Genomic DNA, 115,343 nt, shown 5'->3' with positions numbered 1-115,343 from the left:
GTAAGGGTCATAAGTCTTGCCTGACAACTGCTCAATCTGGCGGATAATCGGCATAAATAAATCCGTTTCAAAATTGGTATGCGCTCCTTGAATAACGGCAACCATACGCTCTAAGCCCATGCCCGTATCAATATTTTTGTGTGGTAATTCTTTGTACTCGCTGCGCGGCACGCTCGGATCCGCATTGAACTGGCTGAGTACAATGTTCCATATTTCGATATAACGGTCATTTTCAATGTCTTCGGCGACAAGTTTGATGCCGATATTTTCAGGGTCAAAAGCTTCCCCACGGTCAAAGAAAATCTCAGTATCTGGACCGCTCGGACCAGCACCAATCTCCCAGAAATTATCCTCAATCGGAATCAAATGATCGGGTTTAACACCAACCTCAATCCAGCGATTATAAGAGTCCTTATCGTCAGGATAGTAAGTCATGTAAAGCTTTTCAGCTGGGAAATCAAACCACTCAGGGCTTGTCAAAAGCTCAAATCCCCAAGCAATCGCTTCTGTTCTAAAATAATCCCCGATTGAAAAATTACCCAGCATTTCAAACATGGTATGGTGACGCGCAGTTTTACCGACATTTTCGATGTCATTTGTGCGGATAGCTTTTTGGGCGTTTGTAATCCTTGGATTTTCTGGAATGACTGAGCCATCAAAGTATTTTTTGAGCGTCGCAACGCCTGAGTTAATCCAGAGCAAGGTCGGGTCGTTGACTGGTACCAAGCTCACTGACGGCTCGATTGTGTGACCTTTTGATTGGAAGAAGTCGAGGAACATTTGACGAACTTCTTGTGATGTCATTTTTTTCATGAGTAGTTTCCTTTGTTTGATTTTTGTTTATTGTTTATTGTGTTGATATGGGTTCGACTATTGTGAAATAATTCACTATATAAAAACAAATACCCTATCGCAAGCAAGGGGCGCAAAACCGCGGTACCACCCTCATTCACGATAAAGTATCGTCTTCATTTTTGTTTGATAAGGCAGAACACTGCCGTTTTATGCACTATTTTCATTCAAACATGACCGCTTTCACCACCGCTGTCTCTCTGTTTTTAGTCTGATGTTTTTATTTTGATTCTGATGTTGATGTTGATGATGCAGTACTTGAGCTGCTTTCTGATGATGCGCTTGAGCTTGCTTTTGTTGAAGATGAGGCTTTGCTGCTTGATGATGTGCTTGTTGCTGTTGTTTCATAAGCAGAGAAGATTGTTGCAAAAGCAGTCGGTTTCACTGTGACATTATATTTTGTTAAGTAAGTTGCAATGATGCCATTAACAAAAGTTGTGTCATTTTGCTTAGTCGTTTCGATGATGGATTTGAGTTCTGACTTGTATTTTTTCCAGTCAGTACCCTTGTCTGAATTTTTGATCATCTTGATAATGTAGTAAGACTTTTCACCTGTCGAGCTATCTGTGACAGCAACTGGTTCAGCTGAGACAGCACCGTCTTTTAGTTTCCAAGCAGCCGCTTTTACTTCATCAGGGACTTGTGTGTTTGCTGAATCAAACTTGATTTCTGCTTTCTTTTCTTTGGCTGTTTTGTCAAAGTCAGTAGCTGATTTGTTTGCTTCTGAGATTGCTGTCTTGGCATCAGATTCTGACGTAACTGACAAGATATAAGCGTCAACTGTTGGGTGGAATGTCTCAAAAGCTGTTTTATACTCAGCTGTTGTGTACTTGATTTCCTTGTTGACGGCTGCTTTCAAAAGCAATTGTGAGCGAATCGAGTCTTTATACGACGTTTCAGTGTAGCCTGCTTGTTGCAAGGCTGATGCAAATTGCGTACCGAGTGACGTTTTTTGAGATTGAAATTCAGCTTCAACTTTTTTTGTTGTCACTTTTTTGCCAAATTCTTTTTCAAAAATCTTGTCAAATGTCATGTTTTGCAGCAATGTTGTTGTCCCAGTTGTTGGGTATTCTTGTGCTTCTTTGTAAAGATCGGACACACGAATGGTGTCACCTTTCATCGTAATCACGTCAGTGTTCGATGTATCTTTCGAACAAGCAGCAAGCATGACTGCAGCAAGACCAGTCACAGCAATAGCGCCAAGTTTTTTCAAATTCAAAATATTAATACCTTTCTTAACGTCTAACTTTATCAGATAGACTTGTCATTCGTGACTATTATATCATATTTTTGTTTGAAAATCTTATCTCAACCTAAATCAATCGTTTCTTGCAGCTTTCGGATCATCAAAATCCCATCTCCAAGCGGTACTAAAGTTGCGTTCAGTCCAGGATTATCAAGCGTAGCATCAAACAATTTGTGCAAGCCACGATAAATGCCACGTTGATTACGCTTGATATCTGCGATATCTTTTGTCACATCGCCACCTTGAAAGACATCATCAATGACAATGATGCCACCAACCGCAAGATTTTTCAAAATTTCTGGTAGAAAAACAATATATTTTGACTTGGCCGAATCCATAAAAGCAAAGTCAAACGTCTCAGTCAACTCTGACAAGACATCTATCGCATCTCCCTCTATTAGCGTGATTTGCTTGCGACTATCATATCTAGTGAAATTTTCACGCGCAAGTTCAGCCATCTCAGGATTACGCTCAATTGTTGTCACGCTCGCGTCTTGTGCGCTATCTGCCATCAAAAGTGCTGAAAAACCAATAGCAGTCCCAACTTCAAGAATATGTTTAGGCTGCAAACTTTGTAGTAAAAATTGAAAATAAACCACTGTTTCATGCGGAATAATTGGCACATTCTCAACATGCGCAAACGCTTCAACTTCACCTAGAAAACCGTCCAGCTGATGCTGTTTATTCCGCATAAACGCAACAATTTCTTGCTTGACGACAGGACGTCTCATATTGTGATTTGAGTGGGCGTTATAAGATTTGACGACTTTTTCATCAAGCTCTGCGTCTGGTGTCAGATGTACCCAATAGTGTGCAAGTCGTAAGTTCTGACCATCTTCAGTGATGGCGGTGATTTTATCAAGCTCCCCACCATTTTTCTCAATCGTTCTGCGACTAAATGCATCTATCTCATTTGTCGTTATCATAATATCAAAAATACCACGTTTGCGATATTGCGCAAAGGCAAACTGGATAAGTTCAGTCATGATGCCTTTGTTTTGATAGCTTTTAGCTATCTCAAAATCAATATGCCCACCGTGCTTAAGCAGTGTCCCCTTGTCAAGCTCCCAGCGACAGGTGATGCTAGCTGCAAGCTCACCATTAGCCAGAAAATAATAATAGGTCGTTGCCGTCGAATAATCGAGATGAGTTGCGACAGTTTCCTGAGTCTTACTTTCTGCGACAAATGCTGCAAAATCTGTCACTTCTTGCACCTTTACGTCAGGACTTTTTTCACGTAACAAAGCTGCCTGAAATCGCATGAATGCTGCTTCATCTGTTTCCTGAATCGTTCTAATTTCTGCCATTTTCATGTTACTTGTGCGCACCTTTTTTAACAAGACTTTCAAGCTCATCTAAACGTGCTTCAAAGACTGCAAAAGCGTCATTGAGATATTCCTCACTGATCATGTCAACACCGGCACGTTTGATGACGTCAAGCGGGTAGTCTGAGTTTCCAGCACGCAAATAATCAAGATAGTTCGCTTTGTCAGTTGCTGTACCATGGACGATTTTCTTCGCTAGGGCACTTGCTGCAGCAAAGCCTGTCGCATATTGGAAAACATAGTAATCATAGTAAAAATGCGGGATTCGAGCCCATTCATACTGAATTTCAGGATTATCTGTGGCTTTTAAGTCATAATATTTTTCATTTAGCTCTGCGTAAAGCGTATTCAGATAATCACTCGTCAGAACGGTCCCATGTTGATCAGCCTCATGAATGGCATGCTCAAACTCAGCAAACTGAGTCTGACGAAAAACAGTTCCTTTGAACCCGTCCAAATAATGATTGAGCACAGCAAAACGCGTTTTATCATCTGTCACTTCAGAAAGCAAAGTCTCCGTCAGAATATTTTCATTGGTGGTCGACGCAATTTCAGCAAGGAAAATGCTATAATCACCGTAAACATAAGGCTGCGTCGTCCGTGTGAAAGTTGAATGCATGCTGTGGCCCATCTCGTGCACGAGCGTAAACAGATTATCAAGCGTGTCATGCCAATTCAACAGCATGAAGGCATTGGTATCATAGCTCCCGCCAGAGTAGGCACCACTGCGTTTCCCTTTATTTTCTTCAACATCAATCCAGCGTTCGTCAAAGGCTCGTCTGACTTGTTTAAGATAGTCATCGCCGAAAATTGCAAGCGTTTCTTTTGCTTTTTCAACTGCTTCAGGATAGGTGAACTTGTAATCAAGCACTGATAACGGCGCATAGACATCCGACATTTTCAGCTCTGAAAGTCCTAAAATATCAGCACGTATGGCCATGTAGCGATGCAGCAAAGGCAGGTGTTTATTGACCGCCGCAACCAAAGTATCGTACACCGCCTCAGGCACGTGATTATGTGCGAGTGCTGCTGCTCTGGCAGAACTATATTTGCGTGTTTTGGCAACAAAATTATGCGCTTTCACATTGGTTTGCAACGTTTTCGCATAGGTATGTTGATATTGCGCATAGACGCTGTAAAGCGCTTTATAGGCCTTTTCACGAACATCACGATTGCTTGATTCCATGAGCGAGACGAAGTTTCCATGCGTGAGTTGCACGTCTTCACCCGCTTCATTTTTGACCGTTGGAAACACAATATCTGCATTGTCCAAGATTTCAAAAGTTTCGCTACCACTGCCAAAAATCTCACTTGCGCCTGCAAGCAAGGCTTCTTCGGCATTTGACAAGACGTGTGCCTTGTTAGCTAGAAGTTTGTCAAAAAAGTGTTGGTAGATTACTAAGTCTTTATTTTCCGCGACATAGCTTGATAAGGTTTCAGATGACAAAGCCATAAATTCTGGCTCGTAAAAAGCAAATACTTCGCTGTATTTCGCCTCAAGACTGGTCACTTTAGCCTGATATTCCTGATAAAGGCTGACGGTCGTGTCCTGGTCATTTTTCATCGACGCATAAACAAACAGCTTTTCGACCAAACGGCTCAGCTCGAGCAAGGCTTCTGTCACAAAAAGCAAGTCTGCCGAAGACGCTGCAAGGCGTCCTGTCAGATCACGCGCCGCGTCTATTTTTGCATCAACACGCGCAAGTTCCGCCTCAAAATCCGCATCCGTCTCAAAAATACTCGTCAAATCCCAAGTCTTTTCAACTTTTATCTCATTTCGTTGTTTCACCATCTGCATTGCCTCCAAGTTTGATATAGCTTTATTTTATCATAAATAGCAGCGTTTTTCTTTGGCTAGATTTTTTTATAAAATGCGGGTGGATAAACAGTTTTACCATCAAATTTTGCTAAAAACAGCTGATAATAACTGTTTACGATCAAACTGGCTTCTGATGGAATTTGACAAAAATCAGGCACTAAAACACCATCAAACTTAACAGTTAGTGGATTCAGCCCTAAAGGCGCAAGCTTGACTGGAAATTCCCCCGTCAGAAGTAGATTTTCACCATTGACATAATATTTTTCCTGAATTTTCAGCCACTTTGGATTTTGAAAATAGAGCTGACGTGCGATAAACTCAGGCAGATTTTTAAGCTCAGGCACAGCTAATTTTTTCATACGCTGCGCTTGGAACGGCGACCGCAAAATCTCAAGTAAGTCTGACGTCCCAAAATCAAAGGTTTGTGTGTGATAGTAAATTTTCCCCGTCAGATCCTGATGAATCATACTTTTCAAACGCAAGCAAGCCTGCGTCAGATCAAGTTCCCAGTAATAAAAACCAGCATTTTCACTAAAATAAGTCAGATTTTCTTTGAGCACTGTCATCTTATCAGAAAGCCACAAGTCCCGCCCCATAAGCCAGATAACTTGATAGCCATGTGCCCGATAAGTTTCCGTCCGCTCTCCTAACCTTTTTACAGATAAAGGACTACACTGAATCTCAATGGCAATCCTATCATTCACTAATAAATCTGGCGTCTGATTGAGTTCTGATAAAAAATATTCTACCTCGACCTTCTGATGATCAGCCTTGAACCAGTGATAAAGTCGCTTTTTCAAGGTCAGATGTTGGACACTTTCATTTTCAGAAAACGACTGACAGGCATCAAGCGAGACGTGGGCAAAATGCGGCAGTTTGATCTGTCCATGCTTAAGCCTCACCTGACTTTTACAGGCAGGACAGCGTAAAAAAACGTCTGACAAATCTGTAAAGTCAGAGGATGCAAGTTCTAAGGTATTGACAATCCTGTCTTTTTCATCTAGTGCTACTAACATTGGCAAAACCTCCCTAATACTACATACGAAAAAAACTGCAATTTGCTCGCAGTTTATGTCCAGCTTTTATAAAGTTGATCAATGACAGCAATACCCGTCTGTGTCATCTCCGCCGTCATGATCGGACTTTCGGTCGCACCAGCTAAAATGAGCGCATTAACATGTGCAACCTCGTAGACAAAGTCGCTTTCAAAATCCGCCTCAATCGTGCGTTTTGTCCCGTCAAACAGCTCAACCATCGCCGTTTTCGCCTTCCAAAACTCAGGTATAACAAGCCGTCCTTTCGTTCCCTGGATCGTCATGACCTTGTCAAGACCGACCTTTGTCGTTAGGAAAATGTTAGCCAACACACCATTATCGAGTTTTAACAAGACTTTTGCCTGACTGTCAGACTCGCCATCAGCCATATCAGAAATACCCGAAAAGTCGCTAATTGCCGCATCAAAAATATACTGCAGATAGCTCAGTGCATATGGCAACATAAAATGTACCGTGCCGCCACCTGCGTCCAAGTCCCGAAACCAGCTGATATGATCAATATTGTCATAAGCCGTCACGCTCTCAACCGCAAGAATCTTGCCAATCTCGTCAGAAGCAACCACCTGCTTGACCAAATTCGTTAACGGCAGAAAAACAGACTTTTGCGCCTCCATGAGAAAAAGATGTTTCTCACGCGCAATCTCAAACAACTCTGCAGACTCGCTAGCTGTCAATGTAAACGGCTTTTCAAGCAAGACATTTTTGCCAGCAAGTAAAGCCTTTTTCGCCTCAGGAAAATGGCCTTTGTTATAGGTTGCAATATAGATCACATCAAGCTCAGGATCTGCATACATCGCCTCATGACTGCCATAAGCTTTGGGAATCTGGTGTTCTTTTGCAAAGTCGTTTGCCGTCTCAAAAGTTCGGCTCGACACTGCAAGCACCTGTGCATTTTCCTCGCCAAGCATGCGAACCGCTTCTATAAAACGTGGGACAACCTGCGCTGTTGAGACAACACCGTATTTTATTTGTTTCGTCATGATAAACTCCTTTTATACTACTTCTATTACTTACTGCATTTTCTCAATTATACCAAAAAAAGACCACGAGGTCTCCTATTTCAGTCTTACTTAAAAACTCAGAGCATAGTCTGCAGGCATACTTGAAAGAGACGCCACACTCACTGCCATACCAGGTTGTGGTGCATGGATAAACTGCCCATTGCCCAGATAGATACCCACATGATTACCACCGAAAAAGACGAGCACATCGCCGACCTGAGCTGTCGCTGTACTATGCGCCTGCCCCATTCCCATCTGTGCCCATGTCGTGCGCCCGATTTCTTTGCCTAGCGCCTCACGATACACATAGGACGTAAATCCTGAGCAGTCAAAGCCAGTAGGCGTTGTCCCGCCGTAGACATAAGGCACACCTTGGTAGCGCATGGCAGTTTCCGTGATTTTTTCTGCTGCTGATTTTTCAGCGACTTTGGCTGTTTGTGGTACTGTTTTTGCTTTCTGAGCAACATGTTTTTGCGCTGTTTCATGCGCTTTTGCTGTTATTTTTACTGTATCATCCATGGTTTTAGTGAGTTGGGTCAATGTTGCTGAGACGTCTGACACGTTGATTGACTCGGCACTCGCAGCAGATGTCAGACCTCCCGCAAAGAGAATCGCAACTGTTACTAATGATTTAATTGTGTTATTTTTATGTTTTGTCATAACTACAGTTTAACATAAAAAAACGCCCCAAAAGGCGTTTTCATCAGAACTTAACTAACTTGTCAAACTGTTACATCTCTGACAAGACTGTTATTTAATTGTCATATAGCTTAAGACAAACTCGTCAGAACAGACCTGAGATATTACCCGCATTATCAACATCCATATTGAGTGCAGCTGGTTTTTTTGGAAGCCCTGGCATGGTCATGATGTCCCCAGTTAGTGCAACGATAAATCCTGCACCAAGTTTTGGCACCAACTCGCGAATGGCAATCTCAAAGCCTTCAGGCGCACCGAGCAATTTTTGATTGTCAGAAAAACTATATTGCGTTTTCGCCATACAAATCGGCAGATTTGACCAACCATTACGCTCAAACTCAGCGATTTGATTCTTTGCTTTGTTAGAAAATGACACCGAGCTACCACCGTAGATTTTCGTCACAATCGCTTCAATCTTTTCAGGAATGGCAGACTCTAAGTCATAAAGATAGTGGAAATCTTGCTTTTTCTCAGTGGCTGTGACGATTTTTTCAGCCAAATCAAGCCCACCAGCACCACCTTTTTCCCAGACTTGTGTGAGTGAAAAGGCAACGTTTTTAGCCGTCAGAAGCTCTGACAAGGCAGTTATTTCAGCTGCAGTATCTGTCACAAACTCATTGATAGCAACAACGACTGGTAAACCATAGCTCTGGATGTTATCAATATGGCGATTGAGATTGGCAAATCCAGCTTGCAAGGCCGCGATATTTTCAAGGTCAAGCCCATTTTTTTCGACACCACCGTGCATTTTTAGCGCACGTACAGTCGCCACGATCACAACAGCATCAGGCGTTTTTCCGAGTTCACGCGTTTTGATGTCAAGGAATTTTTCACCACCAAGGTCGGCACCAAAACCAGCCTCAGTCACTGTAAAATCCGCAGCTTTGAGCGCCGTTGTCGTTGCAAGCACGCTGTTACAGCCGTGTGCGATATTGGCAAATGGTCCACCATGCACAAACGCAGGCGTCCCTTCAATCGTTTGCACCAGATTTGGCTTGAGCGCATCCTTAAGCAAAACGGTAATCGCCCCTTGAATCTCAAGGTCGCCTACAGTCACAGGGGTTCTGTCATAGGTATAGGCAACCACGATCTTTGCCAGACGTTCCTTAAGATTTTCGATTGACGTTGCAAGACAGAACACCGCCATAATCTCGCTTGCAACCGTGATATCAAACCCATCTTCACGCGGCACACCATTGATTGGCGAGCCAAGACCTGCGATGATATGGCGCAGCTCACGGTCATTCAAGTCAACCACACGCTTCCAAATCACACGGCGCGCGTCGATATTGAGCGCATTGCCCTGGTGGATGTGGTTGTCCAAAAGCGCTGAGATAGCATTATTTGCCGTTGTAATGGCGTGCAGATCCCCAGTAAAGTGCAGGTTGATATCTTCCATCGGCAGCACTTGTGCATAGCCACCACCCGCTGCGCCACCTTTGATACCCATGACAGGACCAAGCGACGGTTCACGCAAAGCAATCATAGTCTTATGACCCAGCTGATTGAGCGCATCACCTAAGCCAATAGTAACTGTAGACTTGCCTTCACCAGCTGGCGTTGGATTGATTGCTGTCACCAAGATCAATTTACCCGTTTCATTTTTTTGCAATTTATCAATGGCGTCAAATGTGATTTTTGCCTTGTATTTGCCGTATTGTTCAATATCATCAGCTGAAATGCCAGCTTTTGCTGCGATTTCAGTGATGACTTTCATAGTAGATGCCTGTGCGATTTCGATGTCAGATTTTACCAAGATGTGTCTCCGATTTCTATTTTCTAGTCTTTAACCAAATTATAGCAAAAAAATACAAAAAATCCGCACATTTTCGGACAGTTTCTAACGATGACTGCCTCAATGTTCGGATTTTTTGGTGATTTTAGTTATTTTTTTTCAAAGGACGTAATAGCTTCTCAAACAAATTTTCTTTCTCAACTACTTCATTATCATCTGTCTCAATTTCCTCAGGAACAACATATAGGCCGATATTTTTATATTTAATGTGTGCATTACCACGTAGTAATGATCCAATGCGTATATAATTTCCTTCGGCTTTCAGATCAATTTCAAGATGCCGCCACTTGCCAGAAGTCAAATTTTCTTTTTTAGCATGAAATCCCAGACTATCAATAATAAATTTTGGATCATTAGACACTTTATCAGGAAATGTCCTTGCAAAGAAGATAAGATCGTTCCCTGGTAGGTCAAAAACATCCTCAACCCAAACATCAAAAGCTAGTCGATACATCGTATTAGCGATGGCAATTGGGGCACTTTCTAGCTTTGTTGAAGACTTTGACTTCCTATTAATTTCTAGTAAACCATCTTTTACTAAATATTCTCCAGTAACATCCTCCCAAAAATCAAGTCCGTCCAAAAAATCAGAATTACGAACTAGATTCCAATTTTGTGATGCCTTATTTACTTTAATATGACTCGTTTCGACATCGGATAAACTTTCTTCCGAAAGATCTGAAGAAATAGCCAAATTTAAATTAGGGTATGCAATATTGACAAGCTTATCAAGTAATGAGCTATAATAATCTTTGTCGAAAGCGAAATAATCAACTGCTTCACTAGATTCCTCATAATTAGTAAAACGCGGTATTTCTTCAATACCAATCACATTGAATTCACTTATCGCATAGTCATCAAACAGATTCCAAATTTTATTATAAATATCTAATGTTTTTTTATTAGCAGCTTCGTAAATATTCCCTGTCAATTCAGATTTAAGTTGCAAAGAAAATTTAGATTTATTGATGATTACTTGAGTTCCTGGCAGATATGTCTGAACAAATCCCATAAAACGATCAAACGACGCTATCCACAGTGCACTATAATTGTCATAATCACTCGTGACATGCAATTCATCCGCAATCTTTATAGACTCAAATACAGTATCTTCTGAGTAGCGCTTCTCTATGTTTGTTAGATAACTACCCGACTCAGTTTGGATAACTCCCCAGTATATATCAGCAGCAAAATCTAACATGATAATATCTGGTTGAACAGCTATTAAATTATTCAAACCATCTTTGTTTAATTCACTTAACAGCTGAGATCTGTCTAGAAGCGACTGATTACTATTTATTTTTTTGTGATCATAGTCTATAACCTCTGACATCAATGATATGATTGAGACATCAGATTGTACATCAACTAAGTCAAATAGAAAACTTGCCTTTTCATTCTCGATAAGGCCTGTGGATACTTGTGACCCTATCACTACCATTCTTTTTTTCATAGCCTTATTTTATCAAATTTTTGTCATTTTCACAATAAAGAGTGAAGCGCAATGAAGTGTCATTTTAGTCAAAAATGTGACAAAATCTCCTATTTAATGTAATCTTTCTAAAGATACATGATATACTATATCTATAGAAAGATGAGGTTTAATATGAAAAAAGCAATTTTAGGTGTTGTTGTTGCGACTACACTGTTCGGTGGTGCAATATCTGCTCATGCAGCAGACTCTGGTAGTCAGGGCATGTATCGTCTGTATAACCCAAATAGTGGCGAACATTTTTATACAGCGAACATAAATGAAAAAAATTCACTCGCCAAAGTTGGCTGGAGATATGAAGGAATTGGCTGGACAGCACCACAAAAATCCAGCGCACCAGTTTATCGTCTTTACAACAAAAATGCAGGAGACCACCATTATACTGTCAGTTCTGCTGAAAAAAACATGCTTGTAAAAGCAGGCTGGCGTTACGAAGGGATTGGTTGGTATTCATCTGATACCAAAGCTGTCCCACTTTATCGGGCCTATAATCCAAATGCAAAGGCTGGTAGCCATAACTACACGGCAAATCTTGCAGAACAAAACATGCTTGTAAAAGCAGGCTGGAGAAATGAAGGTATCGGCTGGTATGGTATTAAAACCTTTACCTTCCCAACTGTTACCAATCCTAAAAAACAAGCAATAAAATTAAAAAGTAATAATCCTGCAAATGGTAATAAACCTGGCGGAACTTATATCTATAGCGATATAAAAAACAAGACAATTTCTGGTAATGCTTACTCAACAAACAGTGACAATCCACTTGCTGTTCCTGTCTGGGCAGTCAATAATGGCTTCTGGGATAACCCTTATCAACGCCCTGGAAATTCACTCAGTAATACCACACAAGCGGGGGGTGTTATCGATGAATACGAAAACAATACTGCCTTGACTGCTGCTCAAAAAGTACAGCTCAATAAATTTGTTAGTCAACCACGATCTATCTTCTTCACACCTCAAAACTCAGGTGTAGACAAAAATGGTACACTCGCTTCAGCAACCCAATATACCGATAATCTAGAACGTTATATCGCACAGTTGACAGCTAGTGATAAAAATGCGCTTGTTCAAATCTCACTCTTTGGTATCTATTCAGTTGCTGGAGGTGAAAACACAACACGCGCCCTAACAGCTGCTGAAAAAACAAAATATGTTGATTGGATCTCAGGCGTTACAAAAGTGATTGCAAGATCAGGTGCCAAAAACGTTGCGATCATCATGGAACCAGACGCTGCTATGCTTGCTGGTACGACCTACAAAGACGCTGCGACACGTAAAACTTTAGTCAAAAATGCAGTTGCAACACTCTCTACAGGCATCAAAAATGCAGGTCTCAAAAATGCAATCTATATTGATGCGGGTTCAGCCGATTGGTTAGATGATTGGACCGGTACTCGAAAAGGGGCCAATAATGCCGTTGCGTTTTTGAAATCTGTTGGCATCCAAAATGCACGTGGTTTCGCCCTTGGTGCGACTCACTTTGATGGTACTGCTGACAATATCAGCTATGCCAAAGATATTTCTAACCTCCTAAGTTCTGCAGGTATTAAAAATAAAAAAGCTGTCATAGACACCGCTGACAATGGATATGCTTCAGGTCGTGGCTATACTAATTATGAGTGGACAAACTTACAATTAGGTGCTATTCCTGCTATAGGTAACGGCACAGGTGGCGCTAGCTATGATGATCAAAAACTTAAAAATGGTAATTACCTTTCAGCACTTGGTGTCCCACCAACTTACCAAGTAGGAAATGCAATCAAAGGGACAACAGCAACTGCTAATGCTTATAGAGCTGCTGCACAGACCTATGTAGATGGTTACCTATATTTTGGTAGACCGCAATATGATAACAACGCAAGCCCTTACGATAGCTTAAAAGCACTAACAACAGCAACACACAGTTCTGACACCATTGCTTTGCCATGACTCTGAAATAAAAATTTCTTTCCCCCAAAAAACAAGTGACCCTGCTCACTTGTTTTTTTGATGCAAAAAATTGTATGAGTTTCCTCATACAATCTTCTACTAACTAACCTAGCAGAGTTGGCTCTCTATTACTCGCCAAATTCCTTCTCCACTGCAACTAACGCGGCATGAAAGACCATATCCATGTCGTAGTACTGATAATTTCCCAAACGACCACCCATGATGACATTGTCAACCTGATCTGCCTCATGCTTGTACTGACGGAAAAGTTCAGAGTTTTTATGGTCATTCACTGGATAATACGCTTCTTTCGTGCGATCCCAGTCCTGCGGGTATTCACGCGTCAAAATCGTCACATCATCATCACCTTTTTGGTCAAAATGGCGCCATTCCATGACACGTGTGAACGGCGTTTCAGCATCGGTGTAGTTGATTACTGAGTTGCCTTGCGCATTATCTGTCGGCAATGTTTCTGACTCAAAACGTACGCTACGATATTCTAACTCACCAAATTTATAATCAAAAAATTGGTCAATCATGCCCGTGTAGACAATCCGTGGAAACTCTGATAGATACGCTTCTTTATCCGCAAAGAAGTCTGTGTCAAGCTGCACGTCAATCAAATCACTGTCAAGCATTTTATCAAAAATCGCTGTGTAACCATCGACCGGCACGCCTTGATAGCGGTGGTTGAAATAGTTATTATCATAGATAAAACGCGTTGGCAAGCGGCGAATGATAAAACTAGGTAACTCAGTCGCCTTGCGACCCCATTGTTTCTCAGTGTAGCCTTTGATCAGTTTTTCGTAAATGTCTGTACCAATCAGCGAAATCGCCTGTTCTTCAAGGTTTTTTGGTGTGCCTGAAATGCCCGCAGCTTCACGCTGTTCTGCTATTTTTGCCTGCGCTTCAGCCGGCGTCTTCACACCCCACATTTGATAAAAGGTATTCATGTTAAATGGTAGATTATACAAATCGCCTTTGTAGTTTGCGACAACCTGGTTGATATAGCCGTTAAACTCGGTAAATTGGTTGATATAATCCCAGACAACTTTGTTATCCGTATGGAAAATGTGTGCACCGTAATCATGCACATTGATGCCATTTTCCTTGTGCGTATACATGTTACCCGCAATATGACTGCGACGCTCTATAATTAAGCTACGTTTGCCACGGCTAGCCGCCTCATGCGCAAAAATCGCACCAAACGGCCCAGCACCAACGATCAGGTAATCATAATTTTTTGTGTTGTGTTTCATTTTATTCTCCCTATTTAACATTTAATGTTGCTTGAACTTTTTTTGTTATCCCTTTATCTGTAATAGTATATAGGTCAATTTTCTTATTCGCTTTAAGTACTTTATAAGTCGTCACAGTGTCTTTCTTTTCTTCTTGAAGTACGACCATATTCCTGCCCGTTGCAACAACATTATATTTCCGCTTGCCATCTAGTGTCCATGTATCGCCAGATACATCCAAACTAGTCCAAGACCACCTTGCTTTTACAGTATAATGTCCACTTGCAACAGCCTGAACAGCATCAGACTCTCTATTACTCAAAAACTTGCTTCCAACAACCAGCCCTATTATTAGAGCAATAATTGCGGTGACAATCGTTCCGATTACTTTTTTCATTTTGTTGTTTTATCCTTACACTATTAGATTTTGCTTGACCGCTCTTTTTTTGCCAAATACCTTATTCTGGATCTATACTAATTGATTCAATAATTAAATCACCAGACTCAATAAAATCAGTCGCAGTAAATGCTAAATCTGTGAAATCATCCGAGTTAGCTTTGAAGTTTATTTTTAGCTGATTCTTATCATCCTTATTTATCTTTTGTCTATCTAAGGACTGTATACTTCCCGTTCTGACATGAAAAAATGGTGTAAACTCAGTCTCAATAGTAGATGAAATTGATAAGCTTAGCAGATAATTAAATCCTTTTTTCAATCTGATGCTGTCACCAATTTTTAGACTTATCCATCTATTGTCTGGACCACTGCTATCTTTTTTTGTTCGATGTAACTTAAGGTGATTATCAAGCTGAGATGCTTGCCAGTAGCCATTTGATTCACGTACATAAAAATCATCAACTTTGCCAAGTTTAGCAAGCGTATCGAAATAAATAATCTTACTCCTCAGTGATACCCTGTCTAAATTTTGTCTAGTATCCGTTAGAAAATCGACTTTCGCCTCATATTCCCAATTTCTTCTAGCCATGAAAAATCTCTCAAAATCAGTCTCGTGCCATGCTTCTGTTAACCCATCAGCCAATGAATGAAAATCAGATTCCTTAAGTCCTGTTACATCTAATAACTTAGAATTATCAAACTTTCTGGACAAGACCCTATCTATCATTGCTCCTTCTAACTTAGTGAGAGCAACATAGTCTTGATTGGGTAAGACTGTTTTTAGTTTTAGCCCAAAGACTTTATGATAAATATCAGAAACCTCTTGCCACGTATGGCTTTCCGAAGTGACAACATTAAATACTTGTCCAATAGCACGCTGATTATCAACTAATTTTGAAATCATCAAGGCGACATCTTTTCCATAAACCAAAGTTGTAGATTGATTGATCATCTGATCTGATAAGATGATACCACCACCACGAGTTGTTCGTAGAACATCGTTATTATCACTAGCACCAAATTGAAATCTTCCTCTTGAAAAAGTCATTGAGGGCCGTAGAATCGTCCAATTTTGAGTTGACGCATTATGCAATAACTCTTCTTCTTCAGCTTTTCGAATCCCATAGGTATCAGCAGAAAATTCTGGATATTTATCTAGAACATCTAATTTCCTCGGTGATTCCTCAGTTATATATGCTGTCTCATCAGCCAACGCACGGTAACTACTCAGGAAAAAATATTGTTTACTCAGAGTCAAGAGTTTTTCATACCGTTCCTTAAATTCGTCAGACGAGTACATCATAAAATCTACGATAGATATGAACTTATAGTCAGCCGAAAGTTTCTCAAGCCAAGCTAAATCCTTACCATTACCTTGGAGATAGATAACGTTTTTATCATTACTTTTTCTTTCTGAACGTGATGTGATATAAACCGTAAATCCTTCTTTTACGAGGAATGGCGATAAATACTGCCCAATCGCCCCTGTTCCTCCTACTAATAGAACATTTTTCATAGCATTCACCTTACTATAGTTTTTTACTATAACTTTTTTTATAATATTCATTTGTGCGCTTAAATAAACACTTCAAAGAAAATAGGTCTGCCAGTATCTTTACCCGTAAATTCCTTGATTGAGGTATCAAAGTCTTCTTTATTTTTAGATGATAAATAGTCAAATCCAAGTGATTTAACCCACCCTTCCGCAACTGTTGAATGAGCCTGAGTTACTCCAGGACTGCCATAGTGTTTCAATAGACCGGAACCACTATTATTTACCATAATAATACGAACATTACCATCTAAATTTTTATTCCAAAGAGAATTCATGTCGTAAAAGAAACTCATATCTCCTAGCATGAGGAATTTCAATCTATCAATATCGTCTGTTGCAACTTGTCCCATGAAAGCAGACGCCGAACCATCGATACCATTTGTCCCCATATTTAAGAAAATCTCAAGTTTTTTGTTTGGATCCAAGTTTTCAGTATGAGTCATCATAAAGGTATTTCCGACACCAATATGGAATAATGACTCTTCTGGCATTTGTTTCATCACTTGTTGAGTGACATATTTTTGATTATAAACATCATGGACAGGTGTAGGGTACGCCGCATCTAACGCATTCCATTTGTTCAAATAATCGTTATTATTTTGATTATTATCAGCTTTTTCTGAAAAATATTTAAAGAACCAATCTTGATTCGTTTCTAAAACAGAACTCAGATGATAATACAAATCTTTAATTTCACCATCAGGAGCAACTCGCCAGTTACGGACAGAATCAGGTGCAGCGCGAAGCTTAAAATTAATCGGGTGATTCATAACGTTTTTCCCGCCAAGTGAGATCACGATATCTGGCGCAATTTCCTTATTAAACGTCCGTTGTGAAACTAGTCTAAGCATATTGAATGAATGCACGACTTTATCCCCATATAGATTTGAGAGCCAATCAGCCAAAATCACAACATTATATCGTGCTGCAAAAGCATCTATATTTTTTTGTTGTTCAGCTGTTGGTTTGAAATTTTGTCCATAAATCAGCAGAATTTTATTCGACTTTTTCAAAATCTTCACATATTCATCCCACAATGTGAGATCATCTTGACGCGTTACACGCTTGATATGTTTTAGAGTTGGTAATTCGTATGCTTTTTTTATAGGTGCTATATTTGGAACAGCATCAAAAGAGATATTAATGTGAACAGGTCCGCCACCATTATGGGTTGCCTCCAGAATAGCCTCAGAAACTAAACGACGAGTAAACACTTCATTTTTTTTGCCAGCGGCTGTTGGAATATTGACTGATTTTTTTATCATTGGCTCAAACATACCTGCTTGCTCAATCGTTTGATCTTCTCCTTGACCATGAAACTCTGGATATCGATCAGCTGTAATTGCTACTACTGGTAGGTTCATATAAAATGCTTCTGTAATTGCCGGAGCAAGGTTACTTGCTGCTGTACCACTTGTCACAACAACTGCCGTTGGTCGTTGGGTTTTATTGGCAATACCTAATGCAAAATATCCCGCACTACGCTCGTCTGTCACGTAGTGAATGTTAAAAGCATCTTGGTTATTTTCAATCACTCGTATCAGTGTCAAATCTCGTCCGCCTGGTGCAAGAACAACGTCTTTAATACCGTAATCTCTCATCTTAGCAACTAATATTTTAGTCTTTATGAAATCAGGGTTTTGATTTGTACGGCGAATAAATGACTTCTGGGTTTCTAAAACATGGTGAATACGTGGATTTGGTACAAAGGTTCCCACAAGACGAAATTCATCTTCAATGTAATTTGATTTTATATTTTCAAAAACTGTAGTTGCTGCCTTTGAACCGTTTAAGAAAATCAATTTACTATCCTCTAATGTCCAATATTTTTCGTTAGTCTGATTTGTTCCCGACAGTGTACCATCTTGATTAAAGGTTACCTCCTGTCTTAGTACCTCACCATGTTGCCCTTCGCGATAAAAAACAAATATACCATTCTTCAGAATTTGTTCAGTTGAAACACTGTTTGATGGTATCATAGTTTCACCAGCAGGCAAGATTTTATCCGTCTTTTTAGGCGCGTCAATGGCCGCTTCGAGCCACGCTTGTGACTTGGCAGTTTCAACCGCCACCTGCTTCTCACCCTTTGAGTAATCAATGGTTAGTGTGACATTTTCATTTTGATTGATATCATCGGCTGTATTTGTTTCATACACGCGACGGCTATCTTCTAATCCGAGTAAACTCATCAAGTTAATGAAGCGGTCAGCACCACGCGTTGTATTGTAGAAAACAGAAAATGGGCGACGGAAAATGTATGAGAATACTGAACCGTGGAAACTATCTGTGACAACATATTGCGCATTTTGATACGCATACAAGAAGTTTTCCGGCTTAATTTCTTCAATGACTTCAAAGATATCCTCTTTGAAAATTTCCTTCGCCTTAGCAATTTGCTTCACATTGGCATCAGTAATGACAGCGACTTTTTCAAAGCCTAGCTTAGCAGCCGTTGCTTTGACGACATCTTTTTTCTTTTCAGAAGGATCTAAGATGAAAGCCAATAGATATTCCCCATCAATGCGAGTCGTCGCTTCAGAAGCCAACTTTTCATACTCTGCTTTATCAATCAAGAACACTGGATCAAGCACTTGTTCTGCATCAACACCGAAAATATCTTTAGCCGTTTTAACCGCATAATTTTCACGCACTGACAAGGCATCAAAACGCTTTAAATTCTGCGAATTTTTCTCAACAAACGCTGGCTTATACTTATCATTATCTGCGTCACCAAATGACGTTGAATAAGCGATGCGCTTCTTATCATCACTTGAAAAGTCCAAGAACAGATCATCATTCACACGGCCAACATGAGGATTCCAAAGTTGATCGGATCCAACCATAAATGTATCAGTTAACGCATTCAATTCACTGTTGTTCGAATAGTGTTGCTGTTCTGTGTAATTATATCCTTGACGTCGTGCAAAGTCCATTGGTGCAATTTCATCACTCCACTTAACCCGCCAACCATTATAACCGGTCGCTTCATGAATCATCACAACACTTTTACCTAGATTCGAGACTGCCTTATTAATTGCGAAATAAGTCAACATCGAACCAAAGTTTTGGCCGTACCACCAACCTAAAATACCAACATCAAATTTCGTATTCGGTTCAAAATTTCCATTTATTGTCATTTTTCTACATCCTTTATTGTCATTCTATTTACATGATTAAATTTTTCATTAGCCCGCATGTTGAGCGTTATAGCTCGTTTCTGTTTCAAAAATATGCTTAACCTCAGGGTTTACAACAAAATCACCTGAAATTTTAAACGTCTCTTCTGACAAGACATCAGGTAAAATATCAAACACTGATGTTGGCTCATTTTTCGCGTTTAGAATAATAAACTGATTATCTTCAAACCGCCAATACCGCTCGTTTGGACTATTAATACCGGAAATCACACCATATTTATCAAACACCACGTGGCGCGCCAATGGTTTCTGACGACTGCCAGTACGGTAAAAGACGAACTCATGGGTCGTCATAAATGTTTCAAAATCGACCGCATGGTTAGCAGTTAACACGTTTTGCAACCAAGCAAGTGACTGCTGCCGTTTTTGATTGAAGGTTATTTTATCACCGTAGGCAATCGTACGCGTGACATTATCAGAATTCTGAACCGCTTCACTGGTCATATCTTCGAAAACTTGACGTGAATCCCCTAATGCTAACAAGTCCATCAATTCGGTGAAGCGTTGCGCCCCACGAGTGACATTAAAAAATGAATTAAACGGCTTCTCGAACACGGCTGAAAAGACGCTCCCGTGGAAACTATCCGTCACGACATAAGCCGCATGGCGGTAGATATTCAAGAAATTTTCTGGCGCAGCTTCACGCAAAATCTCAAATTGGTCTCCAGCAAAAATATTTTCATAAATACTAATATTTGCTTCCGGATTTGGAATCACAATGATGTGGTTAAAGCCAAGCTTTTCACTAATAGCCAATGCTACGCGCTTTTTATCCTCGTTGGGATCCAACAAGAACAACGCCAGATAGTCGCCTTCAGGTTCAAACGTCGCTTGGTCAGCCAGTACTCCATAGTCAGCCTTATCAAGCAAAAATACCGGATCTACCACTTGTTCTGCGCTTACACCAGTGTATTTTTTAATTTGCTCCAATGCGCCGACTTCGCGAACGGATACGCCATCAAATTTTTGCACATTATTCCGAAAATCTTTAATGAATAAATCGTTAAAATATTCTTCGCCGCGCGAAATTGACGTGCCATACGAAATACGCTTCTTATTTGGGTTAACAAAACTCAATAGCAAATCTTCATTCACTCGAGGAATACCAGGATTCCAAAGTTGATCGCTACCGACAACGAACGCATCAGCTAAGTCATTCAACTCAGCTAATTCGGATTTATCATACTGTTTTGTATAATTGTAGCCCACCCGCTTAGCAAATTGCAAAGGCATGATTGTTTCAGGCCATCTTACTCGCCAAGCGTTGTAGCCGAGCGTTTCGTGTACCATCAAAACATCGTAACCAAGATTTGAAATCGCTTTATTCAAACCATAGTAGGTCAAAATAGAGCCATAATTTACGCCATACCACCAACCTAAAATTGCAACATCATATTTTTTTTCATTTTCCAACTTTATCCTCCCTCTCTAAAACTTCCGATAAGAGGATTCACCAATCCACTTTTGTTCAAAATCTTTATACTGTTGTGATACTTCTAACTTACCACTTTGGCTTTCGATTAGATCAAACTTAAATTCCCCATCAAATCGAAGTTTCTCTTTTTGTAGTAAGTCTTTAGACGTATGACGTTCGATTATGATACCTTCTTTATCAAACCAACTTAAAGTAACGATGTTGTTTTTAAGAAGAAATTCTTCACGGGTAAATGGATGAACTTTTTCAAAAACATTTTCAGATACGCGGTTAACAAGTAGTGTATTTTTTGTATCATTCATTTTAACAATAAAAGCAAAACTATAATTAGTAAATTCCAACAAGTTGACAACATTAAGCACTGACAAGCTAATGTGGATATCATTATTTACTTTACCGACTTTAAAATCATTAATACGTGAAATCTTTGTCTCATCATCATTCACTGCAACGAACACAGGGCGGATCATATCTGGTGTAATGTCAAACCTTATTTGGTCATATTGAATCAAAATATCAGCTGTTATGTCATCTGATGACACCACAAAATCTGTCATTTTACCATAGATTGGTAGACGCTTGATATCTGTATCTAAGATGTGCGATGTGACTTTTTGAATTGCAATATTACCAAATGGATTGATAAACAAATCTGTCTTTAATCCGTCATCTTCTTCAGTCTCAACATCAAAATGCACTTCGTATGGCAATAACATCTCAATGCCATCAAAAGTAAATCTGACAGGTACCCCGTCTATCGTATTTGCGAGCAAATAGTAAGTCTGATAAGGGTTAAATCGATGTTGACTAAAATTCAGTGTGATTTGTTTGTCATCAATCGTTATGTCATCCTCATCAAACAAGATAACAGGATTCACAGAGTCCAAACTCCAAAATATCTCATTAATATCTGCAAGTTCTTCAACATTAAAAGAAATTGTTTCATCACTAAAGACCGGACGATCAATTTTTGTATCTATAAATGCTTTCTTCATTTTTCCTTTTCCTACCTATCAGTCTTCTAAGATTCTTTTTATTCTACGTTTTAACTTCGATTTTGCTGTCGGTTTACGAATTTTTTTAGTTGCAAGAATAACAAATTCTGGTTTTTCGGTAATATAACTGCCATCTTGCAATAGATAGCGTGGTCTATCATCTTCAGAAAAAGCTAGGTCTACTGCTTCTACGATTGATCCTGGAGAAAGTTTTCTACCACGTTCATTTACATCAAAATCTGGTTTTGCGTATGAATAAACCGTTTTAGCAATTGTCACTTTCGTTTGTTTGAGCTTAGTATAAACATCTTGATTAGCTTCAATGAACCCAAACTCTGTGAATAGTGATATGCTGCCGTCTTTTCTAAATTCAACTGCGAAAATTTTGAATTTATCACCTTTCTTGATTTCATCTCTCTTATATTTTAACTGTGCATCGTGGAAAGTTATGATAGTTTGAGCTGCGCTATAAATACCTGTTGAAAAGTGATAGGTATCAGAAAGTTCACTGATTGATAGTTTCTTTGCTCCCTTAGGAATTTCTCTTGTAGAGTGGTAAAAGACATTTTTTGGTATTTCTTTACTTTTAGATGTGTTGACTGTAATACCGCCGTTTTTATCAAATTGGCTATTGAAGGCAACAAAAGTACCTGACTGTAATCCAGCAAATGGCTTGATAATAGCCCTAATAGCATTAATAGCATTAATAGCAGCAACACCTTCAAAGTCAGCTAAAACATTTTCTCTGGTTACATACTGCTGCAAATCACCGATAGCAATCATGTGCTCATCGTAATCATTTAAGATGACAAAGAATTTATTGATGCCATCTGAAAGCTTGGCATAGTCTTCTGATGTTACTATGATTTGGTAGCGATTATCAGAAACTTTCTCAGCATTTACTGTGATGCGTTCGAAGGGCTTATCGTTATTTCTAATCTCAACTCGGTTGAATCGTTCATGCGTATAAAGATTGAATTCAACAACTAGATTGCCATTTGTGATAGCTGCAGTTTTACCTTTGATACGTACAGGAATCTCAATTTTAGGTAATTCATGATTATCAGGAACAAAATAATACAGATCGTCTATGAGTTCAGCTCGTTTATCAATTGGAGCTAGTGTATGCCAAGCTACGAAATTAACCAAAGTTTCATATTGACCACTCATTAAATACTGCCAAGCCAATTTTTGTGGTTGGCTTTCAAAATATTTAGACGGATCAAACGGCAGTTCTCCCAGATAGCTTGAGATATAGTTGGCTAGTTTTTCGACAGACTCATAGCTCATGCCATAAGCCGTATCCCAACGAAGCGCAAAGTCAAGTGTCAACCATTCCAGGCGTCTGCTCATAAAGCGTTCCATCGCTTCATCTAATGTATAGTTTTCTTTTAAATAAGAAAGTGCACGCAACCACGATACGATAAATGTTTCATTGACAGCTTTAGATAATGAAATATTATCATCATCACGATTTAGATAAATCGTGAGCTGTTTTGTTTGTGAAATCGTCCCTGACATCCGTAAAATTTGATAGAAAAATGTCACATCGTCCGCTACACGTTGGTCAACGAAATGTAGATTTTTTTCCAAGACAACTGACGTCCGAACCATATTTCCTTGAGGTCCCATCCAGTTATAAAATTCATACGGTAACTCAGAAACAGGTCGGTCTATACTTTCTTGATCAACATAGGCTGGTGAAAAGAGTTCCATACGCCCATTTTGATTACGAACAATACCCCCAAAAACGATGTCTGACTTAGACTGATCTAAAAGATTAGATAGGATCTCTAAGCCTTTTTCATCATACCAGTCATCCGCATCTAAAATAACAAGATGCTCGCCACGAATGTATTGCAAACCAACATTACGCGGACCATGCGCACCACCTGTATTTTTATCCAATGCATATATTTCAATGTTGGGATATTTTTCAGTATATGGCAGGACGATTTCAAGTGAGTTATCTGTTGAACGGTCATCACAAAAGAGCACTTGGATATTTTCAATACCAATTGTTTGATTGACAAGTGAGTCCATCATACGCTTCAAGTAAGGTTCATTGTTGAAGTTGGCAATGACAACTGACACCTTTGGATTTTCAGTAATTTGTTCAGATTTTGTTATCGTAACAGTCGGTAGATTCGTTTTCCATGACTGATCTGTTAAATCGTACTGATATTCAACATATTCTTCTTTTTTGTTCAACTCTTTGAGTATTTTTTGGCTCATTTTTTTCTTTCTATTTTAAAATTTCAAACTATGATACGCTTATTATATCATTTAGCGCTATGTTTTGTGATAATTTTTCTAAAATCCTTTACACCAACCTCAGAATAATCGTCAAAAACGGCAACAAATATAGTTTTTTTATCATCATAGTCTTGTGGCAATGTCACTTGAAACTGATTTTCCGATAATTGATGATAGGACAGACGTATTCGTGAAGCATATGGATCCATGATGGACCGTATTTCAAATCCTACTAGAGGTTTGTATGAATAGACTTCTAAGTCCAGTTGGTGATCGGTGAAATTTTTCGCAACAGCATGGGCATTCAGCCTTACTTTAGGAAATTTCTTTGATAACTGCGGAAAATAGAAAGTATCCCCTTCACGTGTTACCAGTCCTAACTTTTTATTCAACACATAACGAACTGAATGCAGATTGATAAATCTATAAACGCTTGCTGCATCTTTTTCATTCAAATATTGCCAAGTTAGCTTTCTAAGGTCACTTCTAAAGTATTTACTAGGATCAAAGTTTAGCTTACCGATGTATTGATCAAGCTGCGCCTTAAAATCCTGAATACGTGCTTTTCCGAACTTATAACCAATATCACGTCTGACACAAAAATCATAGAGTAGCCACTCTAACCTGCGAGACAGAAATCTTTCTTTTGACGTGTCATCAGGAAATGTCTCATTAATGTAACTTAGTGCCCTAAACCATGAAATCATAAAATTTCGATTGATTGCCTTACTCAAGCTCAGATTATCTGCGTCACGGTTAAGATAGGTCGTCATTTCCTTACCTTGCGTGATTGTTTGAGAAAACTGTAGCGCTTCATAGAAAAAGGTCACATCATCTGCTACACGCTGATTGACAAAGTGCAGATTATGCGTGGTGACTAATTCTCGCCGTATCATGATACCTTGCGGTCCTAACCAGCCGTAAAATTCTGCTGATAGCTCTTGAATAGAGCGATTCCTAAACTCACCATCTATGAAATAAGGTCTACTTTTTAAACTAAGTTTTCCGTCAATGCTTTGTACAATGCCTGAGACAGCAAAGTCATCGCCACTTTCATCCATTAACTGTGACAAGTAGGCCAGAGCATTTTCGTCATACCAATCATCAGCGTCTAAAATGACAAGATATTCCCCTCTCGCATTGAGCAAGCCGACATTTCGAGGTCCGTGTGCGCCGCCTGTGTTTTCATCAAGTTGATAGATTTCAATGTTGGGGTACTTGTCAATGTAGGGCTTTACAACCTCAATCGAGTTATCTGTCGATTTATCATCTATGAACATGACCTGAAGATTTTCTATTCCCAAAGTTTGGTTGACAAGTGAATCCATCATTTTTGAAAGATATGGCGCATTGTTGTAGTTTGCGATGACAACAGAAACTTTTGGTGTTTGTGTGATGATCTTTGACTGGCTAATCTTGAAGGTCATGGTTTTTTCTTGCCACGACTTATCCGTCAGATCGTATTGAAATTCTTGATATTCCTGATTTTTAATATTTTTTTCCAAGTTATTTTACTCCAATCACAGCGCATCAGCCATGATATTTTCGATTAATCTGATAACACGTCTTGTAGATTTTCCATCTTTATACTTGAAGACGTTGTGATACAACTTTTTCTGCCGTGCAGCATCTCTACTTACAAATCTTATCTCATCTATCAACGTTTGGTTATCCACGGTTATCCTTCCAGGAAAGTATTTTTCATAATCAAAAAGCAGACCTGGACTATTTGAGTATTCTGCCAAATCAGGCACGTACGCAATAATAGGCTTTTGAGTCACCATGTAATCATAGACGATTGCAGAATAGTCACTAACCAAAATATCTGTTACCGCAAAAACTTTCTTGATTGACTCTTCTTGCATATAGAATATATTTTTATTATCTTGGTATTTAGAGTTAGAAATAAGTGGATGGGGCTTGTAAATAATTGCGTACGATTCTCCTAATGATTTTTGAATAAAATCTAAATCAATCTCCACTTCCCGAAAACCTGTGCCAAACCGACCACGAAAAGTTGGGGCATAAGTTACAATTGTTTTGTTTTTTATCTTAGGATACTTTTTCAGCATATAGGCTACATTCTGCTTTACCCTTTTTTTATCAAATAATTTATCCGTCTCAGGAATCCCTGTAATTTTAACATTTTCTTTTTTGACATTGAAGGCCTCGGCAAACGTTTCTACAAAAAACTCTGAGTTTGCAATCGCATAGTCATAATTTTGTATCTTATAGTCTCGTTTGACGTTATTACCAAACTGTTTTATAGCGCCTGTTGCATGCCAGAGTTGGAGCACCTTGACACCATTTGTTCGTTTGAACTTTGAAACTACAAAATTGTTAAAATCCAGTAATACCAAGTGTGAGCTGTTTATGGCAAAAAGTTGTTTAATGCAAGTGATGACGTAGGCAAGCTGATTTTTTATACCCGGTGTGTATTCAAACAAGTCATATTTAAGATCGTATTTCCCAGATTTTTCAAGTGCTTGACTAATAATTTTGAAGTCCCGTGTTAACTTACTACTTTCAAGAGAAATGAATGTAATCCGATCATTTTTGACTTTTGGCAGCAGCGAAAAAGGGTAAAAGATAGACAAGATAATTGTCAAAATTAAATTTTTAATTTTCATCTGAATACCTCCTTTATTACCTTCTCACTTGCTTTGCCATCTTGTAGTTGGTTGAATCGTTGGTTAAACGCTGCTAAACGCTCATAGTCAAATTTTTCTGTTGTGATTTTTGTCAGTAAGTCGTCTTCTGTCTGGCTGATATCATTGGGCAGATCTGACGGGACATCTAGGTAGAAACCTCGTAACTCATCTTGGTAGGCTGCCATATCGTACATATAAAAATAGATAGGCTGCTTAAGATTGGCATAATCAAAAAACACACTTGAGTAGTCCGTAATCAGCATATCACTCATCAGATAGGCGTCGTTAATGTCTGAATCAGCGGGCAAAGTTTGCACAAACTCTGTCAGATCTGACGGGATTTCAAACTGATTTGAAATCAAATAATGCGGTTTGAAAACGATGAGATAGCCGTCACCAAGCTGCTTTTGCCATTTATGGAAGTCTACTTCTAGCTTAAATGTATACCCCGTCAGACCATAGTCGTTATCCCGCCAAGTGGGCGCATACAAGATAACTGTCTTTTCTTGTGGCATACGATACTTTTCTCTGATGTCTTTTTTTGATTTATCATCCGCCTGACTTAGGACATCATTTCTAGGATAACCTGTTTCAATCAGCTTTTCTTTAGGGACCTGAAAAGCTGAGCTGAACACTTCTGTTGAAAATGAATTTGGTGATACCAGATAGTCCCACAGCTGACTGTCTTTGTCATATGAGGCAAGCATTTGCTGATAGGACTGTTGGCTACGGTAGTAAGTGATGCCAGTATCTGTCATATCATGCGCCAATCTTTTCAACGGTGTACCGTGCCAAGTTTGCAGGTAAATCTGATCGTCTTTTTTGACATAATATTCAGGCATTTTGGCGTTGAATACCCAGTATTTTGCCTTAACTAGATAGTAAAAATAAGCGAGTGAACGTTGCTTGACGACCTTTGCACCCTTGATATGTTCAAGCTTTTTCATCCCCCAAACAAGCTGATAGTTCTTGTGCTCGGGATTGCTTTGCATAGCTTCGAAAATAGCTTTAGGATTGTCTAGATAGCCTTTACCATTGAACGATGAAAACAAGACAAGTTGATCATCTGTTTTAACAAAAAAATGCATGACATACAAAAGAAGCGGTATCACTACCAGTACAACCTTTCTTTTAAAATATGCTATGCGTTTCATCATCATCATCCTAATTGTTTGATTGCGATTTTGAAAAAATCACCCATTTTCAAATTTGTTTCAAAAGAATTGTCAATTGCTGAGAGTATTTTTTTATACTGCTTGATTGACTTCCCTTTTTTTAGTTCATTCAATAACTGCGTCAGTTCATCGTGATTAACTATTTCGCTCAATTTTATGTTAAGATCTATTTTTTTTACTATTTTTTCAAGCGATTCTTGTGTTAAGCGGATGAGGCTACCTTTTTCAGGTGCCACTTCAAGTGGTGATACGCCGCCTTCGTAGACTTCAAACGCTTGATCTGATACAATCAGATAGACCCTATCAAAATCATTTGTCTGTGGAAAATCAACTTGATGTTGATTTAGAAATTTTCTGGCATCATTTGTCATATTTAGCAAAAAAAGGGGACTCCCCACACCTTTTAGTTTTGTAAATAGCGTCTCTTTATCAGTCATACAGACTCCCTTATAGATAATCTCGTAAAGATTCTTGATGCTTATAAAACAGATGTGTCCCTGAAAATAGAACAAACAGTGTCAACGCCCAGAAAAACAGAGCAGATGTCTTATCTTCGTAGAACCAGGCTTGTGAGAACAGGGCATTTCTCATCCCTTCATTCAAGTAATAAAACGGATTTAACATAATGACTCGTCTAACTACGTTTGGAACACCAGGCGATTGTACATTCATCATAACGCCTGAGATGAACATCCCGATTCTAGCAACACTTCTAACGATTTGAGAGTAATCTCTAAAGATTGTCGTCAAAGTTGCTGTAAAAAGACTATAGCTAAGTGTGAATGCTATGATAGCAAAAAAGTAATAGATTAATTGAATCCAATAAATACTTGGACCATAGCCGCTTAGCATGCCGATACCGACCGCAACAGTAGAGATGACAAAAAATTCAATGATATTACTAACAAAGGTAATGCTCGGTGAAATACTGACTGAAAATCTAAATGCATTTGAAAGATTAAGTTGACTAACAATGCTGTTCATACTCTGAAGTACAGTCCCGTTTGTCAATCCCCATGTCGCCATACCAACTAACATCCATGGTAAGTAGGGCACCATAGTTGCTCCTAAACTCCGCTTAAATATCAAACCAAATAAAATATAGTATAGGGTTGCCCTGACAATCGGGTTGGCGTATTGCCAGATCCTACCCAAAGTAAAGCTTTGATAACTATTTTTTGTATCATACTTACTCATTCGTAAGATAAGCGGCAGATATTTTATCTGCTCTTGAATATATCGAAATACTTCTTTCATTTCTATCTCATTTCAGGATTATTGTGATACTTCTGGTGTTTCTACTGTTGGATCTTCTACCGACGGTGTCTCTACTGCTGGTGTTTCCGCTGATGCTGTTGGTACCTCAGGAGCTGGTGCATCAGTAGACGGTGCTTGATAAGACGGTGCGGGAACATAAGTATCATCTGTGTAGCCACTATCAGTCTGTGTTGTATCGTCAGTTGTTACCGTATCTGTTGTCGTGTCGTCAGCAGTTGTCGTATCTGACGCTGCATCATCTGCTACTGTACTTGCTTTTCCTTCGACAGATTTTGGTAATTTCAATGTCATACCTACTGTGATGAGAGTTGGGTCTAGTTTTGGATTAAGTTTCAATATCTCGTCACTTGAAATGCCGTAAGCTGCTGCAATTCCACTAACTGTGTCACCGTCCTGGACGACATAGTCAAACGTTTCTATCGCTTTTGAGCTACTTTTTTTACTTGTTGATGCTGTGCTTTTTTGGCTTGAATTTGCTGTTGATTTTTGGCTACTACTTGTACTTGGTGCTGATTTTGGCGCACCTATTTTTGATGGTTTCGGACTAGATGCGTTATTTAGGCCTCCGCCTTTAACCGAAACGCCTAGTGTAAACATCATAAATACAAAGCATATCGCCATAATACACTTACTCAGCCATGATAATTTCGCTCTGTTTTTACTTTTTGCAATTGTTTCATCAATAATCTCGAGTGACTCTTGACCAAGTATTTCGCTCGAATTATCGACTACTTCTTGTTTGAGCGCTTCAACAGAGTAGTCAAGCTGTTCTTGTCTACGGTCTAGTTTATACTGTTCTTGTTGTTCTTTTGAGAGTCGATTGAACCAGTTGACAAAAGTTTGATATTTAGGCAGCACGTCCTTTGTCGGACCGTACTCCTTGACTTCTCCGTAATGCAACCAAATAACTTTATCTGTCCATTTTTGAATCTGACTAGCATTATGGCTGACTACGAAAATCGTTTTGCCTCGTTCTCTGAATTCGAACATCTTTTTAGCGGATTTAGCAGCAAAGGTAGAATCCCCTACTGACAAGGCTTCATCGATGATGAGAATATCTGGATCTTGATTAACCGCAATAGAAAAGGCGAGTTTTGAGCGCATCCCTGACGAGTAATCCTTAACTTGTCGATCAATAAAAGGACCCAGCTCAGAAAACGAGATGATTTCCTCCATTTTTTCGTTTATTTCTTGTTTGGTCATCCCCATCATGGTGCCTTTGAGGCGGATATTATCCCGTCCAGTTAGGCCTGCTTTGAGGCCAGCACCTATGGCAATATAAGAAACTTCACCATTGATTGCAAGCTCTCCCGTTGTTGCTGAAAGACTTTTATCGATGATATTGAGTAGCGTTGATTTGCCTGAGCCGTTGAGCCCAACAATCCCTACGGCTTCACCATCATAGACATCAAAATTGATATTACGAAGTGCCCAGAAATCCTTGATTTCTCGGCTATCTTTTCCTATTCCAAATACTTCTTTAAATTTCTCGTTTTGTGAGAGCTCAAATTTTTTCGAGATTAAACTGGCTCTGACTTTTAAGTTTTTATCCGTTGCTTGTTTTACTAACTGGTCTGTTTCGACTTCTGCTATTTCACTTACTTTTGCAACATTTAAATCAACTTTTTCGGTATTTTTTGCCGATGTTGTTGATTTTGCAAGTGGCTTTCTAGTGCGTCTACTTCTGCGATGGTCAGTCATATTTTTTCCTATATATTTCATGCTTCAAAAATTTTTAATCTGTTTTCTAAATTATATCATAGGATGTTATTTTTGTCTATATATTGCGTAAAAAAACGCCCCCCCCCGAAAGCGTTTTGTTATTTTATTTTATCTCAAAGTCAATCTTGTCACGGCCATGCGGTTCATTCCAGTTTGTCCATACTGATAACTCAGGACCCTTCGGCAATATTTTTTGATGGTCTTCTGTCGGATCAATATGCGTTGATAAAAAGTAGTGTTTTTTTATCGCTTCGAAATCTGTCGTATCACCAAATCCATAGGTTTGATAAAGATCTCGCGCATAGGCCCACAGGTTTGGAAAATCAATCAGGCGATTACGGTTACAGTTAAAAGCAGAGTAGTAAGCTACATCAAAGCGTGCCAGCGTCGTATAGAGTCGCACGTCAGAATCCGTTAAGCGATCGCCATGCAGATAACGACGTTTTGACAAGCGTTCTTCTAACCAATCAAGGCGCGCAAAAAGGCGATCATAAGCTTTTTCGTAAGCCTCTTGTGAGCGTGCAAATCCTGCACGATATACACCGTTATTCACCTCTAGAAAGACAATATCGTTCAACTCACGAATATCCTGTTCTAAGTCTTCTGGGAAGAGGTCTGGTGCGCCTTTCTTATGGAATTTCTTCCAATCACGCTCAAAGTAATAGGTCAGATTGTGGTAGTCATTTTCAACGACTTTCTTGCTCTCAATGTCAACAAGTGCAGGTACTGTTGGGCGCTTGCCATCTGTGAGATAGTTTGGATCAGCATTTTCATAAACCTCACCGATGTACTTGATACCTAAAACAGGATCAACGTCGCCTTCATCAAGGGTGAATGACCAGTCAATATGGTCTAACTTTGGCCGAAGCGGATCAGCTGTCCCAAGCGAAATCACATCTTCAAGTCCCAAAATCTTGCGGACAATGACGCTGCGGTGGGCCCATGGACAAACAGGCGCCCACAAAAGTCGGTATTTGCCTGCTTCTACTGGCAATTCGCCATTTTCAATATCATCGCCAAAAGTAGCAATAAACTCATTTGTCTGGCGGACAAATCTGCCATTTGCTGCAACTTCTACAGATTTTTTAGTCGTAAAATCTTGCTCAGTTTTAAAATTACCGTCTATATCATGTAGTTTTGATTTATCTTCTGTCATTTTCCTAGTCTTTCTAATAGTGCAAGTGCGTTATTGACATAATAGTCAACTGCAACTGGAATAGTTTCATCTTTCACGGTCATGTCTGAAAAATGTAGGCCTGGACTCCCTGGAGAGTTACTGCCGATAAAGGCAAAAACACCAGGAATCTTCTCTTGATAAGTCGCAAAATCCTCACCCGCATTGGACGGCTCAGGAATCACGACATCCTCGTGCCATTTGGCTGTCTCAGTGTAGATAAAATCTGATAATTCTGGGTCGTTATACGTCACATTTGGTCCTAGAATCCACTTAATCTTTACCGAGACACCATAGGCCTTGGCAACATTTTCAACAACCTCATAAAAGCGTTTTTTTGCTAACTCGCGGTCAGATTTGTCAAATGTTCTGATCGTGCCTTCAAAAATCGCATCATCAGGTAGGACATTCCACGTGTTTCCTGCTTCAACATGGGTCACAGAAACCACTACCGCATGTTGCGGGTCGATGTTCCTCGCAACAAGCTGCTGCAGCCCTGTGATGATAGCTGACGTTGCAACGATGCTATCAGCCCCCTCATGCGGGTAAGCGGCGTGTGACCCTGTCCCTTTAACCGTCACATAAAACTGATCAACTGCGGCCATGATGCCTTTTTCTCGAATGCCAATCTGACCAACGGGTAAAGTCGGCATATTATGATAACCAATAATCGCCAAAACGTCAGCCAAAATCCCTGTCTCAAGGACGTCATTTGCACCAAAATGCCCTTCTTCGGCATGTTGGAAAATAAGTTTAATCGTGCCTTTGAGCTCACTTTCTCGACTTTTGAGAATTTTTGCTGCACCAAGTAGACTTGTCTGGTGTAAATCATGGCCACAGGCATGCATGACCCCAGCATTTTTAGAAGCAAACTCAAGGCCTGTATTTTCAAAAATAGGCAGTGCATCAATATCAGCTCGCAAGGCGATAACTGGATTTCCTGAGCCAATCTGTGCAACAAGACCTGTTTTTAGACCTGTTTTCAGGATTTGGATATCGAGATTTTCTAGATAATTTTTAAGAAATTCTGTTGTCTTGAATTCTTGTCCTGAAAGCTCAGGATTTTCGTGGATATAATGGCGGATTTTGACTAATTCGTCATAGTGTTCGGGTGTTGTCATAAGGCCTCCTTTTTGGATTTGTCAAAGGCATTTTGCAAGTCCGCAATCAAATCAGCTTTGTTTTCGATTCCAACTGCTAGGCGCAATAGGCGATCTGTAATCCCGATGCGCGCCAACAACTTGTCGTCAAATGGTTTGTGACTCATCGTCGTCACGTGCTCTATCAGACTTTCAACGCCACCTAAACTCGCCGCCAAATCAAATCGTTTCAGCGCCTTCAAAAATGTTTTGAGGTCGTAATTATCAGCTAAATCAAACGAAATCACGGCACCGATGCCAGACGACTGAGACTCTTGAATATCAGCTTCTAAGCGAGAATGGCTTCCTGCATAGTAGACACGTTTTGCTGCGCTGTGATTTTTCAAAAAATCAATGATGGCGAGTGTGTTTTCTTCTTGGCGATCCAGTCTGACCGACAACGTTTTAATACCACGAATCAGCGAGTAGGCATCAAATGGTGCCAAAATCGCCCCTTGATTGATCTGGAAAAACTGGATTTTTTGCGCAAGTGTTGCGTCATTTGTTGCAACAAACCCTGCAATCACATCAGCATGACCACTAAAATACTTGGTTGCAGAATAAATCACCAAGTCAGCACCGAGTGTGAGTGGTTCTTGATAGTAAGGTGTCAGAAAAGTATTGTCAACAGCAACTATCGCCCCGTGTTTGTGGGCTAAAGCAGAGATTTTCGCAATGTCTGTCACACGCAAGAGCGGATTTGAGGGCGTTTCAATAAAAATACCTTTGACTGTATCACTAAATTCATTATCTGATATTTCATTCAAATCGTCAATTAAATCGTATTCGATTTGATATTGTTTGAGATATTGCCTGATAAACGAGTAGGTGCCGCCGTAGATATTACTATTAAGTAGAATCTTGTCTCCTGGTGAGAAGAGGCTAAAAAAGCTCGAAATAGCTGCCATACCTGATGAAAATGTATAGGCTGCATCCGCATTTTCAATCTTTGCAAGCAATTTTTCTAGCTGCGTTCGCGTCGGATTGTGGGCACGAGAATACTGGAAATTACCCAATTCATCGATATTTGCCTGCGCATAAGTCGTTGTCAGATAAATCGGAGGCACAACAGCGTTTTCAGGATTATCATGGGCAGAAATCCCTGTTACAACCAACGTATCTATTTTTTCTTTTTCATTTTTAGTCATAGTTTTATTATAACTGCTGACGAGAAAAACCGTGATATTTTTATGCTATCACGGCTTTTGGGATATTTTATTGCTAAGGTTTTAAATCTTATCTTGATAATCTCGTGCAATGTCTTCTTTGATTTTTGTCGTTGATGTCCCACCACGTGGAAAATACATGACTTTTAGATTTGGGAACTGGTCTTTCAAATCATCAAATTTGCCACGCCAATCATCGCCCATGGCAAAAATATCAACGTCAAGCATATCAATGTAAAGCGCCTTATCTTCCCAAGTTTGTTCAGGCACAACCAAGTCAACATACCTGATTGCCTCAAGTACGAACTTGCGTGTATTATAGTCTTGGTAGGCTTTTTTGCCTTTTCCTGCGTTAAACTCATCTGTTGAGAGCATGACAACCAACCTATCACCAAGATTTCTCGCATTGCGAAGCATGGAGATGTGACTCTCGTGGATAATGTCAAATGTTCCTGCAACGAGGACAGTCCGTTCTTTTTCCGCCATTTTAATTTCCTTTATTTTTATTTTATACCAGATAATCTGATCAATGTCAAATCCAGCAGCAGTTTTTTATCAGCCTGACCAGTTTTTATCTTGAAATCTGTGTCAATCAACTGGGTAAGCGCTTGACTGATAAAGTCTTTTGTCATCATCCGTGCAGGCGCCATCAGAAACTTGAGCCTAAAAGGATTGATTTTGAGAAATTCGATGATTTGCCTGTCATTGTAGTGCTTGTCAAGCAGTAGCTTGATCTGATAATAAAGCCTGAAATTGTTGGTCAAAATAGCGAGTAACTTGATTTCATCTTCACCTTGTAGCACAAGATCAGACACGAGGCTGCGCGCTTTGACCAACTGCTGCTTTAAAATCAAGTCCGTCAGATCAAAAATATTATCTGACAAGGATTTTGGTACAGCCGCCTCAACATCTGCTGCTGTCACCTCACGGTCTTGAGCATAAGTTCTGACGAGTTCGATATTTTGCTTGACAATGGCAAAGTTTGCATTTGACTTTTCGATAATCAGTGCAATGATTGCGGGTTTCAGTCCAGAACTCGACACAAAATACTTTGTTAGCTCTGGTATTTTCAACTCTGTTGCGTCAAGTTCGAGTGCTCGTTTCTTGAGTTTTTTGACAATCCGACGTTTGCCATCAAGCTTGCCATGAAAAATAAAAATGACTGTTGTTGATGCTAATGGATTGTCTAGAAAATTTTCCAGACGTGCGATTTGTTTGTCAGTAAAAACAGACTTTTTAGCCGTTGTCAGATCCCACAGATTTTCAAATACAACGAGCATCTTATCGCCAAAAAACGGTAGACTTTCAAGCTCTTCAAGCGCCAGATCTGCGTCAGTCGCACTCAGATCAAAATACGACTGTGACAAGTCTGACGGGTCAAAATTCACCTTGTCCAAAACTTGCGTTTTGAGCTCAGAAATCACCGCCTCATCTTCACCAAAAATAGCGGTAAACTGCGGAAAATTATCTGCTGATAACTGCGCTACCTGGTCAAATACGGTCATCAGGGCCTCCCGTGTCACGACTGTTATCTGATACATTGTCAAGGGTCGCAACTAGGACTTTTCGCGGTTTCGTGCCCTCAGCAGGTCCGATAATGCCAGCAGCTTCTAGCTCTTCCATAATGCGTGTTGCACGGTTAAAACCTGTCGACAGGCGGCGTTGTAGCATAGAAGCTGATGCCTTTTGACTGTCAACCACCAAGTTTTTAGCCTGTTCAAACAGCGGGTCTCCGGCGTCACTGGCACTTTTTTCATCGCCACCAAAGCCGCGATTCTCATCTTCAGCCACTTCTCCTGGGTCAAATGTCTCGTCATAATCAGCACTGGCTTGATTTTTAATAAAGTCAACCACACTTGCCACATCATCGTCAGATAGGAAAGCGCCTTGCAAACGCAAAGGATGATTTTCATCAATCGGCTTAAAAAGCATATCACCACGACCAAGCAACTTTTCAGCACCATTGCTATCGAGAATGGTACGTGAATCTGTACCTGATGACACAGCAAACGCCACACGACTCGGGACATTTGCCTTGATGAGCCCGCTGATTACGTCAACAGACGGCCGTTGCGTCGCAAGAATCATGTGAATCCCTGCTGCCCGCGCTTTTTGTCCAATGCGGATGATGGCATCCTCGACTTCTTTTGAGGCCACCATCATCAGATCGGCAAGTTCGTCTACAATCACCACAATCAGTGGTAACGTTTGCTGTTTTTCCTGACTGTCAGCATTGAACTTTTCAACTTTGGCATTATAGCCTTCAATATTGCGTGACCCCACACGACGAAATAGCTCATAGCGATTTTCCATCTCATCCACTACTTTTTGGAGCGCCCGCGCTGCTTTTCTCGGATTTGTCACGACGGGAATCAGCAAATGTGGAATGTCATTATAGACGTCCAACTCGACCATTTTGGGGTCAACCATGAGAAACTTGACCTGACTGGGCTGCGCTTTCATGAGAATACTTGTAATGATGCCGTTTACAGCGACTGATTTACCTGAACCTGTTGAGCCTGCAACCAGTAAATGCGGCATTTTAGCTAGATTGAACGTTTTGATAGAGCCGTCCACTGCCTTGCCAAGTGGGACTTCAAGCAGATTTTCAGGATTGGTTTGACCATTTTCCCACATCTCGCGGAAGCCAACCATGGCAACTTCGGCGTTTGGAATTTCGATACCAACTAGCGATTTTCCAGGAATCGGCGCTTCGATTCTGACGTCTTTAGCGGCTAGGGCGAGCGCCAAATCATCTGTCAGATTGAGAATGCGGCTGACTTTGACACCTGTGGCGAGTTTTATCTCGTATTTTGATACTGATGGCCCTACCACTGCTGACTCAACTGTGGCTTGGATGCCGAAACTTTTGAATGTTGACTCTAAAATCTTGATATTATTTTGAACATTTTTGCGTTCATTTGCCTGATTTTTGACTGGCGTTGGTGCTAATAAATCCACATCTGGCAGGGTATAATGAGCATTTGTCTGCTCATTTGCTGAGAAATCAATCGTGCTTGCGTCTTCTGTTTCTTCGTCTGATGTTTCAGGCGTTAGAATTTCACCCGTTTCTCTGTCATAGTCAGGGATGACGATTTCTGCTTCTTTGTAGGGCAAGACGTCAAATACACGTTGACTGACTGCATCATCATCAGGAGTTGCCACTTCTTGCACATCAGTATCACGCTGGTCAGAATGCGTCAGCGTGTCAGTGGCATTTGTCACATCACGGCGTTTGCGTGCTGCCTGATTTTGCTGGGATTTCTCGTTGATATTGGCCTGAATTTTTCCTGCCAATTCTCGCCAAAAAACAGGCGCCATCAGATAAATTCCTATCAGAAAAAGCACTGCTGAAATCAAATAAACCCCAACCATTGACAGTAAAAACTTTAACGGTGCATAGATGAGGTTACCAAGTAGGCCTGCCCCAGCAAAGTGGCTGACTTTTAGTCTTGAAAGGTCAGATGATAGGATTTGCCACGTATGTGCCGTGCCAAAAAGGGTGTCAAAATGCGCCTGAAATAACAATACTAACGCTAAGAAGATCAGAAAAAAGCCTCTGATTGATTTGCGACGCTCTGATAGAAATTCTTTTTTGAAAACGGACAGTAGCAATAAAATAACGACTGTTGCAATACCTAGATAAGCTAAGCTACCTATCAGCAAGCGGATCAGATTGTAAAGCGTGATACCGACAGCACCCAAGCGACTTGCTGCGAAAACAAGTACGACAAGTGCGACAAAAAAAGCAATCATTTTACGATTCGCTGCTTGCTCTGCTTGCGCTTTTTTGCTGATTTTCCGATTTTTACTTGATTTTTTTTTCGTGTTTTTAGCCATAGATACCTTAATTATATCATATTTTTGCTATAATACAGTTATGGAAAATATTAACGAAACTTATCACGCCATGGCGTTTTTTGATCTAGATGGCACTTTATTAAACCAGAATAGTCAGATTGATGATGAGGTGGCGCATGCCCTACATCAGATTCGTCAGAACGGCATTCTGCCTATTATTGCCACAGGTCGTGGGCATTTTGAGCTTGACGCTATTATGGCGAAGTCCGGCATTACGAGTGCCATTGCCATGAACGGCCAGTTTATCGTCGTCGAAGGCGAGACAATCTACCACGAGGCCATGCCAGTTGCGCAGATCAAACAGCTGAAAACCGCCAGTGACGCCAAAAATCAGGCGCTTGCTTTTTACGACAAAGACAGCTACTGGGTCTCACAGATGACTGATCTCGTCAGAAATGCCTACGCCTATACAGATGCGCCCTTGCCGAGTGTGGATGCTGAGCGCTTTCTGACGAACGAGGTCAACATGCTCCTTGTTTTTAGCGATGAGCTGTCTGACGTTGACCACTACCGCGCGCAAGTGCCCGAGTTTAACTATTTCATGAACACGCCCTACTCGATTGACACGATCAATGCCAGCTCAAACAAAGGTACGGGTATCAAAAAAGTCATCGAGCTACTTGGTTTTACAGGCGAAACATACGGCTTTGGCGACGGGCGAAACGACCTCCATTTACTAGGCGCTGTCGATCACGCAACGGCTATGGGCAATGCGGTGCCAGAACTCAAAGCTATGGCTGACTTTATCTCAACAGCTAATACCGATCACGGCATTGTGAACGCCTTTAAACATTGGCATTTGCTATGACTTTATCAAAATATTATCAAAAAAACACAGATTTTCGACAAATCCGTGTTTTTTCATTACATTACATCAGCGCTTGAGCCGCTGTAATGATTGATAATTTATAAACATCTTCTTCATTTGAGCCACGTGACAAGTCTGACACGGGTTTATTTAGGCCTTGCAAAATTGGCCCAATTGCTTCAAAATTGCCAAGGCGTTGTGCGATTTTATAACCGATATTACCTGACTGCAAGTCTGGAAAGACAAAGACTGAGGCATTCCCAGCCACTTTTGAGTCTGGAAATTTCAAGCGACCAACTTCTGGCACAAATGCTGCGTCAAACTGCATTTCGCCGTCAAGAGCAAGGTCTGGACGCAATTCTTTAGCAAGCTTTGTCGCTTCAACTACTTTTGTCACGTCGTCAGACGCACCAGAACCATTTGTCGAAAAACTCAACATAGCAACTCGTGGCTCAATATCAAACAGGCGTGCCGTATCTGCTGAATCAATCGCAATTTCAGCTAGTTCTTGCGCTGTCGGGTCAATATTGATGGCACAGTCGCTAAAAACATACTTTTCCTGACCGTATGCACGCACCATGAGAAAAGCGCCTGACGTTCTTGAAATCCCTGGTTTTGTTTTGATGATCTGAAGCGCAGGGCGCACGGTATCTGCCGTCGAGTGAATGGCACCTGATACTAAACCATCTGCGATGCCCATATAAACGAGCATAGTCCCGAAATAATTGACGTCAAGCAGTGTTTCACGCGCTGCTTCTGCTGTGACTTTGCCATTGCGCCTAGCCACAAAACTCTCAACCATCTCATCAAATCGATCATAGTTTGCAGGATCAATAATCGTAAACAGTGATGATTGCAAACCACGCGAGCGCAATGTTGCTGAAATTTCTTCGACATTGCCAAGCAAAATCGGCGTTAAAAGTTGTTCAGCTTGCAGACGGTAAGCGGCGCCGATAATCCGTGGCTCAATGCCTTCTGGAAACACGATTTTCAAGTTTTTCCCAGCAATTTTTCCTTTAAGTCCATCGAATAAATCATTTTTCATGCGTAAGTCATCCTTATTATTTTTAGTCTACTGATAGTATAGCATAATTCACAAACTTTGCAAGCGTTTTCTTTCCCGATTTACTCGTTTTCATCCAAAATAGCCGAAATCTTTGTGTTGATAATATCAACACCTACGACATTACTCACACCCTCAGGAATAATCACATCAGCATAGCGTTTGGTCGGCTCTATAAACTGATGATACATGGGCTTAACCGCGTTCAAATACTGGCTAATCACGCTATCAAGACTCCTGCCACGTTCTTCAATATCGCGCTTGATTCGACGGATAATGCGGACATCATCATCTGTATCGACAAAAATCTTGATATCCATCATGTCGCGCAGACGCTGGTCTTCCAAGACCAAAATTCCCTCGACAATCAGCACATCAACCGCTTTCTGACGATAGGTTTTCTGACTTCTCGTGTGCGCCGTGTAGTCATAAATCGGGATATCCACATCACGTCCTGCCTGAAGCTCTGACAATTGCGCAATCAAATAGTCGGTATCAAACGCAAGCGGATGATCATAGTTGGTTTTGAGGCGTTCCTCAAAAGCCAGATGGCTTTGGTCTTTATAGTAAGAATCATGCTCAATCATGGCAATGCGCTCATCTGGAAAATTTTCAAGAATGGCCTTGCTCACTGACGTTTTTCCTGAGGCTGAGCCACCCGTCACACCGATAATAATGGTTTTTTTATTCATAGCTTTATTATATCAATTTTCAGCGATTTTTGGTAAAATAGTTATAATATGAGAAAAGTTTTAGATTTAGAAGGTCATCAACTCACGATTGACCAAGGTCAAAAAATATTGATAACAGGGCCAATTGCAAGTGGTAAAACGCAATTTTTAGCAGCACTTGCGAGTCATTTACCCAAGCACGAGATTGATCAACATTTTCAAGATATTGATGCCAATTTTATTTCTGGTAGTGTTGCTGAAAATCTTGCTTTCACGCTTGAAAATGATGCTGCCCCCCGTGAACAAATGCTTGAAGCAGTCACAGCAGCAGCTGAAACCTATGCTCTGACGGCATTTTTAGGCACTGATATCAGAGATTTACCGACGCGTCAGAAAGAATTACTTGCTATGGCGCAGATTTTGATTCACCCTGCTGATATTTTGCTGCTGGATGCGCCTGCGTTTTTGCCAGATGAGTTTCCTGGTTGCTTGATTGTTGCGGGACGTTTGACTGATTATGACGCCAATTTGTTTGACCAGGTTATTACGCTAACAGCTGATCCGTCAGAACACGATGTCAAACCTGACTTTACCCGTCAGATCAACCCTGACAAGGCTATTTTGTCTGTCACCGAGCTTGTAGAGGACATGAGTTTTCAAGTCTTTGAAGGCGAAAAATTGGCATTGAGTCACCATTCTGATGCGCCTATTGGTGATATGCTGGCTGGTTTTCGCAAAACAACTGGCGAAGTCGATTATTACTATGAAAATATCACACTGCAGCCACTTGATAAACGGACGAAAAAAGTCAACTATGTGCCTAAAAATCCTTTTGATATGCTGTTTGTTAGACGCGTTTCCGATCTGAAGATTTCTGACGAACTCCTTACGCTTTGCGGGCTGTCTGATCAGGCGAAAAATAAAACCCTTATAAAAGACTTGTCACATGGTCAGAAACGACTATTTGTCACGGCTAGTGTTTTGATGAGACAGGCGCCTGTTATCATTTTTGATCAGCCTGAATTGACGCATTTTCCAGAAATTTTGCAGTATCTTGACGCACGTCAGATTACAGTTGTTGTTTTGAGCAACCAGCCTGATGTGGTTGCGCTCATGGATAGACAGGAGGTGTTTGATGCTGATTAAAAATCTCTCTCCTCTGACGAAGTTCTGGGGCTTTATTTTGATTACCATTGCGAGCTTGATTTCAAACGATACCCGTTTTTTAGCGGTTCTTGCGCTAATCTCAGTCATCTGCTACAAGTTAGGAGGGCTGAAACTCCGTAAATTTTTCGGCTTTCTGATCCTGCTTCATGTCCTAGTCGTCTTTATCAAAAATCCTAACTACGGTCAGGTCCTTTATCATTACGACATCACGTGGATTGATAACTTCAGTCTACAAGAGCTGCTATATCTGGCAAATATCTTTTTCAAAGATGTGATTATTGTCAATTTCTTGCTGATATTTTTATGGACGAGTCAAGCGCGTCAAGTCGCAGCCAGTCTCAATCAAGCGGGTCTGTCTTATCAACTATCTTACAAAATCAGTCAGCTTTTTTATCTCTTACCCAACTATAAAAAAGACATGGCAAAACTCAGCAAAGCTGCCGATGCCTTAGATTATGAGCTCTCAAGCTTTGCTGGTATCAGATTTTTGCTGCAAGTAAAACACACGACTACTGCGGCTAGTAGACATTTTGGCAAGAAACAAAAAAGAACTTGGTACGCCTTACAGTCTTTAACACAAGCTGACAAATTCGCACTACTTGTTGCAGGGATTTTTGTTATAATAAGTATAAGCTTAGTTTTAATCAATGGTGGCCGCTTGTGGAACCCGTTTGTAGATTGAACTGAAAATAGAAATTAGGATATTATGAAACTAAAATTAGGTGTAATCGGTACAGGCTGGATTTCCCGGTCATTTATCGACGCGGCACTTTCAACAAAAAAATACACATTTGACGCGATTTACACACGGCGCATTGAATCCGGTGTCAGTTTTACTGAGGATTTTGACAGCAATAAAATTGAAATCTTTGATAATTTGGCAGAATTTGTGGCGTCACCGCTTGACGTGATTTATATTGCAAGCCCAAACGCTCTGCATTTTGAACAGACAAAAACAGCGATTTTAGCTGGTAAAAATGTCATTGTCGAAAAGCCTGCCTTTTCAAATCCGACAGAGCTTGACGAGATTATCAAACTGGCAGCTCAGGAAAAAGTTCTCTTTTTTGAAGCAGCACGCAATTTACATGAAAAATCTTTTGAGATTGTGCGCAATTTTTTAGCTGATAAAACCATTATCGGTGCAGACTTTACCTACGCAAAATACTCGTCTAAGATGCCTGCTTTGCTAAATGGCGAGTTGCCAAACAAGTTCAACGCAGCATTTTCAGGCGGACTGCTCGCTGATCTCGGGGTTTATCTGCTTTACGCTGCGCATGCTTTTTTTGGCAAGCCAAAATACGCACGCTATGATGCAGAAATCCTACCATCAGGCGTTGACGTCTCAGGCGTCGGCGTACTTGCTTACGAAGACTTCAAAGTTGCCATCAAAACAGGCGGCAACTACAACTCTTACTTGCCAAATGAAATCTACACAACAACCGGAACCCTAGTGCTTGATGCGGTTAATGCGATTAGCTACGCGAGATTTATCGCACTTGACGGCACAACAACTGAGCTACCAATTGTTGCCGTTAAAAATAACATGCAAGAAGAGGCTAAGGACTTCGCAAATGTGCTTGAAGCGCCAAATGACTACAAACAGTTTGAAAAATACGAAGAATGGCTCAGTATCGCAATCAATGTGGCTGAAACGAGCTACGCAATGAGAGAAAGTGCAGGCATCCAATTTGACGCTGACAAAAAATGATTTACCTGACGTTTGGCAGGCACCACTTGCTGCTGTTGCTGACTTTACTGATGTGCAAAAAAAGTCTTTTGATGCTATCTCACAAGGTCAGAACATCCTTGCAACAAGCCCGACAGGCACAGGAAAAACACTCGCCTATCTCTTACCGAGTTTACTTAAAATCGAGAAAAAACGCGGTCAGCAGCTGCTGATCTTAGCACCAAATAGCGAGCTTGCTGGTCAGATTTTTGAAGTGGTGAAGACACTTTCTGAACCACTTGGTCTTTCGGCTAATCTGATCATTTCTGGCGCAAGTATTAAGCGTCAGATTGAGCGAATAAAAAAAGCGCCTGAGATTCTGGTTGCGACGCCAGGTCGTGCGCTTGAGCTTGTTAAAGACAAGAAAATCAAGATGACGTCGATCAATACGATTATTCTGGATGAAGTTGATAACTTACTTGAGGATTCGCAATGGCGCTTTGTTAAGCCAATCATCACGCGCACGCCAAAAAACTATCAGTTTATCGCCTCAAGTGCGACGGCGCACGACGTCTTTTCAAGCATGCAGGACTTTGCACCTGATCTAGTTGAGATCAATGTTGAAAAAACTGGCTCAAGCGTCGACCATTTTATGATTAAAGTCGAAAATCGTAAAAAAATCGATCTTCTGCGTCAGATTGCCCATATCCCTGGTATGCGCGGACTTGTCTTTTTTAACCGCCTTGAAGATCTTGGCAATGCGGAAGAAAAGCTGACTTATCAAAATATTGCTGCTGTATCAATCGCAAGCGATATTAGCGGGCGTTTTCGTAAAACCATTATTGAAAAGTTTAAAAATGGTGACATCACGCTACTTTTAGCCACTGATATTGCAGCGCGCGGCCTTGATATTGACGACCTGGACTACGTGATAAACTTTGATATTCCGGTCAATCTGGAAAGTTATACCCACCGGACTGGTCGAACTGGTCGTATGGGAAAATCTGGCACCATTGTCAATATCGTTGGGAATTCATTTGACGAAAAAAATGTCAAAAAATACCAGAAACAGCCTGAAAAAATGCTAAAAGCTGGTGAATTTATCAGCATAAAATGATATAATATTGAGTGGCACTCGCCACTTTTGTCCCTCTAGTATAACGGATATTACGGGCCCCTCCTAAGGGTTTGATGCTGGTTCGATTCCGGCGGGGGACATTTTGACATGATAGCTCGTAACACGTAAACAAAATCCCTTATTTTATAAGGGATTTTATGTTTTTATCAAAATACTGCTTAATTAGATAAGGTGTGTATCTTTTTTATTGCCTTTAGTTCCCCTGATAGGACATTGAATGTAAAGTGTATCATGTCAAGATTATTAATGCCATGCATTTTCTTTATCTGCTCATCTGTTGATACAGACTTCATCAGGGTAGAAATTGCAGCACCATGACTGACACACAAAATACTCTGATAATCCTTATTTTCTTCAAAAATTGAGGTTAATGTATCTTTCAGCCTCTCAGTAAGTTTTTGCCAAGACTCTCCACCAAATTCCACGAAAAATGATTCTCTCTTTGGAATATCAGGCTCAAGATATTGTGGTTGGCCTTCAAAAGCGCCAAAGTTCTGTTCTTTCAATCCTTTCAATCTCCTGTAAGGAGTCCTCGGAAAAAGAATCTCCATTGTATCACAGGCTCGTTCTGCTGTGGAAGAAAAATAAGCATCAAATTTCAACATTTGCTTTTCGAAATATTTTCTTGCTTCTTCAGCCTGTTCAATACCTAAATCAGTCAGTGGGGAGTCGCTCCATCCCTGCGTGCGTCCTTGAACATTAAAAAGCGTTTCCCCATGTCGTATCATATAAATATTTCTACACATATGGTCTCTCCTTCTCTCCACACTTGAGATATTCAATATCATTTTCTTCCAATCCCTGTTCAAATTTCAGGCTTTTTTCTTGTTCTACCAAAGAGAAAATATAGCCACCAAGACCGCAACCAGTAATTTTAGCTGCATCTGCTCCAAAGCTTTTGACTTTTTCAATCAACATATCTATCTGTGGTGTCGATACCTGCAACTCTTCACGCATTAGATTTTGAAAACGATTAACCAATTCAAACGTCTGATTTAATCCAACGTTTGCTTCATAGTTTTGAATTTCAATCAGTCCTCGATCTCTATAATTGATAAAATGTTGTTCTCTCTTCTTGTACCTTTCCATCTTAAGGGGATTAACAATTTTACAGCTTGACTGATTTCCTGAAAAAATCAAGTAAATAGCTAAATTATTCATAAAATTTTCTGAAAGCTTTTTAATGGAATTTTCTAATGCATCAAAAATGAAAATTCCAGTACTAAGACTAGCAAAATAATCCATTTTTCCAACGGAGGAACCAACATAAAAAGTTTCTGCTTGATAGCTAATATTCACTTTTTCATCATCTGTCAATCCTATACCATACTGAAAATCAAGTTCATCTATAATAGACATCAATACGGCTGCACTACTTGAAAGGCCTGATTGAGGAGGAATGTTTGAACAAATTTTCAAAATACCACTTGGAAAAATATTGAATTTTTCATAAAAACTGCGGATAGCTGCAACAACGTAATCAAAATAGGCGCCATCGTAATTCCAATTAAACATATCATGAAAATTCAATTCTAGCTTTTCCTGATTCTTTTGATATAAACTGGATACACTCAAATTCCCGCTTTGATTCTTTCTAAAGAAACTTTTTGTCATTAGTGGTAATGGGTATTGAATAGTCTTTCCGCCGCACCAATCCAAATCCTCCCCTGCTAAGCAAATTCTACCGTTTCCAATTCCTCTTTTTCGGCTTAAAAATTCAACTCTTTCCGTGGCCTCTTTCATCCAAAGTTTTATCGCTTCTACTCGATATTTTTCATAAAGTTTATGTTTACGTATATTACTATAACTTTTTCTTTTGTCTTCTGGAATTGATTGCTTAACTTTTTCATGTGGCAGGTGTAGAGCGACTAAGGAGCGTGAAAATTGGATTTTAAACCCACTACGATACCAATTTAAACCTAAATCAATGTCTTCATACCCCCAACCATTAAAATTTTCATCAAATCCCCCCAGTAGTAGAAATTCTTTTTTGGGTAAAGACAGGTGCCCTGTCCAGAAAATAAGCCAAGGATTTTCCCAAGCTAATAAATTTTCGCCATTTAGTGAAAACGAACTTTCTCTCCTATCTCCTAAATCTTTTTTATTGATTTTTTTAAGCTTATCATTTACATTTTTTCCACTAATATGTAGTGATTCTATTTTTTCTTTGTTTTGATTGAGTTCGTCAAATCCAAACATATAACCTAAAAAAACAGTCGGCATAATACTACTTTTATGCTTCTTCCAATGTTCTTCAAGAGTCTCATATGCTAATACAACTCCCGAATCAACAAAAACAATTATTTCCCCTTCAGAATTTTCTACTCCTTTATTTCTTGCTGTGCCAGCCCTAAATCCTTTATCCTCTTGAATGAAAAATTTAATATTTAATTGTTTTGAAAACTCAGCGATAGCTTTCTCTGGAGAATTTTCTGAACCATCATCGACTACAATAACTTCAAAATTTTCTTTAGGAAGAGACTGATTATTTAAAGAGTTCAATGTCTCAATGAGTAACCGCTCTCTATTGTAAGTCGGAATCACAACAGTAATTTGATATTTATCCATAACTCCCTCCCTAAACAAAGACATCTTTTATTGAAGAAACAGGCAATTCATCTACTTTTATATCTCCTGATAGCAGATTGAATAAAAACTCATTTATATCATTTCTAATACAATAAAATTGACAATCTCGAGAGGGGTCTAAGTGCTCATATACCCCTGATTTATCAAAAAGTGAATAGAAATCATTATTCTCATCAATATTACCTAGGCTGTATTTTAACTGTCCCCTTTTATAAGGACATGGATAGACTCCCGTAGGTGTAACTAAAGACCTTAACTTTATAAGCGGACATTCGTGATAATTTTTAGGCTGATTCAAATTGTCTTTCCTGTACATCTCCATAGACTGTGGCATCATTATCTTGAAATCGTCTGTTTCCAACGTTTTCATTTTATCCTGCATTTCCCAAACAGTATTTAAAAATTCATCCGAATACTTCGTCAAAAAATGCATGCCATCTACCATTGGTTTGTATTCAAAATAATCACACCCAATTTCCTTTGCAAGACTTGCAGCATCATATAATTCTTTTGCATTTGAAAAACCTCTTGTCTCCAGCAAGAGAAAACTATAGCCTAAAAGCCCTGTTTTAATTTTAGCCAGTTCTCTCATGCCATTGATAATCCTGTCAAATACATTAGGAACTCTATTTGGACGTGCAATCTGAAATGAGCTAGCATTTGATGAATCGACAGATACCCTGACCCATGCCGCATTTTTTGCGATTGATTCAAGATATTTATCAATGAGTACTCCGTTTGTAGTAATTCCATTTTTCAAGCCCTTTGATGCTGCATAATTCAAAAGGCTACCAAATCTAGGATACATAAGTGGTTCTCCACCACCTATAAAAATTAGCCCCTTAACATTATGCTCTGAAAAATTATCTATCATAGAATACATTATTTCTTTAGGAATAGATTTACCATTCAGTAATTCTGCACTAATACATTCAGGACAAGCAAGCATACAATTTGTTGTCGGATCTAACTCAATAATTTGTGGATAGACTCTCTTACTATCTGCAAAATCACTTAGCCACTTTCTATAAGTAGCAGAGCTCAATTTGTCGTTATAATTTAATATATCATTAAACATAGTTAATCTTTCTAGTCAAATTTATTCATTTAACATATTATTGCTAAACCCGAATTTGATAGATTCAGCATTTCTTTTACAATCTTACTGCAAAGAATTATCTATTTTTATGGATAATGATTTAGTAGTACACTGATTTTCATCCTAAGCATACTTGCCTCCTGCTAGAAGTTACACAACTCACTATAAATATTATACCACTTTTGTTATGTAAGCGCTTTATCCCAGGCAAACATTATACATTTATTTGCAATAATGAAAAACTATATTACCACACTTAAATCGCACAATATCATTCAATCCATGAGCCGTAAAGGAATTTGTCATGCTAATTCAGTCATGGAGAATTTTTTTGGCTTGTTCAAACAAAAAATTATTATGGCATATTTTTAATTCCTATTCTGAATTGGAACAGGCTATTACGGCTTGGATTCACTAGTACAATACGAAACGAATCAAGAAAAAATTGAACTGGATGAGTCCAATTCAATATCGTTGGGAATTCATTTGACGAAAAAAATGTCAAAAAATACCAGAAACAGCCTGAAAAAATGCTAAAAGCTGGTGAATTTATCAACATAAAATGATATAATATTGAGTGGCACTCGCCACTTTTGTCCCTCTAGAATAACGGATATTACGGGTCCCTCCTAAGGGTTTGATGCTGGTTCGATTCCGGCGGGGGACATTTTTTAGACATAATAGGTCATGACAGGTAAGCGAAAACCCTTATAAAATAAGGGTTTTCGTGTTTATCCTAGAATGGAAAATAATGCAATATAAAAGAATTTAGTACAAGCATCCTTGTTTTTCCAAAAATCCTTGATCCACCTTACTAAAAAAAGATAACTTTTGCTAAACTTATCAGCCCAGCTATCAAAATACCAATAGCCAAAATCAAAGCCGGGTCTAATTTAACCTTTTTCATTGAATACGTCCTTCTAAAATACATTTTTTTTGATGTTAGTAGCTATTACAACGCTTGCTACTATTGCCCAAACAACGTTGTTAATGCTTGTCAGTTTGTCTTTCACAGTCACCTTACCTCTTTAGTTAAAGAATTTATTTTTTAATCAACACATATGCGATGACCAGCACAAGGATAATGGCTAAAACGTTTCTAACGATTGTTAGCGTTTTTTTGAGTTTATCTTCTTCCATATTTTCGTTATAATGAGTACAGCAAAAGCCCGAAGGCTTTCGCCTTGGAACTCTATTATAAGAACTTAATGATTGTGACGATGAGTGCTATTATCATTCCGACGATTTCTAACACTAACTTCACAAGATTAAGGAGTTCTTAAAGAGTTCTTTTCTTTTGCTTGTTACTCATTAGTGCCCTTCCTTAATTGATAAATCTATTATACCATGTTTATTTTTAAGAAAACAGATTAACTATCTCTACCTCCATATACCCAAAAACGCAGGCCGTTTGGCTTTGCGCTTTGGTTTTATGTTTTATTTCAATATTAAAAAATCATTAACGGGCTAACCTCAGTTGATACGTCGTCTATCAACTTTTTCCCTGCTAAAACGTCTTTTAGATTTTGTACAGCTCTTTCAAGTTCTTCTGGATAATCTTCGATGTTTAGTGGGTCGAAGAAAAACCTCTCAGCCAAACTATCACCAGTCATTTCTTCATATTCCTCGCAAAGTCTACTATATTCTTCCGTTGCTTTAGTTATTCTTGGGTCTTGCTTCCGTAGTTTCATCCGATTCATCATCCTTTCAATATCAATCCAATAATAAAATTCAAGTACTCTTCATCTTCCAATATTGTTCTTTTCTTTTTAACCATATTTTTGTCTACAGAGTGTAAGTGACCATCGCCTGGTTCGAATCTGCTTTCTAACCCCATGCTTAAAACTTTAAATGATGCTCTTTTTTATATTTTTTCCAAGCAGCTTGTGAATCCCCCCCATACTCTGGCTTATTTCTTTTCTTGCCATTCGGAAGTGTTGCCCAGAACTCTTTTTCTTGAAAAACATTATAAGCTTTTTGGTCTGCTTCATTTTCAAAACCTAAATATCTAGCAACACTATCTGGATCGTCCATATCAAGTTCATACATTTCAGCATCTATTTCCCAACGTCTTTGTAAACTTTGTCTCATAAAATCACCTCCATAATTGCAGTTTTGTTAATTTTACTTATCCAATAGCACCATAAGTAAACTTGTCAGGTAGTTCAATGCCTCGTTCAACACTTTCCTCCATTGTAGTCCTTACTTTAATTGGTGCATGCTCAAAAAATGGATCGCCAACATAACTTAGTTCTTTTTTTAATTTATCGTAGGAAGTAATGCCACTGCCATTTCCTTTGCCGTCTGTGACACGATAAGTCCTGACTTCATCGTTATCAACTATCTTGGTAAATCTAATCATCATTGGCCTCCTCCCCACTTTTCAAGTTCGTATGCATAATTATACATCTCGTTTGTTTTATCGTGAGCAGCTTCAAATTCCATGCCATATTCTGTCATAAATATCTTTTCACGACTTTCATGCTTTAACAGTATTATATCATGTTTTTCTGGTTTTCCAGAAATTAAACGTTGAAAGCTTTACCTTGACTATTCCCCTCTCCATACGCCCAAAAACGACTCACATCTGTGAGTCGTTCTCCATATCAATATAAGGATTAACCGGATTTCGTTTCAATGAAAAATGGTCTGGGACGTAGTCGACGCCGCCTTTAACAAATGGATTGCAGCGTAGGATTCTTGCGATACCCATGATAAAACCTAGGATACCATGCTTTGTGATGGCCTCAATCATGTAGTTTGAACAGGTTGGATGATAGCGACAGGCACTAGGCAATAACGGTGAAATCGCGACTTGATAAAATCGAACAGGTGCAATCAGCAGTCGTTTGATCATAGGCTTTCAAGCACATCAGAAGCAATCAGCTCTGGCGTGAGGTGATAACGTTGGTAGAGTTCGGCAACAGGTACACTGTCATTGAATTCTTTTTTTGCACCAAAGTTCAGTACTTTGACGTCAGACTGTCCCAAAAATCCTGCGACTTTCTGACCAAAACCACCGTCTAGCACCCCGTCTTCCAAAGTCACAATGACCTTGTGCGTTTTGGCAAGTTCTAGCAGAGCTGTTTCATCAAGCTGACTGATGAAAAGTGGATTGACAAGACTTGCCTTAATGCCTGATTTCTCAAGCTCTGCTGCTGCTTTTTCTGCTAAGTTATAAAAGCCACCAAGTCCTAGAATGGCTACATCTGCACCGTTTTCTATGACATCATACACTGGTTTTGAAAAATCAGTCAGACGACTACTGCGGTGCTCAACGCCATGTTCAGGCAACTGAATCACCACTGGCTGCGCTGTTTGAGCTGTTGCCCAGTCAAGCATGGCAAGAAGCTCTTCTGCACTTGTCGGCGCCAAGTAAACGAGATTCGGGATATTTGAAATCATGCCAATCGCCATAGAGCCTTGGTGTGTCTTATCTGAGCCGTTGATAACGCCACCTTTGACGATGACGATGGCTGGATATTCATTGATGGCAAGGTCGTGCGAGAGTTGGTCATAGGCACGTTGCAGGAAAGTCGAGTTATGGAAGATAAACGGCCGTGCGCCACCTGCTGCGAGCGCTTGCCCATAGGTAATCGAGTACTGCTCAGCGATACCCACATCCTTGTAGTTTTTAGGATATTTGGCGGCAAAACTCTTGAGGTTCATAAGGCCAGGAATGGCTGCGTTAATGGCGACAAGTGGCATGCCACTATCGACTTTTTCTCCCATGTAGTCAAGGATCATCTCAGTGTAAGATTCACCTGGTGTCCCTGGATTTGTAAGGCCTGTTGCGAGTTCAAACGGTGCTGACCAGTGGAATTTTTCTTTATTGGCAACAGCGGGTGCATAGCCGTGCCCTTTTTCTGTATGAATGTGGAGCACGACTGGTTTTGTCGTGTCCTTCACGCTTTCAAGGCCTGTGATAAGCGCATCAATGCTATTACCAGCTGCAATATAGTGATAGTCCAAGCCTAGGCTAGTGAAAATGTTATTAGCAGCTGTCCCGTTACTTTCCCGCAATTTTGCAAGGTGTGGATAGAGGCCACCGTGGTTTTCAGCGATAGACATCTCGTTGTCGTTGACGATGACAATCAGATTACCGTCAAACTCGCCAGCGTTATTGAGCGCTTCAAAGGCAAGGCCACCAGAGAGTGAACCGTCGCCAATCACTGCGATAACATTGCCCGTAGCGCCTGTCAGATCACGCGCGTGCGCAAGGCCCATCGCGTTTGCAATCGACGTTGAAGTATGACCAACCGTGAAAAAGTCGTGCTCGCTCTCGTGCTGGCTCGTATAGCCTGTGATATCGTGAAAATGTCCGTCAACAAAGCCATTTTTGCGCCCTGTTAGGATTTTGTGCGGGTAGCTTTGATGGCTCACGTCCCAAACGATTTTGTCAATGGGAGAGTTAAAAACTTTATGCAAAGCAATGGTCAGCTCAACCGTCCCAAGGTTTGGCCCCACGTGTCCGCCTACTTTTGACACCTTGTCAAGCACAAGCGCACGTACTTCATCTGCAAGTGCTTCAAGCTGGTTTGATGTCAATGTTTTCAAGTCAGCAGGTTGATTGATTGTCTCTAAAATCGTCATGATATATCTCCTGTATCAAATATTTGTCAACTTATTTTACACTATTTATTATCATTTGACAATTATTTGAAATGAAAAACGGCTCAATTTTGTTTGAGCCATTTAACTAAACTGCCTTCATTTTCACAATAAACTGGCTGCCTTTTGGCTTGTTATCATGAACTTCGATTTTACCATTGCAGGATTGGACGATTTGCTGAGCGAGTGATAGGCCTAGACCAAATCCACCTGTCTGACGCGTTCTTGCCTTGTCAACACGATAAAAACGATCAAAAATCTTCTTTTTATCGTCGTCAGAAATGCCTGGACCATTGTCAGAAGTAGTCAAAATCAAGTTTTGGCTGACTTTCTCAACACGAATGTTGATCTGTCCGTCATCATCAGTGTACTTCATGGCATTATCAAACAAGATTGTCAAAAGCTGCTTAATCAGCGCTTCATCAAGCTTGACATTACCGTCAAGCTGTAACTCTGAGCTAAATGTCTTGCCAGCATTTTCAGCCAACATGGCATAGTTTTCAAAAATTTTCTCAAAATAATGGCGTGTAACCTGTGTATATACTGGCTTAATCCCATCATCACGCTTGGCGAGATTCAGCAGATTACTGGTTAAGATCCGCATATTTCGGACTTCTGCGAGACTTTGAGAGACGTTTTCACTCTCATCAATGATTGTCGCCATTGGCCGCTGAAATAGTAATTCTAAGCGATTTTGCAAGATGGCAAGTGGCGTGCGCAGCTCATGGCTTGCATTTTCAACAAAGTTTTTTTGCTTTTCATAGGCAGCAATAACAGGCTTCATGGACCATCTTGATAGGTAGATACTTGCACCAAGTGAGATGACCCAAAAGACTACCATAGTGGTCAAAATAACGACCTGACTGCGCGCTAAGCTCTCAGAAAGCTGATCAACATTGACAAAAATCTGGATATAGGCGATGTTGGTCGACACGCCCGTGAAATGAACTTTGAGCAGCTTCGTGCGATAAAGCATATCCTTGCCATAGGGATTTGCGATGGTCACACGATTCAACTTACCAACACTCGACTTACGAAATATCGCATCTGCAGCAACTGTGGCCGTCGTCAAATCTGTGTTAGCATTTAGGATTTTGCCATTTTTATCGTACAAAAGCACGGTTTGATTTGGCGTGAAATTTGTCACGTGGACGGGCGGCGTTTGTGCAGCCGTATCGTCAGATTGGTTTTTAGCTTGTGATGCGTCAGTGGCGTTACTCTCAGAACTCCCACGCAAGGCGAGGGTGGCAAGCATCTGCGGATTTTTCGTCAGATTTGCGATGTTCTCATCTGTTGTCTTATAGATGCCTGTAGTCAATGTCTGCAGGATAATCATCGTCAGCGCCGCAAAAATAATGGTAAACACGACAAAAAAATGCAGAAAATTGCGACTGTCACTTTTCCAAAATTGTTTGACATGAATTGATTTGAATGGTTTGATTTTTTTCATTCGCATGGTTATCGTAAAATATAGCCGACATTACGCAGGGTTGATAGGTTTTCAGCAAACTCTGAGCCTTTTAGTTTCTTGCGTAGTTTCGACATATAGACTTCGACGACTGTAACCGTTGTATCACTATCAAATCCCCAAATCCGATCAAAAATCTGTTCTTTGGGTAAGATAACATTGCGGTTTTGCAGGAAATAAACCAATAGATCAAATTCCTTGCCCAGAATCTCAACAGGATTTCCCGCAACTGTCACGTGATTATTGCTGGTATTGGCCGTCAGATCGCCGTATTTCAGCGTTGAGGTATCTTCAAGCTTACCTGAGCGTTTAAGCAGCGCCTGAATCCGCGCTTTGAGCTCATCCAGATAAAAAGGTTTCGTCAGATAGTCGTCAGCTCCAATATCAAAACCATGCATTTTATCGTCCAAGCTTTCTTTTGCCGTCATGATCAAAACAGGCGTCATCACTTTTTTTGCACGCAGCTCTGACAGGACCTCAAAGCCATTTTTTTCAGGCAACATCAAGTCCAGTAAGATAATATCGTAAATGTTCATTTCGGCTTCATAAAGACCTTCATCGCCATCAAAAACCTGTACCACATCCGCAAAATTCTCCAGAAAATCATAGACTGAGTTTGAAAGCGATAAATCGTCCTCAACTAATAGTATTTTTATCATGTGTATCTCCTTTTATTGGTAAGTGCTCATCACTTTATTTTACACTATTTTATAGCAAAACTCTTAATATAAACATAAAAAGCCGTCGTCAGACAGCTTTTGTAGATTCACGGACTTTGAGCTCAAACGGCACCGTCACTTTTTCCCGAAAATCATCCGGATAATCCAGTAAATGTGCTAACTTTTGCACAGAACGATGCCCCAGTTGTACTACATTGATGTCAAATGTCGTTAAATAAGGATGTATCAGGCTGGCAAAAAAGGAGTTGTTAAACGAGATAACTGACACCTGATCAGGCACAGAAATCCCCTGTTCTGACAGCTCTTGAATCACCTTGATGGCTAAAATATCATCCATGATGACAAGCCCCGTCACATCACGAATAGTTAGTTTTTTCTCGCTATTGACAAGTGAGGGTGTTAATCCTAGCGAACGTGCCTTTTCATAAAAGCCAAAATAGCGTTCCTGATAGACTTCTCCTAACTCAGTATTGGTTACAAAGGCAAGTTTTTTATGCCCAAGCGATACCAGATACTGCACCGCTTCCGCACCTAGCAGATGGTTATCATTATCGACTGATGTGATCTCGTTTGCTCGATCTGACGGCGTCCCGATGACCACAAAAGGAATCTTATCAGACAGCAGATAGTCTCTGACGGCATCGTCCTGCGCGGTATACAGCATGATAAAGCCATCCACGCGCTTTTCCTGATACATGACTTGCACTTGTGATAGCAGGGCTTCATTGCTGTGCGCTGACGCAATAGCGACTGTGATTTTTTTATCCCGTGCCTCTTCGTTGATTGAGGTCAATATTTTCATGAAAAATGGCTGATCAGACTTATTTTCAACGGGTGGGAAAATCACCCCAATCGCACCAGCCTTGCCGCTTGCAAGCATCTGTGCAGCTGAATTTTGTCGATACCCCAGCTCCTGCATGGCTTTTTTGACTTTTTCTTTTGTTTTATCAGAAATGGTTGCATGGTTTCGGATGGCTCGGCTCACGGTTGAGGGATTTACCCCAGCACGTTTTGCCACATCCTTGATTGTCACTGCCATAAATCCCCTTTACTTACTCATTTTTTTATGTACGATAAAAACGTTATCTTGCAAACGTTTCCATCAAAACTATCTATTTATTTTCCCATACATTGCGCAAAAAATCAAGTGTCAAATCTCGCGTGTCAGGGACGATGGCGATATCATGCCCTAAGACATCAGGGCTGCCCACGCCAACTGGCAAGACATGTGCGGCTTTTATAGCTGCAATGCCTGCTTCTGCGTCTTCTATCCCGATGGCATCAGCCACGTCAATACCCACGCCATCAGCTGCAGCAATGAAAATATCCGGTGCTGGCTTACTTGCTGCGACCTTGGCAGGATCAGCAATCGCGTCAAAATACGACGTCAGTTTCATCTGTGCTAGTAAAAACGGCCCATTTTTTGATGCTGAAGCCAGCGCAATCTTGATGCCCGCTGCCTTCAAGTCCTGCAACAGGCTCAAGATACCGGGATAGACATCTTTTTCAGAAACTGCCTGAATCATCTCGACGTAGTTGTCGTTCTTTCGTTTGGCAAGTGCTGCAAATTCATCAGCTGTAAAAGTGTCAGATTTGCCACCATACGCCAAGATTCGCGACAGCGAATCTTCACGTGACACGCCTTTGAGTTTTTCGTTAAAGGCACGGTCAATGGTGATGCCAATTTCATTAGCCAGTTTTTGCCAAGCTAGAAAATGATACTCCGCCGTGTCTGTGATGACACCGTCAAGGTCAAAAAGAACCGCTTTAAACATCTGAACCACCTACTTTCGTTTGCAATTTGACAGAATAACTTGACGTCAAATCAACTTTTTCTCCGTAAACTTCAAGCGCAAGCGCATCACCTGAAAGCAGCGTCACCGTCACATTTTCAGCAACTTCAACCTTCAGCAAACGACCACGGTAGTTGATATGAAAGGCATAACTCGTCCAGCTACTTGGCAAAAATGGCGCAAAGCTGAGTTTACCCTGCCAAGTCTTCATTTGCGCAAAGCCTTGGACGATTGCAAGCCAAGACCCAGTCATTGACGTGATGTGCAGACCATCCTGCGTATCGTTGTTATAATTATCCAAGTCAAGACGTGCCGTGCGCTCGTACATCTCCACGGCCTTGTCAGACATGCCAAGCTCGGCCGCCAAAATCGCGTGAATTGACGGTGAAAGTGAGCTTTCATGTACCGTCATCGGCTCGTAGAACTCAAAATTCCGTCGTTTTTCATCAAGGCTAAACTGATCCCCGAAGAAATAAATCCCCTGTAAGACATCTGCCTGCTTGATAAATGGCGAACGCAGGATTTTATCCCATGACCAGTTTTGATTTAATGGCAGATCATTCGTCGCATCAAGTGCGCTAACAGGCCGTAAGTCCTTATCCATAAAGCCGTCATGCTGCACAAAAACGCCTTCTTTTTCGTCAAATGGATAGTACATCTTATCTACAATCTCTGTCCATTTTTCAAGCTCATCAGCAGATACAGCCAGATCTGGACGCGGATGTGCTGTCAGACTGTCAGACGTGTAGCGCAAAACCCATGCTGCCAAGGTATTGGTATACCAGTTGTTATTGATGTTGTTTTCGTACTCGTTTGGTCCCGTCACACCGTGAATCATGTATTTATCATTTCGTGCTGAATAATGCACACGATCCGCCCAGAAACGTGCGACTTCTACTAAGACATCAAGCCCTTCATGCGCGAGATAAGTCTCGTCTCCTGTGTAATTGGTATAGTTGTAAATGGCATAAGGAATGGCACCATTTCTGTGAATTTCTTCAAAGGTAATTTCCCATTCATTGTGCGACTCGATACCATCAAACGTCACCATTGGATAAAGTGCACCGTTTAGGCCTTGCTGACGTGCATTGTGCTGCGCTTGTGGCAGTTGGTTATGGCGATATTTGAGCAAGTTTTTCGTGACACTTTCATCCGCCAAAGATAGATACAAAGGCACAGCGTAGGCTTCCGTATCCCAGTAAGTTGCACCGCCGTATTTTTCACCTGTAAAGCCTTTAGGGCCAATATTGAGACGTTCATCTTCGCCGTAGTAGGTCGAAAAGAGTTGGAAAAGGTTGAAACGAATGCCTTGTTGTGCAGCTTTCGAGCCTTCAATTACGACATCCGCAATCTCCCAGCGTTTCGCCCAGGCGTCCACTTGTGCTTGGTAAAGTGCCATGTAGTCAGCCTTTATGACTTCTGCTACGATTTTTTCATTGCCTGCGATGACTGAGTCAAGACCATCGTGATAGTCACGGCTTGTCGTCACAATGACACGTTTTTCAAATGTTGCCATGCTATCTGCTGACAGTTCTGTTTCAAAAGTGTTTGAGACTGATTTTTCAGCCGTTGCATGATCAGACGCAGTCAAGTCCCCTGCAAATGTTTGGCTGGCTGAAACGATAAACTGTGGCACACCAAATGGATTTGTAATCGTTTGCGTGGCAATGTGTGCTGATGTATTATTAGCAGCTATATCTAAGACATCCCAGAACTGTTCATCATAGTTGGCATCTTCATTTTTGACATCCGCATCAAGGCTTGAAATGACCTTGATCTTGTGAGACTTGCCATCAACAGCCTCAAACATAAAGGCAAAAACAGCGAGTTCTAGCTGATCAACTGAGAAAAAGCGTTCTGCCGAAACCTTGACGCCGCGCGCCGTATAACGATAGCTCAGCACCCCTTTTGCCATGTCAAGCGACAGGTTGAAGTCAGTGAGCTTTTCAGTTGCGAGATCGACCTCCTGATCGTCGATAAAAAGTTGAATTTTCGCAATATTGAGCGCATTGACAGCTTTACCAAAATACTCTGGATAGCCATTTTTCCACCAGCCAACGCGCGTTTTATCAGGGTACCAGACGCCTGCCAGATAAAAACCTTGGTGCATATCACCTGAGTAAGTTTCTGAAAAATTCCCGCGCATGCCCATGTAACCGTTACCAATCGCGGTCAATGACTCTTGCAGTCTGCGGTCAGTTATCGCAAGCTCATCAGAGGTGATAAGCCATGGGTCAGTGTCCATAATTCGCTTGATTTGATTCATCTTTTAGCCTCACTTTTTTATTGTCTTAGTTTAATTTTCGGTTGCTGACATAATTTCTTTGCAACCGTTTTCATAATTCTATTTTATCATGCAACCGTTTGCACGTCAAGCTTTATTTTGATTTTTTTGATAAATCAAATAGTCCCACCCTTCAAGTATCATTGATTTTGATAATTCCTGCGCTTGACTGGCAGCTAGACAGATATAGTCACTAAAGTCAGAAATAGTAGAGTCAAAATCAAGTCTGACAGCTTTATCAGACAGATTGGTCAAAACGATAAACTCGTCAGAACGCTCACTACCATTCCCCCGAGTATAAGCAAAAATTGCTGGCGTTTCCTTAAATAAAAATCTAATCTGACCATGAGAAATGCTTACCTGCTTATGTCGAAGCCGGATTAAAAACTGATAAAGTTGAAAGATTGACGTATCTGACGCCATGGCTGATGCAACATTTCGCTTAAGGTAGTTGGGATTGACTGGTAACCATGGCGTGTGTTTTGAAAAGCCGGCATATTGCGTTGCGTCCCATTGCATCGGTGTTCTCGCATTGTCCCTAGTATTTTGCGTTGCTTGTGACAGCGCCTCTTTTTCTGACAAGCCTTTCGCAAGAAACTGCTCATAGTCATAAATCGTGTCCGTCGCATCAACCTGGCTGATCGACGTATAATCAAAGTTTGTCATGCCAATCTCCTGCCCTTGGTAGATATAGGGCGTGCCACGCAGAAGCATGTAGGCAACAGCAAACGCCTTCGCCGACGCCATACTCCCGTCACCAAAACTATCAATTACACGTGGATTATCATGATTTTCCAGATAAAGGGCGTTCCAGCCACGCGCTTGCATATCCTCCTGCCAACGGATCAGCACTTCTTTGAAAGCTGCGACATCCCCATGTCCATCATCTAGCCTTTTATTTTGCTCCAGCTGAAAAATCATGTCGATATAGCCTTTTTCTGCATCCGTCCAGTCAGGCGCAGCCTTGCTACTCACGCCACTCGCTTCACCTACTGTCAGCGCATCAAAGGCATCAAAAATCGCCTTAAACTCCTGCATGTACGCCTCAATGCCTGAAACATTCATGAACGGTTCCCACGGATCATCATCCTCAAAAGACTTGAGCTTGAAATCCCACGGCGCTTTTTCAATATGGCTGATGGCGTCCAGTCGAAAGCCATCAATACCAAGCGTCAGCCAATAGCGAACCATCTCGTAAATGGCTGTGCGAACTTTGGGATTATGCCAGTTAAGGTCGGGTTGCTCCTTTGCAAAGACATGAAAATACGCTTCACCCGTCGCCTCGTCAATCGTCCAAGTACTGCCACCAAAAAATGAAATCCAGTCATTTGGCAAATGATCAGGCGTCGCCGGCTGCCAGTGATAATAATCTCGATAAGGGTTATCCTTAGACTTGCGGCTTTCTATAAACCACGGGTGCTGATCAGACGTGTGATTGACCACTAAATCCATAATTAACTTCAGACCTTGGTCATGCGCTGCAGCAATCAAATCTGTCAAATCTGTCATGCTGCCAAAGCGTTCATCAACCGCATAGTAGTCTGAAATATCATAACCACCATCAACCTGTGGACTTTTATAAATCGGATTGACCCAGATAAAATCAACTCCCAATGCCTTTAAATAAGGCAATTTTTCAATAATCCCTCTGATGTCACCCATGCCATCAGCGTTTGCATCCCGGAACGACTTGGGATAAATCTGATAGCCAACCGCTTGTTTAAACCAATCACTTTTCATCTAACCATTACCTCATTTTGTGTTGTGTGCTACAATTTTATATATGTAACCGTTTACATCATTATACAATGCAATCGTTTGCATTGTCAAGGAGAAATAAAAAAACGGCAGAAGCCGTTTCTAGTTCGTTATTTGGTTGATGATTTTCCACCTGTCTTTATCAAGACAATAGCGATAATACCGCCGATAATCAAGAAGATAGCGTCCATGCGTAAGATTTGGATGAAACCTTGATCAAACGCCACGCGGACGATGTCTTGGACTTTCTCAGCAAATGGTGTCGCGGTCACTTGTTTGCTATGTGCCACCGCATTTCCTGAAAATGGTCCAACTTCAACTAGCACATGATGGAGCTTCGTGACCACAGCTGCCGGCGCACCTGCCAAATCACTCATATGCGTTTTGAGGCCAGCTTGGTAGCCGTCAGCCAGACGTAAGCCTTGAAATACAACGCCAAAGCTGAGACCGACTTGCATGAAAGTAGAAATCATACCAGACGCCATACCCATGTGACGCGGCTCAACGCTACTCATGGCAGCTGTCGTCATCGGCGGATTGATCGTACCACTACCAATACCGATGATGATAAATGCTGGCCAGAGTTCGTTAAATGTTGCCGTTTTTGTCACAAGTAAGCTCATGATAATCAAGCCTCCACCAATGAAAAGTGCAGAAAATGCAAGCATATAGCCATGGCGAAAACGATTGGTCAAAATCCCTGCGATTGGTCCCAAAATCAGCGACCAGCCTGAAATTGTTACTTGACGAAGACCAGTCTCCCAAGCTGAATAACCAGCGTAGTTTTGCATAAAAGTCGATAAGTAAGCAAAGAAACCATAGAGTCCTGCGCCTAAAAAGAATGCAACAAGAACCGCACCGATAAAGCTTTTAGACTGAAAAATAGACAACGGCATCATCGGATTTTTAGCGGTCAATTGACGCCAGATAAATAGCGCAAGGAGGACAGCTGCAAGAATCAAGAAGCCTGCAACATTGAAATTTGTCCAGCCCCAGCTTGCGTGCATTTCTTTTTGAATCAAGCCAAAAACAAGTGCGAAAATCGTTCCTGCTGACAAGATCATGCCCAGATAGTCAACGCCACCTATTGCGCGGTGCTGCTGCACATTTGGCACGAATAATATTGCCATGATGAGGGTGATAACGCCTAGCGGAAGGTTGACCGTAAAGATAGATTGCCATGAAAAAGCATCTGTCAGCCAGCCGCCAAGCAGGGGACCTGACGCCGTTGACAAGCCGATAATCGAGCTCAAAATCCCCAGCGCAACGCCTCGTTCCTTGTCATCAAAGCTTGTACCGATGATGGCAAATGACAGTGACATCATACCTGAGCCACCGACGGCTTGGATGGCACGGAAAATATGGAGCCAGCCAATCGTGGTCGATGCGGCGTCAAGCCCTGAACCAATCGTGAAGATAATCAGCGAAATGATAAACATCAGTTTGCGACCATACAAGTCGCCAAGTTTCGCCCAGATGAGCAATAATACCGCAAAAACAATCGTGTAGGCTGAAATCACCCACTGTAAATCAGAGTAAGAGGCGTTCAAACTTTTTTGAATGCTGGGGAGTGCGACATTGACAACTGTTGTGTCGATCAGCGACATGAAGACGCCTAGTGAAATCGCAATCAGCGCTAGCCAGCGCTTTGGATCTTTGTGTGTTGTTTCCAAGTTAGTTTTCCTTTTCATAATAGTCCTGAATCTCATCAATCCAAGCAAGCTTGGTTTCAATCAGGTTCAGCTGCAAGTGATAGTTTTGAAGCGCTTGGTCATAAAACGTATAACCTAAGTGCTTTTCTATCAGATCGTGGATGTGGGTTTCGTAGTCAGCTTTCTCAGCTATTTTTTGGGCGCGATAATCCGAGATAATGCTTTTTTGAAGCGTGGCATCGACAAACCTCAAAGATAATAACTTGAACTGATAGATATCATCAAGATGTGCACAAACCTTGACAGGCTCACGCATGAGCACTTGAAATCTCTCACGACCAGCATCTGTGATGCGCACAAGTTTTTTACCACGTCGATCAAGCTCGTCGCTCATCTCGACAAATTGATTTTTTTCCAACTTGTCAAGCAAGGGATAAAGCACACCAAAACTCATTTTTCGATTGGCACCAAGCACCATTTCTAAGACAAATTTGAGCTTATAGGCCGAGTAGTTCCCATCCAGTAGTTTACTTAATATAAAGAGTTCATACATAGTTGCCTCCGTTTCAATTTTCAATTAGGTTAATTTCTATCTTTTAGATATAATTTATTATATATCTAAAAGATAGGTTTGTCAAGAAAATGAGACTGTTTTTCTGAAAAAAATTGTAAACTTACAAAAAATGTCCTTAAGTAAGAAGGACATTCGTATAAACTATATAAACTACTATCAACCAAGCCTGCCTTAGCACTCATTGCTGTCAGTATAAGTAGCAACAAACTAAGTATGACAAATAAAATCTTTAAATCAATTTGCTCACTCATCAGACTGACTGCGATAATTCCGACGGGTGAGATAATCATCGTCAGTAATTTAAACACGCTAAATACGCTTCCTATCATATTATTTGGTGTCTGTAGCTGAATCATCGTACTGTGCATATTTGAAATATAGGGTCTGATATGCTCATCAGAGCAGCTGATGCCATTTAGCCATTTACTGCCTCATTTCTTGGTATGCCGTCGTAAATGCCTTAGTCATCCGGCGCAACCGGCGCATTATCCTGCAACAACAGCGCAAGCATGACAAAGGCGATATTCGAGTTGTGAGAATAGGCGGTGTACTTTGGCTCCCATGAGGTCACATATTTCTTCTTGAAATTTCTAAGGCCTTCAAAGTTGTAAAGTGAATCACCAAATTGATAAATCAGATTAGCAATCCGTTCTGAAACAAAGGCATTTCTAAAGGTTCCAACATTAGCAAGCGGTGTCATACCCAGATCAAACTTTTCAATACCTGCGGCTTTGAAATGCTCAAATAGCTTGATGAAAAGAAAGTCCATGACACCTTTTGGTGCGGCTGTTGAATGACGCATCAGATCAACTGTCACAAAATCTGTTGTGTAAGTCGGCATGATATTAGCAAATGCGACGATGACATCATCGTCAGACTTGACGATAGCAATTGGCGCTTTTTTTAAGTAATTTTCAGAGAAATTTCCCAGTGAAAATCCTTTTTCGCGGCGACCATCCAGCCACTCGTCAGAAATCTGACGTAATTCAGCAAGCAAGTCGGGCGTGATCGCGTCAACTGCTATCATGTCAAAAGTGAATCCTGACTTTTCGACTTGATTTACTGCTTGCCGTTTGGTTTTATTTTTCGAGCCGGACAGGCTAAAGGTCTGCAAATCAACATGTCCTTCTTCACCTTGCTTGATAAAGTGATAGCCAAGCTCATGCAAAATCAAGGTCGTTTTCTCGTCAATTTCGTAAAAAACGGGGCGGTAACCAAGCAGATCTGCTTCACGAATGAATTGAGACAAGGCTTCATACCAAAGTGACTGATTGCCGGACGGCGTCCCCATGACAAGCACCTTATCCTGGCGAATGGCAAACTGCAGCATGACTTGATTTTCATAATTCCAAATGCGCTTATCACCCATGAAAACGAGCTGACTTTGCGTATTGCCACCGTATGTTTCAAGCAAATCGAGTATTTTTTGCTCAACATTTTCATCGAGCAAGACTCCGATTTTCAATCGTTTTCCCTGTAAATACTGCAAATAAACAAGCCAAATGCCAGCTACAATAAAAATCGCAATCATACCGCTCACCCACATTTTCTCAGACGGAAAAAGCAGAAAGTCACTGACCTTATGATGCATGTGAAAAGCAGGCCGTGAAATCGTCCCTACTACGATATAAAGCAGCATGAGCACGATGATGAAAAAGCTGTCAAAAATAATCGTCTCATAGCTCAAAACCAACTGTTTGCGGTACAACTCGCTTTTGATGAAAACGGTCATAAGCGTCAGTAAGCCAATCAAAATCACAGAGTGCCAAGAAAAATCGTCTACAATCGTATAAATAATGGCAAGCATCTCAAGTATAATCGTGGGCATATAGGCTCTAGTAACGCGGTTTTTAATGGCACGACTCGTGATAATCAAAAGAAAACCTAGAATGAGCTTGGGCGATTCAGCGACCAGATTGGCACTCCAAGGCGAAATCCGACGTAGCCAACGCAGGTCGTAAAAAGCCTCAGGCACTGTCGCCGTCAGAACGAGAAAACCTCCTGTTACGCCAATCATAAATGATACTAGCTTATGCAAGGCAGCTTTGACGAGATTTTTCGGCACACCAGAAAAATGTGCGTTAAACTCACGCCCCCGCGTTATGATCAAGGTCAAAATGGCTAGTGCCAGTGGCAAAAGATAGTAAGCAATCCGGTAAAGCAAGAGCCAGATGACTACCAACTCCCGCGGCACACCAAGCTGTAAAAGTCCTAGCATCATCATCACATCAAACGAACCTAGGCTGCCTGGAATCATTGACAAAATGCCGATTACCGAACTTGCTGTAATCAAAACAATCAAACTCACAACGGAAATGCGAACGCCAAGCACGTGACCGATCACGATAATGCTCAGCATGACGCCGCTCCATTCTAGGAAACTGGTCAGCAAAAGTTCGAACTGCAGACGTTTTTTGAGCCCACCTAGATTTTTTCTAGTAAACAACAAAACAATCACAAAATAGACCGCTGCGCCGATCAACCACAGGCTGTATTGTGCTAGAAAATCATTGACAAGACCGAGCTTGACTGCAATAATCCCAATCAAGCCATAAATTGACAAACCTGACAGACCAAAAAAGAAGACTTTCGAGATATTGGTCAAAAGTCGCTCTTTTACCGCTTTACCGTAGTAATGGCTGCGCAGACCAACTGAAACTGCGCCACCAAAACCTGCAATATTATTCAGCGTATTGATCAACCATGATGTCTGTATCAGCTTTTTAGGCTGAAAGACTGTTCCCATCAGATGATTGAGTATGCGGTCATAGTTGAGCATCGGTGTGACGCTAATCATGCCGACAATCATAATCAAAAGCAGGTCAAAAAAGCTCAGTCTATCAAGGATAAATGCAATTTTATCAGGTCGGACTTGTCTTAAAAGCCCCGCAATTTGCGTAATCGCAATAAAACTCACTGCAATCACAAAAATCGTTTTCAGATAAGTCTGATATTTTTTGAAAAAAGCTAGCATAGATCGGTCCTCCAATGACTAGTTTTGTCAGCTAGTTAGCTTGACTGATTTAAAAATTCTGTAATAATCCTATTAAACACTTTCGGTTGCTGCTGTGATACCTTGTGTGTCCCACCTGGAATTTCGATGAATTCAGCGTGGCTGTACTTGGCAATGCGTTTTGATGCTGATCGTTTGATCATATCGTTTTCCCCGACCACGACTAAAACAGGCATCTTAAATTTTTCAAGATCATGTTTTGAGACATCAACTTTTTTAAGAAGTAGCCTAGAAACAGGGGTGTAGCTGACAAAGTTTTGTAAAACAGATGTCAGCTGCGCACTAAAATGTAGGTCTGACAGCGTTAGATTACCTGCGTTCAAAATCAGCTTGTCTACACGTTCTGGATAGTTCTTAGCAAAGACCATGGCCTGATTGGCGCCGTCAGAAAAGCCTAGAATATCCGCTTTTTTCAAGTGCAAAGCATCCAGCAGATCCAGCAAATCACGCGCCATAATCTCAAATGTCAACTTTTTCGAATTGCCCGATTTGCCATGATTGCGCGAATCCACTGCAATCGTCTCAAAACCAGTTAATCCCATTTGAGCCTTGAAATAGTTGGTACTCTGACCATTGCCATGCAGTAAAATCAAAGGTGTCCCTGAACCACTGCGGACATAGTGAATCTGCGTGCCGTCGCGCGTCGTTATATAACCTGATTTTTGTGTGTCTGCACTCACAACACCTGCCACCATACTCACTCCTACTATCAAAATCAATACTATTTTTTTCATGATACTTTTATTATACACTCATTTGTTAAAACAGCTCAAGGATACACTCAACGATAGATATCTGTCTGGTTTGCCCAAGTTTGACTGAGAAAATGGTTATTGATCTCATAAGACGGCTGAGTTTGTTTTTGCGTCAGAAATGGTGCAACTGCCTGATCAAAAGCCAGCCAACCATTCCAGCCAAGGTGAATAGTATCCTGCATGAAATAAGGATTTCCGCCACATTCTGATAAGTCAGCTATGCGATTAAAACCTTGCGACGTCAGCTGATACTTGATTTTAGCGACCGTTTTTTCATACATTTCTTGGCTCAAGCCTGTGTAGTTCTGCCATTTTTGATTGACAGGAGGAATAACGAACATGACTGACGTATTTTCCTTAGCAAATTCATCCAAAACTAGCTGAAAATCGCCATATTCTGGTGATTTTAGGTAGTCATAATCCTTTTGTGACTCTTTCAATTCAGCGAGTTGTCCCGCCACACGTTTCGTATAAAATTTGTCTAAAATGCCATAAGGATTATTTTTCGTGTGTGCTTTACCGAGCGCACTTGCCTTTTGTGACAGCACGTCAATGTCATATTTTTGAGGTAATTTTTGCGTCTTAGGTAACACTTTTTTGCTGTAATTATCCTTGATTTGCAGACCATCAAAAATATTATCCTCGCGCTGCGATAAATGCTTCAAAAACTTGAGTTCATTTCTATCTAGCGTAGATAATTTCTCGGATTTTGCGACTTTTTTCATCATCTTCGTCATCGGACTTTCAGGCATCATGGCAAGAAACCGCTTAGCAGCATATTGCTCAGCCTTACTACCTGTCTGTGTCATCAAAAACTCATAAGCCTGATCACCTGCATAATAATGCTCGAAAGCTTGCGGCATCTGTCCTTCCTTAACAAACCATTGTGGTGACACCACGAAAACAGCTTGCTTGTTTTTCAACTGTGGCTTGATTTGCTGCATACCAAAATACTGCGTCAAACTCTCAGTTCCCTTCATCCCCAGTAAAAATGGTGTATAATCACGATGATAAGCAGCTGCTAAAACTGACGGGTGCATCTCATCAAATCGTTGCCACTCACTTGAGCCAAAAAATGGCACAAAACGGTGATTGGGATCTGACAGCGCTTGATTTTTCAGTCCTGCATTTTTGAAAACTATGGCAGACGACGCAACTGCAGCTCTTTTTTCTTCAAAAAGGTCATGTTTTTTATGGCTGATTGGTGATAGTAAAATCACAGCCAAAATCATGACAACTGCAACTAAAATCGGCCCAAAAATCAGCCATAAACGTTTAAGCATGTTTCAGCGCCTCAACGCCTGCGACAATCTTATCACCTGTATTCCAGTCATCACGACCCATATCAGAGACGGGGATTTTGATGTCAAATTTATTTTCAAGCTCAATCACAAGCTCAACAGTCCCCATTGAGTCAAGCACACCCGCATCAAACAGGTCTTCATCCATCATATCTGAAATATCTTCCATAAACAAATCGTCAATAATCTCAATTACATCTTCTTTTATTGTTGCCATTTTTTCTCTTTTCTATTTTTATTTTCTTAACGGTAGCCCATGATGATAGACAAATGGGTGAAACCACAATTGATCCAAGAAACCTGAGAACAGTAGAAAGCTGAACATCACGACATTGAACGTCACAAAAATCGACACAGCGTGAATCAGTCTATTGTCAGGTAAGGGCGCTTGACCTGCTTTTTTACGCGATTTATTGATCGTTTTTTTCTTACGTGTCCACCAGTCATTGATAATTAAACCAACACCATGAAAAATCCCGTAAGCAATGTAATACCAAGTCACACCATGCCAGAATCCCATGAGCGTCATATTCAGCAGATAGGCCACACTTGACGTGGTATTCCGATTTTTGAAGACTTTTTTCTTCATAAAGACATAGACCAGCCTCATGAAAACGAAGTCTCTAAACCAGAAACTCAGCGACATGTGCCAACGGTTCCAAAAGTCTTTCAGATCACGCGCGATAAATGGTTTATCAAAATTGACAGGTGTCTTAATGCCCATCAGATAGGAAATCCCGACTGCAAAAAGCGAGTAGCCTGCAAAGTCAAAAAACAGATCAAATCCATAACTATACATGACTGCAATCGTCCACCAGTTAAACAAGCCACCCGCATGTAGCGCCATTTGCTTGACTTGCGGCAGGAGCAAACTCCCAAAAATATAGGCCATGATGAACTTGTAAAAGGCACCAAGCATGAGATACCAGACAGCTTTTTCAACCATATCCAGATAGCTCGCACGATCAGGCGCTTGTGCATCATCTGCGTCAAACCGCCGATAGCGGTCAATCGGACCAGACGAAATAGTCGGCAAGAAGATCATAAATCGAAAGAAATGTAAAAAAGTAACATCGTGGAGTTCACCATCACGCATTTCCATTATCATGGCAACCGTTCGAAAGTTCAGATAAGAAATGCCTAAAAAACCCAAAAGAGAGTTCTGACCAATGACAGCAGGCGTCAACTTAACCACAATAAGTGGCAATATTGCAAGCAATACTGCTGCATAGAAAAACCATTTATTATTCGCATTTTTTCGATAGCGCTGATAGCTAAAGACGATGATGGTCTGCCAGATCAGATAGCTGATAAAGGCAAAAAACTGTGGCCAGGTCTGTCCGCCAAACATCATCAGAACAAAAACAAGCGAGACGAGTGTCTCATAAATCTTCAATCGTCTACCAAGCATGAGCGAGACGACCACAGGCACCAAGGCAGTCAGTAAGAAAAAGAAATAGCGTGGCGCACCGTAGGGCTCCCAGTTTGGAAGACTTTGTAACCAGCTAATCACTTGGCATTCACCTCAGCAATCAAAGCCTTAATATCCACCTTACCATTTGGCGTAATTGGTAAACTATCACGATAGATAAAGCGCGACGGCATCATATAGTCCATCATATCGTTTGCAAGTTCAAGCTTGATTGCCTTCGTCAGATCTAGTGGCTTCTCAAACTGCGCACGTACATCGTCAGGCACAACCACATAGGCAAGTAGCTGCTGAATCTTGTGCTCAGCATTATATCTCGGCACAGCCACTGCCGCCTCAACATAATGCGACTTCTTCAAAACGTGTGCGACTTCTTCAAGCTCGATTCGATAACCATTAAACTTGATTTGAAAATCCATCCGACCGCCATAATGCAAGAGACCATTTTCATCAAAGCTGCCAATATCACCCGTGTGATAAGCAGGCTTGCCATTTAGTTCAAAGAAAACCTCCTGTGTCTTTTCAGGATTATGGATATACCCCTTTGAGATACCTGGTCCTGTCACGACAATCTCACCCGGTGTATTGACAGGCACTTCTTGTAGTTTGTCATCTAGGATAACCGTCGGTGCGTCAGATTTGACATAGCCGATAGGTAGGCGTTCTGCGCTCTTTATCATCTCGTCAGAAATGGCGACAGCTGAAAAGGCAACGGTTGCTTCAGTAGGACCGAATGAATTGACAATCACAGCCTGAGGAAACCTTTGACGCAATTTTGCTGCAGTTTTAACGGTTAATTCTTCACCGCAAAAGTAAAAGCGTGTCAAATCTGGCATTTTCTCAGCCGTAAAGTCATCTGATAGCATGGCCATATCGACAAATGACGGCGTTGACGTCCAAACTTGGATAGGCATTTTAGGCAAAACAGCAAATAATGCTTTGAAATTCGCTGTCTTTTCTTTTGGTAGTGCGTATAATGTCCCACCAACTGCCAAAGTCGGCGCCCAATACATGACAGATAAATCAAATGAATAAGGTGGCTGCGCCAACATTTTTGCCTGTTTTGGCAAGTCAAACGCCGCATCATTGATCAGCCAATTAACAAATGATAAGAGATTATCATGAGAAATTTGAACGCCCTTGGGCTGACCCGTCGTACCAGAAGTAAAGATGATATAGTAAGTCTCATCACCTAGCACGGCATTGCTAAGATCATACTCAGGCACAATCTTTTGCGCCAAACTAGCTGCGAGATCATCGGCTGAAAAAACTGGCACAGCAATATCATCGTTTGAAATCGGAAGCTCAGACACAGCAATAACAGCTGCTGGCTGCGCAATCTCAAGCACTGACGTCAAGCGTTCAACGGCTGACGACGCATCAACCGGAATATAGGCATGCCCTGACTTAGTCAGTGCGACAAAAGTCGCAAGCATCTCATATGTTTGCCCACCAAAAACAAGCACGGGACTTTTTTCGGCGAGCTTCAGTGCAATGATACTGGCTGCAATCGCGTCTGAATCATGCGCTAAATCAGCATAAGTATGCGTCTTACCAAGCTCGTCATAAACGATAGCGTCCGGCTGTGTCTTTACATAGTGAGTGATGGTTTCAATCATATTTTTGATGAACATCTGAGTTTCTCCTTTTATAACTGCTACTTAAAATTCATTATAGATAAAGTTACCCTGACCATGTCCCGAGTAGCCAAAGAGATAGAGCAAGATAAACAAGATGATAAAATAAAAAATACTCTGTAAAACAAACTTGATCACTGCCCAGTGTTTCATATCAATCAAACCTTGTCGCAATTTTAGCATGTTGCATTTCCTTTACTTTCATTTTTTTCTAGTTTTTTTCTATTGCTCTAGTTTACCATTTTTAAATTGGATTTGCATGATTTTTTTGGCATTTTTTAGCTAGAATTATCATTGAAATGCTTTAAATCGGCATTTGTCAACGGTTTTAGAATAATTTTCAACCACCTGTTACGTTTGTAAACAAATACTATCATACCAATATATGAGAATATATAAAAAAACTACCAAAATTTTCTGGTAGTTTAACTATTAACTTTGATCTGTCTTATACCGCTTTCAGATCAGATTTTTTCAAGGTCAATGGTGCTAGGATGGCAAAGACGATTGCAACGCCTAAGAGAATAATCGTTTGAACTCCAATATTTCCTGTAAGACTCACAACCTCACGAATCCCTGAAACAGCGTAAGTCATTGGCAACCAAGGATTGATCGTTTGAAAGAACTTATCTGTTAAGGCAAGCGGGTAGGTCCCCGCACTTGACGCCAACTGCAACAAAAGTAAAATCAAAACGAGGAAAGATCCGGGCTTGCCAAGCGCCGTATTTAGGAAGGTAACGAGACTCATGAAGCTAAGCGAGATCAAGATGATGAAAAAGAATGTCGCAACTTCATGCGTGGCACTAAGTCCAAGCAGATGCACTGCAATATTGACTAGTATCCCTTGTGCGAGCGCAATCACGCCGTTAGTCGCAAGTTTGCCCAAAAACCAGTCACGGCGACTCTTGAACTTAGCGCCAGATAGCGAGTTGCCTATCAGCATGTTGGTTGAAAGTGCGCCGACAAAGAGCGCAACTGAGATCATGTAAGGTGCCATGCCGACGCCGTTAGTCGCAGACTTATCGGTATCTTTATGTTTGAGGACTAGCGGTTTTGAAATGACCTTGCTGGCGCTCGTGGTCAGATTTTGTTGGTTAAGTTTTGTCACACCTGATGAAAGCGCATGACTAAGCGTGGCTGAGCCGTTTTCAAGGGTTGTCAATCCTGAATTGAGCGTTGTACCACCACTTGCAAGCTTGCCTGTGCCATCGGTCAATTTGCTAGCGCCGTCACTTAATTTGCTGGCACCACTTAACAGCGTGTTGCTCTTACTTGAAAGCGTTTTAGATCCAGTCACGACCTGTGCTGCACCATTTGTCAAGTCTTCTGATTTATTTGACAACTCAACTGCACCTGTATTTAGTTTTGAGACTGCTGATGTGTACTGGCTGATACCTGTGTTAAGTGCACTTGCTCCTGATGACAAGGCGTCATCTAACTGGCCACTACCTGTGGTGAGAGCTTGACTAGCTGGTAAAACTTGCGTTGTGAGCGCAGTATTAATGTTCGTCAGACCTGTTGACAAGTCTGAAAGGCTTTTTTGCCCAGCGGGCAATGCTTGAGCTGCTGCTGCTGCGATTTGTGCTGTTGCCGCTTGACTTTTTGCTTGATTGGCTGCGAGCGTTTCAAGTGCTGTTTTCAAGCCTTGCGCGGCTTGTAAAGTCTGCGTGGCTTGACTTGTGATGTCAGATGAACCTGTGCTAATAGCTGATGTCAACTCATCTTGCTCGCTTGCTGTCAGCGATTTATAAGTTGCTGTTGCTTTTAATGCTGCCAATTGATCTGCTTGCTGCGCTTGATTTTCAGCAATAATTGTCTGCGCATTAGTTGCGATGCTAGTCAGCAAGTTGGTCAATGTTGTGCTGTCTGATGCTGCTTGATTTTGCGTGTTGAAGTCTTGGATGGCTGTATTTAATGCAGTCATTCCTGTTTCAAGTGTTGTCAGCTGAGCTTTTTGCGTCTTCGATAGGCTCGATTTTTTAGCGAGTTCTGACAAGCCTGCATTTAGCTGCGCTGTCCCTTTTGATAAATCAGCAACTTTTTGTGTGCCCGCGGCTAGATTTTCTGCACCCGCTGTTAATTTTTGAGAACTTGTGTCGAGCGCTGACAAGCCACTTGCGACTTGACCTGTACCTGCGGTATACTGAGCGATTCCAGCTTTTAAGGCCGTTGCGCCTGAACTGAGTTGTCCTACGCCTGCCGTGTACTGAGTAAGGCCACTCGATAGCTGCTGCGTCCCGTCAGAAAAGGCGACAGATTGACTTGACAATATGCCTAGACCGTCAGACAAGGTTTTGCTGCCTGAAACGAGTGCACTTGCGCCACTTGTTACTTTTTGACTGCCTTTTGAGGCATCAGTCATGCCCGCTTTGAGTGTGTTTAGATTGTCAAACACGGCCTGTGTGTAGGTGGCTGTGATGTTGTTTGAGACCTCTGCTTTCAGCTTTTCCATCGCAGACTCGCTCATTTTTGCTGAGATAAAATTATGCCCTTTACTTGTCTGATAGTCGATTTCTGCTGGTTTTGCACCGTCATCAAGTAAGCCTGCTGCTGAACTTGAAAAGTCATCAGGTAGCGTGATTACCATGAAATATTTACCGGATTTGATGCCAGACTTGGCAGTTTTTTCTGAAACAAAATGATAATCTAGACTGTCATTTTTAGCTAATTTTGCAACTAAATCCTTGCCCAGACTGATGGTTTTGTCAGAACCAGATATAGTTGCTGCCTTGTCTTGATTGACCACAGCGACTGGCAAGTCCTTGATTTTGCCGTATGGATCCCACATTGATGATAGAAATATCAGATTGTAGAGGGCAGGAATCAGCGCTAAGGCAATGATAATCGCCATAAATAGTCGATTATGTAAGATTGCTTGCCATTCTTTTTTGATCATTACTTGCTCCTTTAATATTGAAATGGTGTTTATCCAGACAGACGTTTTAAGACACCTTGTCTTTATTCTTATTTTTTATTATAATACTTATTAGAGATATTTCAAGGATTCTAAGTTAGTAAATGGACAGTCTGTTCATTTTTGTTTTAGAATCTAGCAAGAAAGGGATTTCATCATGACGGACATCCGAATCATCAAGACAAATCAGGCACTTGAAACTGCCATGAGTAACTTATTAGCCGAAAAATCGTTTGATCGCATCACGACAACTGAGCTCGTCAAACGTGCGGGCATCAGTCGCTCCAACTTTTATACCCATTACCAAGACAAATACGAGATGATTGACCAGTATCAACACGTGTTTTTTAAGCAACTAGAGTACATTTTTGATAAGCACTTCGAAGACCTGCATGCCGCAGTTTATGAAATTTTTGAGATGCTATATCATGAAAAATTACTATCTGCCCTGCTATCTGAAAACGGCACGCGCGAAATCCACATCTATATGCGTCAAAAACTCAAAGTTATATTAACGACCTTTTTCGAGCCTAATTTCAGTCGAAAAGACTTAAAAAAAATCGATATTGACTACCGTGCGACTTACTTTTCTCACGCAATTTTCGGCACGGTGCAGCTTTGGCTAAAACGCGGAAAAAAAGAAAATCCGCGAGAAATCACGGATACTATTATTACGATGGCAGGTTTTTAAGTTCAGAAAAGTCCTGCTAAACCAGCAAAGGGACTGTCAGAAGTCTCTTTTTCTTGTGTCTGATTTTGTGCATCTAGTAGCTTTTCAGCTTCTTGCGTGTCTTTCATGGCTTCGTAGACGAGCGCTGTCATCCTGCTGTCAGCAAGTGCGTTATGGGCATTTTTCAAACCAACATGAAAAAATTCTGCAAGCGTTTTGAGCTGAAAATTTTTGACACCGTGCAGCTTGTTATCACGCATGGCATCCGCCGTTTCATAGACATCAAGCGCATAGTTTTCAGACAGATCAAGGCCATTTTCAAGCAAGATCGGCAGATCTGACTTATTGGCGTTGTAGCCAATAACGGGCAAATCACCGATAAAATCTTTTAGCGCCTGTAAAACAACAGGTGCTTTTTGCGCCGTCAGAACCTTTTCCTGCGTGATTCCCGTCAGACCGATGACAAATGAGTTGAGTGGCACGTCAGAATAGACAAAGGCGTCAAAATTTGCCAGTTCTTCACCTTTATCAAAAATGACAGCTGACACCTGAATCAAGTGCTCTACCTCGTCAACTGTGTTAAATTCCAAGTCAAATGCGACATATTTTTCTATGATTTCCATGCTTTCATTATATCAAAAATCAAGCTAAAATGTGTATACAACCTTTAAAATTCACCCTAGTCATACATTTGATTTTTTAAGTGTCGCAGCTACAAATTTATCCCCATTTTTGCCATAAATCAGCAAAGACAACCCACCAAAAATAAGCGTAAATAGCAATAATGTCAAGATATCATGGCTTGGCACACCGCCTAGGGAGATCGTGTGACGTAGTGCATCAACCGCATAAGTCATCGGCACCCAAGGATGTACCAGACTATAAAAATGACTGGTCAGAACGATTGGATACGTCCCACCTGATGAACTCAGCTGTAAAAACATGAAAACCAAAGCGATAATCGCTCCCAGCTGACCAAACAAAAGTTTGAAAAAGCTGATTAAGCTCAAAAATGCTAGACTTGTTGCAAATAAAACAACAATTGTAAGCAACATATTTTGGGGCACAAACCCCCAAACCACACGCAAACTTAACATGATGCCCAAACCTTGCACAAAGGTCACAGGCATGAGTACCAAAAATTTTGATGCCAACATCTCAAGTGGATTGGCGCGACGTTTGAACTTACGCAGATCATAAAGCGTCGTCAAAACGATCGTCCCCGTCCACAAGCTGACCGCAAGCATGTAGGGTGTCATGGCCGTTCCGTTATTAGGCACGGGCGCAATATCTGTTTTTTTGAGCTGGATTGGGCTGATGATGTGCGCTAACTGTGCTTTATCAGGTAATGTTGCAGCCTTGCTTTTTTGCATAAGTGCTGCCGCTGCCGCTTGCGACACCTGACCTGTCGCCACTTCTTTTTGCAATTTCTCTGACGCTTCTATCTGTGCGAAAATTTCCGACAACATCGTCGTAGACAGGCTGGTGTTGAGATTATTTTCGATGCTCGTGACCGCCGTTGTCACCATCTTTGAGGCAATATAATTTCGCCCAGTCGACAAACTGTAACCTAAATCAAGCGACTTAGTTTCACCCGATAGCAACTTTGGCAATCCTGCAGAAAAGTCCGCAGGCACTTCAAGCACCATATAGTATTCCCCCTTTTTAAGACCTGCCTCAGCCTTTTTTTCACTCGTAAAATGGTAATCTAAAGCCTGATCTACCTTGAGATTTTTGACTAGATCAGCACCCAGATTTACCTTGGCGCTACCGACGATAGTGGGTTTGTCGCGATTGACAATGGCAACTGGCAAATGCGATACCTTGCCATAAGGATCCCACATGGAACCGATAAAAATCACCCCATAAATCGCTGGCAATAGTGCAACGAGTGCAAATGCCGTCAGCAGAAATTTATTGTGAAAAATCTGTTTAATAGCCTCTTTTAACATTAACTGACTTCCTTTCATTCTCAAAAATGAACTTTTGTTCACTTTTATTTTATCACAAACAATTTCAAAAGTGAACTTATATTCATTTTTCGTTAGACTTTTTTGATATACTATAATTATGACAAAACCAATTCAAAATCGTGCAAAAAATACCCGTGAGACTATCTTAACAACTGCTTATGACCTTTTTATCACGCATGGCTATCATGCTGTTTTCATCCGTGATATTGCCCAAAAAGCTGGCATTTCTGTTGGGAGTATCTACCGCTATTTTCCAGATCAAAAACATATCCTCTTGACCCTACTTGATGAGCGGCTACCACTTTCTCTTGCTGTTTCCAGTGATAGACTCCAATCAACTGATCTTCGTAGCATTATCACAAGTATTGTCGAAAATCGTCAGAAAAACAGCGCCAATGCAGGACTGCGTGCTGTATTGACCGTTGTTGCCATGGATGACGCTGACGTCAAAGCACGCCTCGACGCTCGCCATGAAGCGTCCATCCGCGAACTTTCTCTGCTGCTTGCTAAACTAGAAAAAAAGGGGCTCAGCCGACCTCACCTCGATCTCGCCTTTACCTCAAACCTACTCCATATTTTAGTCACAAACACCATCACACCCACCACCACGTCAGCAGAAATAAACCAACTTGTTGATGTGATTTTACATATTATTGTGCCGGACCACGCAGGATGAGTGCGTGCTTTTAAGAGATATGCTATAATAGAAACATGGCTCAATCACTTAATACAAACGTCGAGTTCGCCTCGACTGCAATTTCTTATCTTTCATCTATCTCTGGCAATTACGGGAAAATTCTCATGGGCGACAAGGCCTTCGAATTTTTCAACGATCGCAACGTCGAAGATTATATCCAGATTCCTTGGGAAGAGGTCAAGTATGTTGAAGGTCAAGTTTTCTTTGGCAAACTTGGACGGCAATTTATCTTTCAGACAACTGCTGGACGCTTTCGCTTCTCATCAAAGGAAGCAGGTAAGGTCCTAAAAATCGCAAGAGAACATCTAGGAAATGACAAGGTTGTCAAGGCTCCAACTTTCTGGGCAAATGTCACCAGACGTTTTCGCAAAAAACAGAAAAAAAGTTGATTGTTTGCACGCAATTTGCTATAATAAAAAAAGCGGATAAGTAGTTCTGACGGATGTTTAGAAAGGTGGCGGCGGCTGAAAGCCACTCTTTCGTCAGAATGAAATTCTACCGCAACTAAACTTGTAAATAAAAATAAATGAGATGCTTTCAAGCAAGACAGGTGGAACCGTGTTGAAAAACGCCCTGTCAGAGTTTGAGAGTATCTTTTTTTGGAGGAAATATGTTAGACATTAAACAAATTCGTAACAACTTTGACGCCGTTGAGACAAAGCTTAAAACGCGTGGCGTCTCATCAGAACAGCTTTATGAACTGCGCGATTTTGACGCGAAACGCCGTGAGCTGATTATCGAGACTGAAGCGCTCAAAAAAGAACGCAATGACGCATCAGAAGCCATCGGCCTTGCCAAACGCAACAAGGAAGATGCAAGTGGCGCTATCGCTAAAATGCAAGAAGTTTCAAGTCATATCAAGGCGCTTGACACTGAGCTTGCAGTTTTTGACGAAAAAGTCACAGCCATCATCGAAAGATTGCCAAATCTCCCTGCTGATGATGTACCAGTCGGTGCTGATGAGGATGATAATGTTGAAGTGCGTCGTGTTGGTGAGATTCCAACATTTGACTTTGAGCCCCAAGCTCACTGGGATCTAGGTGAAAAACTTGGCATTCTCGACTGGGAACGTGGTGCGAAAGTCACAGGATCACGTTTTCTCTTTTATAAAGGCTTGGGCGCCCGTCTCGAGCGTGCGCTCTACAACTTCATGCTAGATGAACACGCCAAAGAAGGCTATACAGAGATGATCACACCTTATATGGTCAATCAAGATTCTATGTATGGTACAGGTCAATATCCAAAATTCAAAGAAGACACATTTGAGCTGACAGATGACCGCGGCTTTGTCCTGATTCCAACTGCCGAAGTACCTTTGACAAACTATTACCGTGATGAGATCATTGACGGTGCTGAGTTGCCAATTTACTTTACTGCCATGAGTCCGTCATTTCGCTCTGAGGCTGGTTCTGCTGGCCGTGACACACGTGGTTTGATCCGTCTGCATCAATTTCATAAGGTTGAAATGGTGAAGTTTTCAAAACCAGAAGACTCTTACAAAGAACTTGATAAAATGGTCGAAAACGCAGGCAATATCCTTGAAAAACTAGGACTCGCCTACCGTGTTGTTGCTCTCTCTACTGGCGATATGGGCTTTTCTGCTGCGAAAACATTTGACCTAGAAGTCTGGATTCCAGCACAAAATACTTACCGCGAAATTTCAAGCTGCTCAAACACCGAAGATTTCCAAGCGCGCCGTGCACAAATCCGCTACCGTGATGAAGACGGTAAAACACAACTTCTTCACACGCTCAATGGCTCAGGACTTGCAGTCGGACGTACCGTTGCTGCCATCCTTGAAAACTACCAAAACGCTGACGGGTCAGTCACTGTGCCTGAGGTCCTCCGTCCATATCTTGGCGGTGTTGAGGTCATCAAATAATGCCGATTTCATTTATAGATAATCGCCTGTCAATCACCTTTGACGACAGCCAGGGTCAGCTTGACATCTTGGATATTGCTGATTTTTCAGCTGATGCGACTAAGGCTGCCATCTATTTCAATGGTAATCAGCCTGTTAGTAAGAAATCTGACGCTGACCGTGTACTTGCTTTCACAACGCCTGCCGACATTGACCCTGCTTACTTAGTAAAGTATCTAACTGCTAAAAAACTCCCTGCCAATCAAAGCAAGATCATCGCTGATTATCTTGAAAGCTTAGCACCGATTCTTGATAAACTGGGCTATCAGTTTCAAGCGTCAGAGGTAGCTGATGCGTCTGTCAAAAAAGCCGCACCCGCAAAAGCACAGCACAGATTTTCAAAAGCTGTCTCAACCATTCCATTTTTCGTAGATCACGACAGTGCAAAGGCCGAAGTTTATTGGGCTAAGCGCAATGAAATGATCATCAAAAAAGGCGCTATTCTCAAAAAAGAAATGCCGCTAAACAAAGATGGATCTGTTGGATTTGCGCAGAAATTCGCCATGACCTTGCGTGACGAACAGGCGAGTGCGATTGGTCCTGACTTTGTCACAACCACAGACATCACACTCAAGTCCGTCAATGAAGTTGGCCACCTCCTTTATTTTGCTGGTACAAACTCATGGCTAGTCCTAAAAGATGAAACAGGTCGAACGATCGACGACTATACTGTTGTAAAATAAAAATCTATTTACTTAATTTAAATTAGTAGTAAGGATTCTACTTTCCTTCCTTCTTTATGTGGTCTTGTAACTTACATTATAGAGGGAAGGATTTTTTTATGCAAAAAAACGCATGGGGATTTTCCCACACGATTTATTATAAAGCCGATTTATCATAGAGCCCATTTTTTTATGCCATTATTTTCATCAAAGCTCAACAATCTTACCTGTTTTCAGATAAACGATCCATTCGCAGAGATTTTTAGCATAGTCTCCGATGCGCTCCAAGTACATGATCGTCATCAGATAATCTTTACCAGTCGTGATTGTTTCTTTGTTTGCTTCCATGGCGTCAAGCGTCTTGTTCTGGATTTCGCCATACATTTGGTTGACCGTCGCATCCCAACTTGCAATCTCGCGTGCACGATCAGCATCGCCTTGGATATAGGCGTTCAACGCCGCGTCAACGATTGATTTGACACGTTCACCCATGAGTGAAATGTCTTCTTCGACAACACGAATGCGTTCTTCACCTTTAAGGTTGATCGTGGCTTTTGCGATAGAAACCGCATGGTCACCCATACGCTCCAAGTCTGACGACGCTTTTAGGACTGTGATGATAGTTCTCAAGTCATGAGAAACTGGCTGCTGCAAAGCAATCATCTCAAGAGATTTTGTTTCAAGTTTTGTTTCTTGTTCATTGACCTCTTGGTCAGCTTCAATCACTTCTTCAGCCAAGTCACGATCGTGACTAACAAAGGCACGAACTGCCTTATTGACCTGCGCTGAGACTTCCGTCCCCATTGAGTAAAACTGGTTATGGAGCTTGTTTAATTCTTCTTCAAATTGTGTTCTTAACATATACTGCCTTTCTTATTAACCAAATTTCCCTGTTACATAGTCGGAAGTCGATTTTTCTTTTGGATCTAGGAAGATTTTCTTAGTCTTATCATACTCGATCAACTCACCATTGAGGAAAAACGCTGTTCTATCAGAGATACGGCTGGCCTGTTGCATAGAGTGCGTCACGATTAAAATCGTGTATTTTTCTTTCAAATCAAGCAACATGGTTTCAATCTTACCTGCAGAAATCGGGTCAAGCGCTGAAGTCGGCTCATCCAGTAAAAGAATGTCAGGATTGACCGCAAGAACACGTGCGATACACACACGTTGCTGCTGACCACCTGAAAGTCCTAGCGCTGAGCTATGCAAGATGTCTTTGACTTCGTCCCATATATTTGCTGCACGCAACGACTCTTCAACCGCTTCATCTAACACTGCTTTATCTTTGACACCTTTTAGGCGCAGACCGTAAACAACATTTTCATAGATGGAAAATGGAAAAGGATTTGGCTGTTGGAAAACCATGCCGATTTCTTTTCTGAGCTCAACTGTATCTGTTTTTGAGCCGTAGATATTTTCATCTTTATAGAGAATTTCACCTGTGATTTTTGCTGAGGCAACCAGGTCATTCATACGATTGACAGACCGCAAAAGAGTTGATTTTCCTGAACCAGAAGGGCCAATCAAGGCCGTAATTTCTCCCGGATAAAAATCCATATTGATGTCAAACAAAGATTGCTTTTTGCCATAAAACAATGACAAATCTCGTACTTTTAGGATAGGTTGTGTGGTTGACATAATTCTCCTTTAACCAAAATGTCCTGATACATAATCTTCAGTCGAGCGCAGTTTCGGACGTGTGAAGACTTTATTTGTTTCCTCATACTCGATCAAATCACCTGAGTAGAAAAATCCAGTATAATCACTCGCACGCGCTGCTTGTTGCATGTTGTGTGTCACGATGATGATCGAATAATCTTTTTTGAGTGCCATCATCGTTTCTTCAAGCTGCATGGTAGAAATCGGATCCAGCGCACTTGCAGGCTCATCCATCAGCAAAATATCTGGCTTCACTGCAATCGCACGTGCGATACACAGCCGTTGTTGCTGACCTCCTGAGAGCGCAAGCGCAGATTTATTCAAGTCATCTTTTACTTGATCCCAAAGTGCTGCTTGTTTAAGCGACGTCTCAACAGCCTCATCTAGCGCTGTCTTATCCTTAACCCCTTGACGTTCTAAGGCAAAGGTGATATTGCGATAAATTGATTTTGAAAATGGATTCGGCCGTTGAAAAACCATGCCGATATGTTTACGCATCTCATAAACATTGACATTTGGCTTGTTGATATCAACGCCACGGTAGTTGATTTCACCTGTAACTTTTGCAATATCAATCGTATCATTCATACGGTTGAGACTGCGCAGATAAGTTGATTTTCCAGAACCTGACGGTCCGATGAGGGCTGTGATTTTATTTTTTTCAAACTTCATATCAATGCCTTTGATAGATTCATTGCTACCATAATAGACATGTAAATCCTTGGTTTCAAGTGCAATTTCAGCACCATCAAGGCCAATGATATGACGTTCATTCCAGTCGTAAGTTGCCATATAAATGTGTCCTTTCCTATCTTATGATGCTGTTAGCTTGCTGTGGATTTTCTTGCCGACAAATCGTGCGCCAAAGTTAAACAAGAGCACAAAGATAATCAAAACGGCACTAGCACCAGCAGAGACTGCGGCACCATCAGGAACTGTCCCCTCACCATTGACTTTCCAGATGTGTACGGCCAATGTTTCAGCTTGTCTGAAGATAGAAATAGGTGAGCTGACTGACATGGGGTTCCAGTTTGACCAGTCAAGCGCAGGGGCTGATTGACCCGCTGTATAGATAAGCGCTGCGGCTTCACCAAAGATACGACCACTTGATAGGACCACCCCTGTAATAATCCCAGGCAATGCCTCAGGAATAATGACATGCAATACAGTTTCCCAACGTGATAAGCCAAGCGCTAAACCGCCCTCGCGTTGTGTATGATGGACCGCTTTAAGAGATTCTTCGACATTACGCGTCATAAGCGGCAGGTTAAATACAGTCAATGCAAGCGCACCTGATATGATTGAAAAGCCGTAACCCAGCTGCACAACGAAAATCAAGAAACCAAAGAGGCCAACCACCACTGACGGCAGTGAGCTCAAAATCTCGATAGACGTTCTGACCAAGCTTGTAATCCAAGATTTTTGGTTAGCATACTCTGACAAGTAAATCCCAGCTCCCAGTGATAAAGGAAACGAGATAATCATGGTAATGATCAAAAGGAAAATACTGTTAAAGAGCTGAATACCAATCCCGCCACCTTTTTCATAGGCTTTTGACGGACTCGTCAGAAAGTGCCACGAAATATGCGGCAAACCACGGACAAGGATATAAAGCAGCAAGGATGCAAGAATGACAACGATAATGCCTGCAAGTGCATAGAGGACGTTTGTCGCAATTTTATCAACTTTTTTAGGATTCATTTTAAGCTTCCTCTCTTAGCAATTGCACGCATGCCAATGTTAAACAGGAGTGACATGAGTAGTAAAATCAAGGCAAGTGACCACAGGACGTTATTTTGTACTGTCCCCATGATGGTATTACCGATACCTTGCGTCAGAACTGAGGTCAAGGTTGATGCGGGTGTTGTAAGACCTGTTGGCATGATTGCAGCATTTCCGACAACCATCTGAATGGCCAAAGCTTCACCAAAAGCACGCGCCATGCCAAAAACAACAGCGGTCAGAATCCCAGGTGTTGCCGCACGTAGCAGTACACGTGAAATCGTCTGCCACCGTGTTGCACCAAGTCCTAGTGAAGCTTCTTTGTAAAATCCTGGTACAGCTTTCATGGCATCAACAGTCATTGACGTTACTGTTGGTAATATCATGACAAATAACACGAATATCCCAGACAAGATGCCAAACCCTGTTCCGCCAAAAACGCCACGGACAGCAGGTACAACGACAGTCAAGCCGATAAAACCATAGACAACAGACGGAATACCGACCAAAAGTTCGATGACAGGCTGGAGAATGCGTGCGCCACGATTTGGCGATATTTCAGTCATAAAGACTGCTGCACCAATCGCAAACGGTGTTGCCAAGATTGCTGACAAAACCGTTACAATGAGTGATCCTGTAATCATCGGAAGCGCCCCGACAAGTGGCTTTCCGTCAGGACCCAACTGCGATGGATTCCAACTTGTACCAAAGAGGAACTTAAATGGGTTGATCTTGTCAACAAAGAAAGTCGACAGCCCTTTTTGAGCGACAAAGAAGAAAATCATAGCAACAACAAAGACGATAACCGCAATACAGATAAATGTAATGGTTTTACCGAACTTTTCGAGCTGAGAATTTTTCGAGTTAGAAAGTAATTTTTTTTGAATGTTTTCGTTTTCCATTGGCTTTATTTTCTAAATTTATTTTTTGATGACTTTTCCAGCAGCATTTCGCTCAACGTGCATCTCATTGACTGAGATATAGCCCATTTTCTTGACTAATTTTGCTTGAACGTCATCTGACAAGATATAATCAATGAAGTTTTTTGACAGACCAGTTGCTTTACCCTTGGTATACATATGTTCGTATGCCCAGATTGGCCAGTTATTATCAGCCACATTTGCCGTTGTTGGCTTGTAACCATCAAGCGCAAGCTCAGTCACCGTATCATCGATATTTGAAAATGCGAGATAGCTGATTGCGCCTGGTGTCTGTGCAACGATTGACTTAACCATACCTGATGAGTCCTGTTCTTGAGAACTTTTGGCTTCTTTACCAGCCATGATCCAACGCTCAAATGTCGCACGTGTGCCTGATCCTGCGGCGCGATTGACGAGTACGATCTTGACGTTATTTCCGCCGACCTGCTGCCAGTTTGTTAGCTCACCTGTGAAGATCTGACGCAGTTGATCAGTCGTCAGATGGTCCACACCGACATTTTTATTAACAATCGGTGCAATACCCACAACTGCAACCTTGTGGTCAACTAATTTTTTAGCATCAATCCCACTTTTTTCTTCAGCAAATAAGTCTGAGTTCCCAATCTGGACAGCACCAGCCTGTACTTGCGAGAGTCCCGTGCCTGATCCACCGCCTTGGACATTGATGAACTTGCCTGGATGATTTTGTGCAAATGTTTCAGCACCTGATTCTACCAGTGGTTGCAAGGCACTTGAGCCCACAGCCGTGATAGATTCACCTTTGTTGATCCACTTGGCACAGCCTGTTAGTGTCACAACCACTAACATAAGAGACGCTAGATAAATGATCTTTTTTGTCATAATTCCTCCAAATTATTCGTTACTTCCATTTTACCATGTATGCACATACGCTTTGTAAAATTTCTGTAAAAATCCGGCGGATATGTAAAGGCACCGCTATCAGTTGATAGTGGTACCCTAGTTTTTCAAGTTCTGAGAGTGGAGGCTCTCAGCTTGCTATGTTCGTGATTATTTGATGTTACCTTCGTCGTCACGCGTTACTTTCATGTCGCTGATAGAAAGGTATCCCAATTTTTTAAGCAATGTTTTGTTTTTGCTGACAGCTGTGATGAATTTTTCTTGTCCGTCAGTTGTATTGCCTTTTTCAGTGTACATATGTTCGTAAGACCAGATTTTCCAGTCGTTTGTTGCTACATTTTTTTCAGTTGGTTTAACGTTGTCAAGGCTGAGTGCTTTGATAGAATCATTGACATTTGAGAATGCAACGTAGCTGATTGCGCCTGGTGTTTGTGCGACCATTTGAACAACTGCACCAGATGAATCTTGTTCACTTGCTTTAACAACTTGTGCATTGTCAAGACCGTATTTTTCAAAGTTGAAACGTGTTCCTGATCCTTCGGCACGGTTGATGATTGTGATTTTAAGATCTTGTCCACCAACTTCTTTCCAGTTTGTTACTTTACCAGTGAAGATGGCTTTGAGTTGTGCTGTCGTCAAGCCATCAACGGTAATAGCTTTGTTCACGATTGGTGCAAAACCAACAACAGCTACTTTATGATCTTTTACTTTTTCAGCCAATGTTTTGTCTTTTTCTTCAGCAAAGAGGTCTGAGTTACCGATTTGGATAGCGCCTGTTGATACTTGTGACAAACCAAGGCCTGAACCGCCACCTTGAACTGTGATTTGTGCTGAAGGATTTTCAGATGTAAAACCTTCAACATTTGCTTCAACTAATGGTTGCAGGGCAGTTGAACCTGCGACTGTTATTTTCTCAGCGACAGCTTTTGTAGACGAATCTTTTGTTGATGAAGATGTCGAGTCTGATTTGCCACAAGCTGCGAGAGCAAAGATTGACAAGGCTGCTGCTGCGATAAGAACTGTTTTTTTCATGATTTTTCCTTAAATAATTTTATTTGTAGGCCCGATTACCTTACAAAATAATTATACCGCGCTTCTTGAAAATTGCGTGTAAAAATTTCATCAATGTTTTGTAAATAAAATGTAAAAAACATTTATGTTCTTTGAAAGACCTGTTTTATCGTGTTTTTTTATGATGTAACTAGAAAATCCCTGATTTCATCTAAATCAGGGATTTTCTATCAGAACCCACCTAGGTCTGTTGCTTTATATTCTGGCTCTATGCCTTCGGCTTTTAGGAAATCTGCAAATGGTACCAAGTCTTCTGCTTCGTAACGTTTGCGGAAAACAGCGATATCAGACGCACTGTGGATTTTTTCGTCTAAGACAAGTGCTTCCACTGGAATTGGACGATCGCCCGCGTTTTTCGCATCAATCACAACTGTTTCACCGTTTGCGATGTCTTTAAGCGCCGCATCAAAAACAGATTTTGCATCAGCAATCTTTGTCAAAGTATAGCCTTTGGCACCCATACCTTCAGCGATTTTTGCAAAGTCAACACCCATGAACTCAACACCAATGTAGCCAGAGTTTGTCTCTTCTTGTTCATCTTTGATGAAGCCAAACTGGTTGTTACTAAACACGACGTTAATAATAGGGAGCTTGTACTGAACTTCCGTTGCCAAGTCTTGCAGCACCATGTTAAAGCCGCCGTCACCTGCGAGATTCCAAACTTGACGATCTGGGAAATCAAGTTTGCCCGTCAAAGCACCAGGAATACCGATGCCCATCGTCGCAAATAGATTTGACGTACGCCACATTTGCTTTGGATTCAAATGAAGATGACGGATAGATGTTTGTGTTACATCGCCAACGTCGATAGAAAAAAGTGCATTTTCTTCGGCGTGTGCATTGATTTGATTGTAAACTTGATAAAGTTGCAAGTCACCTTCCGTTTTTGTTTCAAGTTTGTGGATATACTCATTCCAGTTCTTGACATTTGCCAAGTTAGCACGCCACCAAGGTGTGTCATCTTTTTCTTTGACGAGACTTGTAATTTCACGAATGGCATCACCTGCGTCTCCCAAAATCGTCACGTCGTTATGGTTACGTTTGCCAAGATTAGCAGGATTGATATCAATCTGGATGAAGTTTTTGACGTTTTCAAAAAGATTCGTCACCTCAGCAAATGGGTAGTTATTTCCGACAAAGACAACGGTATCAGCGTTTGGAAAGGCTTCATTTGCGGCTTTTGTGGCAACACGGTTGGCTGAACCAAGAAGCGCTTCAAAGTCAGCGTCAAAAGCATCAAAGTTGATCCCCGTCACAGCAACTGGCGCTTTGATTTTGCGAGACAGTGCGACCACGTCTTCACCTGCGCCGCGCACCCCAATCCCAGCGTAGATGATTGTTTTCTCTGACTTGTCAAGAATCTCAACGGCCGCTTCTACGTCGGCATAATGTAGTGTTGGCTTTGGAAATGTTCTGTGCGCATTTGCGGCAGAATAAAAATCTTTAGCAGGAATATCATGTGTGCCCAAGTCAACTGGCAACTGCACAACAGCAACACCATTCTTAGCATAGGCCTGACGAATGGCTTCATCGATGACATGCGGTAGTTGTTCAGCCGTTGTCACTGTTCTGTTGTAAATCGCAACATCAGCATAAATCGGATTTTCATTCATTTCTTGAAAGGTATCCATATTCATACCTGCTGTCGCAAATTGACCAATAATCGCAAGGACAGGTACATGGTCCTCGCGGGCATCATAAAGGCCATTTAACAGATGCGTACCTCCAGGTCCAGCAGAGCCAAAGGCAACGCCAATATGACCTGTAAACTTAGCGTGCATGGCTGCTGCAAGTGCGCCTACTTCTTCATGACGAACTTGGATGTAGTCGATGCTCTCTTTCTCATGCAACAGGGCATCCATGAGTGAATTGATCGATCCACCAGGAATCCCATAGATGTGTTTAACACCCCATTCTTCTAGGACTTTAACGGCTGCAACGCCTGCATTAATCGTATTTGACATAGATTTCTCCTTTACTTTATAAACAAGTGAGCGACTGCTCTAGTGATATGAAAACGTTTTACTATACTTTAATTATACGCTTATATTTTGTTTAGGCAAAGAAAAAGCCTTGATATTTTCAAAGGCTTTTGTCCTAATTTAGTTTTGAATCAGATAGATAATCAGGGCTAGCACTGAACCTGCTGCTGTAATCCCCCAGAAAAAGAAGTCCACTTCCCATTCTGACCATGGTTTACCATTACCCGAAAAACCGCCGAGCTCAAAGTGATGATGGACAGGTGTCATACGAAAAATCCGCTTGCCGTGCGTCAGTTTGAAATAGGTCACTTGGATCATGACACTCAGCGTTTCAAAGACGTATACAAGGCCAATCAATAAGAGCGTCCACTCGACGTGGAGCATGATAGAGATGATACCTAAGAGACCACCAAGCGCAAGACTACCGACATCTCCCATGAAGATTTTAGCCGGCTTATGGTTGAAGATAAAGAAACCTAGTAAGCTGCCGATGATTGCCGCAATCATGATCAGAACATCCAATCTGTTCTGATGAACCGCAATCACAGCATAGGCTAGAAGTGAAATGACAACTGAAATCGAGGCTAATCCATCAATACCATCCGTCAGATTGACTGCATTTGAAAAGCCAACCAGCCAGAAAACAAGAAAGATGATGAAGAAAATGCCTAGATTGATATGAAAGCCAAAGACATTGAGAAAATTTGCACCGCTTTCATGCGAATAGACTATATAGGCGATAATCCCTGTCACAACCTGTGCAATCAGCTTTTGCAAGCTCGTCAGGCCTTGATTGATTTGTCTAAAGACTTTGAGAAAATCATCTAAAAAGCCAACAACGGCGTAGACTGCAAAGACAAACCAGATGATGATGAAAGCCGCTGTTAATTTGCCAAAAATCACTGCAAAAAGTAGGGAAACGATCAGACTTGCGACGACAAACACAAATCCTCCCATGGTTGGTGTTCCAGCTTTTGCGGCATGCTGCTTGACGTCTTCGTGCATCTGTTGCCCGCCGATTTTTGCCTTATGGAAAAAGCGGATAAAAGCTGGGATAGCGACAATGGTGACAATGCCTGCCACCAAACCTGCGATAATTGATTTTAATATCATGTTAACTTCCTAAAGTAATAGTCAATTTCTGACCTTTTTTCACTACTTGATTCATTTTGATGCTTTGCGCGGTGACTTTACCTGTGTCACTGCCTTCAAAGGTTACATCGACCCCAGTCCATTTTGCGAAGGTTTCGACATTTTCCTTAGACCAATCATACATATCAGGCATGTCAACTTTACCACCCGTTAACAAAAGCACACGTTCATTGGCACCAAGCTTGGTTCCTGCTGCAACTGACTGCTTAGTAATTGTAGCACCTGAGCCTATCACGACCGGCTGTAACACCAGCTGACGCAATTGGTCGAGTGTTGATCCTGGATTTTTACCTTTGTAGTCTTTCAAGGTGATTTTTGCTTCCTTTACGCCACCATTTTCAGCTGCTTCAGAAGTGGCATCGAGTGTTGACTTGATCTCATATGCGCGATCAATTAACGGATTTGCAACATCAGATATATATGAAAGTGTCCAGTGTTCTGGCAATTTGACCGTCATGTAAAAGATAAAGTCTGGCTTGTCTGCTGGCACCATGGCAACGGCAGAATAAAGGTAAGACGTCGTTCCCTCATAGTAGCCACCTGTTGGTTTTGCGACCTGTGCTGTCCCTGTTTTAACAGAGACTTGCCGATTTCCAGAGCGGAAGAAAGGCTGGTTATTTGTCCAGTCATAAGCTGTCCCGTAGTCCACATCTGTCCCAACATTTACCATGTATTTGAGGACTGAATTTGCAGTTGTCTCAGAAACAGGTTTCCCGACAACTTCACGCTTCGCTGCACGCTGCGTCCCTTGGTCAATATTGGCAGTTTTTAAAATAAAGTGTGGCTCTAACATCTCGCCACCATTAGCAATTGCTGTGTAGCCGCGTAGCATCTGTACCTCAGTCACACCAATACCTTGACCAAACGCCGAGTTGACCTGAGATACGACGTTTGAGCTTGGCAGATTACCGAAGCTCTCACCACCAACACCCATACGCGTTGGTACACCAAACTTGAAGCGCTTGAGATAGTCATCCCAAACGGTATTACCCATTCTCATCTCGAGTTTTGACATTCCGACGTTTGATGAATGAGAAAATCCTTGGGCAAAGGTCATATTGACACCATCAGGACGCGTTGATACATCCCAGTCACTGACGACCGTATCTGCAACCTGTAGTGGTGCCGACGTATAGCGCTCATTCGGGTTAAAAGTGCCATTTTGAATAGCAGCACCAATGGTAAACACCTTCATGGTTGACCCTGGCTCATAAGCCGTCTGATAGAGAAGGTTATTCTGACCGTAGAGATTTTCCTTATCAGTTTTACTGTCATCTTTTGGTCCGATGACGGTCTGAGTGGCTGCGTTAAATGTCGGGCGTTGCGTAGTCGCTAGGATCTCGCCCGTATCAGCTTTAACAAGGGTTGCAACGATTTCTTGGGCACCCGAGTTTTTCAAGGAGGTATCAACTAGCGATTCCAGATAAGTTTGTAATGTTGATGAAATTGTTGTGTAGACATCTTCGCCGTCCTTGGCTGGCGTCTCAGATTTTGCGACACCTTGCAAAGCTTGTCCATTTTTATCTTTTTCTAGTGTTTCAACACCATTTTTTCCAGATAAGATGCCATTTAATGAGGCTTCCAGACCAAACTGACCAACTAGACCTTTAGTGTCATCGTCACCATCTTTGAGACCTGCAAGACCAATAAAGTTGGACGCAAAGTTGCCATTGGGATATGAGCGTGCCAAATGTGAACTGAAGCCAATACCGACAAGACCATCTGCCGTTGCTGCTTTTTCAATGGCTTCTTTATCTGTATAAGAGATGTGCTTGCCTTTTGTTCCAAACTCGACCTGGCTCGCACCTTTTCGTTTGAGCTGCGTCATCGTATATTTTTCGTCAAGCCCTAATTTTTCCTTGAAAAGCTTAGCAATTTTTGAAAAATCAGCAGCTGCAGCATATAGTTTTTTGCCACTTCCTGACACATAACTCTTATCTAAAATCACATAAATCGAATAATCACTGGAGTCAGTCGCAATTGCCACACCATCTCTATCATAAATCGTGCCACGTTTGGCATAAATCGTTGTTGTTTCAGAGTAATTTGCCTTTGCACGCGTTGACAGCTTGACACCGTTACTGCTGTCAGTCACCACTATCCAAGAAAATCTAACGATAAAAACCGTAAACACGAAGAGTGCGAGAATCAAAATATCCTGCGCAATCCGTTTACGGTTGGCTTGTGGGCTTAAATGCGTTTTAGCCGCGTTTTGTGCGACCTTCCGAAAAGGAAATAGCACCAAGTTTTTCAAAAATTTTATCATTTATTTCGTTGCCTTTATGACGTTTTCATTGTTGACTTTGAGTCCGCTTGCATTTGCTTGGTCAATCACGCGATCACCACTCATAAGTTCGTTAATTTGTTGATTATATGTCGTGAGCTGATCTTCTTTTGTTGACACTTTTGTTTGGATATCAAGTGTATTTTGCTCTACTTCAATAATTTTAGTTCTGACGAAAACCATCCCAATAGCAAGCATGATCGCCGTGACAATAATCGAAAGGTAGAAAACTTTTTCAACTCGTGACAGCCGATTGAATTTTCTTTTCATGAGTTCAGGCGCAATGGAATCTACCGAAATGTTATAGCTACCATTTTGCGTGGCTGTTTTGATGTCAAAATACTCTTTTGGTTTTGCTGCCATGAGTTGTTTCTCCTTTCTTTTTTATCTAGTTTTTTTGTGCCACACGTAATTTTGCTGAATGGGCACGGTTATTAGCTTCAAGTTCGGTTTCTGATGCGAGAATCGGCTTACGATTAACAAGTGTTAGCTGCGGTTTCATCTCATCAGGTACCATTGGTAAACCACGTGGGATATCAATGGTAGAATACTCTTTGAAAAGTGACTTTGTGAGCTTATCTTCCAAGGAATGAAAGGTAATCACGGAAATCCTACCCTCTTTTTTAAGCATCTGAATCGCCGTTTCAATCGACTCTGCTGCCGCACCAAGTTCATCATTGACCTCGATACGAATGGCTTGGAAAATCCTTTTTGCCGGATGTCCTTTTTTCTTGAGTTCTTTTTGAGGTAGTGCAGACTTGATAATATCTGCCAGTTCAAGCGTATTATCAATCGGCTTTTCTGATCTGACTTTTTCAATCTTGCGTGCGATTTGCTTGGCAAACTTTTCTTCGCCATAGCGACTAAAAATCCGCATCAGGTCATTAAACGCATAGGTATTGACAACGTCATGCGCCGTAAGACTTTGCGACTGATCCATCCGCATGTCAAGCCTCGCATCTTTCTTGTAAGAAAAACCCCGCTTGCTATCGTCAAACTGCGGGCTTGATACACCCAAATCATATATAATCCCATCAAACGCTGTCACACCATGTGCCGCAAGCGCTGACTTTAAATCTCTGAAATTTGCTTTGATTAGCGTCACTTGATTTTGTGCAAGTTGCTTTTCAAGACGACTTTGTGCATTTTCATGCGCTGTTACGTCTTGATCAAAGGCATAAAGGTGCCCTGTCGTTAGCTTACTCAGTAAATATTCACTGTGCCCTGCACCACCAAGCGTCGCATCAACATAGATACCATCAGGTTTAACTTCAAGCATATCAACGGTTTCATGAAGCAAAACAGTGTCATGCCTAAAATTTGTCACGTCTACCATGTCGCCCACTTTCTATGTTGTCAAAGCTCGGATTCTATTGCACCATTCATTATACCAAAAAAAACTAGCAATTTCTAGATTTTTAAGGAAATGTAACACTTTGGTAATTTTAAGGCTGAGTTAAGCTAAGTTTTAACCTCTCACTCCCGAACTTGTCCCAGTCCATTGATTAAGTATTTATAGCTTGTCAAGGCTTCAAGGCCCATAGGGCCCCGGGCGTGAAGTTTTTGGGTGGAAATGCCAATTTCAGCACCGAGTCCAAAGACGAAGCCGTCTGTAAAACGTGTTGACGCATTGACATAGACCGCCGCTGCATCTATCTCTGCTTGAAATTGTTGTGCGTTAAAATAATTTGCTGTCACAATCGACTCTGAATGCTTGGTGCTGTAGCGGTTGATATGCGCAATCGCAGCATCTACCGAGTCAACCAGCTTAACTGACATTTTGTAGTCCAGATACTCTGTCGCAAAATCGGCGTCGCTGGCTGGCGTCGCATGGGGCAAAAAAGTGATAGCACCCTTGTCTGCCTTGAACTCGACTGCTTGGATTTTTTGAATCGCTGCGTCAAGTTTTGGCAAAAAGCTAGGGGCAATTTTTTCATGGACAACTAAACTTTCTGCAGCGTTACAGACGCTCGGACGCTGCGTTTTTGCGTTAATCACGATCTTCACAGCCATATCGATATCTGCAAACTCATCCACATAAATACTGACATTGCCACTGCCCGTCTCGATAATCGGCACACGAGATTTTTCCTTGACCGTGCGGATCAAAGCAGCACCACCGCGCGGAATCAAAACATCCAGATACTGTATTGCCTGCATCAGACTTTCTGCCACTTCATGGCTGGTATCTGTCACAAGCCCAACGGCATGCTCAGGCAGACCAGCCTCGCGCAAACTTTCTGTGATAACTGTCGAAAGAACTGTGTTCGTATGAATGGCGTCACGCCCGCCACGTAAGATAACCGCATTATTTGTCTTAAAACATAAGGCAAATGCATCAACCGTCACATTAGGACGGCTCTCGTAAATCATGCCCACTACACCCAACGGCACCCGTTTTTGCGTGATTTGTAGGCCATCAAGGTTGGTATAGCCGCTCATGATTTCGCCCACAGGATCTGGCAAACTTGCAACCTGCCGTACACCGTCTGCCATGGCTGTAATCCGATCTGAATCAAGTTTCAAGCGATCTAGCATGATGTCATTGATGCCATTTGACCGAGCAGCAGCTAAATCTTTGCCATTTTCCTTGATAATACGTGGTGTAGCAGTTTCTAGGTCAGTCGCAAATCGCAATAAAAAATCATTTTTTTCTGACGTTTGTAACTTGGCAAGTGCTGTACTTGCTGCCTTGGCATTTTTTCCTAACGTTTCAATCAATTCTGACATGGTCTACCTCGTTGTTTATCTATTTATCTCATTTTTTTGCGGAGTTTGTAGGCGAGATTGCTAAGCCTGTACAGAACTTTATTAACAGGAATGTTAAATTCACCGATGAGTTCTTGAATATCGGGGTTGAAATTACTTTTGAATTTAGACAAACCATCTTCTAGATCACCTTCAACGCCGCCCATATTGGCCCAGTTGGCGCCATCTGCAAAGGATTCAGCAAAAACTTGAGGATAGAGCAGATATTGCGGATAGAATTTCTTGAAATCATCGTTCATCCCGGCATAGAGCATCTCCATAGTATCTCCAAATTTAATTGACAAAATACCTGCAATCACAGTAGTATCATCTGTCTGCGTGTCATAGTTTTCAAACTCTTTAAGATATTTTTCGGTCGATTTTTTTTGATCATTGAGACGATTAAAACGTTTTTTCTGGTTTTCAGGTGTTTCTGCAATATCTTTTTCAATCTGCGCATGCTGCGCTTGGAGTTCGGCATATTTTTTTTTGAGATTAACCTCAGCCAAGTGAAGGTACGCATCCTCACCATAGAGCGTCATGAGCTGCTTAAAGTACTCACTATTTCTAAGCGCAACCCCTTTTCTACTCTCTGTCATACTAACGACATCACTAAAATTCTGTAATTTTTCCATGCCAACGCGGCGCCCAACGACACCCCGGTTAACGGCATCTTTCATGATGCGTTTCGCATGTTTGGGGTAAATCTTGTCCATTTCATCAGCCGTACGCAAGGGTTCATTAGCCTGAAAGCGTGGCTGAATTGTCTCACCCATGACCATGTTAAATCCAAGATGATCTCCACCTGCAGTCTTGATATTTTTGATTATCTCAAGAGATTCTGGAATGATTTCTGCTGTTTCTTTACTGCCAAATTTTGACGTGCGATACAAAATAGCTGGATCAATTTTGATAAAAAGCGCATGCTGTTTTTTGGCGAATTTCTTTAGATTGTCAAAGAAAAATGTCACTAAGGCTGCATTTTTGTAGTCCATGATTGGCCCACGAGGCGTATAAAACATGGTAAAGCCAAGTGGTAATTTTTTTATTAGCACAAGTGATGAGGCGATAAGTTCTCCGCTATCATCAGTCACACCAACGATTTCAGAAGCCCAGTTATCTTTTACTTTTGCCCATGTGCTTGACTGCAACAAATGATTTAGTGGGCTTTTATTGACAAATTCATCGTGTTTTTTTGCGTCTACTGCTATTTCGAATTTCATGATGCCTCTTTTTATGATTTTTTGTTTACTCATTTCATTATATCAAAAAAAAGAGCGCCTTGCTCTTTTTTAGTGTGTGGCGCTTGCTATCTGCCGATGATTTTTTTGAGAAATGCTGTGATTTTGCTAACAACCGGACGAATGACAAGCTCATAGTTGCCTGATGATTGCCAGATGTAGCCTGTAAAGTTTTGTTTGAAGCGTAGGACACCTTGATCAGGATTGCTTTGTGCGTTGATGCCCATGAAATTATAGCTTGAAATCTTGTGGTCATAGGCGTATTTGAGCATGTAATCCTGGATCAAAAATGGTGCTGAAAACTCACGAAATTCATCGTACATGCCACTGAACATATATAAAATCTCAGCTGGCATAATAAAAAATTGTGCAGCAGATAAGATCACATCTTTATCGCCGTAAATACCTGCTGATTTTGCGATTTCTTTATCTAATTTTCTTTCTCGACGCAACATTTGATAGGCATTTTCGATACTTTTTTTCTTTTTAAGCGAATCACTTTCAGCTAACTCACGATCAAGTTGCAAGATTTGGCTTTCTAGCTCTGCCACTTTTTTCTGGCTGACGTCATATTCTTTTTGAAAATTAATCGTTGCAAATACGAATTTCACTTTGTCTTTATAAGCCTTGAAAACTGTCTCATAGTAGGCCAAATCTCGTGTAGAAAAATTCCTGCGTTCACCAGCTTCATCGACCACTTTTTTGAAATTCGCCAGGTCCTCAAAGCTTGCCTCTGTAATTTTAATATCGAGTTTCTCAGCTTTTTTAACTGTTTGTAAGCCATTTTTCTTATAAGATTTTTGCAATTTTGAAAAGCTATCAAATCCTGTCAAATCCTTGCTGTAATTAAATGCGTATCCTTTTTCAAACTCACTTAAAATCGTTTCTGACAATCCTAGATTAGCATAAAATGCTGTTAAGTCTGTGTTTAAGTCTGCTGTTTTTTCCCATTTGTCATCATAAGTTGCGATTTTTTGGTTCGAATGAATGATGAACTTGATGACACCTTGCTGTTTGAGTGCGTCTTTGATACCTGACATTAGCATTTGATTGACTGGCTTATCCTCTGAAAAATAAGGATTGCCATGCGCTTCAGCGAGATAGCCAAATCGCACTTTTGACAGGCTGACTAGCATAGCTGCCTGCACGTCGCCTGCAACTTTGACACCAAAGTAAGCAATCTTGTGACCGATGCCTTCTTGCACGTCGCCAAACTCGCGTGTTTGCTGAAAATGAACCTGCTCACGTGTTGCAACAAAATCACCAAATTCATCTGCTTTTAACGCTGTAAACTTCTTACTTTGCAAAATAAGTTCCTTTCTCTTTACCTGCGAGAATCTCTCTGATTTCTGAGATTCTTGCACCATTAGTCAAGACCATTTGTTTGTCTGCATCAAAAATAATTTTCGCAGCAGATAACTTACTCGTCATGCCACCTGTACCAAATTTGCTGCCTGCACCGCCTGCGACTTTCATGAGCGCATCAGTGATTGTCATTACGCGCGCAATCAGCTCAGCGTCGTCAAATATATTGGGATTTTTACTGTAAAGGCCATCAATGTCTGACAGCATAATCAGCAAATCAGCATCCGTCAGAACGCTGACAAGCGCGCCCAATTTGTCATTATCCCCAAACTTGGTCTGATGCGCCATTTCTGCTACACTGACTGCGTCATTTTCATTGATAATCGGGATGATATGACGTGATAAAAGCGCATTTATCGCATTGGTTGCGTTTTGTCTGCTTTCTGGAAAATCAACCACATCGCGTGTCAATAACAGCTGCGACACTTTTTGCTGATAGCGACTAAAAATCTGATTATATAAACTCATCAGCTCGACTTGTCCAATCGAGGCAAGGGCTTGCTGCTGGGCAATATCTGTCGGACGTTTTGACTGCCCTAAAACGTTTAGCCCAACACCGATAGCGCCTGAGGTCACAAGAATCACCTCGTAATCTTCATGTTGGAGGCTTGAGAGCACAAACGCCAACTCATCTATATTTTTGAGGTTAATCTGACCATTTGGCAATATCAAGCTTGACGTACCAATCTTGATCACAAGACGCTTGGCAGATTTTATTTTTTCACGGGTCATATTTTATTTTTCCAATAATTTTTTTGCTTGCGCAAGCGCTTCAGGCGTAATGTCATCACCTGCAAGCATTTTGGCAACTTCTGTCGCGCGCTCATCTGTCGACAATTTTCTGACGCTTGAAGTTGTTGAGTCGTCAGACTGCACTTTTTCGATGTAAAACTGGGTATCTGCGACGGCGACAACTTGCGGTAAATGCGAGATACATAGCACCTGTCCACTTTGCGATATTTTGTAGATTTTATTTGCGATAGCCTGTGCGACGCGGCCTGAAACGCCCGTGTCCACTTCGTCAAAGACGATTGACGTTTTATTTTCCTTTTGGGCGAAGCTTGACTTAATCGCAAGCATAATCCGACTCATCTCGCCACCCGATGCTGTTTTAGCCAGAGGTTTGAAGCCTTCTCCCGGATTTGTCTGGATGAAAAACTCAACATGCTGATTACCATTGACCGAAAATTTACCGGGCTCAAAACTAACTTTGAAATCAGCTTTTGCCATATAAAGGTCGCTTAGTTCGCGCTTAACGTCGGCTTCCAGGGTCTTTGCAATACTAGCTCTTCCCTCAGCAAGGATCTTCGCACTTACGAGCAAAGCTTGCTCAGCCTCCTTAAAGGATATCTCGAGCGTTTCTGACGAATTTTCGTCGCCCGTCAATTCGTCAAGCTCTTTTTGGCAATTTTCCAGATAAGTCAGGACATCTGACAGCTCAGGACCGTACTTTTTCTTGAGCGTTGTGAGCGTCGAGATGCGATCCTCTATCATGATGAGTTCTGACGGATTGAACTCCAGATCATCAATTCTTTTCTCCAAATCTGCCGCAGCATCTTCAAGCAAATAGTAGGCCTCGGCAATCTTTTCTGACAGTTTAGCATAACTTTTTTCGTCAAATTGACTGGCTGATTCGAGCTCATTCATGGCATTTCTGACCATGGATAGGCTGGAATTATCTGCGTCATCATCGTCAAGCGAATAATAAGCTGAATTAAGATGCTCAGCAATCCGATTGGCGTGGCTCAAAACGTCACGACGTGCATAGAGATCTGCGTCTGCTTTGAGGTCTATCTCAGCCGCAGAAATTTCGTCAATCTGGAACTTCAGCACGTCAATGCGTTGGGCAAAATCAGCCTGATTTTTCTTGAGCGCAACCAATTTTTGGCGCAACGATTTATAAGTGGTGAATTTTTCCTTGTAATTTTGCTTTATTTCAAGAAATTTTTTATCGCCAAACTCATCTAGCATGGTCAAATGATGCGCTGGACTCATCAGCTCCTGATGCTCATGTTGACCGTGAATATCTACCAAGAAACCACCAATCGCCTGCAAATTCGACAACGGTGTTAATACGCCATTGATTCGACATGACGAACGTCCATTTGCAAAAATTTCTCGCCGTAAAATCAGCTCACCAGTATTGTCAAAACCAAGTTCTTCAAGTTTTGTTGCAATTTCAGGACTTTCCTTGTAGAAAAACAGCCCCTCAATCTCAGCCTTATCCGCCCCATGACGTACAAAAGACGTCTGAGCACGAGAACCCAAAAGCAAATTCATAGCATCAATAATAATCGATTTCCCAGCACCCGTCTCACCAGTCAAAATCGACATGCCCCGGTCAAACTGCATTGAAATCGTATCAATAATAGCAAAATTTTTAATCGAAATTTCTTGTAACATAGCTACTCCTTTAGCGATGAGGAATGAAGTGACGAAAAGCTTAGGGAAGTAGCTATGTACAACGTGCCTTAGTGGTTTACCACTTAGGCGTTGGGCTAGCTACTCCTTTAGCGATGAGGAATGAAGTGACGAAAAGCTTAGGGAAGTAGCTATGTACAACGTGCCTTAGTGGTTTACCACTTAGGCGTTGGGCTAGCTACTCCTTTAGCGATGAGGAACGAAGTGACGAAGAGCTTAGGGAAGTTGCTATGCACAACGTGCCTTAGTGGTTTACCACTTAGGCGTTGGACGAACAGAAGCCTCAACTTCCCAAATATCTAAAAAACATGTAATTAAACTTGCTGGATGAAAAACGAAGCGACGAAAAGCTTAGGGAAGTTACACCTGCGATTACTCGGCGCATGAAAGCACTGCTATGTACAACGTGCCTTAGCGGTTTTACCGCCTAGGCGTTGGACGACCAAACATCTAACTTCCAAAACATCTAAAAAAATATGTAATTAAACTTACTGGACTTGGAGCAAAGCAACGAAACGCTTAAAAAATTTGCAACTGCAACTACTCACTCAACGTTTAAAACGCACCATCATCCCATCAAGATCTCATAAATAGCCCCAGCATCCGCCTCAGACAAAGCAATAACAAGCACTGTATCATCATCAGCAAGCACCGTGAAAATCAGCTCACCAAACCGCGTCAACAGCCGATTTTTGATGATCATCGCAGATCCTGGACTTGTTTGAATGGCAAGTTGATTACCTTGCACTTTGATAGACTCTACCACTGATTTGAGCAGCTCGACGTCGGCATTCTGACGTGTCCCGTCAGGCATGGCGTAGCGATAGCCTCCCGTTTGAGCGGGCACTTTTACCAACCGCAGCTCACGCATATCACGCGATACCGTTGCTTGTGTCACTGCAACTTTCAAATCCAGCAGCGCATTTACTAAATCATCCTGCGTCTTGATTTCACGCTCAACCAGCAATTTTTCGATCAACTTGATCCGTTCACTTTTTTTCATCTAGTTCTCCGTGTGCCTCGTAAACGACAGTATCTACCCGCATCATGACTGCGTCTGTGACTGCTTTTTTCTTGACCAAATGGAGCAAAAACTCAATATTGCCATGCCCACCTTTGATAGGAGAACTCGTCAAGCCAAGTGTAGAAAAGCCCAAACTATTTGCCATCTTGACAACATTTTCAATCACAGCTCTATGAATTTTCGCATCTTTGATGATGCCATTTTTGCCAATCTGCTCACGTCCCGCTTCAAACTGTGGCTTAATCAGGGCAACGACCTGACCGCCATCTGCCAGAATTTCATATAAAGCTGGCAAAATCAAAGCTAAGCTGATAAATGAGACGTCAATCGACGCAAATTTTGGTGCACCTTGAACAAAATCATCAGGCTTGGCATAGCGAAAATTGAACTGTTCCATGACAACCACACGGCTATCTTGGCGAATTTTCCAAGCCAGCTGATTGGTTCCAACGTCTACCGCATAGACAAGTTTGGCGCCGTTTTGCAGCATAACATCTGTAAAACCACCTGTCGATGAGCCGATGTCAATGGCCTGATCATCGACCACAGAAATCTCAAAATAACGAAGTGCTTTTTCAAGTTTCAAGCCGCCACGACTGACATAGGGGAGTTTTTCGCCCTTAATCATCAGCTCAAGATCATCAGAAATCTTCTCTCCCGGCTTATCAAAACGCTCGCCATTTTCGGCATTGATGACAATCCCAGCCATGACACCGCGCTTTGCTTGCTCTCTTGTATCGAACAGCCCTTGATTAAAGGCTAGGACATCTACTCTTTCTTTAGTCAATTTTTAATCTTTCAATTTGTTCTAAAATACCTGCTTGCGAAAAAGCTGTTTGTTCAGAAATCCGCGTCAGAATCATCTTTGCTGCCGTCAAATTTTCCGTCAGAGCAACTTTTGCACCGTCAAGGCCTAGTAATTTGACATAGGTTGACTTATCAGCTGCCTCGTCCTTGCCTGGCGTCTTGCCAAGCTGATCAAATGTTGCTGTCACGTCTAAAATATCATCGCGAATCTGAAAAGCTTGTCCGACATGCTCACCGACTAATCGCAAGTCTGCGATTACCTCTTTTGATACTTGTGCGATGATGCCTGCTGCAACAAATGGAAATGTCAGCATTTTACCTGTTTTCAGTGCATGTATCTGCTTGAGTTGCTCAAAAGTCAGCACTTGATTTTCCCCGTCCATGTCTAAAACTTGACCTGCTACCATGCCGTAACTGCCTGATGCTAGAGCAAGCTCTCTGACCAAATCAACGACGATTTCGGGTGGTAATGCTGCATTTGCAAGTAATAAATAAGGATCAAGCAAGAGGGCATCACCTGCTAAAATAGCCTGTGCCTCGCCGAAAACCTTATGGTTTGTTGCCACGCCACGGCGAAAATCGTCATTATCCATGGCGGGCAGATCGTCGTGAATCAGTGAACTTGTGTGAATCAGCTCCAAACTCGCCGCAACCTGCAGATGCGCAGTCGTGATATCAAGCCCAAAACCCTGCAAAGTTTCAAGCAAAAATAAAGGTCGAATCCGCTTGCCGCCCGCCTGAATCGAGTAAACAATGCTTTTTGTCAAATGTTCAACAGGCATTTCAGAACTGTAAAAAGTTTCAAAAACTGCTGCAAGTGACTGTAAAATCGCCTTATTCGCCATCAAAAACCTGTTCTGAGCCGTCTTCGCTCATGACTTTGACAAGTGTATTTTCAGCTGATTGAAGTGTTTTTTGCAGTTCTTTTGACAGCTTCATGCCTTTTTGAAACTCTGAAATCGCTTCTTCTAGGGGGACATCGCCATTCTCCAGACGTTTTACCACATCCTCAAGCGCTGCCAAATTTTCTTCAAATGTAATTGTTTTAGCCATTTTTTACCTCTACTGTTAGTTTACCATCAGAAAGCTCCAGACTGAGCTTGTCACCATCAGAAACGTCTTTGACGGATTTGACAACTTTATCATCAAACGTTCTTGCGATTGAAAAGCCACGTTGCACGATTTTTTCCGGGTCAATCAAACTCAGACTGTCATAAGCTTTTTCAGCCTGCGCTTTTTTATGATCAAAATAATTTGCAAAATGACTTTTCAAAAGCGCTGTTTCTCTTGCCAGATTATGCTGAGATTGACTGACTTTATCAAGCAATCGCAAGCCAGCTAGCCTGCTATAAAGTAAGCGTTCAAACTGCTGTTTAGTCTGATATTGTTGCTTAAAACGCTCAGTCAACTGCATCGTCAAATTGTCCAGTTTTTGTGCATAGCCATCATACAACCGCTCAGGCTGCCTGAAAATAACCGACTCCTGCAACCTGACTAAATTTTCTCTGCGACTAGTGATTGTGCGATTGCTTGCTGATGCAAGCCGTGTTTCAGCCGTTGTCAGATATTGTAAAATATCTAGCTTTGTATTAGATGTCGCAAGCTCAGCTGCAGCTGTTGGCGTTGCCGCGCGCCTGTCTGCAACAAAGTCTGCAAGCGTCCTATCTGTTTCGTGACCTACCGATGAAATCACAGGAATCCGCGACTCAAAAATTGCCCGAACGACGACCTCTTCGTTAAAAGCCCATAGATCTTCGATTGACCCGCCGCCCCGTCCAATAATCAAGACGTCAATATCAGTACGGTTATTTGCCTCACGAATGCGCGCTGCAACTTCCTCAGCGCTCCCTGCACCCTGAACCTTGGCTGGAAACAGCAAAATCTCCGTCATTGGAAAACGTCTGTCGATTGTCGTGATAATATCCCTGATTACGGCACCACTCGGGCTTGTCACCACACCAACTTTTCTTGAAAATGTTGGAATGGCTTGTTTAAATTCCGGGTTAAATAGCCCTTCAGCAGTCAACTTTCTCTTGAGCTGGTCAAACTGCACAGCAAGCGCACCGATACCGTCAGGCTCAATTTTTTCGATAATAATCGAGTACGAGCCACCTGGTTCATAAAGCTGGACACGTCCGATCAGATTGACCTTCATACCTTCTTCCAAGTCGAAAGTCAGCTTTGAAAAAATGCCCGCCCACATGGTCGCCTGGATAACAGATTTTTCATCTTTGATTGCAAAATATTGGTGCTTAGGCCTACGCCTAAAATTTGAAATTTCACCCGTCAGAAAAACCCGCTCCAAATAAGGATCACGTTCAAACTTCGCTTTCAAATATTTTGTTAATGTCGAAACACTCAAATAGTCTGCCATAGTAGTTATCATTATACCAAAAAAGCCCCGCCAATGCCAATAAGTAAACAAAAAAAGCCTGCTATCACCTATCGTAAACTGGTGAGCTGCATGACTTTAATTTTATCAATCTAGCTGACGCTTTGCTGCCTCATAAGTCTGCTCCATGAGCATGGTTATCGTCATAGGACCCACACCACCAGGTACTGGTGTGATCAAACTTGCAATCGGCGCAACCTCATCAAACTTGACGTCCCCAATCAGTTTGCCATTATCATCACGATTCATACCAACATCGATTACAACCGCGCCTGGTTTTACAAAGTCAGCCGTCACAAAGTTGCCACGACCGATTGCGACAACTAAAATATCAGCAGTTTTTGCAAGTTCAGGTAGATTTTTCGTTTTTGAGTGGGCAATGGTCACCGTCGCATTTTTATCCAAAAGCATTTGCGCCATTGGTTTTCCGACGATATTTGAGCGACCGATAACGACAGCAGTTTTACCTGATACGTCCACACCGTATTCTTCTAGCATCACCATGATACCAGCTGGCGTTGACGGGATCATCAGCGGATTACCAGACCAGAGTCTGCCCATATTGATCGGATGAAAACCATCCACATCCTTATCAGGACTTATCTCAAGCAGGACTTTTTCTTCTGAGATGTGCGCAGGTAAAGGCAACTGCACCAAGATACCATGCCACTTTTCATCAGCATTTAGCTTGTCGATGAGCGACAACAAGTCTGCTTCAGACGTATCTTCGGCAAGTCTGATGACTTCTGAGTTAAAGCCAGCAGCAGTCGCACGGCGCTCTTTATTACGCACATACACTTGACTAGCAGGGTTTTCTCCCACCAAAACAACTACCAAGCCTGGCGTTACGCCCGCCGTTTTCAGTGCGTCCACCTTTGTTTTTAACGCGACTGCCATTTTATCTGCTAACGCCTTACCATCTATCAAAGTCATCTCATCACCTTACTTTCATTCTTATCGTTATTTTGCTATCTTTTATTTTAACAAAAAAACAGCGACTTTTCACTGTTTTTTCCCTTTTATATGTAATTTACCGTTTTTCCTATGTATGTTGCTGTCAGATGATGCCTTGGAGGAGCATATCTTTTTTGATGTTGTCTTCCGCCGTGTAACACTCGATTTCCCGAACCGATCGCGGTAGAAACTTTCTGATGTCGTCTTCGTTGTATCCCACCTGCAGTCGCTTGTCATCCACGATCAGTGGCCGCCTGAGTAAGGTCCGATTTTTGTCAATGAGTTCAAGCAATCGGCTGATGGATAGCTCATCAAAGTCCAGGTTGAGCTTAGCATAAGCCTTGCTGCGCCGTGATATGATTTCCTCAGTCCCTTCTTCTGTCAGAGACAAAATCTGAAGCATCTCCGCATCGGACAACTCATCTGTGATTAAGTTGACTTCTTCATAAGCTAATTTGTGCTGTTCCAGCCATTCTTTCGCCTTTTTGCAAGACGAACACGAGGCAACTGTGTAAATTTTGATCATGCTTTTTCCACCTTTATCTTGAAAACTTTTACCTTACCTAGTGCAATTTGTTTTCAAATGTTATTTATTTATTTCAATAAAGTAATTATAGCACGTTTTAAAAGTCTTGTAAACACTTTCGTCAATATTTTTTATTGTTATTTTATAATATTTTTATTACTAAAAGATAACAAAAAAGTTTGCTATTAAATAGACAAACTTTTCTTGATTGCTAGGTTGACTTTTTTCATGATATCAGGACTGAGATGCCCCGTTTTCTCACGTAATCGCACTTTATCAATCGTGCGTACCTGCTCGCATAAGATAACAGAATCAGAACCAACACCCGCATCTTCTTTTTTGATTGCGACGTGAGTAGGGAGTGCTTTCTTTGTTTTTTTTGCTGTGATTGCGGCGATAATCGTTGTCGGAGCAAAGGTATTGCCTGCATCATTTTGGATAATCAAGACTGGTCGAACGCCGCCTTGCTCACTTCCTGTCACAGGCGACAAATCAGCAAAAAAGATGTCCCCGCGCGTAATTTCTTTAACCATTGGTATATTTCCGTTTGATTCTGTCGCTCAACAAGCACACAACTTCATAGTTGATCGTGCCACGATGCGCAGCAACATCATTCACTGTTATTTTTTCAGCTCCATCTTCCCCAATCAAGGTCACTTTTGTACCAATTGGTAATCGTTCTGGCAGCCTGATTGTCATCTGATCCATGGATACTCGCCCAATAATCTGGCATTTTTGACCATCGACTAGTACATAAAATCCAGTCATATCACGTGTCCAGCCATCAGCATAGCCAATCGGGACTGTTCCTACAATCGTATCTTTGCTCGCCACAAAGTCAGCACCATAGCCCACCGTCGCACCTTCCGGGATGATTTTGATATGTGTGAGCTCAGACTTGAGTGTGAGCGCTTGTGTTATTTTATAAGTCATATCGAGCGCTGTGCCACTCGGATTAAGACCGTAAAGCGCATCACCAAGGCGTTCAATATCCTGAATCGTTTCTGTGTGCCAGATACCCGCAGCAGAATTACTTGAGTGGACAAATCTTGGTCTACGTGTCAGACCGTTAACAAGCTCATCAAACATCGTTTTTTGCGATAAAAACTGGTCAGTATTTACCTCATCAGCTGTTGCAAAATGCGTGAAAATCCCGTCAAAGTCCATGCCAAGCTTATCGCCCAAGGCAATGATGTCATTTGCCTCATCAACGCTTGTGACACCAATACGCCCCATGCCTGAGTCCACTTTGATATGAAACTTGAGATGCGACGTATCTAGATCTTTCAGCGTATCAAGCGCAGCAACCATTTTCAGCCAATCAAGCGATGGTACGGTCAGCGTCACGCGCAGATTGACAGCGATATGGACATCATCAGGCACAATACCGCTCAATACCAATATCGGCTTAACAATGCCATGGCTGCGAAGTTCAATCGCCTCATCAAGATTTGAGACACAAAAGCCCGAGACAAGGTCATCTGCGCTTTGCGCAACACGGATGGCACCATGACCGTAGCCATTTGCCTTGACAACCGCCCAGATTTCGGGTGTTATCCCATTTTTTTTCGCTATGTAAGTTTTGAAATTTTCTATGTTTGCACGAATCGCAGCAAGATCAATCACGGCTTGCGTCGGTCTATGTGTACTTGGTTTCATGTTTTAATCACGACTTTCTAAAATGACAGATGCCACAGCCTCCAAATTACTGTGGCTGATTGATAAGTGAGCAATGCCTGCAAAAGGATGCGCCACAAATCTAGGCGCACCCAGCTTATCTGGCAAGACCGTCAAATCTTGAAAAGAAACCTGACCACCAATCCCTGTCCCATAAGCTTTTGAATAGGCCTCTTTTGCTGCCCAACGCCCACCCAAAAACTCAATCTGACGGTGTCCTGATAAACCTGAAAAGACGTCAAGTTCTTGCGCCGTCAGAACACGTGCGGCAAATCTCGGATTTTTTGTGAGTGCTTTTTCAATTCGCGACAACTCAATATTGTCCACGCCATTACCATAAATCATATCTTCATTATAACAAAAAATCCCCTACATATGGGGATTTAGCTGAAATCAATATGGCATTTTAGTTAAAATCGTAATTTATTTTATGGCTCAGATTGACCACCGACTGTTCTTGCGCCAAAATCTGCCTGCGGTAGTCGTGCACTGTAACCATATGCTCAGCGAAAAGCTGTGTCTTTTTGAGATGTATCTTCATGCGCCTTACCTCCTATGTCTATGAGATAAGTATAGCGCACACGACTTAACTTGAGCTTACTCAGATTTTATTTAGCAAGTTCGTAGATAGCTTCAGCGTAAATGGCTGCAGCACGCAGTAAAACGTCTACAGGGATGAACTCGTTGGCCTGATGCATGGTATCAATATCTCCAGGAAACATAGCACCGAAAGCAACGCCACGCTTAAGCAGACGACCAAATGTCCCGCCGCCTATGATCTGTTCATGACCTTTGAGTCCAGTTTGCTTTTCATAAACGCTCAGCAGCGTACTGACCAATGGATCTGTCATTGGCACATAATGCGGTGTGTGCTCATGCGCTGACTTCGTCACACTTGCGACACCAGAAAGACCCGTCAGAACAGCGTAAATCGCATCAGAATCTGTCCCTTGAGGATAACGAAAATTCAAGGCAATAGTATTATCAACTTGACTATCATCAAAGTTGAAAACACCAGCATTCATGGTCAAAGCACCCATTTTGGCATCTTCGAATGCCACACCGAGTTTTTCACCTGCGTGGTCTTCAAGTAAGATCGTCCCTGCAATTTTTGTAAAGGGTGACTCAACACCAGCTTGATCTAAAAACTTAGCCAAATATGTCGCACCATTGACACCTGTATGTGGCGATGCCCCATGAGCTGAGCGACCGTGTAGAGTAATCGTCGCCGTACCGTCAGACATATTTTCAAATTCAAATCTGAGATTTTTATCAGCATGCGCCGCAACAAATGTTTCAAGCTGCGCGTTCAAGTTTGCAATATTGCCTGAAACAAGCGCTGTTGCTGATTCTGGTACCATATTTTCACGCAGGCCACCTGAAAACTGTTTCAAATGGATAGCGCCTTTATTTTCACCTGAAAAATGCAGATATTCTGTGATATTGCCTTTTTCACCATTGATAATTGGAAACTCTGCATCTGGCGAAAATCCAAAATCAGGATCCGGCAAGCCGACATGTTTGAAATAGTAGTCCATATCGCCCCAACCTGACTCCTCATCAGTCCCTGCGATAAAGCGGATTTTTTTCGTCAATGGCACATTTAATTCCTTGAGGATTTTTAAACCATAATAACATGCCATCGTTGGACCTTTATCATCAGAAGCACCACGGGCAAAAATCTTGCCATCCCGAATTTCTGGTACATAAGGCTCACTCTCCCAGCCAGTCCCCGCAGGTACCACATCCATATGAGCAAAAATCCCCAACACTTCAGCGTCTTCTGGCAGGTCATCACCATAGGTAAAGTGTCCCGCATAGTTATCAACATTCTTTGTCGCATAGCCGTCACGTGATGCAATTGCTAAAAATTGTTCCAATGCTGCAACTGGACCAGGTCCAAACGGTGTTTCTGGCGTTGCTTTCGCATCATCACGCTCTGAATTGATGCTTAAAAGCGAAAATAAATCCGCTAACAATGCATCTTTACGCGCTTCAACTTCTGCCTTAAAATTAATATCTGTCATTTTCTTCCCAATAATCTTTCTTTATAATCATTATAATCCGCCTCTGAAATCAACCCTTCTTCCATAGAAAGTTTAGCTGAAGAGAGTTTTTCATACATGGTTGCCGTATCGTAGACAACACGTGTTTCACTTCTATCTTGTGATTGCCTGTCTTGATTTTGAGCGTTGTCCTCATTTGTAAAATTTCCTGAGCCTGCTGACTGTTTCATCTGACCATTTTTGATGTCACTGACACCTTCTTGGATGCGTTTGGCAATGCGTCTAACGACCTTTTTCGTCCAAAAAACAGAGAAATTATCTCCTAACGACTCAACACGAACATGCCCCCAGATAATATGCGTGATAGGCTCGATATTTTTGACATCATTGAGCGGAATCGACGAGACCTTATGGAAAAACGGACGCCAACGAGCGTAGACCAAGCGATTCTCGTTTGTAATGATATAGGCATAAAAACCTTGTGTATTGAAGAACTTAGGCTCTGGTTGCGTACCATCTGTATTGCCCTCATCATCATCATAATCCGTGTGCCGCCCGATAAAGCTCGACACAGCATACTCATCATCAAGCAAACTCTCAGCCACCACCTTAAAATGCAGCTTTTGTAGCCACGCCCCCCAGATGTTGTAGCCAAGCTTATTTTCCCGTGCAAATCGATACATCTCATCTGCCGTCCAAAGTTGCGGTCTCTCCAACTTACTCACCCCCTCAATGTCTGTTTTCTTGAACTTTACTTCATTACCATTTTATCAAACTTTTCCCAAAAATGAAACGGGCAGCTGTTATCTCTATTTTTCACCATCTTTTTTGTCCATCTGATTTACTGCTAATACCGCGATAATTCGCTCAGCTACGTCATAGGGGATACCAGCTTCATGGATTTCTGACGGTGTTGCCGCCTGAATGTTTGTGAGCGACTTGAACGTTCTCATTAACTTTTGCTTGCGCTTTGGCCCGAGTCCATCAATGCCGTCTAACTTACTTGAAAATGAATTTTTCGAGCGCACCTGACGGTGGAAAGTAATGGCAAATCTATGGACTTCATCTTGAATCCGTTGCATCAAGAAAAATTCTTGACTCTGACGGCTCATGGGCACGACCGACAACGGTTCACCGAATAACAGCTCTTGCGTTTGGTGCTTGTCATTTTTAGCAAGACCCGCAATCGGTATATCAAGCCCCAGGCTATCCAAGATTTCCTTGGCAGCATTGATCTGACCGACGCCACCATCCATGATGATCAGATCCGGCAAGATACCGTCTTCCTTGATGGCACGACTATATCGTCGCAAAATCACCTCACGCATGCTGGCATAGTCATCAGGCCCCTCAACCGTCTTGATCTTGTACTTGCGATAATCTTTTTTAGACGGTTTACCATCTACAAACACCACCATAGCACTCACAGGACTCGTCCCTGAAATGTTTGAATTATCAAAACTTTCGATGCGATGTGGTGTTGGAATATTCATCATACTGCCCAGATTTTCCACGGCACCACGCGTTTTTTCGATTGATTTTTCAGCTAGGTCAAATTTTTGCTGCAAACTGACACGGGCATTTTTAGTTGCAAGATTAACCAACTGCTTCTTTTCTCCACGAGATGGCTGATACACTTTAGTCTGCGTCAGCGCCCTCACAGACTCCAGGTCAATATCAGAAGGAATGAAAATCTCCTTTGGAATAAAGTGCTCATTTTCCTTGTAAAACTGACCCACATACGTCAAGAAATCCTCATCCGCATCGTTATAGTAAGGAAAAAGATTGACATCCCGCTGAATGAGCTTGCCCTGCCGCACGAAAAAGACTTGCACACACATCCAGCCCTTATCCACCGCATAGCCAAAGACATCACGGTCCTGCAAATCCTGGTTCATAACCCGCTGCTTGGTCCGCAACGTGCCGATACTTTTGACCAAATCACGATATTCCGCAGCTTTTTCAAACTCAAAATCCGCCGCAGCCGCGTGCATCTTGGTATCCAGCTCCTTAACTATCTTATCCTCACCACCGTTTAAAAATTTGCTAATCTCATCTGTCATACCCCGATAAACACTCGGATCTATGTCAAACACACAGGGCGCCAGACACTGGTGCATATGATAGTAAAGGCAGACTTTATTGGGCAAGATATGACATTTCCTAAGCGGGAAAACTCGATCCAGTAAATGTTTGATTTCATTTGCAGCACCGACATCTGGATAGGGACCAAAATACTGTGAACCATCTTTTTTAACCTGCCGCGTAATCAATAAACGCGGATATTTTTCGCGTGTAATTTTGATAAACGGATAAGACTTGTCATCTTTGAGCATGATATTGTACTTAGGCATGTTTTCTTGGATCAAGTTAATCTCAAGTAAAAGTGCCTCAATATTTGACTCTGTCACAATATACTCAAAATCAACAATTTCTGATACTAAAAGCTCTGTTTTCGTATCATGTGATCCCCGAAAATACGACCGCACGCGATTTTTTAAATTTTTCGCCTTGCCGACATAGATGATTGTCCCGTTTTTATCTTTATGTAAATAACAGCCAGGGCTGTCAGGTAAAAGTTCTAACTTCGCTTTGATTGTTGCATTCATACTTCCTATTATAACAAAAAAACGCCCTTTCGGACGTTCTTCAAAATTTCAATTAAAAGTTATTGATATCGAAATCGTCACCCAAGAAATCAGCAAGTGAGAAGCCTTCTTGTGTTTCCGGAAGTGTGTATTCAGGTTTTGCGTTACGACGTGGTGCACGTGGTTTAGAATCGCGACGTTGTCCACCGTTATCTGAGTCGTTTGAACGTTCTTTACGTGCAGGTGCTTCAGTAAGGGCTTTGATAGACAATGAAATGCGTTCTTCAGCAGGTTTTACGTCAAGTACTTTAACTTGTACGGCTTGACCAACTGACAAGACATCTTTAGCATTTTCAACACGTTCCCAAGAGATTTGAGAAATGTGAACCAGACCTTCAACACCTGGGAAGATTTCAACGAATGCACCAAAGTCAGTGATACGTTTAACAGTACCATCAAGGACAGATCCAACTGGTGCTTTTTCTTCAATGTCATCCCAAGGGCCAGGCTGTGTTGCTTTAAGAGAAAGTGAAACACGACCAGCTTCTTCGTCAACTTTCAAGACTTTAACTTGAACAGTTTCGCCAACTTTAACAACATCACTAGGTTTTTTAACACGTCCGTGCGACAATTCTGTCACGTGAACAAGTCCGTCAACACCGCCAAGGTTGATGAAAGCACCGAAGTCAGTTGTACGTGCAACAGTTCCTTCTACGATATCACCTTCATGCAAGTTAGCAAAAGCCTCAGCACGTTGTGCTTTAGACGCTTCTTCAACAACAGCACGACGGCTCAAGATGAAACGTTTGTCAGCAGCATTGACTTCGATGATTTTCGCATCAAATTCTTCACCGACAAATTTCTTAGTGTCACGGACAAAGTAAGTATCAATCATAGATGCTGGGATGAAGCCACGAACACCGTTGAAATCTACAGACAAGCCACCTTTAACGTCTTTTGCAACTTTAACAGTGACAACTTCGCCTTCTTTACCTTCAAGCTCAGTGAATGCTTTACGTGCAGCAAGACGTTTTTCAGAAAGCAAGTAGACATTTGCACCTTCTGATTCTTTACCGACGATTTGTTTCACAACCAAAAGGTCGCGAACATCGCCAGCTTTGACGAAGTCATTTATATCAGCGTCACGTTCGTTTGTGAGTTCGCGAAGCGTCAAAACACCCTCAACACCTGTACCAACGATAGCTACAGTAGCTTGATCGCCTTCAACAGTGAGGATTTCACCGCTTACGACGTCACCGACTTTAACGTCACCGACGCTGTTCAATAGTTCTTCAAATTCGTTCATTTTTTAAAAAGTTTCCTCCAACAATTTGACTAATACCTACTTTTTACGATAAATACAGTCCTAATGTTTATTTTAGCACATTATTTTCAAAAAGAAAAGCGTTTTTAGTCAGAAAACACTTTTCTTTTTTAGCTTTTGTCTCTTTTTTATTGATTTTCAACAAACTTTGCCAATTTTTCAATAGCATCCATCACTTTATCAGCTGTAATCGACTCATCAAGCAGTTTAAAACTTTCAAAATCACTTGCTGAAAACGTTGCCATCTCTCTCAGATGACCTCGGTCAGTATTTGTAATTGCAAGCTGAGATAGTCGGATTGGCAGATTGATTTTTTGATAAAACGGCAATAATTTTCTGATTTCATCAAAGTCATTGGTATAAGCAAGCTGGACCAAAACGCCATAAGCGACTTTAGCCCCGTGCAATATCGGATGTGTTTCAGGCAACAGGGTCATGCCATTATGGACGGCATGCGCGCCAGCTGTTCTGCCATAAAGTCCTGCAAATCCACCAACTGTCCCTGATAATCCGATAATGGCATCTGTGATGTTGCCAAATGCTGCTGACAACTTTTGCGACGTCAAATCTGCTATTGCCTGGTCAGAACTCGCGAGTAGAATCGCTAAGATCTCACGTGCACTGGCAATGCCAAGTCTGATAAAAGCTGTTTTCTCGTCGTCAGAAAGGTGTCGCGTCAAGCCTTCAATCTCGTACCATTTGGCGACTGTATCCCCGATACCTGCGATAAAATAATCATGTGGCGTCTGCAACAAAAACTGATAATCGACAATCGTTAGAAAGCTGGCGCGAATTTGCCCGCCAATACGCTTAAATGAATGATCAGGGTTATATACCGCAGTCACTGGCGTGTAGGGTGCACAGTTCGAGATAATCGTCGGCACCAGCACCAAATCGCTATGCAAAACTTCTGCTGTCAGCTTTGCTGTATCCATGACACGGCCGCCACCAATGCCAACCACGGCATCTGCATGACCAATGGCCGTAGCTAAACGCGCCGCGTCCTCATCACTTGCCGATCCGTCATAGCGAAAAACCTGATACGGTAATTTTTCAGGCATATAGCTTTGAAAAACGTCATAAGACTTTTCCCCCGTTATCACCGCAACCGTCTCAAACTCTGCCAGATAATCCGTCAAATCTAACAAAACGCCCGCACCCGCCATGTAGCGGTTGGCTCCTGGTCTCACTTCTGCTGTTAAATCCACCATTTTTTTATACCTCACTTGCTTGTTTCAAAAAGTCAGCGACTTCTGACGAACGCTTTTCATGTAGCGCCTTGACAATGTATGACCCTATAATCACACCGTCAACAACCTTGCGAAATCCCTTGACATGATCAATCGTAGACACACCAAATCCAGCAAGAACAGGCGCGTCAGAAAGCTCTGACAGGTGCTGTAAATGCTGATTTAGGTCAGCACGGTAGTCATGACCTGCCCCTGTCACACCATTGACCGTTACAGCATAGATAAAGCCTTCTGCATTTTTCACAAGCTCAGCCTGCCGCTCAGGAATACTTGTCAACGTTACAAGTGGCACAAGCGCAATATCGCTATCAGCCAAAAATGGCGTGATCATATTTTCATGCTCACGTGGGACGTCTGGCAAAATCAGACCTTTTACCGCTGTCTCTTTAAGGTCTGTGATAAATTTCTCAATTCCATACTTATAAATCGGGTTAAAATAGCTCATGATAACAAGCGGAACATCTGTTGTCACGGTTTTTAATGTCTCAATCACATTTGTCAAAGTTGTCCCGTTTTTTAAAGAACGAATCCCCGCAAGCTCAATCACAGGGCCATCTGCTACTGGATCTGAAAAAGGAATCCCGACTTCAATCGCACTGGCACCATTTGCCACTAAAAACTCAATGGTTTCAGGCAATCCCGCAACGCCTTTTTCGTGGTCGCCAGCCATGATGTAGGGCACGATAAGCGTTTTATCGGCAGCTTTGAGCGCTGTCAGATGTTGACCTAAAGTTTTCATTAGAATTCTCCTTTTTCGGCACGTTCCTTGATTTGCGCCACATCCTTGTCCCCACGCCCGCTCAGGCAGACGATGATAGACTCATCTTTGCCGTAGCGTTTGGCAAGTTCAGGGAGCTTTGCAATGGCGTGCGAACTTTCTAAAGCTGGGATGATCCCTTCTGT

The 115,343-nt window shown here is 41.6% G+C and carries 102 protein-coding genes, 2 tRNA genes and 2 pseudogenes (2 of these 106 cut by a window edge); 14 read left to right on the top strand and 92 right to left on the bottom strand.

From position 1 onward, the window contains the following. The 10 genes and pseudogenes from alaS to Hs20B_RS01120 all read right to left on the bottom strand — a co-directional run. A protein-coding gene (gene alaS, locus Hs20B_RS01165) for an alanine--tRNA ligase (protein ID WP_172354749.1) crosses the window boundary here: on the bottom strand, positions 1-813 show its start. 1,803 nt of this gene lie to the left of the window's left edge; only the first 813 of its 2,616 coding nucleotides appear in the window; the start codon lies at positions 811-813; its stop codon lies off the left edge, out of view. Between the two features lie 259 nt (positions 814-1,072). Next, positions 1,073-2,071, bottom strand: coding sequence for a peptidylprolyl isomerase PrsA (locus Hs20B_RS01160; protein WP_228407422.1), 999 nt, complete (start codon positions 2,069-2,071; stop codon positions 1,073-1,075). A gap of 89 nt (positions 2,072-2,160) precedes the next feature. After that, entirely contained in the window at positions 2,161-2,829 is a 669-nt protein-coding gene (locus tag Hs20B_RS09670) for an O-methyltransferase (protein WP_172355172.1), read from the bottom strand. A gap of 156 nt (positions 2,830-2,985) precedes the next feature. After that, positions 2,986-3,360, bottom strand: a pseudogene (locus tag Hs20B_RS09665) (GNAT family N-acetyltransferase); the annotation flags it as partial. A gap of 52 nt (positions 3,361-3,412) precedes the next feature. After that, positions 3,413-5,215: an oligoendopeptidase F gene (gene pepF, locus Hs20B_RS01145; protein WP_172354747.1), complete on the bottom strand. Its 1,803-nt coding sequence runs from the start codon at positions 5,213-5,215 to the stop codon at positions 3,413-3,415. Positions 5,216-5,277: 62 nt separating this feature from the next. Next, positions 5,278-6,258 (bottom strand): competence protein CoiA, encoded by a 981-nt coding sequence (locus tag Hs20B_RS01140; protein WP_172354745.1) that lies wholly within the window; start codon positions 6,256-6,258, stop codon positions 5,278-5,280. Between the two features lie 53 nt (positions 6,259-6,311). After that, entirely contained in the window at positions 6,312-7,277 is a 966-nt protein-coding gene (locus Hs20B_RS01135; RefSeq protein ID WP_172354743.1) for a Gfo/Idh/MocA family protein, read from the bottom strand. Positions 7,278-7,367: 90 nt separating this feature from the next. Next, positions 7,368-7,958, bottom strand: a complete 591-nt coding sequence (locus Hs20B_RS01130; protein WP_172354741.1) for a C40 family peptidase — start codon at positions 7,956-7,958, stop codon at positions 7,368-7,370. Positions 7,959-8,082: 124 nt separating this feature from the next. Beyond that, positions 8,083-9,753, bottom strand: coding sequence for a formate--tetrahydrofolate ligase (locus Hs20B_RS01125; protein ID WP_172354739.1), 1,671 nt, complete (start codon positions 9,751-9,753; stop codon positions 8,083-8,085). A gap of 124 nt (positions 9,754-9,877) precedes the next feature. Continuing rightward, positions 9,878-11,245 carry a DUF6270 domain-containing protein gene (locus tag Hs20B_RS01120; RefSeq protein WP_172354737.1) on the bottom strand — a complete coding sequence of 456 codons (1,368 nt, stop codon included), beginning with the start codon at positions 11,243-11,245 and terminating at the stop codon, positions 9,878-9,880. 153 nt (positions 11,246-11,398) lie between these two features. Between Hs20B_RS01120 and Hs20B_RS01115 the strand changes: the two genes are divergently transcribed. Further along, positions 11,399-13,213 (top strand): glycoside hydrolase family 6 protein, encoded by a 1,815-nt coding sequence (locus tag Hs20B_RS01115; RefSeq protein ID WP_172354735.1) that lies wholly within the window; start codon positions 11,399-11,401, stop codon positions 13,211-13,213. A gap of 128 nt (positions 13,214-13,341) precedes the next feature. Here the strand turns inward: Hs20B_RS01115 and glf are convergent, their stop codons facing one another. From glf to Hs20B_RS01020, 19 genes are all read right to left on the bottom strand, one after another. Beyond that, positions 13,342-14,472 (bottom strand): UDP-galactopyranose mutase, encoded by a 1,131-nt coding sequence (gene glf / locus Hs20B_RS01110; RefSeq protein WP_172354733.1) that lies wholly within the window; start codon positions 14,470-14,472, stop codon positions 13,342-13,344. Positions 14,473-14,482: 10 nt separating this feature from the next. Further along, positions 14,483-14,848 (bottom strand): hypothetical protein, encoded by a 366-nt coding sequence (locus Hs20B_RS01105; protein ID WP_172354732.1) that lies wholly within the window; start codon positions 14,846-14,848, stop codon positions 14,483-14,485. A gap of 61 nt (positions 14,849-14,909) precedes the next feature. Next, entirely contained in the window at positions 14,910-16,364 is a 1,455-nt protein-coding gene (locus Hs20B_RS01100; RefSeq protein WP_172354730.1) for an NAD-dependent epimerase/dehydratase family protein, read from the bottom strand. A gap of 59 nt (positions 16,365-16,423) precedes the next feature. Beyond that, positions 16,424-19,540 carry a 2-succinyl-5-enolpyruvyl-6-hydroxy-3-cyclohexene-1-carboxylic-acid synthase gene (gene menD / locus Hs20B_RS01095; protein ID WP_172354728.1) on the bottom strand — a complete coding sequence of 1,039 codons (3,117 nt, stop codon included), beginning with the start codon at positions 19,538-19,540 and terminating at the stop codon, positions 16,424-16,426. A gap of 48 nt (positions 19,541-19,588) precedes the next feature. Continuing rightward, positions 19,589-21,013, bottom strand: coding sequence for a polysaccharide pyruvyl transferase family protein (locus Hs20B_RS01090; RefSeq protein ID WP_172354726.1), 1,425 nt, complete (start codon positions 21,011-21,013; stop codon positions 19,589-19,591). 15 nt (positions 21,014-21,028) lie between these two features. Next, the gene (locus tag Hs20B_RS01085; protein WP_172354724.1) at positions 21,029-22,030 is read right to left on the bottom strand and encodes a hypothetical protein; all 1,002 of its coding nucleotides are present in this window, start codon (positions 22,028-22,030) and stop codon (positions 21,029-21,031) included. Between the two features lie 18 nt (positions 22,031-22,048). Next, positions 22,049-24,265, bottom strand: coding sequence for a glycosyltransferase (locus Hs20B_RS01080; protein ID WP_172354722.1), 2,217 nt, complete (start codon positions 24,263-24,265; stop codon positions 22,049-22,051). A gap of 47 nt (positions 24,266-24,312) precedes the next feature. Further along, positions 24,313-25,791, bottom strand: coding sequence for a glycosyltransferase family 2 protein (locus Hs20B_RS01075; RefSeq protein WP_172354720.1), 1,479 nt, complete (start codon positions 25,789-25,791; stop codon positions 24,313-24,315). Positions 25,792-25,806: 15 nt separating this feature from the next. Continuing rightward, positions 25,807-26,916 (bottom strand): CDP-glycerol glycerophosphotransferase family protein, encoded by a 1,110-nt coding sequence (locus tag Hs20B_RS01070; protein ID WP_172354718.1) that lies wholly within the window; start codon positions 26,914-26,916, stop codon positions 25,807-25,809. Next, the gene (locus Hs20B_RS01065; RefSeq protein ID WP_371863826.1) at positions 26,913-28,094 is read right to left on the bottom strand and encodes a CDP-glycerol glycerophosphotransferase family protein; all 1,182 of its coding nucleotides are present in this window, start codon (positions 28,092-28,094) and stop codon (positions 26,913-26,915) included. The genes Hs20B_RS01070 and Hs20B_RS01065 overlap by 4 nt, the downstream gene beginning before the upstream one ends. Before the next feature lie 2 nt (positions 28,095-28,096). Then, positions 28,097-28,549, bottom strand: a complete 453-nt coding sequence (locus Hs20B_RS01060; protein WP_172354714.1) for a hypothetical protein — start codon at positions 28,547-28,549, stop codon at positions 28,097-28,099. 10 nt (positions 28,550-28,559) lie between these two features. After that, a complete protein-coding gene (locus Hs20B_RS01055) occupies positions 28,560-29,369 on the bottom strand; it encodes an ABC transporter permease (RefSeq protein WP_172354712.1) in 810 nt (269 codons plus the stop codon). An 18-nt stretch (positions 29,370-29,387) separates the two neighbouring features. Beyond that, positions 29,388-31,091, bottom strand: coding sequence for an ATP-binding cassette domain-containing protein (locus Hs20B_RS01050; protein WP_172354710.1), 1,704 nt, complete (start codon positions 31,089-31,091; stop codon positions 29,388-29,390). A gap of 124 nt (positions 31,092-31,215) precedes the next feature. Beyond that, entirely contained in the window at positions 31,216-32,268 is a 1,053-nt protein-coding gene (locus Hs20B_RS01045; protein ID WP_172354708.1) for a glutathione S-transferase family protein, read from the bottom strand. Then, a complete protein-coding gene (locus tag Hs20B_RS01040; RefSeq protein WP_172354706.1) occupies positions 32,265-33,407 on the bottom strand; it encodes an amidohydrolase in 1,143 nt (380 codons plus the stop codon). The genes Hs20B_RS01045 and Hs20B_RS01040 overlap by 4 nt, the downstream gene beginning before the upstream one ends. After that, positions 33,404-34,573, bottom strand: a complete 1,170-nt coding sequence (locus Hs20B_RS01035; RefSeq protein WP_172354704.1) for a trans-sulfuration enzyme family protein — start codon at positions 34,571-34,573, stop codon at positions 33,404-33,406. The genes Hs20B_RS01040 and Hs20B_RS01035 overlap by 4 nt, the downstream gene beginning before the upstream one ends. An 81-nt stretch (positions 34,574-34,654) precedes the next feature. Beyond that, positions 34,655-35,077 carry a glycerol-3-phosphate cytidylyltransferase gene (tagD, locus tag Hs20B_RS01030; protein ID WP_172354702.1) on the bottom strand — a complete coding sequence of 141 codons (423 nt, stop codon included), beginning with the start codon at positions 35,075-35,077 and terminating at the stop codon, positions 34,655-34,657. Between the two features lie 17 nt (positions 35,078-35,094). Continuing rightward, entirely contained in the window at positions 35,095-36,096 is a 1,002-nt protein-coding gene (gene holA / locus Hs20B_RS01025) for a DNA polymerase III subunit delta (RefSeq protein WP_172354701.1), read from the bottom strand. Further along, entirely contained in the window at positions 36,083-38,431 is a 2,349-nt protein-coding gene (locus Hs20B_RS01020; RefSeq protein WP_172354700.1) for an FtsK/SpoIIIE family DNA translocase, read from the bottom strand. The genes holA and Hs20B_RS01020 overlap by 14 nt, the downstream gene beginning before the upstream one ends. A gap of 40 nt (positions 38,432-38,471) precedes the next feature. Between Hs20B_RS01020 and Hs20B_RS01015 the strand changes: the two genes are divergently transcribed. Beyond that, entirely contained in the window at positions 38,472-39,260 is a 789-nt protein-coding gene (locus Hs20B_RS01015) for a Cof-type HAD-IIB family hydrolase (RefSeq protein WP_172354699.1), read from the top strand. Between the two features lie 61 nt (positions 39,261-39,321). On the opposite strand, the gene pta is transcribed toward Hs20B_RS01015, so the two are convergent. Beyond that, positions 39,322-40,305 carry a phosphate acetyltransferase gene (pta, locus tag Hs20B_RS01010; protein WP_172354698.1) on the bottom strand — a complete coding sequence of 328 codons (984 nt, stop codon included), beginning with the start codon at positions 40,303-40,305 and terminating at the stop codon, positions 39,322-39,324. Between the two features lie 80 nt (positions 40,306-40,385). Beyond that, positions 40,386-41,015: a uridine kinase gene (gene udk / locus Hs20B_RS01005; protein ID WP_172354697.1), complete on the bottom strand. Its 630-nt coding sequence runs from the start codon at positions 41,013-41,015 to the stop codon at positions 40,386-40,388. A gap of 48 nt (positions 41,016-41,063) precedes the next feature. On the opposite strand from udk, the gene Hs20B_RS01000 reads away from it, so the two are divergent. The 5 genes from Hs20B_RS01000 to Hs20B_RS00980 all read left to right on the top strand — a co-directional run bounded on the left by Hs20B_RS01000 (position 41,064) and on the right by Hs20B_RS00980 (position 45,045). Beyond that, positions 41,064-42,140 (top strand): ATP-binding cassette domain-containing protein, encoded by a 1,077-nt coding sequence (locus Hs20B_RS01000; RefSeq protein WP_172354696.1) that lies wholly within the window; start codon positions 41,064-41,066, stop codon positions 42,138-42,140. Then, on the top strand, positions 42,130-42,843 hold the full coding sequence (locus Hs20B_RS00995) for an energy-coupling factor transporter transmembrane component T family protein (RefSeq protein ID WP_172354695.1): 714 nt from the start codon (positions 42,130-42,132) through the stop codon (positions 42,841-42,843). Before Hs20B_RS01000 ends, Hs20B_RS00995 begins: the two co-directional genes overlap by 11 nt. A gap of 24 nt (positions 42,844-42,867) precedes the next feature. Continuing rightward, positions 42,868-43,869 (top strand): Gfo/Idh/MocA family protein, encoded by a 1,002-nt coding sequence (locus tag Hs20B_RS00990; RefSeq protein WP_172354694.1) that lies wholly within the window; start codon positions 42,868-42,870, stop codon positions 43,867-43,869. Then, on the top strand, positions 43,850-44,944 hold the full coding sequence (locus tag Hs20B_RS00985; RefSeq protein WP_172354692.1) for a DEAD/DEAH box helicase: 1,095 nt from the start codon (positions 43,850-43,852) through the stop codon (positions 44,942-44,944). The genes Hs20B_RS00990 and Hs20B_RS00985 overlap by 20 nt, the downstream gene beginning before the upstream one ends. Positions 44,945-44,973: 29 nt before the next feature. After that, a tRNA-Arg gene (locus tag Hs20B_RS00980) sits at positions 44,974-45,045 on the top strand. 78 nt (positions 45,046-45,123) lie between these two features. Here Hs20B_RS00980 and Hs20B_RS00975 read toward each other — a convergent pair. From Hs20B_RS00975 to Hs20B_RS00965, 3 genes are read right to left on the bottom strand one after another with little or no spacing between them, the layout of a single operon-like run. Beyond that, positions 45,124-45,711 (bottom strand): histidine phosphatase family protein, encoded by a 588-nt coding sequence (locus Hs20B_RS00975; RefSeq protein ID WP_172354690.1) that lies wholly within the window; start codon positions 45,709-45,711, stop codon positions 45,124-45,126. After that, positions 45,704-47,533 (bottom strand): glycosyltransferase, encoded by a 1,830-nt coding sequence (locus tag Hs20B_RS00970; RefSeq protein WP_172354688.1) that lies wholly within the window; start codon positions 47,531-47,533, stop codon positions 45,704-45,706. Before Hs20B_RS00970 ends, Hs20B_RS00975 begins: the two co-directional genes overlap by 8 nt. A gap of 10 nt (positions 47,534-47,543) precedes the next feature. Then, positions 47,544-48,632: a radical SAM protein gene (locus tag Hs20B_RS00965; RefSeq protein WP_172354686.1), complete on the bottom strand. Its 1,089-nt coding sequence runs from the start codon at positions 48,630-48,632 to the stop codon at positions 47,544-47,546. A 270-nt stretch (positions 48,633-48,902) separates the two neighbouring features. On the opposite strand from Hs20B_RS00965, the pseudogene Hs20B_RS09660 reads away from it, so the two are divergent. Then, positions 48,903-49,143 (top strand): annotated as a pseudogene (locus Hs20B_RS09660) (IS3 family transposase); the annotation flags it as partial. Positions 49,144-49,248: 105 nt separating this feature from the next. Then, positions 49,249-49,320, top strand: a tRNA-Arg gene (locus tag Hs20B_RS00960). A gap of 781 nt (positions 49,321-50,101) precedes the next feature. Here Hs20B_RS00960 and Hs20B_RS00955 read toward each other — a convergent pair. The 21 genes from Hs20B_RS00955 to Hs20B_RS00855 form a co-directional block, all read right to left on the bottom strand. Next, the gene (locus Hs20B_RS00955; protein WP_172354684.1) at positions 50,102-50,344 is read right to left on the bottom strand and encodes a hypothetical protein; all 243 of its coding nucleotides are present in this window, start codon (positions 50,342-50,344) and stop codon (positions 50,102-50,104) included. A 148-nt stretch (positions 50,345-50,492) separates the two neighbouring features. After that, entirely contained in the window at positions 50,493-50,744 is a 252-nt protein-coding gene (locus tag Hs20B_RS00950; protein WP_172354682.1) for a hypothetical protein, read from the bottom strand. A 37-nt stretch (positions 50,745-50,781) separates the two neighbouring features. Then, positions 50,782-51,018 (bottom strand): hypothetical protein, encoded by a 237-nt coding sequence (locus tag Hs20B_RS00945; protein ID WP_172354680.1) that lies wholly within the window; start codon positions 51,016-51,018, stop codon positions 50,782-50,784. Positions 51,019-51,234: 216 nt separating this feature from the next. Continuing rightward, positions 51,235-51,507: a membrane protein insertion efficiency factor YidD gene (yidD, locus tag Hs20B_RS00940; protein WP_172355170.1), complete on the bottom strand. Its 273-nt coding sequence runs from the start codon at positions 51,505-51,507 to the stop codon at positions 51,235-51,237. Continuing rightward, positions 51,507-53,246 carry a 1-deoxy-D-xylulose-5-phosphate synthase gene (locus Hs20B_RS00935; RefSeq protein ID WP_172354678.1) on the bottom strand — a complete coding sequence of 580 codons (1,740 nt, stop codon included), beginning with the start codon at positions 53,244-53,246 and terminating at the stop codon, positions 51,507-51,509. The genes yidD and Hs20B_RS00935 overlap by 1 nt, the downstream gene beginning before the upstream one ends. Positions 53,247-53,352: 106 nt before the next feature. Continuing rightward, positions 53,353-54,714 carry a sensor histidine kinase gene (locus Hs20B_RS00930; RefSeq protein ID WP_172355168.1) on the bottom strand — a complete coding sequence of 454 codons (1,362 nt, stop codon included), beginning with the start codon at positions 54,712-54,714 and terminating at the stop codon, positions 53,353-53,355. Between the two features lie 8 nt (positions 54,715-54,722). Then, positions 54,723-55,391, bottom strand: a complete 669-nt coding sequence (locus Hs20B_RS00925) for a response regulator transcription factor (protein WP_172354676.1) — start codon at positions 55,389-55,391, stop codon at positions 54,723-54,725. An 88-nt stretch (positions 55,392-55,479) separates the two neighbouring features. After that, the gene (locus Hs20B_RS00920; protein ID WP_172354674.1) at positions 55,480-56,451 is read right to left on the bottom strand and encodes a LacI family DNA-binding transcriptional regulator; all 972 of its coding nucleotides are present in this window, start codon (positions 56,449-56,451) and stop codon (positions 55,480-55,482) included. Positions 56,452-56,524: 73 nt separating this feature from the next. Further along, entirely contained in the window at positions 56,525-57,187 is a 663-nt protein-coding gene (gene pgmB / locus Hs20B_RS00915; protein ID WP_172354672.1) for a beta-phosphoglucomutase, read from the bottom strand. Further along, the gene (locus tag Hs20B_RS00910; protein ID WP_172354670.1) at positions 57,180-59,471 is read right to left on the bottom strand and encodes a glycoside hydrolase family 65 protein; all 2,292 of its coding nucleotides are present in this window, start codon (positions 59,469-59,471) and stop codon (positions 57,180-57,182) included. The genes pgmB and Hs20B_RS00910 overlap by 8 nt, the downstream gene beginning before the upstream one ends. Positions 59,472-59,576: 105 nt before the next feature. Next, positions 59,577-61,229 carry an alpha-glucosidase gene (locus Hs20B_RS00905; protein WP_172354668.1) on the bottom strand — a complete coding sequence of 551 codons (1,653 nt, stop codon included), beginning with the start codon at positions 61,227-61,229 and terminating at the stop codon, positions 59,577-59,579. Between the two features lie 128 nt (positions 61,230-61,357). Continuing rightward, positions 61,358-62,920 (bottom strand): MFS transporter, encoded by a 1,563-nt coding sequence (locus tag Hs20B_RS00900; protein WP_228407420.1) that lies wholly within the window; start codon positions 62,918-62,920, stop codon positions 61,358-61,360. A gap of 1 nt (position 62,921) precedes the next feature. After that, the gene (locus tag Hs20B_RS00895; RefSeq protein ID WP_228407419.1) at positions 62,922-63,476 is read right to left on the bottom strand and encodes a PadR family transcriptional regulator; all 555 of its coding nucleotides are present in this window, start codon (positions 63,474-63,476) and stop codon (positions 62,922-62,924) included. Positions 63,477-63,933: 457 nt separating this feature from the next. Beyond that, positions 63,934-66,447: a bifunctional lysylphosphatidylglycerol flippase/synthetase MprF gene (gene mprF / locus Hs20B_RS00890; protein WP_172354664.1), complete on the bottom strand. Its 2,514-nt coding sequence runs from the start codon at positions 66,445-66,447 to the stop codon at positions 63,934-63,936. Positions 66,448-66,482: 35 nt separating this feature from the next. After that, on the bottom strand, positions 66,483-67,220 hold the full coding sequence (locus Hs20B_RS00885) for an alpha/beta fold hydrolase (protein ID WP_172354662.1): 738 nt from the start codon (positions 67,218-67,220) through the stop codon (positions 66,483-66,485). A 47-nt stretch (positions 67,221-67,267) separates the two neighbouring features. Next, positions 67,268-68,524: a D-alanyl-lipoteichoic acid biosynthesis protein DltD gene (gene dltD, locus Hs20B_RS00880; RefSeq protein WP_172354660.1), complete on the bottom strand. Its 1,257-nt coding sequence runs from the start codon at positions 68,522-68,524 to the stop codon at positions 67,268-67,270. Beyond that, positions 68,517-68,759: a D-alanine--poly(phosphoribitol) ligase subunit DltC gene (gene dltC, locus Hs20B_RS00875; RefSeq protein WP_172354658.1), complete on the bottom strand. Its 243-nt coding sequence runs from the start codon at positions 68,757-68,759 to the stop codon at positions 68,517-68,519. Before dltC ends, dltD begins: the two co-directional genes overlap by 8 nt. An 18-nt stretch (positions 68,760-68,777) precedes the next feature. After that, positions 68,778-70,055: a D-alanyl-lipoteichoic acid biosynthesis protein DltB gene (dltB, locus tag Hs20B_RS00870; protein WP_172354656.1), complete on the bottom strand. Its 1,278-nt coding sequence runs from the start codon at positions 70,053-70,055 to the stop codon at positions 68,778-68,780. Further along, the gene (gene dltA, locus Hs20B_RS00865) at positions 70,052-71,605 is read right to left on the bottom strand and encodes a D-alanine--poly(phosphoribitol) ligase subunit DltA (RefSeq protein ID WP_172354654.1); all 1,554 of its coding nucleotides are present in this window, start codon (positions 71,603-71,605) and stop codon (positions 70,052-70,054) included. Before dltA ends, dltB begins: the two co-directional genes overlap by 4 nt. A gap of 27 nt (positions 71,606-71,632) precedes the next feature. Continuing rightward, on the bottom strand, positions 71,633-71,791 hold the full coding sequence (locus Hs20B_RS00860; protein ID WP_371863824.1) for a teichoic acid D-Ala incorporation-associated protein DltX: 159 nt from the start codon (positions 71,789-71,791) through the stop codon (positions 71,633-71,635). A gap of 265 nt (positions 71,792-72,056) precedes the next feature. Continuing rightward, the gene (locus Hs20B_RS00855; protein WP_172354652.1) at positions 72,057-74,504 is read right to left on the bottom strand and encodes a YhgE/Pip domain-containing protein; all 2,448 of its coding nucleotides are present in this window, start codon (positions 74,502-74,504) and stop codon (positions 72,057-72,059) included. 175 nt (positions 74,505-74,679) lie between these two features. Between Hs20B_RS00855 and Hs20B_RS00850 the strand changes: the two genes are divergently transcribed. Further along, the gene (locus Hs20B_RS00850; RefSeq protein ID WP_228407417.1) at positions 74,680-75,213 is read left to right on the top strand and encodes a TetR/AcrR family transcriptional regulator; all 534 of its coding nucleotides are present in this window, start codon (positions 74,680-74,682) and stop codon (positions 75,211-75,213) included. Between the two features lie 2 nt (positions 75,214-75,215). Here the strand turns inward: Hs20B_RS00850 and Hs20B_RS00845 are convergent, their stop codons facing one another. Both Hs20B_RS00845 and Hs20B_RS00840 read right to left on the bottom strand, forming a co-directional pair. Then, the gene (locus tag Hs20B_RS00845) at positions 75,216-75,815 is read right to left on the bottom strand and encodes a 3'-5' exonuclease (protein ID WP_172354650.1); all 600 of its coding nucleotides are present in this window, start codon (positions 75,813-75,815) and stop codon (positions 75,216-75,218) included. Positions 75,816-75,875: 60 nt separating this feature from the next. Next, complete coding sequence (locus Hs20B_RS00840) at positions 75,876-77,144, bottom strand: YhgE/Pip domain-containing protein (protein WP_172354648.1); 1,269 nt, start codon at positions 77,142-77,144, stop codon at positions 75,876-75,878. A gap of 118 nt (positions 77,145-77,262) precedes the next feature. Here Hs20B_RS00840 and Hs20B_RS00835 point away from each other — a divergent pair, with 118 nt between their 5' ends. From Hs20B_RS00835 to Hs20B_RS00820, 4 genes are all read left to right on the top strand, one after another. Further along, positions 77,263-77,841 carry a TetR/AcrR family transcriptional regulator gene (locus Hs20B_RS00835; RefSeq protein ID WP_172354646.1) on the top strand — a complete coding sequence of 193 codons (579 nt, stop codon included), beginning with the start codon at positions 77,263-77,265 and terminating at the stop codon, positions 77,839-77,841. 35 nt (positions 77,842-77,876) lie between these two features. Continuing rightward, positions 77,877-78,251 carry a DUF956 family protein gene (locus Hs20B_RS00830; protein WP_172354644.1) on the top strand — a complete coding sequence of 125 codons (375 nt, stop codon included), beginning with the start codon at positions 77,877-77,879 and terminating at the stop codon, positions 78,249-78,251. Positions 78,252-78,472: 221 nt separating this feature from the next. Beyond that, positions 78,473-79,744, top strand: a complete 1,272-nt coding sequence (gene serS / locus Hs20B_RS00825; RefSeq protein ID WP_172354642.1) for a serine--tRNA ligase — start codon at positions 78,473-78,475, stop codon at positions 79,742-79,744. Then, positions 79,744-80,466: a hypothetical protein gene (locus tag Hs20B_RS00820; RefSeq protein WP_172354640.1), complete on the top strand. Its 723-nt coding sequence runs from the start codon at positions 79,744-79,746 to the stop codon at positions 80,464-80,466. Before serS ends, Hs20B_RS00820 begins: the two co-directional genes overlap by 1 nt. A gap of 186 nt (positions 80,467-80,652) precedes the next feature. On the opposite strand, the gene phoU is transcribed toward Hs20B_RS00820, so the two are convergent. The 35 genes from phoU to trpB all read right to left on the bottom strand — a co-directional run. Beyond that, the gene (gene phoU, locus Hs20B_RS00815) at positions 80,653-81,306 is read right to left on the bottom strand and encodes a phosphate signaling complex protein PhoU (protein ID WP_172354638.1); all 654 of its coding nucleotides are present in this window, start codon (positions 81,304-81,306) and stop codon (positions 80,653-80,655) included. A 15-nt stretch (positions 81,307-81,321) separates the two neighbouring features. Further along, on the bottom strand, positions 81,322-82,086 hold the full coding sequence (pstB, locus tag Hs20B_RS00810; protein ID WP_172354636.1) for a phosphate ABC transporter ATP-binding protein PstB: 765 nt from the start codon (positions 82,084-82,086) through the stop codon (positions 81,322-81,324). Between the two features lie 9 nt (positions 82,087-82,095). Continuing rightward, positions 82,096-82,899, bottom strand: coding sequence for a phosphate ABC transporter ATP-binding protein PstB (pstB, locus tag Hs20B_RS00805; protein ID WP_172354634.1), 804 nt, complete (start codon positions 82,897-82,899; stop codon positions 82,096-82,098). A 21-nt stretch (positions 82,900-82,920) separates the two neighbouring features. Then, the gene (pstA, locus tag Hs20B_RS00800; protein WP_172354633.1) at positions 82,921-83,808 is read right to left on the bottom strand and encodes a phosphate ABC transporter permease PstA; all 888 of its coding nucleotides are present in this window, start codon (positions 83,806-83,808) and stop codon (positions 82,921-82,923) included. Continuing rightward, positions 83,805-84,731 (bottom strand): phosphate ABC transporter permease subunit PstC, encoded by a 927-nt coding sequence (gene pstC / locus Hs20B_RS00795; RefSeq protein ID WP_172354632.1) that lies wholly within the window; start codon positions 84,729-84,731, stop codon positions 83,805-83,807. The genes pstA and pstC overlap by 4 nt, the downstream gene beginning before the upstream one ends. Before the next feature lie 18 nt (positions 84,732-84,749). Then, positions 84,750-85,610, bottom strand: a complete 861-nt coding sequence (locus Hs20B_RS00790) for a phosphate ABC transporter substrate-binding protein PstS family protein (RefSeq protein ID WP_172354631.1) — start codon at positions 85,608-85,610, stop codon at positions 84,750-84,752. Between the two features lie 168 nt (positions 85,611-85,778). Then, entirely contained in the window at positions 85,779-86,660 is an 882-nt protein-coding gene (locus Hs20B_RS00785; RefSeq protein ID WP_172354630.1) for a phosphate ABC transporter substrate-binding protein, read from the bottom strand. A 209-nt stretch (positions 86,661-86,869) separates the two neighbouring features. Further along, the gene (gene spxB / locus Hs20B_RS00780) at positions 86,870-88,663 is read right to left on the bottom strand and encodes a pyruvate oxidase (protein ID WP_172354629.1); all 1,794 of its coding nucleotides are present in this window, start codon (positions 88,661-88,663) and stop codon (positions 86,870-86,872) included. A gap of 138 nt (positions 88,664-88,801) precedes the next feature. Then, the gene (mraY, locus tag Hs20B_RS00775; protein WP_172355160.1) at positions 88,802-89,791 is read right to left on the bottom strand and encodes a phospho-N-acetylmuramoyl-pentapeptide-transferase; all 990 of its coding nucleotides are present in this window, start codon (positions 89,789-89,791) and stop codon (positions 88,802-88,804) included. A gap of 4 nt (positions 89,792-89,795) precedes the next feature. Next, positions 89,796-92,099 carry a penicillin-binding transpeptidase domain-containing protein gene (locus Hs20B_RS00770; RefSeq protein WP_172354628.1) on the bottom strand — a complete coding sequence of 768 codons (2,304 nt, stop codon included), beginning with the start codon at positions 92,097-92,099 and terminating at the stop codon, positions 89,796-89,798. After that, on the bottom strand, positions 92,100-92,480 hold the full coding sequence (locus Hs20B_RS00765; RefSeq protein ID WP_172354627.1) for a cell division protein FtsL: 381 nt from the start codon (positions 92,478-92,480) through the stop codon (positions 92,100-92,102). 25 nt (positions 92,481-92,505) lie between these two features. Further along, on the bottom strand, positions 92,506-93,444 hold the full coding sequence (gene rsmH / locus Hs20B_RS00760) for a 16S rRNA (cytosine(1402)-N(4))-methyltransferase RsmH (RefSeq protein WP_308780091.1): 939 nt from the start codon (positions 93,442-93,444) through the stop codon (positions 92,506-92,508). Positions 93,445-93,593: 149 nt separating this feature from the next. Then, positions 93,594-94,838 (bottom strand): glutamate-5-semialdehyde dehydrogenase, encoded by a 1,245-nt coding sequence (locus tag Hs20B_RS00755; RefSeq protein ID WP_172355158.1) that lies wholly within the window; start codon positions 94,836-94,838, stop codon positions 93,594-93,596. 32 nt (positions 94,839-94,870) lie between these two features. Continuing rightward, positions 94,871-96,091, bottom strand: coding sequence for a peptidoglycan bridge formation glycyltransferase FemA/FemB family protein (locus tag Hs20B_RS00750; RefSeq protein WP_172355156.1), 1,221 nt, complete (start codon positions 96,089-96,091; stop codon positions 94,871-94,873). 83 nt (positions 96,092-96,174) lie between these two features. Further along, positions 96,175-97,413 carry a peptidoglycan bridge formation glycyltransferase FemA/FemB family protein gene (locus Hs20B_RS00745; protein ID WP_172354625.1) on the bottom strand — a complete coding sequence of 413 codons (1,239 nt, stop codon included), beginning with the start codon at positions 97,411-97,413 and terminating at the stop codon, positions 96,175-96,177. Then, positions 97,403-98,203, bottom strand: coding sequence for a glutamate 5-kinase (proB, locus tag Hs20B_RS00740; protein WP_172354624.1), 801 nt, complete (start codon positions 98,201-98,203; stop codon positions 97,403-97,405). Before proB ends, Hs20B_RS00745 begins: the two co-directional genes overlap by 11 nt. Positions 98,204-98,206: 3 nt before the next feature. Then, positions 98,207-99,874, bottom strand: coding sequence for a DNA repair protein RecN (gene recN / locus Hs20B_RS00735; protein ID WP_172354622.1), 1,668 nt, complete (start codon positions 99,872-99,874; stop codon positions 98,207-98,209). A 586-nt stretch (positions 99,875-100,460) separates the two neighbouring features. After that, entirely contained in the window at positions 100,461-100,895 is a 435-nt protein-coding gene (locus Hs20B_RS00730) for an arginine repressor (protein ID WP_172354621.1), read from the bottom strand. Continuing rightward, on the bottom strand, positions 100,882-101,703 hold the full coding sequence (locus Hs20B_RS00725) for a TlyA family RNA methyltransferase (protein ID WP_172354620.1): 822 nt from the start codon (positions 101,701-101,703) through the stop codon (positions 100,882-100,884). Before Hs20B_RS00725 ends, Hs20B_RS00730 begins: the two co-directional genes overlap by 14 nt. Beyond that, positions 101,696-102,505 carry a polyprenyl synthetase family protein gene (locus Hs20B_RS00720; protein ID WP_308780088.1) on the bottom strand — a complete coding sequence of 270 codons (810 nt, stop codon included), beginning with the start codon at positions 102,503-102,505 and terminating at the stop codon, positions 101,696-101,698. The genes Hs20B_RS00725 and Hs20B_RS00720 overlap by 8 nt, the downstream gene beginning before the upstream one ends. Positions 102,506-102,557: 52 nt before the next feature. Beyond that, the gene (locus Hs20B_RS00715) at positions 102,558-102,776 is read right to left on the bottom strand and encodes an exodeoxyribonuclease VII small subunit (protein ID WP_172354616.1); all 219 of its coding nucleotides are present in this window, start codon (positions 102,774-102,776) and stop codon (positions 102,558-102,560) included. Further along, positions 102,769-104,097: an exodeoxyribonuclease VII large subunit gene (gene xseA / locus Hs20B_RS00710; RefSeq protein ID WP_172354614.1), complete on the bottom strand. Its 1,329-nt coding sequence runs from the start codon at positions 104,095-104,097 to the stop codon at positions 102,769-102,771. Before xseA ends, Hs20B_RS00715 begins: the two co-directional genes overlap by 8 nt. 105 nt (positions 104,098-104,202) lie before the next feature. Continuing rightward, complete coding sequence (locus Hs20B_RS00705; protein ID WP_172354612.1) at positions 104,203-105,048, bottom strand: bifunctional methylenetetrahydrofolate dehydrogenase/methenyltetrahydrofolate cyclohydrolase; 846 nt, start codon at positions 105,046-105,048, stop codon at positions 104,203-104,205. A gap of 124 nt (positions 105,049-105,172) precedes the next feature. Further along, entirely contained in the window at positions 105,173-105,595 is a 423-nt protein-coding gene (spx, locus tag Hs20B_RS00700; protein ID WP_172354610.1) for a transcriptional regulator Spx, read from the bottom strand. Positions 105,596-105,780: 185 nt separating this feature from the next. Further along, on the bottom strand, positions 105,781-106,128 hold the full coding sequence (locus Hs20B_RS00695) for a type II toxin-antitoxin system PemK/MazF family toxin (RefSeq protein ID WP_172354608.1): 348 nt from the start codon (positions 106,126-106,128) through the stop codon (positions 105,781-105,783). Further along, the gene (gene alr / locus Hs20B_RS00690; protein ID WP_172354606.1) at positions 106,121-107,254 is read right to left on the bottom strand and encodes an alanine racemase; all 1,134 of its coding nucleotides are present in this window, start codon (positions 107,252-107,254) and stop codon (positions 106,121-106,123) included. The genes Hs20B_RS00695 and alr overlap by 8 nt, the downstream gene beginning before the upstream one ends. Positions 107,255-107,257: 3 nt before the next feature. Further along, complete coding sequence (gene acpS, locus Hs20B_RS00685) at positions 107,258-107,617, bottom strand: holo-ACP synthase (protein ID WP_172354604.1); 360 nt, start codon at positions 107,615-107,617, stop codon at positions 107,258-107,260. Between the two features lie 61 nt (positions 107,618-107,678). Further along, the gene (locus tag Hs20B_RS09785) at positions 107,679-107,813 is read right to left on the bottom strand and encodes a hypothetical protein (protein ID WP_267130150.1); all 135 of its coding nucleotides are present in this window, start codon (positions 107,811-107,813) and stop codon (positions 107,679-107,681) included. A 67-nt stretch (positions 107,814-107,880) separates the two neighbouring features. Then, complete coding sequence (pepV, locus tag Hs20B_RS00680; protein ID WP_172354602.1) at positions 107,881-109,299, bottom strand: dipeptidase PepV; 1,419 nt, start codon at positions 109,297-109,299, stop codon at positions 107,881-107,883. After that, on the bottom strand, positions 109,296-109,994 hold the full coding sequence (locus tag Hs20B_RS00675; RefSeq protein WP_172354600.1) for a hypothetical protein: 699 nt from the start codon (positions 109,992-109,994) through the stop codon (positions 109,296-109,298). Before Hs20B_RS00675 ends, pepV begins: the two co-directional genes overlap by 4 nt. Positions 109,995-110,087: 93 nt before the next feature. Further along, a complete protein-coding gene (uvrC, locus tag Hs20B_RS00670) occupies positions 110,088-111,887 on the bottom strand; it encodes an excinuclease ABC subunit UvrC (protein WP_172354598.1) in 1,800 nt (599 codons plus the stop codon). A 52-nt stretch (positions 111,888-111,939) separates the two neighbouring features. Beyond that, a complete protein-coding gene (gene rpsA / locus Hs20B_RS00665) occupies positions 111,940-113,172 on the bottom strand; it encodes a 30S ribosomal protein S1 (protein ID WP_172354596.1) in 1,233 nt (410 codons plus the stop codon). A 146-nt stretch (positions 113,173-113,318) separates the two neighbouring features. Beyond that, positions 113,319-114,398: an iron-containing alcohol dehydrogenase family protein gene (locus Hs20B_RS00660; RefSeq protein WP_172355154.1), complete on the bottom strand. Its 1,080-nt coding sequence runs from the start codon at positions 114,396-114,398 to the stop codon at positions 113,319-113,321. Between the two features lie 7 nt (positions 114,399-114,405). Then, positions 114,406-115,179, bottom strand: a complete 774-nt coding sequence (trpA, locus tag Hs20B_RS00655; RefSeq protein ID WP_172354594.1) for a tryptophan synthase subunit alpha — start codon at positions 115,177-115,179, stop codon at positions 114,406-114,408. After that, positions 115,179-115,343 carry the final stretch of a tryptophan synthase subunit beta gene (trpB, locus tag Hs20B_RS00650; RefSeq protein ID WP_172354592.1) on the bottom strand. 1,035 nt of this gene lie beyond the right edge of the window, so 165 of the gene's 1,200 nt are visible here — the last part of the coding sequence; its start codon lies off the right edge, out of view; its stop codon occupies positions 115,179-115,181. The genes trpA and trpB overlap by 1 nt, the downstream gene beginning before the upstream one ends.

It is taken from the genome of Pseudolactococcus insecticola, from assembly GCF_011170065.1.
GTDB lineage: Bacteria > Bacillota > Bacilli > Lactobacillales > Streptococcaceae > Pseudolactococcus > Pseudolactococcus insecticola.
Note: the sequence above shows the minus strand (reverse complement) of the source record. Positions and strands in the feature narration are given on the sequence as shown.

Bases quoted from the DNA above. Each gene is read 5' to 3' on its own strand.
- Hs20B_RS00905 (WP_172354668.1), bottom strand. From the start codon at position 61,229: ATGAAAAGTGATTGGTTTAAACAAGCGGTTGGCTATCAGATTTATCCC.
- Hs20B_RS01115 (WP_172354735.1), top strand. From the start codon at position 11,399: ATGAAAAAAGCAATTTTAGGTGTTGTTGTTGCGACTACACTGTTCGGT.
- Hs20B_RS00730 (WP_172354621.1), bottom strand. From the start codon at position 100,895: ATGAAAAAAAGTGAACGGATCAAGTTGATCGAAAAATTGCTGGTTGAG.
- dltD (WP_172354660.1), bottom strand. From the start codon at position 68,524: ATGCTTAAACGTTTATGGCTGATTTTTGGGCCGATTTTAGTTGCAGTT.
- Hs20B_RS00975 (WP_172354690.1), bottom strand. From the start codon at position 45,711: ATGTGTAGAAATATTTATATGATACGACATGGGGAAACGCTTTTTAAT.
- Hs20B_RS00840 (WP_172354648.1), bottom strand. From the start codon at position 77,144: ATGTTAAAAGAGGCTATTAAACAGATTTTTCACAATAAATTTCTGCTG.
- pepV (WP_172354602.1), bottom strand. From the start codon at position 109,299: ATGACAGATATTAATTTTAAGGCAGAAGTTGAAGCGCGTAAAGATGCA.
- Hs20B_RS01050 (WP_172354710.1), bottom strand. From the start codon at position 31,091: ATGACTGACCATCGCAGAAGTAGACGCACTAGAAAGCCACTTGCAAAA.
- Hs20B_RS00790 (WP_172354631.1), bottom strand. From the start codon at position 85,610: ATGACAAAAAAGATCATTTATCTAGCGTCTCTTATGTTAGTGGTTGTG.
- Hs20B_RS01105 (WP_172354732.1), bottom strand. From the start codon at position 14,848: ATGAAAAAAGTAATCGGAACGATTGTCACCGCAATTATTGCTCTAATA.
- Hs20B_RS00970 (WP_172354688.1), bottom strand. From the start codon at position 47,533: ATGGATAAATATCAAATTACTGTTGTGATTCCGACTTACAATAGAGAG.
- Hs20B_RS00845 (WP_172354650.1), bottom strand. From the start codon at position 75,815: ATGGAAATCATAGAAAAATATGTCGCATTTGACTTGGAATTTAACACA.
- pta (WP_172354698.1), bottom strand. From the start codon at position 40,305: ATGAAAAATGATTTATTCGATGGACTTAAAGGAAAAATTGCTGGGAAA.
- Hs20B_RS00950 (WP_172354682.1), bottom strand. From the start codon at position 50,744: ATGAGACAAAGTTTACAAAGACGTTGGGAAATAGATGCTGAAATGTAT.
- Hs20B_RS09785 (WP_267130150.1), bottom strand. From the start codon at position 107,813: ATGAAGATACATCTCAAAAAGACACAGCTTTTCGCTGAGCATATGGTT.
- pstB (WP_172354636.1), bottom strand. From the start codon at position 82,086: ATGTCAACCACACAACCTATCCTAAAAGTACGAGATTTGTCATTGTTT.
- Hs20B_RS00850 (WP_228407417.1), top strand. From the start codon at position 74,680: ATGACGGACATCCGAATCATCAAGACAAATCAGGCACTTGAAACTGCC.
- acpS (WP_172354604.1), bottom strand. From the start codon at position 107,617: ATGATTTATGGTAATGGCGTGGACAATATTGAGTTGTCGCGAATTGAA.
- Hs20B_RS00910 (WP_172354670.1), bottom strand. From the start codon at position 59,471: ATGAATCAAATCAAGCGAATTATGGACACTGACCCATGGCTTATCACC.
- Hs20B_RS00885 (WP_172354662.1), bottom strand. From the start codon at position 67,220: ATGAAAAAAATAGTATTGATTTTGATAGTAGGAGTGAGTATGGTGGCA.
- dltC (WP_172354658.1), bottom strand. From the start codon at position 68,759: ATGGCAACAATAAAAGAAGATGTAATTGAGATTATTGACGATTTGTTT.
- glf (WP_172354733.1), bottom strand. From the start codon at position 14,472: ATGAAACACAACACAAAAAATTATGATTACCTGATCGTTGGTGCTGGG.
- Hs20B_RS01060 (WP_172354714.1), bottom strand. From the start codon at position 28,549: ATGACTGATAAAGAGACGCTATTTACAAAACTAAAAGGTGTGGGGAGT.
- Hs20B_RS01020 (WP_172354700.1), bottom strand. From the start codon at position 38,431: ATGGCTAAAAACACGAAAAAAAAATCAAGTAAAAATCGGAAAATCAGC.
- holA (WP_172354701.1), bottom strand. From the start codon at position 36,096: ATGACCGTATTTGACCAGGTAGCGCAGTTATCAGCAGATAATTTTCCG.
- Hs20B_RS01100 (WP_172354730.1), bottom strand. From the start codon at position 16,364: ATGAAAAATGTTCTATTAGTAGGAGGAACAGGGGCGATTGGGCAGTAT.
- Hs20B_RS01080 (WP_172354722.1), bottom strand. From the start codon at position 24,265: ATGAGCCAAAAAATACTCAAAGAGTTGAACAAAAAAGAAGAATATGTT.
- Hs20B_RS01070 (WP_172354718.1), bottom strand. From the start codon at position 26,916: ATGAAAATTAAAAATTTAATTTTGACAATTATCTTGTCTATCTTTTAC.
- phoU (WP_172354638.1), bottom strand. From the start codon at position 81,306: ATGTTAAGAACACAATTTGAAGAAGAATTAAACAAGCTCCATAACCAG.
- Hs20B_RS01040 (WP_172354706.1), bottom strand. From the start codon at position 33,407: ATGACAACACCCGAACACTATGACGAATTAGTCAAAATCCGCCATTAT.
- Hs20B_RS00820 (WP_172354640.1), top strand. From the start codon at position 79,744: ATGCCGATTTCATTTATAGATAATCGCCTGTCAATCACCTTTGACGAC.
- Hs20B_RS01055 (WP_172354712.1), bottom strand. From the start codon at position 29,369: ATGAAAGAAGTATTTCGATATATTCAAGAGCAGATAAAATATCTGCCG.
- Hs20B_RS00935 (WP_172354678.1), bottom strand. From the start codon at position 53,246: ATGACGATTTTAGAGACAATCAATCAACCTGCTGACTTGAAAACATTG.
- Hs20B_RS01120 (WP_172354737.1), bottom strand. From the start codon at position 11,245: ATGAAAAAAAGAATGGTAGTGATAGGGTCACAAGTATCCACAGGCCTT.
- udk (WP_172354697.1), bottom strand. From the start codon at position 41,015: ATGAATAAAAAAACCATTATTATCGGTGTGACGGGTGGCTCAGCCTCA.
- trpA (WP_172354594.1), bottom strand. From the start codon at position 115,179: ATGAAAACTTTAGGTCAACATCTGACAGCGCTCAAAGCTGCCGATAAA.
- uvrC (WP_172354598.1), bottom strand. From the start codon at position 111,887: ATGAATGCAACAATCAAAGCGAAGTTAGAACTTTTACCTGACAGCCCT.
- tagD (WP_172354702.1), bottom strand. From the start codon at position 35,077: ATGGCGGAAAAAGAACGGACTGTCCTCGTTGCAGGAACATTTGACATT.
- pstC (WP_172354632.1), bottom strand. From the start codon at position 84,731: ATGGAAAACGAAAACATTCAAAAAAAATTACTTTCTAACTCGAAAAAT.
- recN (WP_172354622.1), bottom strand. From the start codon at position 99,874: ATGTTACAAGAAATTTCGATTAAAAATTTTGCTATTATTGATACGATT.
- Hs20B_RS00695 (WP_172354608.1), bottom strand. From the start codon at position 106,128: ATGGTTAAAGAAATTACGCGCGGGGACATCTTTTTTGCTGATTTGTCG.
- proB (WP_172354624.1), bottom strand. From the start codon at position 98,203: ATGACCCGTGAAAAAATAAAATCTGCCAAGCGTCTTGTGATCAAGATT.
- menD (WP_172354728.1), bottom strand. From the start codon at position 19,540: ATGACAATAAATGGAAATTTTGAACCGAATACGAAATTTGATGTTGGT.
- pepF (WP_172354747.1), bottom strand. From the start codon at position 5,215: ATGGTGAAACAACGAAATGAGATAAAAGTTGAAAAGACTTGGGATTTG.
- mprF (WP_172354664.1), bottom strand. From the start codon at position 66,447: ATGCTAGCTTTTTTCAAAAAATATCAGACTTATCTGAAAACGATTTTT.
- alr (WP_172354606.1), bottom strand. From the start codon at position 107,254: ATGAAACCAAGTACACATAGACCGACGCAAGCCGTGATTGATCTTGCT.
- serS (WP_172354642.1), top strand. From the start codon at position 78,473: ATGTTAGACATTAAACAAATTCGTAACAACTTTGACGCCGTTGAGACA.
- rpsA (WP_172354596.1), bottom strand. From the start codon at position 113,172: ATGAACGAATTTGAAGAACTATTGAACAGCGTCGGTGACGTTAAAGTC.
- Hs20B_RS00995 (WP_172354695.1), top strand. From the start codon at position 42,130: ATGCTGATTAAAAATCTCTCTCCTCTGACGAAGTTCTGGGGCTTTATT.
- Hs20B_RS00925 (WP_172354676.1), bottom strand. From the start codon at position 55,391: ATGATAAAAATACTATTAGTTGAGGACGATTTATCGCTTTCAAACTCA.
- Hs20B_RS00860 (WP_371863824.1), bottom strand. From the start codon at position 71,791: ATGCTAAAATTGCGACAAGGTTTGATTGATATGAAACACTGGGCAGTG.
- Hs20B_RS00855 (WP_172354652.1), bottom strand. From the start codon at position 74,504: ATGATCAAAAAAGAATGGCAAGCAATCTTACATAATCGACTATTTATG.
- pgmB (WP_172354672.1), bottom strand. From the start codon at position 57,187: ATGTTTAAAGCGGTTCTTTTTGACCTTGACGGTGTCATCACAGACACG.
- Hs20B_RS00770 (WP_172354628.1), bottom strand. From the start codon at position 92,099: ATGATAAAATTTTTGAAAAACTTGGTGCTATTTCCTTTTCGGAAGGTC.
- Hs20B_RS00835 (WP_172354646.1), top strand. From the start codon at position 77,263: ATGACAAAACCAATTCAAAATCGTGCAAAAAATACCCGTGAGACTATC.
- Hs20B_RS00955 (WP_172354684.1), bottom strand. From the start codon at position 50,344: ATGAAACTACGGAAGCAAGACCCAAGAATAACTAAAGCAACGGAAGAA.
- Hs20B_RS01085 (WP_172354724.1), bottom strand. From the start codon at position 22,030: ATGAAGAAAGCATTTATAGATACAAAAATTGATCGTCCGGTCTTTAGT.
- Hs20B_RS00705 (WP_172354612.1), bottom strand. From the start codon at position 105,048: ATGACTTTGATAGATGGTAAGGCGTTAGCAGATAAAATGGCAGTCGCG.
- Hs20B_RS00715 (WP_172354616.1), bottom strand. From the start codon at position 102,776: ATGGCTAAAACAATTACATTTGAAGAAAATTTGGCAGCGCTTGAGGAT.
- Hs20B_RS01015 (WP_172354699.1), top strand. From the start codon at position 38,472: ATGGAAAATATTAACGAAACTTATCACGCCATGGCGTTTTTTGATCTA.
- Hs20B_RS00785 (WP_172354630.1), bottom strand. From the start codon at position 86,660: ATGAAAAAAACAGTTCTTATCGCAGCAGCAGCCTTGTCAATCTTTGCT.
- Hs20B_RS00990 (WP_172354694.1), top strand. From the start codon at position 42,868: ATGAAACTAAAATTAGGTGTAATCGGTACAGGCTGGATTTCCCGGTCA.
- Hs20B_RS01130 (WP_172354741.1), bottom strand. From the start codon at position 7,958: ATGACAAAACATAAAAATAACACAATTAAATCATTAGTAACAGTTGCG.
- spxB (WP_172354629.1), bottom strand. From the start codon at position 88,663: ATGTCAAATACGATTAATGCAGGCGTTGCAGCCGTTAAAGTCCTAGAA.
- Hs20B_RS09670 (WP_172355172.1), bottom strand. From the start codon at position 2,829: ATGAGACGTCCTGTCGTCAAGCAAGAAATTGTTGCGTTTATGCGGAAT.
- xseA (WP_172354614.1), bottom strand. From the start codon at position 104,097: ATGGCAGACTATTTGAGTGTTTCGACATTAACAAAATATTTGAAAGCG.
- Hs20B_RS01140 (WP_172354745.1), bottom strand. From the start codon at position 6,258: ATGTTAGTAGCACTAGATGAAAAAGACAGGATTGTCAATACCTTAGAA.
- spx (WP_172354610.1), bottom strand. From the start codon at position 105,595: ATGATCAAAATTTACACAGTTGCCTCGTGTTCGTCTTGCAAAAAGGCG.
- Hs20B_RS00720 (WP_308780088.1), bottom strand. From the start codon at position 102,505: ATGCCTGTTGAACATTTGACAAAAAGCATTGTTTACTCGATTCAGGCG.
- Hs20B_RS01045 (WP_172354708.1), bottom strand. From the start codon at position 32,268: ATGACAGAAGATAAATCAAAACTACATGATATAGACGGTAATTTTAAA.
- Hs20B_RS01065 (WP_371863826.1), bottom strand. From the start codon at position 28,094: ATGATGAAACGCATAGCATATTTTAAAAGAAAGGTTGTACTGGTAGTG.
- Hs20B_RS00765 (WP_172354627.1), bottom strand. From the start codon at position 92,480: ATGGCAGCAAAACCAAAAGAGTATTTTGACATCAAAACAGCCACGCAA.
- pstB (WP_172354634.1), bottom strand. From the start codon at position 82,899: ATGGCAACTTACGACTGGAATGAACGTCATATCATTGGCCTTGATGGT.
- Hs20B_RS01035 (WP_172354704.1), bottom strand. From the start codon at position 34,573: ATGACTAAAAATGAAAAAGAAAAAATAGATACGTTGGTTGTAACAGGG.
- Hs20B_RS01135 (WP_172354743.1), bottom strand. From the start codon at position 7,277: ATGACGAAACAAATAAAATACGGTGTTGTCTCAACAGCGCAGGTTGTC.
- pstA (WP_172354633.1), bottom strand. From the start codon at position 83,808: ATGAATCCTAAAAAAGTTGATAAAATTGCGACAAACGTCCTCTATGCA.
- Hs20B_RS00920 (WP_172354674.1), bottom strand. From the start codon at position 56,451: ATGGCAGTGACAATCAAGGATGTGGCAAAACGTGCTGGGGTAAATCCC.
- Hs20B_RS00930 (WP_172355168.1), bottom strand. From the start codon at position 54,714: ATGAAAAAAATCAAACCATTCAAATCAATTCATGTCAAACAATTTTGG.
- Hs20B_RS00965 (WP_172354686.1), bottom strand. From the start codon at position 48,632: ATGTTTAATGATATATTAAATTATAACGACAAATTGAGCTCTGCTACT.
- dltA (WP_172354654.1), bottom strand. From the start codon at position 71,605: ATGTTCATCAAAAATATGATTGAAACCATCACTCACTATGTAAAGACA.
- Hs20B_RS00945 (WP_172354680.1), bottom strand. From the start codon at position 51,018: ATGATGATTAGATTTACCAAGATAGTTGATAACGATGAAGTCAGGACT.
- Hs20B_RS01000 (WP_172354696.1), top strand. From the start codon at position 41,064: ATGAGAAAAGTTTTAGATTTAGAAGGTCATCAACTCACGATTGACCAA.
- Hs20B_RS00830 (WP_172354644.1), top strand. From the start codon at position 77,877: ATGGCTCAATCACTTAATACAAACGTCGAGTTCGCCTCGACTGCAATT.